This is a genomic window from Actinotalea caeni, assembly GCF_009733795.1.
Classification (GTDB): Bacteria; Actinomycetota; Actinomycetes; order Actinomycetales; family Beutenbergiaceae; genus Pseudactinotalea; species Pseudactinotalea caeni.
Window position 1 is genome coordinate 1 of record NZ_WNXX01000009.1, and the last position, 112,737, is coordinate 112,737.

General features: G+C 72.7%; 105 protein-coding genes (1 of these 105 only partly in view). 40 read left to right on the top strand and 65 right to left on the bottom strand.

Annotated features, from left to right (window positions below; all coding sequences use genetic code 11):
• Positions 1–128 precede the first annotated feature (128 nt).
• Together GPA02_RS09405 and GPA02_RS09410 are read right to left on the bottom strand one after the other, a co-directional pair.
• A complete protein-coding gene (locus GPA02_RS09405) occupies positions 129–1,670 on the bottom strand; it encodes a DUF4185 domain-containing protein (RefSeq protein WP_156199675.1) in 1,542 nt (513 codons plus the stop codon).
• A gap of 106 nt (positions 1,671–1,776) precedes the next feature.
• On the bottom strand, positions 1,777–2,871 hold the full coding sequence (locus GPA02_RS09410) for a DUF2330 domain-containing protein (RefSeq protein ID WP_156199676.1): 1,095 nt from the start codon (positions 2,869–2,871) through the stop codon (positions 1,777–1,779).
• A gap of 159 nt (positions 2,872–3,030) precedes the next feature.
• Between GPA02_RS09410 and GPA02_RS09415 the strand changes: the two genes are divergently transcribed.
• The 3 genes from GPA02_RS09415 (at position 3,031) to GPA02_RS09425 (ending at position 4,277) form a co-directional block, all read left to right on the top strand.
• Positions 3,031–3,348 carry a metal-sensitive transcriptional regulator gene (locus GPA02_RS09415; RefSeq protein WP_156199677.1) on the top strand — a complete coding sequence of 106 codons (318 nt, stop codon included), beginning with the start codon at positions 3,031–3,033 and terminating at the stop codon, positions 3,346–3,348.
• A 49-nt stretch (positions 3,349–3,397) separates the two neighbouring features.
• The gene (locus GPA02_RS09420) at positions 3,398–3,622 is read left to right on the top strand and encodes a heavy-metal-associated domain-containing protein (RefSeq protein WP_156199678.1); all 225 of its coding nucleotides are present in this window, start codon (positions 3,398–3,400) and stop codon (positions 3,620–3,622) included.
• A 73-nt stretch (positions 3,623–3,695) separates the two neighbouring features.
• A complete protein-coding gene (locus GPA02_RS09425) occupies positions 3,696–4,277 on the top strand; it encodes a GNAT family N-acetyltransferase (RefSeq protein ID WP_156199679.1) in 582 nt (193 codons plus the stop codon).
• 87 nt (positions 4,278–4,364) lie between these two features.
• Here GPA02_RS09425 and GPA02_RS09430 read toward each other — a convergent pair whose 3' ends face one another.
• The 7 genes from GPA02_RS09430 to GPA02_RS09460 all read right to left on the bottom strand — a co-directional run bounded on the left by GPA02_RS09430 (position 4,365) and on the right by GPA02_RS09460 (position 13,545).
• Positions 4,365–4,727, bottom strand: a complete 363-nt coding sequence (locus tag GPA02_RS09430; RefSeq protein ID WP_240133970.1) for an Hsp20/alpha crystallin family protein — start codon at positions 4,725–4,727, stop codon at positions 4,365–4,367.
• 121 nt (positions 4,728–4,848) lie between these two features.
• Positions 4,849–7,404, bottom strand: coding sequence for a hypothetical protein (locus tag GPA02_RS09435; protein WP_156199680.1), 2,556 nt, complete (start codon positions 7,402–7,404; stop codon positions 4,849–4,851).
• A gap of 94 nt (positions 7,405–7,498) precedes the next feature.
• Positions 7,499–8,371 carry a carbohydrate ABC transporter permease gene (locus GPA02_RS09440; RefSeq protein WP_156199681.1) on the bottom strand — a complete coding sequence of 291 codons (873 nt, stop codon included), beginning with the start codon at positions 8,369–8,371 and terminating at the stop codon, positions 7,499–7,501.
• Positions 8,361–9,296 carry a carbohydrate ABC transporter permease gene (locus GPA02_RS09445; RefSeq protein ID WP_156199682.1) on the bottom strand — a complete coding sequence of 312 codons (936 nt, stop codon included), beginning with the start codon at positions 9,294–9,296 and terminating at the stop codon, positions 8,361–8,363. Before GPA02_RS09445 ends, GPA02_RS09440 begins: the two co-directional genes overlap by 11 nt.
• Complete coding sequence (locus tag GPA02_RS09450; RefSeq protein ID WP_240133971.1) at positions 9,297–10,472, bottom strand: ABC transporter substrate-binding protein; 1,176 nt, start codon at positions 10,470–10,472, stop codon at positions 9,297–9,299. It lies immediately after the preceding gene.
• A gap of 272 nt (positions 10,473–10,744) precedes the next feature.
• Positions 10,745–12,373, bottom strand: coding sequence for an FAD-dependent oxidoreductase (locus GPA02_RS09455; protein ID WP_204986556.1), 1,629 nt, complete (start codon positions 12,371–12,373; stop codon positions 10,745–10,747).
• Positions 12,370–13,545 (bottom strand): LacI family DNA-binding transcriptional regulator, encoded by a 1,176-nt coding sequence (locus tag GPA02_RS09460; RefSeq protein ID WP_156199684.1) that lies wholly within the window; start codon positions 13,543–13,545, stop codon positions 12,370–12,372. Before GPA02_RS09460 ends, GPA02_RS09455 begins: the two co-directional genes overlap by 4 nt.
• A gap of 238 nt (positions 13,546–13,783) precedes the next feature.
• On the opposite strand from GPA02_RS09460, the gene GPA02_RS09465 reads away from it, so the two are divergent.
• Positions 13,784–14,305, top strand: coding sequence for a GNAT family N-acetyltransferase (locus GPA02_RS09465; RefSeq protein ID WP_156199685.1), 522 nt, complete (start codon positions 13,784–13,786; stop codon positions 14,303–14,305).
• A 3-nt stretch (positions 14,306–14,308) separates the two neighbouring features.
• Here the strand turns inward: GPA02_RS09465 and GPA02_RS09470 are convergent, their stop codons facing one another.
• Genes GPA02_RS09470 through GPA02_RS09480 form a run of 3 tightly spaced genes read right to left on the bottom strand, consistent with a single transcriptional unit; the run spans position 14,309 to position 16,606 of the window.
• Complete coding sequence (locus GPA02_RS09470) at positions 14,309–15,052, bottom strand: FadR/GntR family transcriptional regulator (protein ID WP_162457738.1); 744 nt, start codon at positions 15,050–15,052, stop codon at positions 14,309–14,311.
• Positions 15,045–15,656, bottom strand: coding sequence for a bifunctional 4-hydroxy-2-oxoglutarate aldolase/2-dehydro-3-deoxy-phosphogluconate aldolase (locus tag GPA02_RS09475; protein ID WP_156199687.1), 612 nt, complete (start codon positions 15,654–15,656; stop codon positions 15,045–15,047). The genes GPA02_RS09470 and GPA02_RS09475 overlap by 8 nt, the downstream gene beginning before the upstream one ends.
• On the bottom strand, positions 15,653–16,606 hold the full coding sequence (locus GPA02_RS09480) for a sugar kinase (protein ID WP_204986557.1): 954 nt from the start codon (positions 16,604–16,606) through the stop codon (positions 15,653–15,655). Before GPA02_RS09480 ends, GPA02_RS09475 begins: the two co-directional genes overlap by 4 nt.
• Positions 16,607–16,650: 44 nt before the next feature.
• Here GPA02_RS09480 and dgoD point away from each other — a divergent pair, with 44 nt between their 5' ends.
• Positions 16,651–17,796, top strand: a complete 1,146-nt coding sequence (gene dgoD / locus GPA02_RS09485) for a galactonate dehydratase (protein WP_156199688.1) — start codon at positions 16,651–16,653, stop codon at positions 17,794–17,796.
• Between the two features lie 7 nt (positions 17,797–17,803).
• Here dgoD and GPA02_RS09490 read toward each other — a convergent pair whose 3' ends face one another.
• The 13 genes from GPA02_RS09490 to GPA02_RS09550 form a co-directional block, all read right to left on the bottom strand.
• Positions 17,804–18,469: a YesL family protein gene (locus GPA02_RS09490; RefSeq protein WP_156199689.1), complete on the bottom strand. Its 666-nt coding sequence runs from the start codon at positions 18,467–18,469 to the stop codon at positions 17,804–17,806.
• The gene (locus GPA02_RS09495; protein ID WP_156199690.1) at positions 18,469–19,374 is read right to left on the bottom strand and encodes a carbohydrate ABC transporter permease; all 906 of its coding nucleotides are present in this window, start codon (positions 19,372–19,374) and stop codon (positions 18,469–18,471) included. The genes GPA02_RS09490 and GPA02_RS09495 overlap by 1 nt, the downstream gene beginning before the upstream one ends.
• A 5-nt stretch (positions 19,375–19,379) precedes the next feature.
• Complete coding sequence (locus GPA02_RS09500) at positions 19,380–20,360, bottom strand: ABC transporter permease (protein ID WP_240133972.1); 981 nt, start codon at positions 20,358–20,360, stop codon at positions 19,380–19,382.
• A gap of 76 nt (positions 20,361–20,436) precedes the next feature.
• A complete protein-coding gene (locus GPA02_RS09505; RefSeq protein WP_156199691.1) occupies positions 20,437–22,062 on the bottom strand; it encodes a type 2 periplasmic-binding domain-containing protein in 1,626 nt (541 codons plus the stop codon).
• Positions 22,063–22,105: 43 nt separating this feature from the next.
• A complete protein-coding gene (locus GPA02_RS09510; protein ID WP_240133973.1) occupies positions 22,106–23,968 on the bottom strand; it encodes a glycoside hydrolase family 127 protein in 1,863 nt (620 codons plus the stop codon).
• Between the two features lie 264 nt (positions 23,969–24,232).
• Entirely contained in the window at positions 24,233–25,243 is a 1,011-nt protein-coding gene (locus GPA02_RS09515; protein ID WP_156199693.1) for a LacI family DNA-binding transcriptional regulator, read from the bottom strand.
• Positions 25,240–26,193 (bottom strand): LacI family DNA-binding transcriptional regulator, encoded by a 954-nt coding sequence (locus GPA02_RS09520; protein WP_240133974.1) that lies wholly within the window; start codon positions 26,191–26,193, stop codon positions 25,240–25,242. Before GPA02_RS09520 ends, GPA02_RS09515 begins: the two co-directional genes overlap by 4 nt.
• An 89-nt stretch (positions 26,194–26,282) precedes the next feature.
• Entirely contained in the window at positions 26,283–27,089 is an 807-nt protein-coding gene (locus GPA02_RS09525; protein ID WP_156199694.1) for an ABC transporter permease, read from the bottom strand.
• Positions 27,086–28,021 (bottom strand): ABC transporter ATP-binding protein, encoded by a 936-nt coding sequence (locus tag GPA02_RS09530; RefSeq protein WP_156199695.1) that lies wholly within the window; start codon positions 28,019–28,021, stop codon positions 27,086–27,088. The genes GPA02_RS09525 and GPA02_RS09530 overlap by 4 nt, the downstream gene beginning before the upstream one ends.
• On the bottom strand, positions 28,018–28,323 hold the full coding sequence (locus GPA02_RS09535) for a transcriptional regulator (protein ID WP_156199696.1): 306 nt from the start codon (positions 28,321–28,323) through the stop codon (positions 28,018–28,020). The genes GPA02_RS09530 and GPA02_RS09535 overlap by 4 nt, the downstream gene beginning before the upstream one ends.
• Positions 28,320–28,961, bottom strand: a complete 642-nt coding sequence (locus GPA02_RS09540) for a hypothetical protein (protein ID WP_156199697.1) — start codon at positions 28,959–28,961, stop codon at positions 28,320–28,322. The genes GPA02_RS09535 and GPA02_RS09540 overlap by 4 nt, the downstream gene beginning before the upstream one ends.
• A 568-nt stretch (positions 28,962–29,529) precedes the next feature.
• Complete coding sequence (locus tag GPA02_RS09545; protein WP_156199698.1) at positions 29,530–31,200, bottom strand: alpha-amylase family protein; 1,671 nt, start codon at positions 31,198–31,200, stop codon at positions 29,530–29,532.
• Between the two features lie 30 nt (positions 31,201–31,230).
• Positions 31,231–32,190, bottom strand: a complete 960-nt coding sequence (locus GPA02_RS09550) for a TIGR03885 family FMN-dependent LLM class oxidoreductase (RefSeq protein WP_156199699.1) — start codon at positions 32,188–32,190, stop codon at positions 31,231–31,233.
• 225 nt (positions 32,191–32,415) lie between these two features.
• On the opposite strand from GPA02_RS09550, the gene GPA02_RS09555 reads away from it, so the two are divergent.
• The 3 genes from GPA02_RS09555 to GPA02_RS09565 are packed head-to-tail and all read left to right on the top strand — an operon-like array spanning position 32,416 to position 36,330.
• Positions 32,416–33,777: a BNR-4 repeat-containing protein gene (locus GPA02_RS09555; RefSeq protein ID WP_156199700.1), complete on the top strand. Its 1,362-nt coding sequence runs from the start codon at positions 32,416–32,418 to the stop codon at positions 33,775–33,777.
• Between the two features lies 1 nt (position 33,778).
• The gene (locus tag GPA02_RS09560; protein WP_204986558.1) at positions 33,779–35,128 is read left to right on the top strand and encodes an alpha-L-fucosidase; all 1,350 of its coding nucleotides are present in this window, start codon (positions 33,779–33,781) and stop codon (positions 35,126–35,128) included.
• A gap of 41 nt (positions 35,129–35,169) precedes the next feature.
• Complete coding sequence (locus tag GPA02_RS09565) at positions 35,170–36,330, top strand: GNAT family N-acetyltransferase (protein ID WP_156199702.1); 1,161 nt, start codon at positions 35,170–35,172, stop codon at positions 36,328–36,330.
• A 9-nt stretch (positions 36,331–36,339) separates the two neighbouring features.
• Here GPA02_RS09565 and GPA02_RS19115 read toward each other — a convergent pair whose 3' ends face one another.
• Positions 36,340–36,519 (bottom strand): hypothetical protein, encoded by a 180-nt coding sequence (locus GPA02_RS19115; RefSeq protein ID WP_204986559.1) that lies wholly within the window; start codon positions 36,517–36,519, stop codon positions 36,340–36,342.
• 285 nt (positions 36,520–36,804) lie between these two features.
• Between GPA02_RS19115 and GPA02_RS09575 the strand changes: the two genes are divergently transcribed.
• The 3 genes from GPA02_RS09575 (at position 36,805) to GPA02_RS09585 (ending at position 39,012) form a co-directional block, all read left to right on the top strand.
• Positions 36,805–37,200 carry a helix-turn-helix transcriptional regulator gene (locus tag GPA02_RS09575; protein WP_156199703.1) on the top strand — a complete coding sequence of 132 codons (396 nt, stop codon included), beginning with the start codon at positions 36,805–36,807 and terminating at the stop codon, positions 37,198–37,200.
• Positions 37,201–37,207: 7 nt separating this feature from the next.
• Positions 37,208–38,011, top strand: coding sequence for a CPBP family intramembrane glutamic endopeptidase (locus GPA02_RS09580; protein WP_156199704.1), 804 nt, complete (start codon positions 37,208–37,210; stop codon positions 38,009–38,011).
• 320 nt (positions 38,012–38,331) lie between these two features.
• Positions 38,332–39,012 (top strand): histidine phosphatase family protein, encoded by a 681-nt coding sequence (locus GPA02_RS09585; protein ID WP_156199705.1) that lies wholly within the window; start codon positions 38,332–38,334, stop codon positions 39,010–39,012.
• 21 nt (positions 39,013–39,033) lie between these two features.
• Here the strand turns inward: GPA02_RS09585 and GPA02_RS09590 are convergent, their stop codons facing one another.
• Positions 39,034–40,359 carry an RNA polymerase sigma factor gene (locus GPA02_RS09590; RefSeq protein ID WP_338027520.1) on the bottom strand — a complete coding sequence of 442 codons (1,326 nt, stop codon included), beginning with the start codon at positions 40,357–40,359 and terminating at the stop codon, positions 39,034–39,036.
• Positions 40,356–40,703: a YciI family protein gene (locus GPA02_RS09595; protein WP_162457739.1), complete on the bottom strand. Its 348-nt coding sequence runs from the start codon at positions 40,701–40,703 to the stop codon at positions 40,356–40,358. Before GPA02_RS09595 ends, GPA02_RS09590 begins: the two co-directional genes overlap by 4 nt.
• Before the next feature lie 147 nt (positions 40,704–40,850).
• Here GPA02_RS09595 and GPA02_RS09600 point away from each other — a divergent pair, with 147 nt between their 5' ends.
• The 3 genes from GPA02_RS09600 to GPA02_RS09610 all read left to right on the top strand — a co-directional run bounded on the left by GPA02_RS09600 (position 40,851) and on the right by GPA02_RS09610 (position 45,751).
• Positions 40,851–41,498: a Pr6Pr family membrane protein gene (locus tag GPA02_RS09600; RefSeq protein WP_156199707.1), complete on the top strand. Its 648-nt coding sequence runs from the start codon at positions 40,851–40,853 to the stop codon at positions 41,496–41,498.
• Between the two features lie 55 nt (positions 41,499–41,553).
• A complete protein-coding gene (locus GPA02_RS09605; RefSeq protein WP_156199708.1) occupies positions 41,554–44,403 on the top strand; it encodes a lysylphosphatidylglycerol synthase transmembrane domain-containing protein in 2,850 nt (949 codons plus the stop codon).
• A gap of 118 nt (positions 44,404–44,521) precedes the next feature.
• Positions 44,522–45,751 carry a PP2C family protein-serine/threonine phosphatase gene (locus GPA02_RS09610; protein WP_162457740.1) on the top strand — a complete coding sequence of 410 codons (1,230 nt, stop codon included), beginning with the start codon at positions 44,522–44,524 and terminating at the stop codon, positions 45,749–45,751.
• Here GPA02_RS09610 and GPA02_RS19010 read toward each other — a convergent pair.
• Positions 45,741–47,117, bottom strand: a complete 1,377-nt coding sequence (locus GPA02_RS19010; protein WP_156199710.1) for an LssY C-terminal domain-containing protein — start codon at positions 47,115–47,117, stop codon at positions 45,741–45,743. The two genes, GPA02_RS09610 and GPA02_RS19010, sit on opposite strands and share 11 nt — an antisense overlap.
• A gap of 233 nt (positions 47,118–47,350) precedes the next feature.
• Between GPA02_RS19010 and GPA02_RS09620 the strand changes: the two genes are divergently transcribed.
• Positions 47,351–48,436 carry a DNA glycosylase AlkZ-like family protein gene (locus GPA02_RS09620; protein WP_156199711.1) on the top strand — a complete coding sequence of 362 codons (1,086 nt, stop codon included), beginning with the start codon at positions 47,351–47,353 and terminating at the stop codon, positions 48,434–48,436.
• Between the two features lie 14 nt (positions 48,437–48,450).
• Here GPA02_RS09620 and GPA02_RS09625 read toward each other — a convergent pair whose 3' ends face one another.
• Positions 48,451–49,473, bottom strand: a complete 1,023-nt coding sequence (locus GPA02_RS09625) for an LLM class flavin-dependent oxidoreductase (RefSeq protein WP_204986560.1) — start codon at positions 49,471–49,473, stop codon at positions 48,451–48,453.
• A 104-nt stretch (positions 49,474–49,577) separates the two neighbouring features.
• Here GPA02_RS09625 and GPA02_RS09630 point away from each other — a divergent pair, with 104 nt between their 5' ends.
• The gene (locus GPA02_RS09630; protein ID WP_156199713.1) at positions 49,578–49,979 is read left to right on the top strand and encodes an MmcQ/YjbR family DNA-binding protein; all 402 of its coding nucleotides are present in this window, start codon (positions 49,578–49,580) and stop codon (positions 49,977–49,979) included.
• Positions 49,980–50,011: 32 nt separating this feature from the next.
• Here GPA02_RS09630 and GPA02_RS09635 read toward each other — a convergent pair whose 3' ends face one another.
• Positions 50,012–50,848, bottom strand: a complete 837-nt coding sequence (locus tag GPA02_RS09635; RefSeq protein WP_156199714.1) for an arginase family protein — start codon at positions 50,846–50,848, stop codon at positions 50,012–50,014.
• 152 nt (positions 50,849–51,000) lie between these two features.
• On the opposite strand from GPA02_RS09635, the gene GPA02_RS09640 reads away from it, so the two are divergent.
• The gene (locus tag GPA02_RS09640) at positions 51,001–52,968 is read left to right on the top strand and encodes an ABC1 kinase family protein (RefSeq protein ID WP_156199715.1); all 1,968 of its coding nucleotides are present in this window, start codon (positions 51,001–51,003) and stop codon (positions 52,966–52,968) included.
• 11 nt (positions 52,969–52,979) lie between these two features.
• Here GPA02_RS09640 and GPA02_RS09645 read toward each other — a convergent pair whose 3' ends face one another.
• From GPA02_RS09645 to GPA02_RS09665, 5 genes are read right to left on the bottom strand one after another with little or no spacing between them, the layout of a single operon-like run.
• Positions 52,980–53,735, bottom strand: a complete 756-nt coding sequence (locus GPA02_RS09645) for a triose-phosphate isomerase (protein ID WP_156199716.1) — start codon at positions 53,733–53,735, stop codon at positions 52,980–52,982.
• A complete protein-coding gene (locus GPA02_RS09650; RefSeq protein WP_156199717.1) occupies positions 53,728–54,219 on the bottom strand; it encodes a ribose-5-phosphate isomerase in 492 nt (163 codons plus the stop codon). The genes GPA02_RS09645 and GPA02_RS09650 overlap by 8 nt, the downstream gene beginning before the upstream one ends.
• Position 54,220: 1 nt before the next feature.
• On the bottom strand, positions 54,221–55,927 hold the full coding sequence (locus GPA02_RS09655) for a dihydroxyacetone kinase family protein (protein WP_156199718.1): 1,707 nt from the start codon (positions 55,925–55,927) through the stop codon (positions 54,221–54,223).
• Positions 55,924–56,883: a sugar phosphate isomerase/epimerase family protein gene (locus tag GPA02_RS09660; RefSeq protein ID WP_156199719.1), complete on the bottom strand. Its 960-nt coding sequence runs from the start codon at positions 56,881–56,883 to the stop codon at positions 55,924–55,926. Before GPA02_RS09660 ends, GPA02_RS09655 begins: the two co-directional genes overlap by 4 nt.
• Positions 56,880–57,884, bottom strand: a complete 1,005-nt coding sequence (locus tag GPA02_RS09665) for a 3-hydroxyacyl-CoA dehydrogenase family protein (protein WP_156199720.1) — start codon at positions 57,882–57,884, stop codon at positions 56,880–56,882. The genes GPA02_RS09660 and GPA02_RS09665 overlap by 4 nt, the downstream gene beginning before the upstream one ends.
• A gap of 171 nt (positions 57,885–58,055) precedes the next feature.
• Between GPA02_RS09665 and GPA02_RS09670 the strand changes: the two genes are divergently transcribed.
• Both GPA02_RS09670 and GPA02_RS09675 read left to right on the top strand, forming a co-directional pair.
• Entirely contained in the window at positions 58,056–58,778 is a 723-nt protein-coding gene (locus GPA02_RS09670) for a FadR/GntR family transcriptional regulator (protein ID WP_156199721.1), read from the top strand.
• A 165-nt stretch (positions 58,779–58,943) separates the two neighbouring features.
• Positions 58,944–59,990, top strand: a complete 1,047-nt coding sequence (locus tag GPA02_RS09675) for a LacI family DNA-binding transcriptional regulator (protein WP_156199722.1) — start codon at positions 58,944–58,946, stop codon at positions 59,988–59,990.
• A gap of 9 nt (positions 59,991–59,999) precedes the next feature.
• Here GPA02_RS09675 and GPA02_RS09680 read toward each other — a convergent pair whose 3' ends face one another.
• A complete protein-coding gene (locus tag GPA02_RS09680; RefSeq protein WP_156199723.1) occupies positions 60,000–61,040 on the bottom strand; it encodes a methyltransferase domain-containing protein in 1,041 nt (346 codons plus the stop codon).
• Positions 61,041–61,452: 412 nt separating this feature from the next.
• Between GPA02_RS09680 and GPA02_RS09685 the strand changes: the two genes are divergently transcribed.
• The 3 genes from GPA02_RS09685 to GPA02_RS09695 are packed head-to-tail and all read left to right on the top strand — an operon-like array spanning position 61,453 to position 64,574.
• A complete protein-coding gene (locus GPA02_RS09685) occupies positions 61,453–62,352 on the top strand; it encodes a carbohydrate ABC transporter permease (RefSeq protein WP_204986561.1) in 900 nt (299 codons plus the stop codon).
• On the top strand, positions 62,349–63,206 hold the full coding sequence (locus GPA02_RS09690) for a carbohydrate ABC transporter permease (protein ID WP_156199724.1): 858 nt from the start codon (positions 62,349–62,351) through the stop codon (positions 63,204–63,206). The genes GPA02_RS09685 and GPA02_RS09690 overlap by 4 nt, the downstream gene beginning before the upstream one ends.
• Positions 63,207–63,236: 30 nt before the next feature.
• Positions 63,237–64,574: an ABC transporter substrate-binding protein gene (locus tag GPA02_RS09695; RefSeq protein WP_170296840.1), complete on the top strand. Its 1,338-nt coding sequence runs from the start codon at positions 63,237–63,239 to the stop codon at positions 64,572–64,574.
• A gap of 37 nt (positions 64,575–64,611) precedes the next feature.
• On the opposite strand, the gene GPA02_RS09700 is transcribed toward GPA02_RS09695, so the two are convergent.
• Positions 64,612–65,595 (bottom strand): EamA family transporter, encoded by a 984-nt coding sequence (locus GPA02_RS09700; protein ID WP_156199725.1) that lies wholly within the window; start codon positions 65,593–65,595, stop codon positions 64,612–64,614.
• Positions 65,596–65,666: 71 nt separating this feature from the next.
• Here GPA02_RS09700 and GPA02_RS09705 point away from each other — a divergent pair, with 71 nt between their 5' ends.
• On the top strand, positions 65,667–66,572 hold the full coding sequence (locus tag GPA02_RS09705; protein WP_156199726.1) for a LysR family transcriptional regulator: 906 nt from the start codon (positions 65,667–65,669) through the stop codon (positions 66,570–66,572).
• 15 nt (positions 66,573–66,587) lie between these two features.
• Here GPA02_RS09705 and GPA02_RS09710 read toward each other — a convergent pair whose 3' ends face one another.
• The 8 genes from GPA02_RS09710 to GPA02_RS09745 all read right to left on the bottom strand — a co-directional run bounded on the left by GPA02_RS09710 (position 66,588) and on the right by GPA02_RS09745 (position 77,471).
• The gene (locus tag GPA02_RS09710) at positions 66,588–67,628 is read right to left on the bottom strand and encodes a COG1470 family protein (RefSeq protein WP_156199727.1); all 1,041 of its coding nucleotides are present in this window, start codon (positions 67,626–67,628) and stop codon (positions 66,588–66,590) included.
• A gap of 89 nt (positions 67,629–67,717) precedes the next feature.
• Positions 67,718–70,303, bottom strand: coding sequence for an alpha/beta hydrolase (locus GPA02_RS09715; protein ID WP_204986562.1), 2,586 nt, complete (start codon positions 70,301–70,303; stop codon positions 67,718–67,720).
• Positions 70,304–70,704: 401 nt separating this feature from the next.
• Positions 70,705–71,472, bottom strand: coding sequence for an SDR family NAD(P)-dependent oxidoreductase (locus GPA02_RS09720; protein ID WP_156199728.1), 768 nt, complete (start codon positions 71,470–71,472; stop codon positions 70,705–70,707).
• A 26-nt stretch (positions 71,473–71,498) separates the two neighbouring features.
• Complete coding sequence (locus GPA02_RS09725; RefSeq protein WP_156199729.1) at positions 71,499–72,950, bottom strand: ABC transporter substrate-binding protein; 1,452 nt, start codon at positions 72,948–72,950, stop codon at positions 71,499–71,501.
• A 42-nt stretch (positions 72,951–72,992) separates the two neighbouring features.
• Positions 72,993–73,883, bottom strand: a complete 891-nt coding sequence (locus GPA02_RS09730; RefSeq protein ID WP_240133975.1) for a carbohydrate ABC transporter permease — start codon at positions 73,881–73,883, stop codon at positions 72,993–72,995.
• Positions 73,880–74,875: a carbohydrate ABC transporter permease gene (locus GPA02_RS09735; protein ID WP_156199730.1), complete on the bottom strand. Its 996-nt coding sequence runs from the start codon at positions 74,873–74,875 to the stop codon at positions 73,880–73,882. Before GPA02_RS09735 ends, GPA02_RS09730 begins: the two co-directional genes overlap by 4 nt.
• A 14-nt stretch (positions 74,876–74,889) precedes the next feature.
• Complete coding sequence (locus GPA02_RS09740; RefSeq protein ID WP_156199731.1) at positions 74,890–75,741, bottom strand: aldo/keto reductase; 852 nt, start codon at positions 75,739–75,741, stop codon at positions 74,890–74,892.
• Complete coding sequence (locus GPA02_RS09745) at positions 75,741–77,471, bottom strand: GH39 family glycosyl hydrolase (protein WP_240133976.1); 1,731 nt, start codon at positions 77,469–77,471, stop codon at positions 75,741–75,743. Before GPA02_RS09745 ends, GPA02_RS09740 begins: the two co-directional genes overlap by 1 nt.
• Before the next feature lie 195 nt (positions 77,472–77,666).
• Between GPA02_RS09745 and GPA02_RS09750 the strand changes: the two genes are divergently transcribed.
• The 3 genes from GPA02_RS09750 to GPA02_RS09760 all read left to right on the top strand — a co-directional run bounded on the left by GPA02_RS09750 (position 77,667) and on the right by GPA02_RS09760 (position 79,628).
• Complete coding sequence (locus tag GPA02_RS09750; RefSeq protein WP_156199733.1) at positions 77,667–78,347, top strand: GntR family transcriptional regulator; 681 nt, start codon at positions 77,667–77,669, stop codon at positions 78,345–78,347.
• Positions 78,348–78,508: 161 nt separating this feature from the next.
• Entirely contained in the window at positions 78,509–79,018 is a 510-nt protein-coding gene (locus GPA02_RS09755) for a MarR family winged helix-turn-helix transcriptional regulator (RefSeq protein WP_162457741.1), read from the top strand.
• Positions 79,019–79,070: 52 nt separating this feature from the next.
• Positions 79,071–79,628, top strand: a complete 558-nt coding sequence (locus tag GPA02_RS09760) for a GNAT family N-acetyltransferase (RefSeq protein ID WP_162457742.1) — start codon at positions 79,071–79,073, stop codon at positions 79,626–79,628.
• A gap of 4 nt (positions 79,629–79,632) precedes the next feature.
• On the opposite strand, the gene manD is transcribed toward GPA02_RS09760, so the two are convergent.
• From manD to GPA02_RS09785, 5 genes are all read right to left on the bottom strand, one after another.
• Positions 79,633–80,868 (bottom strand): D-mannonate dehydratase ManD, encoded by a 1,236-nt coding sequence (manD, locus tag GPA02_RS09765; protein ID WP_156199736.1) that lies wholly within the window; start codon positions 80,866–80,868, stop codon positions 79,633–79,635.
• Between the two features lie 110 nt (positions 80,869–80,978).
• Positions 80,979–81,365 carry a VOC family protein gene (locus GPA02_RS09770; RefSeq protein WP_156199737.1) on the bottom strand — a complete coding sequence of 129 codons (387 nt, stop codon included), beginning with the start codon at positions 81,363–81,365 and terminating at the stop codon, positions 80,979–80,981.
• 51 nt (positions 81,366–81,416) lie between these two features.
• Positions 81,417–82,022, bottom strand: a complete 606-nt coding sequence (locus GPA02_RS09775) for a methylated-DNA--[protein]-cysteine S-methyltransferase (RefSeq protein ID WP_156199738.1) — start codon at positions 82,020–82,022, stop codon at positions 81,417–81,419.
• The gene (locus GPA02_RS09780) at positions 82,019–82,498 is read right to left on the bottom strand and encodes an RNA polymerase sigma factor (RefSeq protein WP_156199739.1); all 480 of its coding nucleotides are present in this window, start codon (positions 82,496–82,498) and stop codon (positions 82,019–82,021) included. The genes GPA02_RS09775 and GPA02_RS09780 overlap by 4 nt, the downstream gene beginning before the upstream one ends.
• A 46-nt stretch (positions 82,499–82,544) precedes the next feature.
• Positions 82,545–83,120 carry a 1-acyl-sn-glycerol-3-phosphate acyltransferase gene (locus GPA02_RS09785; RefSeq protein WP_193567855.1) on the bottom strand — a complete coding sequence of 192 codons (576 nt, stop codon included), beginning with the start codon at positions 83,118–83,120 and terminating at the stop codon, positions 82,545–82,547.
• 47 nt (positions 83,121–83,167) lie between these two features.
• Here GPA02_RS09785 and GPA02_RS09790 point away from each other — a divergent pair, with 47 nt between their 5' ends.
• Positions 83,168–83,473 carry an MTH1187 family thiamine-binding protein gene (locus GPA02_RS09790; protein WP_156199740.1) on the top strand — a complete coding sequence of 102 codons (306 nt, stop codon included), beginning with the start codon at positions 83,168–83,170 and terminating at the stop codon, positions 83,471–83,473.
• Between the two features lie 13 nt (positions 83,474–83,486).
• Here GPA02_RS09790 and GPA02_RS09795 read toward each other — a convergent pair whose 3' ends face one another.
• On the bottom strand, positions 83,487–83,846 hold the full coding sequence (locus GPA02_RS09795; protein WP_156199741.1) for a YciI family protein: 360 nt from the start codon (positions 83,844–83,846) through the stop codon (positions 83,487–83,489).
• 185 nt (positions 83,847–84,031) lie between these two features.
• Between GPA02_RS09795 and GPA02_RS09800 the strand changes: the two genes are divergently transcribed.
• From GPA02_RS09800 to GPA02_RS09825, 6 genes are all read left to right on the top strand, one after another.
• Positions 84,032–85,945, top strand: coding sequence for a DUF5107 domain-containing protein (locus GPA02_RS09800; RefSeq protein WP_156199742.1), 1,914 nt, complete (start codon positions 84,032–84,034; stop codon positions 85,943–85,945).
• 37 nt (positions 85,946–85,982) lie between these two features.
• Entirely contained in the window at positions 85,983–86,963 is a 981-nt protein-coding gene (locus GPA02_RS09805; protein WP_156199743.1) for an aldo/keto reductase, read from the top strand.
• 471 nt (positions 86,964–87,434) lie between these two features.
• A complete protein-coding gene (locus GPA02_RS09810) occupies positions 87,435–88,445 on the top strand; it encodes a siderophore ABC transporter substrate-binding protein (RefSeq protein WP_204986563.1) in 1,011 nt (336 codons plus the stop codon).
• A gap of 13 nt (positions 88,446–88,458) precedes the next feature.
• The gene (locus GPA02_RS09815; RefSeq protein WP_204986564.1) at positions 88,459–89,478 is read left to right on the top strand and encodes an ABC transporter permease; all 1,020 of its coding nucleotides are present in this window, start codon (positions 88,459–88,461) and stop codon (positions 89,476–89,478) included.
• Complete coding sequence (locus GPA02_RS09820; protein ID WP_156199744.1) at positions 89,468–90,502, top strand: iron chelate uptake ABC transporter family permease subunit; 1,035 nt, start codon at positions 89,468–89,470, stop codon at positions 90,500–90,502. The genes GPA02_RS09815 and GPA02_RS09820 overlap by 11 nt, the downstream gene beginning before the upstream one ends.
• Positions 90,499–91,257 carry an iron ABC transporter ATP-binding protein gene (locus GPA02_RS09825; RefSeq protein ID WP_156199745.1) on the top strand — a complete coding sequence of 253 codons (759 nt, stop codon included), beginning with the start codon at positions 90,499–90,501 and terminating at the stop codon, positions 91,255–91,257. The genes GPA02_RS09820 and GPA02_RS09825 overlap by 4 nt, the downstream gene beginning before the upstream one ends.
• Positions 91,258–91,263: 6 nt before the next feature.
• Here the strand turns inward: GPA02_RS09825 and GPA02_RS09830 are convergent, their stop codons facing one another.
• The 3 genes from GPA02_RS09830 to GPA02_RS09840 all read right to left on the bottom strand — a co-directional run bounded on the left by GPA02_RS09830 (position 91,264) and on the right by GPA02_RS09840 (position 95,461).
• Positions 91,264–93,153 (bottom strand): glycoside hydrolase family 127 protein, encoded by a 1,890-nt coding sequence (locus tag GPA02_RS09830; protein WP_156199746.1) that lies wholly within the window; start codon positions 93,151–93,153, stop codon positions 91,264–91,266.
• A gap of 123 nt (positions 93,154–93,276) precedes the next feature.
• Complete coding sequence (locus tag GPA02_RS09835) at positions 93,277–94,188, bottom strand: metal ABC transporter substrate-binding protein (RefSeq protein WP_156199747.1); 912 nt, start codon at positions 94,186–94,188, stop codon at positions 93,277–93,279.
• A complete protein-coding gene (locus GPA02_RS09840; RefSeq protein WP_193567856.1) occupies positions 94,178–95,461 on the bottom strand; it encodes a hypothetical protein in 1,284 nt (427 codons plus the stop codon). The genes GPA02_RS09835 and GPA02_RS09840 overlap by 11 nt, the downstream gene beginning before the upstream one ends.
• A 188-nt stretch (positions 95,462–95,649) precedes the next feature.
• Between GPA02_RS09840 and GPA02_RS09845 the strand changes: the two genes are divergently transcribed.
• On the top strand, positions 95,650–96,639 hold the full coding sequence (locus GPA02_RS09845) for an aldo/keto reductase (protein ID WP_156199748.1): 990 nt from the start codon (positions 95,650–95,652) through the stop codon (positions 96,637–96,639).
• Positions 96,640–96,652: 13 nt separating this feature from the next.
• Here GPA02_RS09845 and GPA02_RS09850 read toward each other — a convergent pair whose 3' ends face one another.
• Both GPA02_RS09850 and GPA02_RS09855 read right to left on the bottom strand, forming a co-directional pair.
• Entirely contained in the window at positions 96,653–97,597 is a 945-nt protein-coding gene (locus GPA02_RS09850) for a phosphotransferase (protein ID WP_204986565.1), read from the bottom strand.
• Between the two features lie 614 nt (positions 97,598–98,211).
• Positions 98,212–98,982 carry a sulfite exporter TauE/SafE family protein gene (locus GPA02_RS09855; RefSeq protein ID WP_156199750.1) on the bottom strand — a complete coding sequence of 257 codons (771 nt, stop codon included), beginning with the start codon at positions 98,980–98,982 and terminating at the stop codon, positions 98,212–98,214.
• A gap of 92 nt (positions 98,983–99,074) precedes the next feature.
• Here GPA02_RS09855 and GPA02_RS09860 point away from each other — a divergent pair, with 92 nt between their 5' ends.
• The 5 genes from GPA02_RS09860 to GPA02_RS09880 all read left to right on the top strand — a co-directional run bounded on the left by GPA02_RS09860 (position 99,075) and on the right by GPA02_RS09880 (position 104,567).
• Complete coding sequence (locus GPA02_RS09860) at positions 99,075–99,779, top strand: EcsC family protein (RefSeq protein WP_156199751.1); 705 nt, start codon at positions 99,075–99,077, stop codon at positions 99,777–99,779.
• A 93-nt stretch (positions 99,780–99,872) separates the two neighbouring features.
• A complete protein-coding gene (locus GPA02_RS09865; RefSeq protein ID WP_156199752.1) occupies positions 99,873–101,600 on the top strand; it encodes a nitrite/sulfite reductase in 1,728 nt (575 codons plus the stop codon).
• Positions 101,597–102,325 carry a phosphoadenylyl-sulfate reductase gene (locus GPA02_RS09870; RefSeq protein ID WP_156199753.1) on the top strand — a complete coding sequence of 243 codons (729 nt, stop codon included), beginning with the start codon at positions 101,597–101,599 and terminating at the stop codon, positions 102,323–102,325. Before GPA02_RS09865 ends, GPA02_RS09870 begins: the two co-directional genes overlap by 4 nt.
• A complete protein-coding gene (gene cysD, locus GPA02_RS09875; protein WP_240133977.1) occupies positions 102,307–103,242 on the top strand; it encodes a sulfate adenylyltransferase subunit CysD in 936 nt (311 codons plus the stop codon). The genes GPA02_RS09870 and cysD overlap by 19 nt, the downstream gene beginning before the upstream one ends.
• On the top strand, positions 103,242–104,567 hold the full coding sequence (locus tag GPA02_RS09880) for a sulfate adenylyltransferase subunit 1 (protein WP_156199755.1): 1,326 nt from the start codon (positions 103,242–103,244) through the stop codon (positions 104,565–104,567). Before cysD ends, GPA02_RS09880 begins: the two co-directional genes overlap by 1 nt.
• A gap of 3 nt (positions 104,568–104,570) precedes the next feature.
• Here the strand turns inward: GPA02_RS09880 and GPA02_RS09885 are convergent, their stop codons facing one another.
• The 4 genes from GPA02_RS09885 to GPA02_RS09900 all read right to left on the bottom strand — a co-directional run bounded on the left by GPA02_RS09885 (position 104,571) and on the right by GPA02_RS09900 (position 108,435).
• Positions 104,571–105,056 (bottom strand): DUF1269 domain-containing protein, encoded by a 486-nt coding sequence (locus GPA02_RS09885; protein WP_156199756.1) that lies wholly within the window; start codon positions 105,054–105,056, stop codon positions 104,571–104,573.
• A gap of 65 nt (positions 105,057–105,121) precedes the next feature.
• Positions 105,122–105,508, bottom strand: coding sequence for a DUF2200 domain-containing protein (locus tag GPA02_RS09890; RefSeq protein WP_414635355.1), 387 nt, complete (start codon positions 105,506–105,508; stop codon positions 105,122–105,124).
• Positions 105,509–105,546: 38 nt separating this feature from the next.
• Positions 105,547–107,616 (bottom strand): glycyl radical enzyme family protein, encoded by a 2,070-nt coding sequence (locus GPA02_RS09895; RefSeq protein ID WP_156199757.1) that lies wholly within the window; start codon positions 107,614–107,616, stop codon positions 105,547–105,549.
• Between the two features lie 249 nt (positions 107,617–107,865).
• Positions 107,866–108,435, bottom strand: coding sequence for a MarR family winged helix-turn-helix transcriptional regulator (locus GPA02_RS09900; RefSeq protein ID WP_324227370.1), 570 nt, complete (start codon positions 108,433–108,435; stop codon positions 107,866–107,868).
• On the opposite strand from GPA02_RS09900, the gene GPA02_RS09905 reads away from it, so the two are divergent.
• Complete coding sequence (locus GPA02_RS09905) at positions 108,404–109,330, top strand: DMT family transporter (RefSeq protein WP_156199758.1); 927 nt, start codon at positions 108,404–108,406, stop codon at positions 109,328–109,330. The two genes, GPA02_RS09900 and GPA02_RS09905, sit on opposite strands and share 32 nt — an antisense overlap.
• A gap of 50 nt (positions 109,331–109,380) precedes the next feature.
• Here the strand turns inward: GPA02_RS09905 and lpdA are convergent, their stop codons facing one another.
• From lpdA to GPA02_RS09925, 4 genes are all read right to left on the bottom strand, one after another.
• Positions 109,381–110,775: a dihydrolipoyl dehydrogenase gene (lpdA, locus tag GPA02_RS09910; protein ID WP_156199759.1), complete on the bottom strand. Its 1,395-nt coding sequence runs from the start codon at positions 110,773–110,775 to the stop codon at positions 109,381–109,383.
• Positions 110,776–111,040: 265 nt separating this feature from the next.
• Positions 111,041–111,496 carry a SufE family protein gene (locus GPA02_RS09915; protein ID WP_156199760.1) on the bottom strand — a complete coding sequence of 152 codons (456 nt, stop codon included), beginning with the start codon at positions 111,494–111,496 and terminating at the stop codon, positions 111,041–111,043.
• 16 nt (positions 111,497–111,512) lie between these two features.
• On the bottom strand, positions 111,513–112,412 hold the full coding sequence (locus tag GPA02_RS09920) for a sulfurtransferase (RefSeq protein ID WP_156199761.1): 900 nt from the start codon (positions 112,410–112,412) through the stop codon (positions 111,513–111,515).
• 169 nt (positions 112,413–112,581) lie between these two features.
• On the bottom strand, positions 112,582–112,737 hold the final stretch of the coding sequence (locus GPA02_RS09925; protein ID WP_204986566.1) for an amino acid ABC transporter ATP-binding protein. 618 nt of this gene lie beyond the right edge of the window; the window shows 156 of its 774 coding nt (coding positions 619–774); the start codon falls outside the window, past its right edge — the gene reads right to left on this strand; it ends in the stop codon at positions 112,582–112,584.

The following is a 112,737-nucleotide window of genomic DNA, read 5'->3' on the forward strand; positions in this document are numbered from 1 at the left end:
CGACCGGCCGGAGCGAGCCGCGCATTACGGTGGACCAAGAGAAGGCCTCCCTCGAGTGACGTTGAACACCACTCAGAATGGAGGCCTTCTCCCTACATCCGTGTCACCAACGTGCTGACCGAGTACAGCTAGCGGCCGACCGCCACGAGCGACACGTCGTCCAGCCGCATCCACATGTCGCCGTTGTCGGTCCAGATCCCCGCGAACACCTGCAGGCTGGTCCGGTCGCCGGAGTCGACCTCGACGTCGAACCGGGTCCACTCGCCCACCGCCCGGAAGCTCGCCTCGGCGAGCACCTGCCCGTCCGGCGTCCGGACGCCGATGAAGCCGTTGTCGTTGTTCGGCGAGGTGTGCACCCAGCCCGAGAACCGGTACCTGGTGCCGGGCTCGACGGCGACCGTCTGGTGCAACGACTGCCACCCGCTGTCGAACCGGACCCAGCCGTTGTGGCTGCCCGCGTAGGCCCATGTGTGGTTGCTGTCGGTGCCGCACGAGCCCGAGCACACCCACGGGTCGGACGTGGCCCCGCTCGGCTGCCGCTCGAAGCTCGGGTCAGCCACGAGGTTCGGCGCCACGACACGGCCGTGGCGGTCGATCGAGACCTTGACGAGGAAGACGTTGTAGGGGTCCCACTGCGACAGCGCGATGTAGAGCTCGCCGTCGGGCGACCACGGGTGCATGTAGCCGCCGTAGAGGCCGGGGTAGTCCGCGAAGCTCGCGAGCACCTGCCGCTCGCCCCACGGGCCCTGCGGCGCCGGCGCCGTGCGGAGCACGAGGTCGAGGTCACCGTCGAGGTAGGTCATCAGCCACCTGTGGCTGTGGGTGTCGTAGCGCACCGAGAGCTCCGACACCGCGGCCGGCACGATCTCGGCGGCGCGCCGGTCGGCTCCCTCGCGGCGGTCCCAGCCGCGGTCGGTCCAGTACTGGTAGGCGTCCTCGTCGAGGATGCGGTCGGCGGGCACGCGGGCGACGTGCGCGGCGCCGAGCCGGCCGTTCGGGGTCCCGAACATGTAGACCCAGTGGCCCTTGCGCTCGAAGGCCACCATCTGGAACGGGTGGTCGCCCGCCGAGGTCTCGGCGCCCGGGTTGTCCCAGGTGGGGCCGTCGGTGTGGTTCCACGTCCGCCCGCCGTCGTGGGAGTACGCGATCCGCGAGAAGTTGGTGTCCCACTGCCCGGGCGGGCCCCACTGCCGCACCGACATGTACGCCAGGTACTGGACGCCGTCGACCTCGATGCCGGCGGTCGGGATCGTCGTGTGCTCGACGCCGGGCTGCTTGAGCGAGGGGATGATCTCGGCGGCGTGGCCGGGCCGGTCCTCGACGGCGGAGTCGAACGTCATGCCGTCGGACAGGTCGGTGTCGGTGCTGCGCAGCAGCACGTTGCTGCGCCAGTCGCCGCCGCCCCCGCCCGGACCGCCCCACTCGCCGAAGGTGTCGCCGAGCGCGGTGAGCACGCCGCCCGCGCCGTCGTCCCACATGATGCCGAGGTCGGTGCCTGCGACCGCCCACCGCGCCGCGGTGTCGGTCGTGGCGTCGGCACCCGTCAGCTGCCCGACGACGACGGCGGGGCTGGCGGCCTCGCTCGCGGCGGCCGGTGGCGACCCGACGGCGGTGAGCCCGGCCCCGAGGAGGGCGAGGGCGCTGACGGTGGCGAGGGTGCGGGTCCTCATGACGTCTCCCTGTGCGGCGCCGCATCCGAGAAATCGATTACTCGATCTCTCCACGGTAGCGACTCCGACCCCGTGCGTCAACGGGGCCTGGCGCGCCGTCGTCCCGTCAGCCCTCCACGGCAGCGAGACGCAGGCGGCGCCGGCGACGCCGCGTCAGGCCCGACAGCGCGAGGACACCGACCAGCACGACGACCATCCCGATGATGGTCAGCGCCGGGCCGGCCGGGATCCCCATGACCTCCCGCATCCGCGTCTCGTACCGCTGCTCGCGGTAGGGGGTGTCGCTGGCCGCCCGGCCGAAGGTGAAGTCGGAGACGATCTGGCTCTCCGGGTCCGGGAAGTAGTGGTCCTGCACCGTGAGGTAGGAGTGCTCGGCGACGATCGACACGAGCGCGTCGGACGTCACCTGGCTGGCGGCGACCTCGCCCGCGAACCACATGTCGAGCTCGCCGTTGCTGCTCGTCTCGTCGGTGCGCTGCACCCGGTGGTCGGAGAACACGTAGGTGCGCACGTGCTGATCGGCTGTCGCGGCGGCCGACAGCCGCATCGGGTAGATCATCTGGTCGCTGGCGAACGTGATGTCGAGCGGCTGCAGCGCGCCACTGAGGTTCTCGGCCTCCGTGGTCAGCCGGACCGCGAGGTAGTACCAGCCCTCGGAGACGTAGGGCATGAGCGCGTCGGCAAGGGTGTCGCGCATCTCGTAGCCGTGCTCGTTCAGCCACTCCGTCAGCAGGTCGGCGTCGTCGGCCTCGAGCACGGTCACCTCGAGGTCGCCCAGCCGTGTGGTGTCGAGCACGGAGACGCCGTCGCTCGCGCCGGGCTCGGCACCGCCGTAGTCCCCGCCCGCCCCGAAGCCGAGGTCGGGCCACCACGTGTAGTCGACGACCACCTCGGGGGCCGTCACATCGTCCAGCTCGGAGAACACCTCCGGCTCGGCGAGCGCCGCCTCGGCCGGGCTCGGCGTCGGGATGAGGAGAGCGGCATCGGCGCTGTCGATCAGCGCGTCCATCGAGAGCAGCACGCGCTCGGTCCTCCCGTCCCAGCTGAGCACGACGCGCTCGACGCTCGCGGCGACGCTGATCCCGTTGGACGCCACGAAACCGCCGCACGCGCACGCCTGCGCCGCCGGCGCCGCGACGAACGCGAGCACGGTCATGAGGGCGGTCGCGAGGGCCGACCTGAGCAGCACGTGACGTTTCATGCGTGCCAACCTAAGCGGGCACAGCGGCGCCTCCCCGGCGTCGAGACAGAACCGATATCGCAGCCCGGTGAATCGTGACCGAACCGTAGCCCGACGCGCACAGCCCGTTCACGAAATACCCTAGGGGGGTATGATGGCGCCGGCAGGAGGAGGAGCGCCATGAGCGAGCACGACCACGAGCACGACCACACGACCACCCGGGGCTACAGCGCCGACAAGGTGGCCGTCCTCAAGCGGCTGCGCCGCGTCGAGGGCCAGGTCCGCGGCGTCGCGCGCATGGTCGAGGACGACGCGTACTGCATCGACGTCCTCACGCAGATCTCGGCGGTCACCAAGGCGCTCCAGGCCGTCGGCCTCGGGCTCCTCGACGACCACCTGTCGCACTGCGTGGTCGATGCCGCGCGCACCTCGCCCGAGGCCGGAGCGGAGAAGGTCGCTGAGGCCTCCGCCGCCATCGCCCGCCTGGTCCGTTCCTGACCGCACGGCATCCAGAGCGCACAGCATCCAGCCACCGAAGGAGACCCCCATGGATCGCACCACCACCATCGACGTCGAGGGCATGACGTGCAGCAACTGCGTCACACACGTCACCGAGGCGTTGGAAGGGCTCGAACCCGTTCTTGACGTCACGGTCGAGCTTCGTTCCGGCGAGACCTCGCCCGTGACCGTGGTGAGCAACCACCCGCTCGATGAGGCCGCCGTCCGCGCTGCGATCGATGACGCGGGCTACACGGTGGCCGCTATCCACTGAGACCTCGCTGCGACTGCGCCACTTCGCGCGGTAAGGAGGCACGCGCGAGCACGGGTTCGGGTTCACTGGTGAGATGACGTTCGAGTCCCATCCGGTGACGCCCGATCGGTTCGACGACTTCGCCCTCGTGATCAACCGCAACCGGCGGTCCACGCACTGCTGGTGCCTCTCGCACCGGCTCCCGGCACGGGAGATCGAAGAGCTGGGCGGTGGCGACCGGGAGCTGGCCGCGCGGCGGCTCTGCGAGCGCGAGCACCCGCCGGGAATCGTCACCTATCTCGACGGCGAGCCCGCCGGGTGGTGCTCGATCGGGCCGCGCTCTGAGATCACGCTGCTGAACCGCTCGAAGAAGATGCCCGCGATCGACGACGTGCCCGTGTGGAGCATCATCTGCATTGTGGTCCGGCCGGGCTTCCGCAAGAAAGGTGTCGCGCACGAAGCCATCGAGGCCGCGGTGCGGTACGCCGCCGCGAACGGTGCTCCCGCCGTCGAGGCCCATCCCGTGGACCCGCCCGGGCGGATGGACCAGACGATGGCGTTCGTGGGCACCCGGGCGATGTTCGAGCGAGCCGGGTTCTCGGTGGTCGGCACCACGGACGCCGTCGCGAGCCGCCTGCCCCGGCTGGTCATGCGGCGCACGATTGAGGGCACCTGAGCGCCTCGAGAGGGCACAGAGATGCCGGGAGGGTGCGGCTGGCCGCACCCTCCCGGCATTCTTGTGCCCTCTGGTGAGGGTCGGGGCTCAGGCTGCCTGCTCCACCGAGTCCTGCTCGACGGCGGTGCTCACCTGAGCGCCCGTGGTCACCTCGACCTTGCGGGGCTTGGCCCGCGCCGCGAGCGGGACGGTCAGGGTGAGGACGCCGTCGGTGTACGCGGCGGCGATGCGGTCGGAGTCGACGTTCTCGCCGAGCGTGAACCGGCGGGCGAACGTGCCGGCCGGGCGGTTACGCACGAGCCAGCGCACGTCGCCCTCGGGGCGGGTGCGCTCGGCGCGGACGGTGAGGACGCGGCCGTCGACGTCCACGTCGATGCTCTCCGGCGCGACGCCGGGCAGGTCGATCGTGGCGACGAACGCCTCGTCGGTGCGGTACAGGTCAAGGGCCATGGGATTCTCACCTCTGGATCTGGTCGAGCCGCCCTGCTGGCGACTTGCGTGATGCCAGGTGTAACGCTCGAACATGCCCAAAGTTGAGCGTGGTTCACTCAAGGCGAAAACCGCGCCTCCGTTACCGCACTGTCACGCTGACCTCTGCCGACCTCGAGATCCCGTTGGCGTTCAAGAACTCCGAGACGAACACGTACTCACCGGGCTCACGGCCCGTGACCTCGGTCGCGGCTGACTGCGCCTGCGGCGTGCTGCTCTCCAAGAACTGCTCATCGATGAGATCGCCGTTCTCGTAGAGCCGGTAGCGCTCCGCGTTGGTGCCCCACCACATGTTCGTGGTGAGCGTGAAGTCGGCCTCGCCGGAGTAGTTGTCATGCGAGAGCACGATGGCGCCGGGCTGTGCCTGCCGAACCGTGACGGTGACATCCCTCGCGGTCGTGGTGCCGGCCGCATTGATCAGCTCGGCCGTGTAGTGGTACTCGCCGTTGTGACGCCCGCGTACCGGGACGCTGATCGACTGCGGCTCCGGTGACCGCGCGACGAGATTGCGGTAGGCCAGCAGCTTGCCGTTCTCGAACAATCGCATCCCGTGAGCATTCACGCCCCACCACAGGTTCATGGTGATGTCGTAGTTGCCGTCGTCGGTGCCGTGGTGGCCGTTGTCGGAGCTGAGCACACCGACCGCCGGGACCTGCGACGCCGTCTCGGCCGGGCCCGCGAACGCATAGGTGGTCCGCAGCAATCCGCCGTGCTCGACCCGGATCAGGTGCTGGCGGCGCGAGTCGTTCATCCTGACCCGATCAGTGACGTCCAGCGTGACCGTGCTGGCGCTGTCGAAGTCGATGTTCAGCGTGCCGGTGCCACGCTCCAGCCGCAGGCCCGTGATGCCGGTCAGCGCCACGGAGTCGCCGTAGGTGGCCTCGGTGCCGTCCGAGAAGGTCAGCACGTCGCCTGGCTGAAGCAGCAGCGGGATGACGGCGCGGCCAGGGTCGTCGGCGGTGATGTCCTGCACGAAGTGGTCGTCGAAGAAGGACAGCACCACGTGGCTGCCGTTGGTGCGATCGAGATAGGCAGCGCTGAACTCGTTCTCCAGGTTGCCGACCTGATCGGCGGAAAGCCTCTCGCCCTCCCCGTATGGCTCGGAGTAGTAGGTGCGAGCCACCTCGACGCGAGTCACCGACGAGACCTGAGGGAACGGGCCCCAGGCGTCTTCGTCGTTGCTGTTCAGCACATAGACGAGGCCGCCCATCGTGGGGTGCCAGAGCAGTCCGGGGCCCATCCGCAGCCGCTGGTACGGGCCGTGGTGGCCGGCGCGCCTGCCCAGCAGCGTCGTGATGTAGTACTCCGGACGCCGCACGAACAGGTAGTCGAGATCGATGCTCCCCGCGAGGCGCAGCTCGGTGAACCGATCGGACGCCAGGTAGGGCAACGTCGCGATCGCAGCCTCACGCTCCGCCTCGGTCGGCCCCAGCGGCGCCCTGCTGCTGTGCATCCAGGTCCGAGGAGAGGTGCTCCTGCGCTGCAGCGGAACGATCGGCCCGGGATCGGCCTTCCATGCCTGGCGAGCCGCGAGGATCTCGCTGTCGGTGGGGTGGAAGGCGGCCAGTACCGGGACGTCGTCGATCAGCGCCCTGCCCAGGGAGGTCCGGTCCAGCACCTCGTTCGGCTGCAGCTCCTGCGTGAAGGTGGCGATGCGGGCGCAGGCAGCGCTCCAGTGCAAGAACCCGGCACGGTCGGGTTCCAGGACGCTGGCGTAGGAGATGAACTCGGCCATCGACCGCGCCATCTCGATCGGCTCGCTGAAGCCTGCGAGCGCTCCCTCGGCCAGGTCGGGCATGGCGACGATGAAGGAGTAGTCGAAGTCGTAGGCCATCGGCTCGTGGCTGTGCCCCGCGTCAGAGATGCCGTGCTCGCGCAGCGTGGCCCAGCACTCGGCGACCTGGGTGGCCAGCTCGGCGTCCTCGAAGAGGTCGGCCGTCATGCTGGCACCCGCCAGGCCGGCCACGACCTGGTTGGTGTACGGCGTGGGCTGGCGCCAGTGCGCCAGGGAGCGGTCCACGAGCCACGCGCTCGAGGCACGGACGGCCGACTCGATCTCCGGCAGCCAGTCCGTCAGCTCGCCGGCCTCACGGAGGTATCGGTACGTGGTGGTCAGCGCCACGCTCCCAAATCCGGTCGGCGCGAGGTGCGGCACGTCCCACTCGTACTCCGACCAGGAGCCATCAGCGAGCTGGCTGCTGAGGTAGTAGCCCAGCGCCGCCTCGATCCGGTCCCGGAGCTTGCTGTCAGCGAAGTAGGGGTTCCACGTGCGCTCGTGCGTCAGGAACCAGGTCAGGGTGGCGACCTGCTCCATCTCGCGTGCGTTGTACGGCTGTTGCGGCGTCCGCCACCAGGCATCCTCCATCCACCCGTAGTACGGGTCCTCGTCGCGGATGCTGTTGGCGATCGGCGCCACCACCGTGAGATAGGCCGCGAACACGTGCTCGGTGTCGTCGAACTGCGCGCGGTCCGGTTCCGCGGCCAGCGGATCGACCAGCGGCAGCACGTTGCCCTCAGAGGTGGCGTACGCCGATGGTGCGCTCTCCAGGCCACGGGCGGCGAGGGCGGCGATCGAGGCCGCACCGACACCGGCCAGCAGGCCTCGTCGGGAGATCGTGGGAAGGGCGGCATCAGGCATGGTGACTCCTTTGTCTGCTGGTGGTACTCGGATGTGATCGAGGCGGACGCTGAAGGCGCCGCTGTGGTCAGGGACTAGTGGTTGCGGGCGCTCCTCACCCCTTCAGCCCGGTGCGAGACAGGCCCTCGACGAACTGCCGCTGAGCAAGCAGGAAGACGATGAGCACGGGGATCACGGTCAGAGCGGTCGCGCCGATCTGGGTGTTGTAGAGCGGCTCGCCGTAGTGATCCTGATAGCCGGTGAGGCCGAGGCTCACCGTGAAGAGATGCTCGCTGCGGAGGAAGATCAACGGTTCGAAGTACAGGTTGAACGAGGCGAGGAACTTCATGATCGACACGGCGGCGATGGCCGGGCCGGCAAGCGGGAACGCGATTCGCATGAAGAGTCCGAGCCGGCCCAGGCCGTCAAGGCGGCCAGCCTCCTCCAGCTCCTCCGGCAACGAGAGGAAGAACTGCCGGAAGATGAAGACGGCGACGATCGACCCCGGACCCAGGACCGGGAGGATGATCAGCGGGACGTGGGTGTTCATCAGTCCGAGCGAGGTGACCCACCGGAAGATCGGAATGATGGTCACCTCGGTCGGGATGAACAGGCCCGCCATCAGGAACAGGAACAGCCACGACGCGAAGGGAAATCGGATGCGGGCGAAGGCGTAGCCCGCGAGTGCTCCCACCACAACCGAACCGATCGTGACCAGCGCCGCGATGTACAACGAGTTCAGGTACTGCTGCGCGAACGGCTGCGCCGTGAAGATGCGCGACACGCCCTCAAGGGTCCAGGTCGTGGGGAAGAGGGTGGGTGGGATCGCGAAGATCTCGTTCGCCGGCTTGAAGGCCGAGAACACCATCCAGAGCAGCGGGTAGACGAACGGGACGCTCATGACGATGAGCAAGGCGTACATGGCGACCTTGCCGGCGACACCACGGCGCCGGGCACGGCGCGAGTCGTGAGCCTGATCAGACCTCATCGTGCACCCACCTCTTGCGCGTACCCCACTGCAGAGCGGCCATCACCAGAACCACGCAGAACAGCAGCACGCCGATCGCCGAGGCGTAGCCGAAGTCCTGCTGCACGAAGGCGGTGCGATACAGCAGGTAGGAGATCACCGTGGTGGAGCGTCCTGGTCCGCCCTGGGTGAGGATCTGAATCGGCGCGAACACATCCATGGCGCTGATCAAGGTGATCATCGTGACCAGCAGCACCGTGGGAGTCATCAGCGGAAGAGTGATCGACGTCAGCACGCGGCGCGGGCTTGCGCCGTCGATCCGCGCAGCTTCCTTCACGTCGGCCGGCACGTTCTGCAGCGCCGCGATGAACAGGATCATGTTCATGCCGACGCCCTTGAAGACCTGGATGACCACCAGCGTCACCAGCGCCCAGTCGGGATCACGCAACCAGTTCGGCCCCATGATCCCCAGCATCGACAGCACTCCGTTGATGCCACCGTTCGAGGCGACCAGGAAGTTCCAGATCAGGACCCAGGCCACCGTGGAGACAACGACCGGCGAGAAGAAGAAGGCGCGGAACGTCGTCGTGCCTGGCAGCTTCTGGACGAGCAGCAGCGCCAAGACCATCGCGAGGGTCACGTTCAGGACCATCAGCATGAGGGCGAACGCCAGCGTCACGCCGAGCGAGGCCCAGACCGTGGAGTCGCCCATGAGCTGACTGAAGTTCGCGCTACCCACCCAGGTGAAGGTTCCCACCAGCGGGTTCCAGTCATGGAACGCGTACCAGATGACGTAACCGAACGGGACCAGTCCGAGGCCCAGGACGCCGATGATGACCGGCGCGACGAAGGCGAGCCCGACCGCGTGGTCGATTCGCCTCAGGCGACGCGAGGAGCCACTGGGTGCTGGCCCCTCGCGTCGCCGACCGGTGACGGCCGAGATCATCTAGTTCCCTGAGATGATCGGATCGATGTCGGTGCAGACCTGGGCCAGCACGCTGGCGGCGTCGCCCTCCGGAGTCCAGAGCGAGTCCAGCCTGACCCGGATCGGGTCATTGATCTGGCTCATCTGCGGGTGCCCCGCCTTGGTGACGGCTTCGACCGACTGGTCGATGACCGTGCTCTGCAGCTGCTCGGCGCTCAGTGCGGGTGCAGCGTCGGCGAGCGTCTCAGTGGTCAGCAGCGAGGTGCGCGGCGGCGGGAAGAACTGGGCGAGCAGGCGCGTGCTCTCGGGATTGGTGAAGTACGCCAGGAAGTCGGCCGCCACCTCGGGGTGATCGCTCTGAGCGACGACCCCCACACCGCCCTGCCCGACGACCGAGACCTGGCCTGCTGGTCCGGCAGGCAGGGGGACGAAGTCCCACTCGAAGTCGTCGCCGAGACCTGTCGACATGCTCAGCTGCGACATCATGAAGCCGGCCTGCCCGGACGCGAAGTCGAACTCCTCGCCCGGCAGCGGGATCGCCCCGACCTCGTAGACCTGCGTGTGGAACCAGTCGAAGAACTCCACCACCTCCGGGTCGGTGAACTGGCACTCGCTGCCGTCCGCGCTCCACGGTGCGGCTCCCCATGCCAGCCACATCTGGCCCAGGGCGCCGTTCCAATTCGTGTACGGGTCGTCGTGAGGTAAGAAGCCGGCAGCGTCGGTCGTGGACGAAACCGCGGCGGCGGCCGCCATCAGCTCGTCATAGGTCCAGTCGCCGCTGGCGATCAGGTCCCGGGGGTTCTCCTGGCCGGCTTCCGCGATCAGGTCGAGGTTGACGTAGACGCCGAAGGGGCTGTTCGAGAACGGGTACCCGTACAGGTTTCCGTCTCTGGACCAGAGCTCGATCGCCCCAGGGATCAGATCATCAAACTCGTATCCCTCGGTCTCGGAGAACGTCGGGGTCAGGTCGGCGAAGACGCCCGAGTCGACGAACTGAGCCGCGTAGGACTCCATGAGCCACGCGATGTCCGGGGCCTCCCCGCCTGCGATCTGCGTGGTCAGCGCGTCGACATAGGTGGCCGCGGGCAACGACTCGAACGACACGCTGCTGACCAGCTCGGGGTTCTCCTCGATGTACCTGGCAGCAATTGCCTCGAAGATCTCGTGGTGCCCTTCGTTGCCGGTCCACACCGTCATCCGAAGGTCCACGGGTCCATCTGGTGCTGCGGGTTCGTTCCCGCCGCCGCCTTCGCCGCCTCCTCCTCCACCGCCGCACGCTGCTGTCAACGCGATGGCTGCGGTGGCAGCCGTCAGCACGGCCGCCCGCCTGGTTCTGCTTGGTCGGTTCTTCATCTCTCTCTCCTCGTAGCGTCGTTGCTGGGCTTGGGAGCCCGTGATCTGGGCTCGGCCGTGAGCGCACTGCCGCTGCGCGCGGCATCAGTGCGCTTGTGTCCGAGATCAGCGGGCTGTCAGTAGGGGTGTGCACCCTCCGGCCAACGCAGCTGCGCACCGGTGGCGATCAGCTCGTGCTGGAAGTCGGTGAGGACGTCGGGCCGCTCCTGCACCTCGTGCGGGGTGCGGGATCGGGCGAGGCAGTAGGCCGCGAGGTGTCCTGCCGCCTCCCCGATGTTCCACTCGACCGGATGCACCCGGTAGCAGCCGTTGGTGATGTGTGTGGTGCCGATGTTCTTGTTGGCCGCGATCAGATTGGTCATGCGCCGCGGCAGCAGCGCGCCGAGCGGGATCTCGAAGGGCGTGGAGGGCACGTCGATGTAGGTGTCGCCCCCCGTGGAGGGATGCAGATCGATGCGGTACATCCCCACACCGACCGAGTCCTCGTACCGGGTGGCGCCGCGGTCTCCACGAACGGCGTACGACACATCGTTCTCGGTGACCGTGGTGACCGCCCGGATCCGGCGCGACTCCCGGTGGTAGACAGCCTGGGCGAGTCCGTCGCTGCTGCCCATCACATCCGGTCGCAGCCGCAGCCCGGGAAAGCCGGTGCCGCCATCCTCCCGGGGCGCCTCGGTCTGCATCCAGTACAGCATCGACAGGCTCAGCTGCCGGGCGTCGGCGATCCTGCGTTCGGCCTCCTCGGGCTCGACGTCGAGCACCGGCGCCAGGAAGTAGTCGATGCTCGGCCAGTTCACCAGGCAGATGTCGCTGCTGTAGTGGCCAGGCTCGAACAGGCTGGCCGCGGCGACCCGGCGGAACGTCCACAAGTTGCCACCGTCGCCAGGGTCTTTCGACTGGTCCGCCCGTACCGCCAGGGCGTCGTCACCCGGATTCGGGGTGAAGGTCCGGGTGTCCATCTCCAGCGTGCGCGGGCTGGGCGCCGTCCAGGACAGCAGGTTCGCACCGTTCCAGGCCGCGGGGCGGTAGGAGCTCCAGAAGTCGTATCGCTCGGGTCGCTCGATCGTGTGGTCGCCGTCGGCGTGCTCGACGACGTAGCACACGCTGAGTGCCTGCACGTTGTCCGGCTGCGCCTGCGCGGGGGCGCTCGGCTCGCCGGTCTCGGCGGCGGACTCGAACCCGGTCACATACTCGGTGCCGGTCAGGGGAAGCAGCTCGCCCGTCTCGGTCGCATCCACCACGTAGGCCGCCGACACGGTGACACGGGCCCCATCCCCCAGGACCGAGGTGAGCGTCACCGAGGTGACAACATCGCCGTCGACACCCGCCGCCGTCGGGCGGACCCGCTCCAGGAGTCTGATCCGGCCCGAGGACCGCCAGGGTGCGAGCATCTCCTCGAGAACTGCCAGCGCGACTCGGGGCTCGTGGCAGAGCTTGGAGACCCAGCCGGCGCCGGGATTCAGCTCCGGCCATGCCTTGGCTTCCGGACGCAACGGGTAGGAGCGGCGATAGACGTCTCGGATTCCCTCGCGCAGACGCCGGTAGCGCTCGTTTGCACCGAACTGCTCGATCCAGGGGTGCTCGTCCGGGGGCACGGCTTGCGACGTGAGCTGACCGCCGATCCACGGGTGCTCCTCGGTCAGCACGACGCTGGCGCCCCGGTCCGCGGCGGCGATCGCCGCAGCGATCCCGCCGAGGCCGGCTCCGACCACCACGACGTCCGCGCTTATCTCAGTCAAGCTCACGCGTTGTTCCGTTCTTGTTCGGGGGCTGCTGGCAGCCGGTTGGCGGATCCATCTGGGGCCCGAGGGGCGGTGAGCGTCTCACCGGCTACCTCGGTGCACTCCAGAAGCTGGTGCAGATCGGTGGTGCTCTCGTCCTCACGGGCGCCGGCGGTCCCTGCCAGGCGGGACAGCAGCAGCAGCGCGCGCGCACCCATCTGCTCACGGGGGATCGTGAAGCCCGACCAGAGGGTGGGGCCGGGCAGCCGGTGGTGCGGCTGCCCCAGCAGCAGCACGGACAGGTCGTCTGGAACGCTGATCCCCCGACCGGCCAGCGCCCGGCACAGCTCGTCCGGGTCGACCTCGGGCGCCAGCAGCACCGCGCTCAGCTGCCGCTCGGCGATCTCGGAGGCGGTCTGCCCAGGGTCAGCAGGATCGATGAACTGCGTCGGCAGGCCACGCTCGGCCATCAACGCCCGGTAGCCGCTCAACCGATCGGAGGTGGGCTCGTCGCTGCCCGTCGGGCCGACGTAGCCGATCCGTCGGTGCCCGAGGTCAGCGGCGCGCTCGGTCGCCCGCTTCGTGGCCGCCAGATAGTCGGCGCCCACGTAGGGCAGCCGACCACCCTCGCTCTCCCGCCGTCCGAGGAACACGAACGGATAGTTGGTGTCCAGCAGGTGCTGCAGCTCGGCGCGCTCCTCGTGCTGACCCAGCAGCAGGCAGCCATCGGCGATGCCGAGTCTCTGCCAGCCGCTGCGGGTCAGGCGGCGCGATCCCTCGACCACCCTGGCGCTGGTGAACAGCAGCAGGTCGACGCCGATCTGTTCGGCGGCGTGCTCGATACCCACGAGGAACGGCCCGTAGAAGTCACGTCCACCGCGCGGGAACGTCGTCTCGTAGGTGAAGACACCGAGGATCTGGTTGTGGCCGCCGGCGAGCCGCTGCGCTACCGGGTTCACCGAGTACCCGGTGATCCGGATCGCGTCGAGTACCCGCTGGCGGGTTTCCTCGCTGATCCGCACCCCGCTCGGCGTGCGGCCGCTGAGCACGAAGGACACGGTCGCCTGGCTCACGCCCGCGAGTGCGGCGACATCTGTCTGCGTCACGCGGTGCCTGGGCATCGATCCTCCTCGACTGTGAGCGCTGGCAAGCAGCCTGGCTGCACTTCGAGGTTCAGACAATGGGATTATGCGCATTATTAGCGGGTTGAGGGGCTCACTCCTCCCCGGGGAGGCACGGCTGATCGTCGCGGAGCGCCCCGCGGGCGGCGCGGTCCGGGTTCAGCATCGGAGCCTTACTCCATGGCGTCTTGCTCGACGGCGGAGGTGGCCTGGGCGCCGAGGTCACCTCGACCTTGCGAGGCTTGGCCCGCTCCGCGGGGGACGATCTCGTCGGGCGGAGGGCGGTGGAGATCCGGAGAGATACTGTCGCCGGATGTCGGCCGATCGATTCATCGTCCGTGACGCCCGTGCGGGCGACGCGGGCGGCATAGCCCGCGTCCACGTGGACTCGTGGCGGGAGACCTACGCCCACCTCGTGCCCGAGCGATTCTTCGACGAGACCGCGTTCGAGCGGAGGGAGTCGATGTGGGCTCGCTACGTGACGATGGACCCCCGACCAGGCCCTCTCGTGGTCGCGCACGAGTCCGCGCCCCAGCAGCGCATCATCGGCTTCGCCAACGCCGGGCCGGCTGTCGGACCTGATGCCGAGAAGGGCGCTCCCCCGGCGCGCGACCTCCACCTGTTCGCGATCTACCTGCTGGCGGCCGCGCACGGCACCGGCACCGGGCGCGAGCTGCTGGAGGCCACCATCGGCGACGCTCCCGCGCAGCTGTGGGTGCTCGCTGACAACCCCCGCGCGATCTCCTTCTACCGGCGGGCCGGGTTCGAGGTGGACGGCGTCAGGTTCGTCGACCCGGAGGTCGAGGGGCTCACCGAGCTGCGAATGGTGCGCTGACCCTCAGCGCCGCCTGGTCCGTAGCCGCCCGAGCACACGCCCGATGGCGGCTCCAGGGGCACCGAGCCGCGTCAGCACCTCGGACCGGGCGCCGTCGACGAGCTCACGCGCGGCCCGCTCGGCCCGGTCGGGATCCTGCGCTGCGATCGCCTCGGCGATCTCCTCGTGCAACGCGAGCACGTCCTCGGAGATCTGGTGCGGCAGGGTGCCCAGGTCTTCGCGTGCCTGCAGCAGCGCGGCGAAGGTTCCCTCGAGCCGGACGAACGAGGCGTTCCTGCTGGCGTGCAGCAGCCGGGAATGGAAGGCCACGTCGGCAGCGGTGAACCCGCCGAGGTCGCCGCGCGATCCGAGTCGCCGCATCGTGGTCGCGAGCTCGGCCAGCGCCGCGAGATCCGCTGCGTCGGCATGGTCGCAGCACAGCCTCGCAGCGCGGGGCTCGACGGCGGCCCTCAGCTCTTCGAGGTCGCTCACCACGGCGAGCCGGTCGGGTCCCTGGACGCGCCAGCCGATGACGTCGGCATCGAGCGCGTCCCAGCGGTCCGACGGCAGCACCCGGGTGCCCACCCGCTGCTTCGGCTGGACCAGGCCCTTGGCCTCCAGCACGCGCAGCGCCTCGCGCACCACTGATCGGGAGACGCCGTGCTGCTCGGCGATCTCCTCGGGCACCACCTGGGTGCCGGGCGCGAGCAGACCGGTCGCGATCCGACGTCCCAGGTCGGCGACGACCGGGTGCTGCCGGTCAGGCACGCGCGTCCCGGATCGCGGCCAGCAGCCGCGCGACGGTGCCGTGGACGTCGACGGCGCGGGTGAGCGACCCGCCCACGCCCACTGCCACGGCGCCCGCACGCACCCAGTCCGGGGCCGAGCCGGGCGTGACGCCGCCGGTCGGGACGCAGCGCAGGTCGGGCATCGCCTCGAGCGTGCCGGCCAGTGCTGCCGGGGTCCACAGGTGCGCCGGGAAGATCTTGACGGCGTGCGCCCCGGCGCGCTGCGCCGTCGCCATCTCGGTGGGCGTCAGGCAGCCGGGCACGACGGCGAGGTCCCGCTCGACGGCGTAGCGCACCACGTCGAGGTCGAGCTCGGGGCTGACGAGGAACGCGGCACCCGCCGCCACGGCGGCCCGCGCGTCGGCCGGGGTGCGGACGGTGCCCGCTCCGACGGCGCGTCCCTCGGCGGCCAGCTCCGCGACCACCTCGAGCGCGCCGGGCGTGGTCAGGGAGACCTCGACGGCGGCGAGACCGGCGTCGAGCAGCGCGCGCGCCGCGCTCGCCGCCTCAGCGGCCTCGCCCGTGCGCACGATCCCGACGACGCCCTGGCGCACGATCCGGTCGACGGTCTCGGCGGCGGTCATCGCGTCACGTCCTCGGCGCCGGCGAGCAGCCGGTCGCGGGTGGCGGGGTCCGGCAGCCCGGGCACGTCGCCGCGGGTCGCGACGACGCACGCGGCGACCGCGGCGGCCTCGCGCAGCCGCTGGTCGGGCTCGGCGCCTCGCAACCACGCGCTGATCCAGCCGGCCGCGAACGCGTCGCCCGCGCCGACGGGGTCGACGACCACGGGCACCGGCAGCGCGGGCTGCTGCCGGGTCCGGGTCGCGCCGTCGGCCGCGGTGCTCTCGGTCGCACCGCGGGCGCCGTCCTTGACGACGACCGTGTGCACGCCGCGCGCGTGCGCCCAGCCGGCCGGGTCGTCGATCCCGACGGCGGCGGCGTCGTCGGCGCCGACGAGGAGGACGTCGGCGAGGTCGGCCAGCTCCTCGGTGAGGTGGCGCCACCGGTCGGCGTCGGCGAGCCGGAGCCGGACGTTGGGGTCGGCCGTGACCGTGACGCCGTGCTCGCGGGCCGTGCGGGCGGCGTGCAGCACCGCCTCGTGGGCGCTGTCGGAGATCGCGGCGGTGATCCCGGTCAGGTGCAGCACGCGCGCCTGCCGGAGGAGGTCGACCGGGACGTCGGCGGGCGCGAGCAGCGTGGCCGCGCTGCCGGCACGGTGGTAGTCGACGGACACGCCGCGCGCGTGCGTGTCGCGCAGCAGCAGCCCGGTGGGGCGCGTCGTGTCGAGCGCGACGTGCGAGACGTCGACGCCCTCGCCGCGCAGGTCCCGCAGCACGCGTGCGCCGAGCCGGTCGTCGCCGAGGCGGGAGACGAACGCAACCCGGTGGCCGAGGCGGGACAGCCCGACGGCGACGTTGGACTCCGCGCCCGCGTGGCCCTGCTCGTAGCTCGCGGCCTCGCCGAGCGGCACACCGGCGGGCGCGAGCAGCAGCGCCATCACCTCACCGATCGTCACGACCTCGGGCGCTCCCACGCTCGCCACTATAGTCTGACTATTCGACGAGAGGTGGCTCACCCGTGAAGATCGCGCGCATCGAGACGTTCCTGGTCCCGCCGCGGTGGCTGTTCTGCCGCATCGAGACCGACGACGGCGTCGTCGGCTGGGGCGAGCCGGTCGCCGAGGGCAGCGCCGAGGTCGTGCGGCAGGCGGTGCACCAGCTCGGCGAGCTGCTCATCGGTGCCGACCCGCTGCGCATCGAGGACCACTGGCAGACGATGACCAGATCGACCTTCTACCGCGGCGGCGTCATCCTCGCGAGCGCGGTGTCGGGGCTCGACCAGGCGCTGTGGGACATCGCGGGCAAGGTGCGCGGCGCGCCCGTGCACGAGCTGCTGGGCGGCCCGGTGCGCGACCGGGTGCGCATCTACGGCTGGATCGGCGGCGACGACCCGCGCGAGGTCGCGGAGCACGCGGCCGCCCAGGCCGACCTCGGTCTCACCGCGATCAAGATGAACGTCGGCGCCTACCTGTCGCCGATCGTCACCTCGACCGAGGTCGCCGAGGCCGCGAGCCGTGCGGCCGCGGCGCGCGAGGCGCTCGGACCGGACCGCGACGTCGCGATCGACTTCCACGGCCGGGTCAGCCGGCCGAGCGCGCCGCGGCTGATCGAGGCGCTGCAGCCCTACGCGCCGCTGTTCGTCGAGGAGCCGCTGGTCCCCGAGCAGTCGCACCTGCTCGGCGGCCTCGTGGAGCGGACCAGCACCCCGATCGCGACCGGCGAGCGGCTGTACTCGCGGCAGGAGTTCCTGCCGGTGCTGCAGCAGGGCGTGACGGTGCTGCAGCCCGACCTGTGCCACGCCGGCGGCATCTCGGAGGTGCGCCGCATCGCCGCGCTGGGCGAGACCTTCGGCGCGCTGCTGGCGCCGCACTGCCCGCTCGGTCCGATCGCCCTCGCGGCGAGCCTGCAGGTCGACTTCGCCACCCCGAACTTCCTCATCCAGGAGCAGAGCCTGGGCATCCACTACAACGTCGGCAACGACCTGCTCGACTACCTCGTCGACCCGGCCGTGTTCGCGTTCACCGACGGCTACGTGGCCCGCCCCACCGCTCCCGGGCTGGGGATCGAGGTCGACGAGAAGGCCGTGCGCGACGCCGACGCGCGCGGCCACGCGTGGCGCTCCCCCGTCTGGCGCATGCCGGACGGCTCGCTGTCGGAGTGGTGATGAGGTCTCAACCCACTCCTGCCCCCGCGAACGCCGCCGCCGACGTCGTGCGTGGCGCGACGAGCACGCCGGTGCGCCACAGCACAGCCGTGACGACGGCGGCCGGGGCGACGACGCCGAGCACGACCGTGAGCCCGGGCAGCAGGTAGTACCCGCACAGCACGACCCCTGCGCCCGCACCCGCGACCAGCGCCGTCCCCGGCCGGCCGAGGGCGAGCACGACGGCGTGGCGCAGCACCGCGAGCGCGCCGCCGTCGAAGTGCGCCTGCAGCGGCCAGGCGAGCACGGTGACCAGCCCGAGCGCGACGCCGAGCACGGTGTGCCCGCCGGCGAGCAGCGGACCCGTCGCGCCGAGGTCGACGTGCTCGACGACACCGCGCGCGACCAGCACCGCCGCCCAGACGCCGAGCAGCAGCGCCCCGAGCCGGTTCGCCGACGACCGCTCGCGCCGTGCGTGCGCGGTGAAGGCCGTGCGCAGCTCGCGCCAGCCCGGCTCGGCGTCGTCGACGCGGCGCTCGAGGTCGCGCAGCACCCCGTGCAGGCCCGCGGTGGCGGGGAAGACACCGAGCACGACGCCGCCGCGCAGCGTCCACCAGCACCACAGCAGCTGCAGCCCCACCAGCCGCAGCGCCAGCCGGCCGAGCCGCTGGTGCAGGTCGAGCAGCCGCGCCATCAGCCCTTCACCGACCCGATCATCACGCCCTTCTCGAAGTAGCGCTGCAGGAACGGGTAGAGCACGATCACCGGCAGCGTCGAGACGACGATGACGCCGTACTTGATCTGGTCGGCGTAGCGCTGGGCGTAGCTGCCGCCACCGGAGCCGCCCGACGCACCGGCGCCGCCGGAGAAGGCCTGGTTCGAGATCAGGATGTCGCGCAGCACGATCTGCAGGGGTTGCTTGTCGTAGTCCCGCACGAACACCAGTCCGGTGAAGAAGTCGTTCCAGTGCTGCACCAGGTAGTACAGGCCGATGACGGAGATGATCGCCATCGACAGCGGCACCGCCATCCGCACGAAGAACTGGCCGTAGCTCGCGCCGTCGATCGTCGCCGCCTCGTACAGCTCCTCGGGCAGCGAGTTCTCGAAGAACGCCCGCGTGATGATGAGGTTGTAGACGTTGACCGCGCTGGGCAGCACGAACACCAGCCAGTTGTCGAGCAGGCTGAGGTCGCGCAGCAGCAGGTACATCGGGATCAGGCCGCCGTTGAAGAACATCGTGAAGGCGAAGAAGAACATCAGCACCCGGCGCGGCCGGAACTCCCGGCGGGACAGCGCGTAGGCGGCCGGCAGCGTCACCAGCAGGTTCACCGCGGTGCCCACGACGGTGTAGAGCAGCGTGTTCCGGTACCCGGTCCAGATCCTGGAGTCGTCGAGGATCTGCTCGTACCCGAACCACGAGACGCCCTGCGGCCAGAACCACACCCGGCCGGTGGCCACCGCCGTCGGGTCGCTCACCGAGGCGATGAGGACGAAGTAGATCGGGTAGAGCGTGACGAAGAGGATCGCGCCGCAGACCAGGAACAACCCGATCGAGAAGGCGATGTCGCCCGGCGTGCGGGCTCGGAGGAGTCGTCGCATCGAGGTCACCACAGGCTCGTGCTGGACACCCGCTTGGCGATCTGGTTCGTGACCACCAGGAAGGTGAAGTTGATGAGGGTGTTGAACAGGCCGATCGCGGTGCCGTAGCTGAACTGGTTCGAGAGGATGCCGATCTTGTAGACGTAGGTGGCGATCACCTCGGAGACCCCCAGGTTGAGGGGGTTCTGCATGAGGAAGATCTTCTCGAAGCCGGTGTTCAGGACGTTGCCCATGTTGAGGATGAGCAGCACGATCATCGTCGGCACCAGCGCCGGCAGGTCGATGTGGCGGATGATCGTGAAGCGGCCGGCGCCGTCGATCCGCGCGGCCTCGTAGAGCTGCGGGTCGACGCTGGCCAGCGCGGCCAGGTAGATGATGCTGTTCCAGCCGCAGTGCTGCCACACCTCGGAGAGCACGTAGACCGGCACGAAGCCCGACGCGCCGAGCATGTTGCCGCCGCTCGCGCCGAGCATCTCCGCCACCCGGGTGATCAGCCCCGACGACGGCGACAGGAACACCTGCAGCATGCCGACGATGACGACGATCGAGATGAAGTGCGGCAGGTACGTCGCGGTCTGCAGGAACTTCTTGCGGCGCCGGCCCACGACCTGGTTGACGACCAGCGCCAGCGCGATCGGGGCGAGGAAGCCCGCCACCAGCGTGCTGACGCTGATGACGACCGTGTTGCGGATCAGGGTCCAGAACTGCGGGCTGTCGAAGAACTGCCGGAAGTACGTCAGCCCCACCCAGTCGCCGCCGGACAGGCCCGCGGCGAAGTCGAACTCCCGGAACGCCAGCTGCAGCCCGTACATCGGGACGTAGGCGAACAGCGCCACGAACGCGATCGCGGGCGCCGCCATCGCCCACAGCTGCCAGTACCGGCGGACGTGCCGCCGCAGGCCGTGACCGCGCGGCGGGCGCGCCGCGGGGACCGGCGCGCCGGTGCGCGGGCGGCTGCGCGCGGGCGCCGGCGAGAGTGCCGTCACGTGATCTCCTTCGATCGGGGTGCGGCCCGCCCGTTCGGGGCGGGCCGCACCGGGTCGGTGTGCCCGACGGCGTCCGTCAGCCCTGCGAGGCGACGAACTCGTCGTAGTAGCGCTGGTGGATCTCGACGTTCTGGGTGAGCCCGACGCCCTCGAGCTCGGCCACGTAGGCGTCCCAGTCGTTCTCGATGCCGCCCTCGGTGATCCAGGTGGCCCAGCGCTGCATCGCGATGCCGAAGATCCCGGTGTCGTTGAGCGAGATCGTGCTGAGGTCCTCCTGCGACATCGTGATCAGCGCGCCGGGGAAGATGTCGGCGGTCGGGTCGACGTTGGCGATCGCCGGCTCCAGCGGCACCGACTGCTCGACCGCCTCTGCCAGGTCGGTGGGGAGGACGACGTCGATGTCGTCACGGATCCAGCCGGGTCCGTTGTCGGCGAGGGTGGTCGTCCACTTCCAGGTCGACGGGTCCGAGGTCTCGTCGGCCGGCGGCAGCACCTCGTAGGAGCCGTCGTCGAGCTTCGTGATGTTCTCGTCGAGGTCGCCCCACAGGACCTGGATCGAGATGTCCTGGTCGTAGAACGCGTCGATGACGGCGAGCGCCGCCTCCTTGTTGCGGCTCTGCGCCGACATCGTGATCGAGTTGACGCCGTAGTTGAGCGAGTAGGAGTCGTAGGACCAGGTGAGGTCGGACTCGGCGATCGAGTCGTTCGCCCGCAGGGGCGGCAGCGCGGCGTACTGGTCGGCCAGCTGGGCGCCGACCCTGTCGGACGCCGCCCACCCCCAGGTGAACCCGACGCGCGCCGTGTCGCCGTCGCCCCGTGCCACCGACTGGTAGGCCGAGTAGTCCTGCGTCATCACGTCCTGGCTCACCAGGCCGTCGGCGTAGAGCTCGTGCAGGAACGCGACGACCTCGCGGTAGCGCTCGTCGACGAGGAAGTTCTTGACCACGCCGTCCTCGACGAAGTAGCCCGCCCCGCCGCCGTCGGAGATCGGCAGACCGAGGCTGCCCAGCAGCACGCTCGGCTGGAAGTAGCCGAACCCGGCGTCACCGGCCGGCGACCAGTCGATCGGGATCTCGTCGTTCGGGTCGCCGTTGCCGTTCGCGTCCTCGTTCTTGAACGCCAGCAGCACATCGTGCAGCTCGTCCCACGTCGTCGGCTGCTCGAGCCCGAGGTTGTCGAGCCACTGCTGGTTGATGAACTGCCGGGTGGCGGTCTCCGGCCAGAACCGGCGGTAGCTCGGCAGCGAGTAGATCGCGCCGTCCGGCTGGGTCGCCATCGCCTCGGTGGCGGGCACCTCCTCGAACATCGCGGTGACGTTCGGCAGCGCGTCGAGGTCGTCGCTCAGGTCCTCGAACAACCCGTTGAAGGTCGCGAGGTCGCCGTTCGTGATCGCGTTGGTGCCGACGACGAGGTCGGGGATGTCACCGGCGGCGAGCATGGTCGACTTCTTCTGGTCCCAGTCGGCCGACACCTCCTCCCACTCGATCGTGACGCCGGCGGCCTCCTCGATCTGGTCGACCCACGCCATGTCGCTCATGGGACCGGTGAGCGCGTGCTTGAGCACGAGGATCCGGACGGTCCCGTCACCCCCGCCGCCGCCGTCGTCCCCGCCACCGCCGCAGGCGGTGAGCGTCAGCGCACCCGCGGTCACGGCGGCCAGCGCGGCGAGAGCGCGCCGTCGGTGCTGTCCTGCTCGGGTCATGACTCCTCCTCGAGTCCCGGGCGCGGCCGGTCGGCCGCGCGGTCTAGACGACTGGCAACCACACCCGCATGGCGGAGCTGCCTCGGTTGCCCCACCGCGCGAACGGGATCGCGACGACCGCGACCTCGCCGGCGGAGAGGTCCTGCTCGGTCGGTCCGTAGAGCGCGTCGGCGCGCGGCCGGACGGCGGCCGTCGTCCGGACCGTGGCGCCGTCGGCGCGGACGAGCGGTGCGCGCTCGTCGACGACGAGGTCGTCGAGCGCGACGTCGTCGGGCAGGTCGACCTGCTCGACGCAGTAGACGCGCGGCCCGACCTCGATCGCGCGGGCGCCGCGCAACGCGTCCGCCCGGTGGTGGGCGCGGGTCCACCGCGGTGCGAGGTCGAGCTCGAGCGTGGCGGCGCCGGCGAGGTCGACGCGCAGGTAGCCGTCGGCGTCGGCCTCGGCGGGAGCGCCGTCCAGGACGGTGCGAGACGACCACGACGGCACCCGCAGCGCGAGCCGCAGCGGCCGGTCGCCATCGTGCCGGAGCCGCACGGCGCCGTCGTCGGGGTAGGAGGTCTCGACGCGCAGCACCCCGCCGCCGAGGTGTGCGGGGACGTCGATCTCGGCGTCGGCGTACAGGTGCAGCGCGAGCTCGTCGTCGGTGCTGGTGGCCACGTAGGCGGAGACCTGCGCGAGCAGCCGCGCGAGGTTCGGCGGGCAGCAGGCGCAGGAGTACCAGGCCCGCCGCTCGCGCGGGGCGTTCTCCTCCGAGAAGCGGTCCGGGCGCAGCTGCAGCGGATTGGCGTAGAAGAACGTGGTGCCGTCGTCGCCGACCGCGGCCGCGAGCGCGTTGTGCAGCTCGCGCTCGATCGTCTCGGCGTACGCGGCGGGCTCCCCGGTGGCGAGCAGCATCCGCCACGACCAGTGGACGTCGGCGATCGTGGCGCAGGTCTCGGCGTAGGCGCGGTCGGACGGCAGCTCGTAGTCGTCGCCGAACGCCTCGTCACGGTGCCGCGACCCGAAGGCACCGGTGAGGTACATCTTGCGGTGGTGGGCGCTGTCCCACTGCGCCTGCATCGCCTCGAGCAGCGCGGGCTCGCCGGTCTCGAGGTGGACGTCGGTCACGCCTGCGTTGAGGTAGAGCTGGCGCACCGCGTGCCCGACGGCGTCGCGCGCCTGCCGCACCGGGGCGTGGTCCTGGAAGTAGGTCGCACCGAGGTTGCCGACCTTGAGCAGGCCCCGGCCGCGCAGGTCGACCATCCGCTGGGCGAGCGCCAGGTAGCGCTCGACTCCGGTGTGCCGGTACAGCTCGACGAGCGCGGTCTCGATCTCGGGGTGGCCGCAGACGCCCTCCTCGCGGCCGGGCCCGAAGCGCCGGTCGAGGAGGTCCGCGAACGCCGTGGCGATGCGGAGCAGGTCGTCGCGGCCCGCGGCGCGGTCGAGCGCGACCGCCGCCTGGATGAGGTGCCCGGCGACGTACATCTCGTGGGTCCAGTGCAGCTCGGCGAACCGCTTCTCGGGGTGCACCCCCTGGATCCAGGTCATGACGTAGCCGCTCGGCTCCTGCACCCGGGCGACGAGGCCGATGACGTCGTCCAGCCAGGCGTCCCACCGGTCGGTGCCGCTGCGCGCGATCTCCCACGCGACGGCCTCGATCGTCTTGTAGAGGTCGGAGTCGGCGAAGACGAAACCGCGGTACGGCGCCCCGGACTCGCCGACGACCCGGCGGAAGTTGTCGAGCACGCCGGAGCTCTCGAGCTGGGCGACGCAGTGACCGATCGTCGCCTCGGCGTTGCGCCGCTGCCAGCCGCCGAGCACCCCGCCCTCGCCCAGCCGCACGGCCGGGATCGCGAGGGGCTGGTGGGGGCTGCGCGCCGCGCGCGGCAGCGCCGGCGCTGCGCGCTCGGTGGCGAGGTGGGTCACGGTCCGCTCCTGTGGGGTCGATGCCTCGGCGAGAGTAGGGACGGACATTCAGCGTTGTCAATAGCAGGACAGCAATCGATGTGATCGCTAACATCGTTCGCGGCGACGGAGGCCCCGCCGCCTCCGCGTCGTGCCCGTGCGGCGCCCGGAAAGGGGGCACGGCGCGCAGCGGGATGGCACGGCGACGCCGACGACGCGTGCGACGGGCCGCCGCGCGGGACCGTCACGAGGTGGCCGCGGCAGCGCGAGCGTGCGAGGTCGGGGCTAGTCCGCGGGCGCGGCGCTCGAGGCGCGCGGCACGAGGTGGGCGCCCGTGCGCCGGGTGCGCCCCGCCGTCGCGAGGCCGCCGAGCCGCTCGAGCAGCATGTCGACGGCGATGCTCACCATCTCGGCCGTCTCGGGACTCACCGAGGTGAGCGGCGGCACCGTGAAACCCGCCTCGTCGGTGTCGTCGAAGCCGGTGACCGCGACGTCCTCGGGCACCCGGACCCCGTGCCGTCGCAGCGCGCGCAGGGCACCGACCGCGACGGCGTCGTTGACGCCGACGACGCCGTCGAACGGCAGCCCGGTACGCAGCAGCCCGGTCATCGCCTCGTACCCCGAGGCCCGCCTGTCCCAGTCGGAGCCGGCGACCATGAGCGCCGGGTCCGGCTCCAGTCCGTGCGCGTGATGGGCGGCCACGAAGCCCTCGTACCGCTCGCCGGTCGGCGCGCCGGCCGGCGAGGCGTTCCACACCAGCGCCAGCCGCCGGCGGCCGGTGTCGAGCAGGTGCCTGGTCGCAGCCTCCGCGCCCTCGCGCTCCCCCATGACAACGGTGTCGACGAGCCCCGAGGCGCCACCGCCCAGCTGCACGAGCGGGCGTGCGGGCGGGGCGCCGTCGAGCGCGTCGGGCACCGAGAAGTGCGGGCAGATGATGACGCCGTCGGCGTCGGCGGTCGTGCGGCCGCGGACCGCGTCGCGCTCGGTCTGCCGGTCGGGGGCGATGCGCAGCGTGCTCGTGAGCCCACGGTCGGCCAGCTCGAGGATGAGCCGCTCGGCGGTCTCGGCGAAGTACGGCTGGTGCAGGTTGGGGACGACGACGGCGATCCGGCCGCTGCGTCCCGACGCCAGCCCGCGCCCGGCCCGGTTGACCCGGTAGCCGACCTGCTCGACGGCGGCCAGCACCCGCGCCCGGGTCGCGGCCGCGACGTGCGGACGCTCCAGCAGCACGTTGGAGACCGTCTTGGCGGAGACCCCCGCGACCGCGGCGACGTCGTCGAGGGTGGGGCGCCTCATCGGGCCCCCGGGCCCAGCGTCGACTCCCGCCGCAGCAGCGTGACCGGCACCCGCACGTCGACGGCCGGCTCCTCGCCCCCGGCGAGCCGGCGCGCGAGCACGTCGACGGCACGGCGGGCGAGCGTCGCGGGCTCCGGGTCGACGGTCGTCAGCGACGGCGTGGCGAACCAGCCGTCGTCGAGCGCGCCGTAGCCGGTCACGGCGACGTCCTCGGGCACCGCGAGGCCGGCGGCGTGCAGCCCCGCGAGCGCACCGAGCGCGACCTCGTCGGTCGCGCACACGAGCGCGTCGACGCCCGGGTGGCCGACGACAGCACGCTGCGCCGCCCGGTAGCCGGCGGCACGGTCGGGGGTCCCGCCCAGGTCGACCAGCGGCATGTCGTCGCGCGCCACGAGCGGGCCGGCCCCGAGCTGCACCGGCCGACGGCGGCCCATGACCGCGAGGTGGCGCGCGAGCAGCTCGGCGGCCTGCTCGAGGTCGGCCGCGACTCGGTCGCAGCCCGGGTGACCGGAGACCTCGGTGACGTCGACGCGCACGACCGGGACGCCGTCGGCCCCCGAGGGCTCGGGGAGCCGGGGCAGGTCGACGGCGAGGAGCCCGTCGAAGGTGACGCCCCGCTGCGCCCAGATCTCGGCGAGCCGGTCGTCGTCGCGGTGGACCGGCTCGACCGCGGCCTGCAGGCCCCGCGCGTCGGCCTCGGTCACGAGCGTCTCCACGAGCGCCGCCAGCAGCGGCCGTCGCAGCTCGGTCACGACGATGCCGACGACGCCGGTACGCCCGGTGCGCAGCGAGCGCGCGGCGGCGTTGGGGGTCCAGCCGAGGTCGGCGATCGCGACCTGCACGGCGTCTCGGGTCTCGGGGCGGATGTGGGGCTCGCCGTTGACCACACGCGAGACGGTCTTGAGCGAGACGCCCGCACGAGCGGCGACATCACGCATCGTCACGCGCATGGGGAGCATGGTAGGCCCCGCGGGGTCGCAGACCTGCGCCGCCCACCCGGCCGCGCGCGGTGGCGCGGAGGGCGAGCGGTGCGGAGCGGTCAGCGGAACCGGCGCCCCTCGTCGCGGCGGTACGCCCACACCGCGAGCACGGTGAACAGCACACCCCACCCGAGGAGCACGGGCAGCGCGTAGGCGTAGACCTCGACGCCCGAGAGCGCCCCGATGACGAGGTCGCGTGCGGCGCGGCTGGGCAGGAAGGTCGAGGCGGTGGCCAGCCAGTCCGGGAACATCTCGGCGGGCATGAACAGGCCGCCCGCGAACGCCAGCGGGAACAGCACGAGCTGCACGACGGCGATCGCGGCCTTGCTGCTCAGCCGGTACCCGACGAACAGGCCCAGCATGAGGAACGGCACCCCGGCGGCGAGCAGGGTGGCGACGCCGAGCAGCAGCCGCGGCAGCGCAGGGGCCGCCGCGGTGAAGATCCCGGCGACCAGCCCCAGCGGCACGAGACCGAGCAGCGCGAACAGCGACGCCGACAGCACCCGGCCGGTCAGGCGCGGACCGGCACCGGCGGGCATCGTGCGCAGGTACGGGTCGAACGGCAGCGCCCGGTCCTCGGCGACGCCGACGCCGAACGTGAACAGGAAGGTGCTCATCACCGAGAACATCGCGAGCCCGCCGACGGAGATCACCGACAGCAGCGGGTCGGAGGTGATGACCTGCTGCGGGACGACGAAGAAGAACATCGCCAGCGTGGGGAACAGCAGGTTGCCGATGACGGCCATCGGGATCCGCACGGTCTCCAGCACGTGGAAGCGCGCGTGCAGCAGGGTCAGGCGCACGAACCCCGGCGGGGTCGCGGCGCGCACCGGCGCACCGGCGTCGCGCGTGGTGGTGGCGGTCATGCTGCCTCCTTCTCGGTGAGGGCGAGGAAGGCCTCCTCGAGCGAGGCGCCTCGCACCTCGAGGTCGGTGAACGGCACGCCGTCGACGACGAGCCTGCGGACGAGCGCGTCGGAGTCGGACGTGAGGAGGGTGCGGCGGTCGCCGTCGACCTCGACCGAGGTGACGCCGGGCAGGGCGGCCAGCTCGGCCGCCGCGGCGGTGCTGCGGAAGGCGACCCGGTGCGCCTGCACGCGGGCGACGACGGCGCCGAGGGTGTCGTCGGCCAGGACGCGCCCGGAGCCGATGACGACGACCCGCTCGGCGAGCGCCTCGATCTCCTCCAGGTAGTGGCTGGTGACGACGACGGTGGCGCCCTCGCGGTGGTAGTCGCGGACGGCCTGCCACAGGGCGCGGCGGCCCTCGACGTCCAGCCCCGTGGTCGGCTCGTCGAGCAGCACCAGGCGGGGTCGGCCGGCGAGCGACAGCGCGACGGCCAGCCGCCGCTTCTGGCCGCCCGAGAGGCCGCCGGTCTGCCGGCGGGCGAGGTCGGCGAGGTCGAACCGCTCGAGCAGCTCGGCGCGCGGCATCGGGTCGGGGTAGTGCCCGCTGACGAGGTCGACGACCTCGCCGACCGTCAGCGACGGCGGCAGCCCGGTCTCCTGCGGCGTGACGCCGAGCCCGATGCGGGCCGCCGGCAGCCGCGGGTCCTGCCCGAACAGCCGGACGGTGCCGGCGTCGGGCTTGCGCTGTCCGGTGACCAGCGAGAGCAGCGTGGACTTGCCGGCCCCGTTGGGGCCGAGCAGCCCGACGATCTCGCCGGGTCGGACGGCGAGGCTGACGCCGTCGAGCGCGACGACGTCGCCGAAGGTGCGGCGGACGCCGTCGACCGCGACGACGGGCTCGGTGCTCGACGCGGTCGGCGCGAGCGTCTCGCGCCGGGTGTCGGTGGTCATTCCAGTGATCCCTTCAGGAGCGCCTCGAGGGAGGCGGTGTACGTCTCGAACGCGCGCCGACCGGTCGGCGTGAGCGACAGGTAGGTCGCCGGGCTGCGGCCCTCGAACGCCTTCTCGACGGCGACGTAGCCGGCGTCCTCGAGCTTGCGCAGGTGGGTGGAGAGGTTGCCGGCGGTCATGTCGAGGACCTTCTGCAACCGGGGGAAGGCGATCCGGTCGCCGCGGGGCAGCCCGGCGAGCGTGGCGACCACGCGCAGCCGGGCCTGGGCGTGGATGACCGGGTCCAGCTCGAGCTCGCTCATGCCTCCCTCCGAGCCAGCAGCGCGGTGGCGAGCGCCGCCACGAGGAAGCCGCCGCCGCCGGCGACCGCCTGCACGAGGTATCCGTTCGGCGGGGTGACGATCGCGGCGACCGCGCCCGTGACGGCGAACCAGGCGCCGAGCACGAACATCGGCCACTCCCGCCACAGGGCGCCGCCGGCCATGTAGAGCGCCGCGACGACGAGCAGGAACACCGCGTTGGCGAGGATGGACACCGCGAGCGGGGGTGCGCCCGCCGCGGCGACCGAGCCCACGATGACGGCCGCGAACCCGAAGCCCAGCACCCACGCCCAGCCGAACATCCGGCCGACCATCGCGCTGCTGCCCCGGATGCCCGACGTGCGCCGCGTGATGTGGACGGCCGTGTAGGCCATCGCCGCGACCACGCTCACGCCGAGCACCGCCAGCGACCACCCGCCAGGCGTCTGGCCCTCGCGGTCGAACCCGAGGTACAGCGCCACGTAGGCGACGAGGTAGGCCACACCCCAGACGACGAACATCCGGGTGGAGTCGGGGCGGGTCTGGTCTCGCACCGCCTCCTGCGAGGCGCGGATCGCCGCGAGCGCCTCGGCGGGCGTGGTGGCCCCGCCGTCGAGCTGCTCGTCGTCACGGTCGGTCATGATGCTCCGTCGGTTGCAGAGAGGTTTGCTTTGCAAACCACTCTGCCAGCAGGCGGTCCGGTCGTCAAGGCCCACGCCCGCCCCGCCACCCCCAACCGCACTTTCACCGCACCTTGCAACACGCCCGGGTTTCACCGCACTTTGCAACAGCCCCGGTTTCACCGCACTTCGGAACAACCGCCGGTTTCACCGCGCTTCGGAACAACCGCCGCTTTCACCGCACTTTGGAACACGGCCCGACGGCGCGAGACTCGCTGGCCCTTCACCGCACGCCTGGCGTCTCGCCAGGTTTCACCGCTGTTCTTGCCGCTCCCTCGTCTCGGCGCACCTGCCCGCCCGTCACCGAGTCTTGACGGCGCCACCCGGGACGACGGCGGGCCATGTGCCGACCGGCGGAAGCAGGAGATCAGCGACGTCGGACAGGTGAGCCGCGCGCCGTCGGCGCGGCAAGAAGTGCGGTGGAACCCGGCCTTGTTGCAAAGTGCGGTGAAACCGGGCCTTGTTGCAAAGTGCGGTGAAACGGGGCCTTGTTGCAAAGTGCGGTGAAACCGGGGCGGTGGGCGCGGCGCTACGGGATGATCGCCTCGCCGGCGCGGCGCAGCCGCAGCCACCGGTAGCCGTAGCCGTCGAGGGTGATGTCGACCGGCTCGGTGGCGGCGGCGAGGTGGGCGTGGTCGAACGCGTCGACCAGCTCGACCTCCTCGTCGTCCCCGGTGGGCGGCAGCGTGACGACGACGGGGTCGGGGCCGAGGTTGTGCAGCGCGATCGTCGCGGCCTGCTCGAGGTCGCACCGGTGGGCGAGCACCTGGTGCGCGCCGACGTCGATCGCCTCGTAGCGGCCCCACCCGATCTCCGGGCAGGTGCGGCGCAGCCAGATCAAGGACCGGATGCAGCTCCACAGCGAGCCCGGGTCGCGGGTCTGGTCGGCGACGTTGACGTGCTCGGGCGCGTAGCCGTCGCCGGTGACCGGTCGGGGCAGCCGGCTGGGGGCCGCCGAGGAGAAGCCGCCGTTGCGGCCCGACGACCACTGCATCGGCGACCGCACCGACATCCGCCCGGGGATGTCGAGGTTCTCGCCCATGCCGATCTCCTCGCCGTAGAACAGCGTCGGCGAGCCCGGCAGCGAGAACAGCAGGCTGTACGCCATCCGGATCCGGCGCGGGTCGCCGTCGAGCATCGGGGGCAGACGACGCCGCAGCCCGCGCCCGTACAGCTGCAGCTCCGGGTCGGCGCCGAAGGAGTCGAAGACCTCCTGGCGCTCGTCCTCGGACAGCTGGTCGAGCGTGAGCTCGTCGTGGTTGCGCAGGAACGTGGCCCACTGGCAGGTGGGCAGGATCTCGGGGCGGCGCGCGAGCGTGTCCCGCAGCGGCCGGGCGTCGCCGCGCGCGAACGACAGGTAGGTCGCCTGCATCGCCGCGAAGTCGAACATCATGTGCAGCTGGTTGCCCTCGCCGTCACCGAAGAAGCGCACCTGGTCGGCATAGGGCAGGTTGACCTCGCCGAGCAGCACCGCGTCGCCGCGGCGGCGCACGAGGAACGCCCGCACCTGCTCGAGCAGGCGGTGGGGGTCGGTCGCGTGCTGGCCGGCGCCGGTCTCGACGTCGGACACGAAGAACGGGACGGCGTCGACCCGGAACCCGTCCATGCCCACCTCGAGCCAGTACTCGATCACGCGGATGATCTCCTCGACGACCGCCGGGTTGGCGACGTTGAGGTCGGGCTGGTGCCGGTAGAAGTGGTGCAGGTACCACTCGCCGGTGCGCTCGTCGAGCTCCCAGATCGAGTCCTCCTTGTCGGGGAAGACCACCTGGTCGGAGGTGTCGGGCGGCTCGGTGTCGCGCCACACGTAGTAGTCGCGGTAGCGGGAGGTCGTGCTGCGTCGTGCCGAGACGAACCACGGGTGCTTGTCGGAGGTGTGGTTGACCAGCAGGTCCGCGATCACCCGCAGGCCGCGGTCGTGGGCGGTGCGGATCACCTCGACGAGGTGGCCGGGGTCGCCGTAGCGCCGGTCGACGCCGTACATGTCGGTGACGTCGTAGCCGTCGTCGCGCTGCGGGCTCGGGTAGAACGGCATCAGCCACAGGCACGTGACGCCGAGCTGGGCGAGGTAGTCGATGCGCTGCGCCAGGCCCGCGAGGTCGCCCACGCCGTCGCCGTCTGAGTCGAGGAAGGTCTCGACGTCGAGGCAGTAGACGACGGCGTTCTTCCACCACATGTCGCTGGTCTCGGTGATGCGCACGGCGGGCCCTTCTCGAAAGCGGTCGGTCGGTCAGCCGGTGACGGCGGGGATCACCTCGGCGGCGAACGCGTCGATGAAGTCGGCCTGCCGCTGGCCCACGTGGTGCAGGTAGATGTCGTCGAAGCCGAGCTCGGCGTACTCACGCAGCCACGCCACGTGCTGCTCGAGGTCGGCGGAGGTGCGCACGGTCGCCATCACCGACTCGCGCGGCACGTGCGCAGCGATCGCGTCGAACCCGGCGGGGGTGTCGACGTCCCACGCGATCGGGGGGCCGACGGCGTTGCCGCGCCACTGGTCCATCGCGATCGCCTCGGCCTCCTCCTGCGTGGGCGCCCACGACAGGTGCAGCTGCAGCGCGAGCGGGCCGCGGCCGCCGGCGTCGCGGTAGGTCGCGATCACCTCGCGGAGCGTCTCGTGCGGCTGGTTGACCGTGACGAGGCCTTCCGCCCAGCCGGCGACGCGCCGCGCCGAGGGGGCGGAGACGACCGGCGCGATCAGCCGGGGGCGGGGGTCGGCCCGCTCCCACACCTGCGCCCGGTCGACGGTGACCGCGCCGTGGTGGCTGACCTCCTCGCCGTCGAGCAGCCGGGCGATGACCTCGACGCTCTCGTCGAGGCGCTGCTCGCGCTCGGCCTTGGCGGGCCAGCGGTCGCCGGTGACGTGCTCGTTGGCGGCCTCGCCGCTGCCGAGCGCGACCCAGAACCGGCCGGGGAACATCTGGCCGAGCGTCGCGATCTTCTGCGCCATCACGGCGGGGTGGTACCGCTGCCCCGGCGCGCTCACGCAGCCGAGCTCGAGATCGGTGGTGGCCAGCGCGGCCGCGAGCCAGGACCAGGCGTAACCCGAGTGGCCCTGCGCCGTCGTCCAGGGCGCGAGGTGGTCGGAGCACATCGCCATGTGGAAGCCGGCCCGCTCGGCGTGCTGGACGTCGGCCAGCAGCTGGCGGGGCGAGATCTGCTCGTGAGAGGCGTGGAAGCCGACGCGCACCATCGGACCAGCAGACCACAGGGTCGCGCCGCCGAGGCCGGAGATCGCACCCCTCCGCACGCATCGTCGCCGGCGAGCTCGTACCGTCCCGCCGAGCTCGTACGGTGCACCGTACGGGCTCGGCCCGGAGGTACGGGGTCGACGTCGGACGGCGCGTGGTCCGGCCGGCGGCGACCGTCCCGCGGCAAGCGCTTCCCCAGCACGACGATCCGTGGAAGGGTCTCACCCATGTTCGACTCAGTGAGCGTCGTCGAGACCAACGGTGGCTGGTGCTGGTTCCAGGACGAGCGAACCCTCGCGGACCCGGCGAGCGGGACCGTCGTCATCGGCTCGGTCGCCTCCCCCGCCGGGCGCGACGGCGAGACGCGCGGCGGCGACCTGCAGCTGACCGTCGTCGACCTCGGGTCGGGCGAGCCGACCGCGCAGCGGGTCGTGCTGCACCCCGGGTTCGAGGCGGACGACCACGACAACCCGGCGCTGTGGCGGCGCGCCGACGGCCGCTGGCTCGCGGTCTACTCGCGCCACAAGGCCGACGAGCACACGTTCTGGCGCGTCAGCGAGCCGGGCGACCCCACCACCTGGGGCCCCGAGCACTCGTTCTCCTGGACGCCCGTGTTCGGCGCGACCGAGCCCGCGCCGCCGTTCACGCCCGGGCGGGGCGTCACCTATCAGAACGTGCACGCGCTCGACGGCCGGCTCTACTGCTTCGTGCGAGCCGTCAACGACGACCCCTGCTACCTGGTCTCCGACGACGACGGCGACACCTGGTCCTTCGGCGGGCGGCTGCTCACCCGCCCGAAGATCGGCTACGTCAACGGCTACGCCCGCTACGCCTCGGGCACGCACGTCACGCCCGGCGCCGCGACGGAGGACCGCATCGACGTCGTCATCACCGAGCACCACCCGCGCGACTACCCGACCTCGATCTGGCACGGCTACCTGGCCGACGGCGCGCTGCACCGCGCGGACGGCACCGTCGTCGGACCGCTCGGCCGCGGCATCGACCAGGCCGCACCGCGCGCCGAGGACCTCACGCGCGTGTTCGCCTCCGGCACCGCGATCGACGGCCGCACCTACAGCCACTGCTGGACCACCGACATCCGCCGCGGGGCCGACGGCCGCCTCGTCGCGCTGCTGACCGCCCGCACCGACGACACCGCCGGCACCGACCTCGCGTTCTCCACGACCGACCCGGTGCCGCACGCCCTGCTGCGGGCCGAGCTCGCCCCGGGCGCGAGCGAGTGGCAGGTCGAGGTGGTCGCCGACGCCGGTCCGCACCTCGTCCCGCACGAGACCGACTACACCGGGCTGGCGAGCATCGACCCCTACGACCTCGACGCGCTCTACCTGTCGACCCCGGTCGACCCGCGCGACGGCGCCGACCTCGGTGTGCACGAGATCCTGCACGGCCGCACCGACGGCACGACCTGGACATGGACGCCGGTGACCGAGGGCTCCGCCGTGAGCAGCGTCCGACCGATCGCGGTCCCGGGCGACCCGAGCCGCCGGCTGCTCACCTGGTACCGCGGCACGATGGAGTCCTCGCAGCGCTACGACGCCGAGGTCGTCCTCGCCGTCGGCCCCCGCTGACGTGCGGCCGCAGCGCCCGACGGCGCCCCTCGCCGTCGCGCCCCGGCTCGCCCCGGCGGCGCGGCCGAGCGCCGCACAGCTCGCGTGGCACCGCGAGGAGCTGGCGATGTTCGTCCACCTCGGGATCAACACGTTCACCGACCGCGAGTGGGGCGACGGCACCGAGGACCCGGCACTCTTCGACCCCGCCGGGCTCGACGCCCGCCAGTGGGCGCGGGTGGCGCGCGAGGCCGGGTTCGGCACGCTCGTGCTCACCGCCAAGCACCACGACGGGTTCTGCCTGTGGCCGACGGCGACCACCCGGCACTCGGTCGCCGCGAGCCCCTGGCGCGACGGTGCCGGCGACGTCGTGCGGGAGGCCGCGCAGGCGTGCGCGACCGAGGGCGTGCGGTTCGGCGTCTACTGCTCGCCGTGGGACCGCAACGCGCCGGCCTACGGCAGCGGCCGCGCCTACGACGACCTCTGGCTCGCCCAGCTCACCGAGCTGCTCACGGGGTACGGACCGATCGCACAGGTGTGGTTCGACGGCGCCGTCGGCGAGACCGAGCGCGGCCGGCAGGCCTACGACTGGGAGCGGGTCTTCACCACCGTGCGGGCGCTGCAGCCCGACGCCGTGATCTTCTCCGACGCCGGGCCGGACGTGCGCTGGGTGGGCAACGAGGACGGCGTCGCCGACACGACGACCTGGTCGACGATCGACCCGACCAGCGTGCCCACCCCGGGGCGGCACGACCCCTGGACGCTCGACGCGCTGCGGCACGGCGACCCGGACGGCTCGGTCTGGCGGCCCGCCGAGACCGACGTCTCGATCCGACCCGGCTGGTTCTGGCACCCGGACGAGCAGCCGCGCGACGCCGCCGACCTGTTCGAGCTCTACCTGACCTCGGTCGGCCGCGGCTCGAAGCTGCTGCTCAACGTGCCGCCGACCCGCGACGGCCTGCTCGACGACGCCGACGTCGCCGCCCTGCGCGACGCCGCCGCGCACCGGCGTGCCGTGCTCGGCACCGACCTCCTCGCCGACGCCACGGCGACGACCGACGACGACGGCGGCCTCGTCCTCACCCCCGCCACGCCGGTCCGGGCGGACCTGCTCGGGCTCGCCGAGGACATCACCGAAGGTCAGCACGTCGCGGCCTGGCGCGCGCAGGCCGACCACGGCGACGGCGTCTGGCGGCCGCTCGCCTCCGGCACCACGATCGGCCACCGGCGGCTCGTGCGCGTGCCGCCCACCCACGTGCTCCGGCTCCGCCTGGTCGTCGACCTGGCCTACGGACCCGCCGGGGTGACCGACGTGTCGTTGCACCTCGACGAGGGCGGCGAGCTGCGCCGTCGACCGGACGCGCACGACTGAGGCGCACCGGGCCCACGCCGTTGCGCCACACTTGATCCCTGATGGAAGCAGGCGACGTCCGCACCAGCCCGGCCCCTCGGCGACCCCGGCCGGCGCCGCCGCGCGTCGTCGCCGTCGACGACGGCATCCCCGCCCAGGAGCGCGCGTTCTTCGTCGAGGAGTTCCGCGACGTCACGATCGTCGTGTCGCTGCCGACGCTGACGGACGCGGGTCTCGACGTCGTCGCGCGCACGGTGGCCGGCTTCCAGCCGGGCAACACCCGGTTCGTGCTGGTCGTCGACACCGCCGAGGACGCCGAGCGGCTCGACGCCGCGCTGCCGCTGCCGGTCGCCGTCGTCCACTCCCCCACCGTGTGGGAGGAGGAGGGCATGGCGCGGCTGTGGCGCACGGTCGCCGACGAGCATCGGGTGGTCGCGGTCGCGGAGCCGGACGGCGTCGCCGAGACCGCGGGCTTCCTCGCGGCCGGGCTGCGCGCGTCCAAGGTCGTGCTCACCGACCCCGGCGGCGGCTGGGGCGACCCGCCGCGCAGCTTCGCCGACCTCGAGCTGCACCGCAGCGAGCTGCTCGCCGAGCTGGCCGGCCGCGGCGTCGGCAACCTGCTGCCCGCGGCCGAGGCCGCGCTGCGCGGCGGCGCATACAGCGTCAACATCTGCCGCGCCGAGGACCTCGAGCTCGAGCTGTTCACCTTCGACGGCGCCGGCACCCTGCTCACGCTCGGCGGCTACCTCACGCTCGCCGAGCTGCGCGTCGACGACCTGCCAGCCGTCGAGGCGCTCGTCGAGCAGGGTGTGCGCGACGGCGTGCTGAAGCCGCGCACCCGGTCGGAGATCGCGCGCATGGCGGTCGGCGGGCTGGGCGCGCGCGTCGTCCGCACGGGCCACCTCGCGGGCGTCGTCGGTCTCGAGACCGACCGCTACGCGGGCGAGGGCGTCGGCGAGGTGTCCGGTCTCATCACGGTCTCGGAGTTCTCCGGCGCCGGGGCCGGCGGGCTGCTGCTCGAGGGGCTGGTGCGCCGTGCCGGCGCGATCGGGCTGCGCGCGGTCTTCGCCGTCACGGTGTCCGACGACGCCGCGCGCTTCTTCGTGCGGCACGGCTTCCGGGAGGTGGCTCCCGACGAGCTGCCCGCCGCCAAGTGGGAGGGTTACGACCCGGCCCGGCTCGCCGTCGTGCGCTGCTTCTGGTGCGACGTCCCGCCACCCTGACCGGGCCGCTCAGCCGGCGTCGAGCGGCGAGGTGACCGCGATGCGCCAGCCGGCGCCGCGGTCGACGAGCACGTACGCGTTGTGCTCGACGCCGACCACCGCGCCGGCCGCGTCGAGGTTCTCCAGCACCGCGAGGCCCACCCAGAGGCCGCGCTCGTCGTAGCCGGGCCGCGGGTCGACGATGCGCACCGCGTCGACGCCCCGTCCTTGTAGCGGCGGCCGTTGGCGGCGAAGAACCGGCGGGTCTGGTCGGGATCGACGACGGCGAGGCTCGCCTGCCGGGTCACCGCGAGCGCGGGGTAGTCGTAGAGCTCGGCGAGGGCGTCGTGGTCGATCTCGCTGAGCGCGCGGGCGTAGCGGTCGAAGAAGGTCTGGATGTCGCTCATGCCGACGACGCTAGGCACCGACCCCGACCGGCCGGTGTCGGGGTCTCGAGGAGGTCCCGGCGGGCGGCGTGCGTGCCACGATCGGGGCATGTCGGCGTCGTCGGCGGCCTCCCGGGACCCGCACCTGACGCTGCGGCGCGTCGAGCGGCAGCAGCGCCTGGTCGAGCTGCTCGTGCGCTCGCGGCGCACGACGGCCCAGCCGGCGACCGAGCTGGGCGTGACGACGCGGACCGTCGAGCGCGACCTCGCGCGGCTGCGCGAGGTCGGGGTGCCGCTGACCTCGCGACCGGGGCCGGGCGGCGGTGTCCGGGTGGCGACCCGCCCGGGCGTGCACCGGGTCGAGCTCACGACGGCGGAGATCGCGGCGCTGCTGGCGAGCATGGCTGCGCTCGGCCCGACGGCGACCGACGCCTCCCGCACGGCGACGCTGGCGCTCGTCACCGCCCTGGCGTCCCCGGAGCCGTCCCAGCCGCCTGTGCTATGACGTGCGCATGACGACAGCGGCCGCGGCGCCCGACCTCGACCCGACCCCGGCGCGCCGCCGTCGGCTCACGGCCGAGATCTGGATCGTCATGGGTCTGTCGCTGGGCCGGTCGGGTGTGTACGCCGTCGTCACCATCCTCGACCGGCTGACCCGAGGCCCGCTCGGGGACCAGACTGCGACCCTCAACCCGCCACAGGCGGACCGGCCGCTGCTCGACCTCACCTACCAGCTGCTCTCGCTGGGGTTCGCGCTCGTGCCGGTCGCGCTCGCGCTGTACCTGCTGTCCGAGGGCGGGCGCAGCGCGGTGCGCCGCATCGGGCTCGACGGCACCCGCCCGGGCACGGACGCGCTGTGGGGGCTGGGGCTGGGCGCGCTCATCGGCGTCCCGGGCCTCGGGCTGTACCTGCTGGGCCGCGCGCTGGGCGTCACGGTCCAGGTGCAGGCCTCCGGCCTGGACTCCTACTGGTGGACCGTGCCCGTCCTCGTCCTCGCGGCCCTGAAGAACGGCCTGATCGAGGAGGTGATCGTCGTCGGGTACCTCGTCGAGCGGCTGCAGGAGCTGCGGTGGCGCGTTGCCGCCGTCGTCGCGACGTCGTCGCTGATCCGCGGCTCGTACCACCTGTACCAGGGCTGGGGGCCGTTCGTCGCGAACGTGGCGATGGGCGTGGTGTTCACGTGCTTCTACCTCTCCCGCTGGGGTCGCCGCCGGGTGATGCCGCTCGTCGTCGCGCACACCCTGCTCGACGTCGTCGCGTTCGTCGGCTACGCCTACCTCCCCGACGCCTGGCTCCGCGCCCTCGGCCTCGCCTGACACCTGGTTTCAACCCACTTCTGCCCCCAGAACCGGTTTCAACCCACTTCTGCCCCCAGAACGGGTTTCAACCCACTCCTGCCCCATGGCCTGCCTCGACTCACGCGAGAGCAGGTCGAGCCTGCCGATTGGCGAGGACTCCCATCGATCGGCTGAGCAAGTTCTGATCGTTCGCGGGACCCGGCGGCCGAGGAACCGTCTGGGGCGAAAGTGGGTTGAAACCGGCTCTGGGGGCAGAAGTGGGTTGAAACCGTGTCAGGGGCAGAGGTGGGTTGAAGGGCGTGTGGTGGGGCGTCGGTGGGGGCGGGCAGGATGGGCGGGTGCGCTTCGTGGTGATCCGTCATGCCCAGTCCGCCAACAACCTCCTCTGGGCCCAGACCGGCACCTCGGCCGGCCGGCACCACGACCCCGAGCTCACCGAGCTCGGGCACACGCAGGCGAAGCGGCTCGCCGAGGCCGTCGCGGACGGTGTGCTGCCGTGGCGGATCACGCACGTCCACACGAGCCTCATGACCCGTGCGGTGCAGACGGCGACGCCGCTCGCGGACGTGCTCGACCTGCCGCTGCTCGGGCACATGGAGGCCCACGAGATCGGCGGGGTCTTCATCGAGGACGACGAGGGCGTGCGCACGCCGCACCCGGGCGCCGCCGCCGAGCAGCTCATGGCGGCGAGCACGCGGCTGGTGCTGCCTCCCGGCGCCGGCCCGGACGGCTGGTACACCAAGCCCTACGAGGGCGAGGGCAGCGACGCCCGTGCCCGCGCGCTCGTCGCCGGGCTGCGGGAGCAGCACGGCGACGACGACGTCGTCGCGCTCCTCACCCACGGCGCGTTCTTCCAGCACCTGTTCCGCGCGCTGCTGGGCATCGACGGGATGACCGGCTGGGTCACCAAGCACAACACCGCGATCAGCCTGTTCGAGGACCAGCCCGAGCACGGCGGCGTCACCGCGCGCGCCGTCGACTGGATGCCGCACCTCACGCCCGACCTCGTCTCCGAGTAGCGCCCGACGGCGTCGCTCGCCTCACAGGGAGGCGAGCCGGCGGCGCAGGTGCGCGAGCTCGGCCTCGTGGCGGCACCGCTCGATCGCGAGCGCGAACGCGGCCCGTGCGGCCTCGACGTCGCCCGCGCGCGCCAGCAGCTCGCCTCGGACGGCGGGCAGCCGGTGCGAGGCGGGCAGCAGCTCGTCCAGACGCTCGAGCAGCGCCAGCCCGGCGTGCGGGCCGTCCGCCTCGGCGACCGCGACCGCCCGGTTCAGCCGCACCACGGGCGAACCGGTGATCCGCTCCAGGCGGGCGTAGTCGCCGGCGATCGCTCCCCAGTCGGTCGCGTCCGGGTGCGGCGAGGTCGCGTGCCGGGCCGCGATGACGGCCTGCAGCCGCAGCTCCTCGGCGCGGCCGGCCAGCCCGCTCGGCAGCGAGGCCAGCAGCGCGACGCCCTCCTCGATCTCGTCGGTGCGCCAGCGGCTGCGGTCCTGGTCGGCGAGCAGCACGAGGTCGCCGGCGGCGTCGACGCGAGCGTCGCGGCGCGAGTGCTGCAGCAGCATCAGCGCGAGCAGCGCGCGCACCGACGGCGCCGCCGCTCCGCGCCGCTGCAGCAGCCCGGCGAGCAGCCGCGCCAGCCGGATGGCCTCTCCCGCGAGATCGGCGCGCACCACGGCGTCGCCGAAGCCGGGGGCGTAACCCGCCGTGAAGCTCAGGTAGATCGCCTGGGTGGCGACGTCGACCCGGGCGGCGAGCGCGTCGCCGTCGGGCAGCGTGAACGGCAGCCCCGCCGTCGCGATCTTCTTCTTGGCGCGCGTGAGGCGCGCCGCCATCGTCGGCTCGGGCACGAGGAACAGCCGGGCGATCTCCGCGGTGGGCACACCGAGCACGAGCCGGAGCGCGAGCGCCGCCTGCGACTCAGGCGCGAGGGCGGGGTGGCAGGCGAGCAGCAGCAGCCGCAGCTCGTCGTCGCCCACCTCCTCGCCGATCACCTGCTCCTCCAGCTCCGCGGTGTGCACGGTCTGCTCGTGCCGCAGGTGGTCGACCACCAGCAGCGGCATCTTGCGGCGCGCCACGTCCGCGCTCCGCAGCCGGTCGAGCACGCGACGCCGTGCGCTCGTCAGCAGCCAGGCGGCCGGGTTGCTCGGCACGCCGTCGGCCGGCCAGGTCCGGGTGGCGGCCTCGAAGGCGTCGGCCAGCCCGTCCTCGGCCAGGTCGACGTCGCGGAACCGCGCCACCAGCAGCGCCAGCAGGCGACCCCAGTCCTCCCGCCAGACGCGCTCGACCGCGGCGGCCGCCTCCGCGGCCCCCGGTACCTCGGGCGCGACCTCGCTCAGCTGCTCCTCCGTCGTCTCGCCCGCGCTCAGAACGGCGCCACCGGGCGGATCTCCATGACGTAGAACGGCAACGACCTCAGCAGGTCGGTGAGCACGTCCAGGTCGGGCGCCTCGATGACGTAGAACCCGCCGATCGCCTCCGTCGCCTCGGTGTAGGGGCCGTCGGTGAGCACGACGTCGCCGCCGACCGGGCGCAGCACGGTCGCGCTGTCGCCGCCCGTGAGCGCCTCGCCCGCGACGATCGTGCAGCCCTCGCGCGCGGCGACGACGGCGTCGAACGCCTCGTGCTGGGCCATCCACTCGGCCTGCTCGGCCTCGGTGAGGTCCTCCCACCGCTTGTCGGCGTAGTCGACCAGGAAGACCGTGTACCTCATGTCGCCTCCGGTCGTGCGCGGCTGCTGCGTGGCATGCGTGCCTCCTCGTCCCATCCTGGCCCCTGCGGAGCCCGTGCACACCGATGACGGACGACGGCGCACGAGATCGACAACCCGGTCGGCACCGTGTGCCCTACCGTGTGGCTCATGCGGGCAGCGCGGGTCTGGCATGCCGTCACCTTCGTCGTCGCGGCTGCGGCCCTGGTGCTGCAGACGGTGCTCGTGATCACCGGCAGCGCGGTTCTCGACGAGACGGCGGTCCCACCGCTCGGGACCCGGCTGCTGCGGCTGGTCGGCTACTTCACGATCCAGTCCAACGTGCTGGTCGCGGTCGTCTCGTGGCTGCTGCTGCGTGACCCCGGCCGCGACGGGCGCGGCTTCCGGGTGCTGCGCCTCGACGCCGTTGCCGCGATCACCGTGACCGGGCTCGTTCACCTCGTGCTGCTGCGCCCGCTGCTCGACCTCGAGGGCGCCGACGCCGTGGCCGACGCGCTGCTGCACGTCGTCGTGCCGCTGCTCGCCGTCGTGACGTTCCTGGTGCACGGGCCCCGCCCACGTGTCGACCTGCGCACGGCGGCGCTCGCGCTGGTCTGGCCGCTGCTGTGGCTGGCGTACACGCTCGCCATGGGAGCGGCCACCGGCTTCTACCCCTACCCGTTCGTCGACGCCGCCGCGCTGGGCTACCCGCAGGTGCTGCTCAACGGTCTGGGGGTGGCGGTGCTGCTGGTGACGCTGTTCGCGCTCGCGGGTCTCGTCGACCGCCGGCTCGCGCCGCGCCCGGCCGAGTCCGGCTGAGCCCGGCGGGCCGCGCTCGGCGACCCGCGGCCGCTCGGCACCTACTATCGACCGCATGCCCGGTTCGGAGGTGACGCCGGTCGCTCCGGCGCGTGCTGCCGAGCGAGCCGTGCGCGTGGTCGACATCCCGCTGCGGCGGGTGCGACGCCCCGCCGACCTCGTGCTCATGCTGGCCTCGCTGGCCGGCATCGGGATCGTGCTCGTGCTCGGCATCTACGCCAGCCGCACCACGACGGCGGTCATCGACGACATCGAGGCGTCACCGCTCAGCGGCGTCATCGACGTCCTCACCAACATCCTGCTGCTGCCGATCAACGTCATCGAGGGCTGGCTGACCCTGATCCTGCCGGTGGTCGTCATCGCCGAGCGGCTGATCCGGCGCAACCCCCGCGCGGTGGCGGAGGCGCTGGTCGCGGCCGTCGTCGCCGCGTCGCTGGCGCTCCTGGTCTCCTGGCTGGTGTTCGAGCACGCGCCGGCCGCGCTGGTCGACGAGCTGCGGGTGTGGCAGATCGACCTCGACGGCAGCGGCCAGTGGGTGCTGACGATCACGCCGACGGTCGCGGCCCTCTCGGCGCTCCTCACGGCCACCGGCACCCGCGACCGCAGCCGCATCGTCGCGCTCTCGTGGAACCTGCTCTGGATCGTGCTCACGGTCGCGGTGCTCACGGGCACCTCGACGATCGTCGGAGCGCTGGTGTCGGTGCTCATCGGGCGCTCGGTCGGGCTCGGCATCCGCTACCTCGTCGGGGTGCTGTCGGAGCGCGCGCACGGCGACGCGCTCGTGGCAGCGGTACGACGAGCCGGCGTCGACCCGGTGAGCATCATCCGCATGGGCGACACGACCGACGTCGAGCACATGCGCGTCGAGACCGTCGTCACCGACGTGCCGATCGGCTACACGACCGCCGAGACCCGCTCGGCCGCGGTGCTCGAGACCGACGACCCGGCAGCCGACCCGGGCGCGGGCGGCATGCCGCGCGACGACCGTGCCGGACGCACCGCCGCCGCCGACCCGGCACCCGAGGCCGACCCCGACCTCACCCCCGCGCTCGGCGTGCCGGTCGCGACCGGCGGGGCCGAGGAGCCGACGCCCATGGCGCAGCCCGCGGCCGGCGAGGGCGACGGCTCGGCGGTCACGCTGCCGGTCGTGCCGACGATCGAGCCGATGAGCGACACCGCGTTCCGCGGCATCGCCGCGACCATGCCCGAGTCGGCGACGGTCGCGATCGAGCGGGAGGGCCTCAACCGGGTCTACGCGGTGCTGGACCGCGACGGCAACCGCTGGGACGCCGTCGTGCTCGACCGCGACAGGCAGGTCATCGGTCTGCTGGCGTGGCTGTGGTCGGCGATCACGCTGCGCGGCTTCGGCCGGCGCAACGCCGTCTCGCTGCGGCAGGCCGCCGACCGCGCCGTCCTCATGACCTACGCAGCGGCCGCCGCCGGCGTGCGCAGCCCGCGGCTGCGCGGCATCGCCCGCTCCGACGAGTCGATCGTGCTGCTGGGCGAGCACGTCGAGGGCGCCCGCAACCTCTCCGACTACACGGTCGAGCACATCACCGACGAGGTGATGGACCGCGCCTGGGATCAGCTGCGGCGGGCGCACCGCGCCGGGCTGTCGCACCGGAACCTGTCGGCCGAGACCGTGCTGCTCGTCGGCGAGGGCGAGCACGCCGGCGAGGTGCTGATCAACGGCTGGGAGCAGGGCGACATCGCCTCCTCGACGCTGTCCCGCCGCATCGACCAGATCCAGATGCTCATGCTGTTCGCGGTCCGCGTCGGTGCCGACCGCGCGTGCGACGCGGCCGCGCGCGTCCTCGACCCCGAGGAGCTCGCGGCGCTGGCACCGCTCGTGCAGACGGTCGCGCTGCCGCCCGAGACGCAGGCCGAGGCCAAGCGGGCGCGGACCGCCCTGCGCGACGTGCGCGACAAGCTCGTCACCTATCTGCCGGAGAGCCAGACCGAGATCCAGCCGATCCAGCTGCGGCGCGTCAGCGCCCGCACGGTCGTCACGGTGACGATCGCCGTCGTCGCCGGATGGATCCTGCTGACGACGCTCAACTTCCGCGAGATCCTCGCCGACGCCGCCAACGCCAACCCGGCCTGGATGCTCGCGGCGTTCGGGCTCGGGCTGCTCACCTACCTCGGCTCGGCGCTCGGCCTCATCGCGTTCTCGCCGGAACGGCTCGGGCTGTGGCGGACGACGCTCGTGCAGGTGGCGGCGTCGGTCATCGGACTGGTCGCACCCGCGGGCGTCGGGCCCGCAGCGCTCAACCTGCGGTTCATGCAGAAGCGCGGCGTCGCCACCCCGCTCGCGGTCGCCACGGTCGCGCTGCTGCAGGTCTCGCAGTTCGTCACCACGGTGCTGCTGCTCATCGCGATCGCGCTGCTCACCGGCAGCCAGGGTGCGCTCGCGCAGCTGCCGTCGGGGCCGCTCGTGCTGATCCTGGGCGTGTCGATCGTCGTCGTGGCGGTGCTGTTCCTCGTGCCGCAGCTGCGGCGCTGGGTGCTCACCAAGATCCGGCCGACGGTCCGCCAGGTCTGGCCGCGGCTGATCTGGGTGATCGGCCAGCCCGGGCGGCTGCTGCTGGGCATCGGCGGCAACCTGCTCATGACGATCGCCTACCTGGCCGCCTTCGCGGCCACGCTCGCGGCCTTCGGGCAGTCGCTGTCGCTGACGACGCTCGCGATCATCTACCTCACCGGCACCGCGATCGGCTCCGCGGTGCCGACACCGGGCGGCATCGGCGCCGTCGAGGGTGCGCTCTCGCTGGGTCTGACCACCGCGGGCGTCGCGACCGCGACCGCGACGTCGACCGCCGTGCTGTTCCGCGTGCTGACGTTCTGGATCCGCGTGCCGATCGGCTGGTTCGCGCTGCGGCACCTGCAGAAGCGGAACCTCGTCTGAGCGTCCGGGGCGGGCACGGCAGCCGCCTGGACGCGCGTGGATCGTCGGCGGCCGGGCAGACTATCGTGAGGGTTCCAGCGGGACGGCGGGCGACGGCGGAAGGGCGCGGGCGATGGAGGTGAGCTTCCGTTTCGCGGTGCGCAGCGACCTCGGCACGGTGCGCACCAACAACGAGGACTCCGCGCTGGCGAGCCCGAACCTGCTCGTGCTCGCGGACGGCATGGGCGGTCACGCCGCGGGCGAGGTCGCCTCGACGGTCGCCACCCGGGTGTTCGCCGAGATCGCCGACCACCTCGCCGAGACCCCCGACGGCGCCGACGTCGCCACCCGCATCACCCTCGCCGGCCGCTCCACCCGGCTCGCGCTGCAGGAGATGTCCGAGGCCGACCCGATGCTGGAGTCGATGGGCACCACGCTGCTCGCGGTCGTCAGCCACGCCGGGCAGGTGACGGTCGGGCACATCGGCGACTCCCGCGTGTACGCGTTGCGCGGCTCCTCGCTGTACCAGGTCACCACCGACCACACGCACGTGCAGCGGCTCGTCGACACCGGGCAGCTGACGCCCGAGAAGGCGCGCACCCACCCCTACCGGGCGATGCTGCTGCGCTCGCTCGACGACCACCCCGGCGGCCCGGACCTCGACGTCATCTCGCTCGCGATCGAACCGGGCGACCGGCTGCTGCTGTGCAGCGACGGGCTCTCCGACTACCTGCCGCCCGAGCAGATCGGGCGGCTGCTGGCGATCGCGGACCGCGAGGAGGCCGCCGACGCACTCGTCGACGCCGCGCTCGAGCACGGCACCCGCGACAACGTGACGGTCGTCGTCGCCGACGTCGTGGCGGAGCCCGGCAACGGCACGCTCCCCGAGCTGGCGGGTGCCGTCGTCGACGGCCTGGAGCTGTCGCCGATGGCGGGCGCCGCGCTCGAGCACAGCCTGCCGCGGCTGGCGCCGCAGATCCTCGCCCGGCCCCGCACCGAGGCCGAGCCGGCCGCCGAGGCCGAGCCGGCCGGAAGGGAACCGGTCGAGAGCGCCGACGCACCGGCTGCCGAGCCCGACGGCGCGGCCGTGCGCGAGGAGCCCGAGCCCGCTCAGCCCGAGCTGGTCGCCGAGGTGCCCGTCGAGGAGACCGACGACGCCGAGGTCGCACCGGCCGCGACCACCGCCGCGCCGCCCGAGGAGCCCGAGGCCCCCACGAAGCCCGATGCCGCCGAGCAGGGGGCCGAGGGCCGGCCCACCGCGACGACGGCGCCGACGTCCGCCTCGCAGCACCGTGAGCCGGTGCTGCCCGGGGTGCTCGCGGCCGCGCTGCTCGTGCTCGTCGCGGTCGCGATCGGCCTCATCCTGTGATCTCGCCGCTGGTGTCGCGCTCCGCCTCGCCGGGACGGCTCGTCGCGACGTAGATCCGCGCGGTGTCGCTCGACAGCGCCAGGATGACGAGGATCTCCAGCGCGGTGCCGAGCAGGCTGAGCATCGAGGTGCCGCGCTCGCCGCCCTCCCACCACAGCAGCGCCCACACGAGCACGCCGATCGTCGCCAGCGCGAGCGCCGCGGTGCGGGCCCACCGCCGCCGCGCGTAGACGAGCGCCGCGAGCAGCAGGTACGCGAGCAGGTAGACGACGAGCAGCAGCCGGGCGCCGGTGACGACGGCGTCGAGGCCGAGGCCGCCGTCGACCCACGACCGGACCGGGCCGAGCGCCAGCAGCGCGCCGCCGTGGTCGGGCACGGTCTCCGGCACGGCGACCGCACCGACGAGCGCGCGCACGAGCATGAGCGCCAGACCGAACGCGACGGTGATCGGGACCGGGCGCCGGTAGGCGGCCTCGGCGTCGTCCTCGGCGATCTTGGCGGCGACGTCGCCCGACGGCGCGGGCGTGTGCCGCAGGTCGACGATCGGCAGGTCTCCGTCGGTGCGGATGCGGTCGCCCCCGCCGTTGCGGTGGTGGTAGCCGGACGAGAAGTGCTTGAGCCGCTCGACCGCCATCCCCGTGTTCCCCGCGGCCGGGTGCTCGAGCGTGGCGATGATGTGGTCGCGCTCGGTGTCGATCTCGGCGTCGATGCGGTGGGTGAGCTGACCGGTGAACAGCGACAGCCCCACGGCGCGGTCGAACGTGCCCGCCGCCAGCCAGTCGACGCGCCGGCCGCCCGGCAGCAGCCACCCCTCGGGCGTGGGCCAGAAGCGCACGTGGTGCCGCTTCGCCGGGTTGCCCTCGACCTCCTGCTGGTAGGTGAACGCCTGCCGGCGGCCGAACAGGTACAGCGCGGAGACCGGTGCCTCCTCGTAGGAGCGGCGCCGCAGCGTGGCGACGACGGTGCGCCAGCCGGTGAACACGTTGAGCTCGTCCGCACGGCGCCACCCGGCGCGCAGCATCGCGGCGTGGATCTGCTCCTCGGTGCCGAGGATCGCGAGGTTGACCGGGTCGCCGAGCACGCCCTCGCGGGTGCGGGTGCGACCGATGAAGTAGTCGGGCAGGTAGATGCGCGAGAGCAGCGAGTGGATGCGCGGCAGGATCAGGTAGGTCACGAGCAGCCAGAACGGCACGAAGGCCCACAGCTGCGTCCACCCCTGCGTGAGCAGCTGGTAGACGAGCAGGAACGCCAGCCACGTCGCCGCGAGCGTGCCGAAGCCCGCGAACAGCCGGTCGACCCAGCGCACCGGCACGTGCTGCAGGCTCTCGACCGCTGCGTGCGCCCGGTCCGTCAGCGATCGCGCCATGACCACCAACCGTAGTCGCCGCACCGGCACCCGGCCGGGCCCGAGCCGCCCCGGGGGCCGGCATGTCGGCGAGACGACACGACGCAGGTGTGCCGACCCGGCCGCGCCGCCCAGCAGAGAGTGGCACGACGTGCCGTGAGACCGAGGAGCGGCAGGACGTGCAGTGAGACTGCGAGGGTGAGCGCGGCTGGTCCGCGGTGGCGGTGTCGGGGGCGCCCTCTACCGTGGTCGCGATGACGGTTCACGAGCTCACCCTGGCGCAGGCGCGGCGGGTGGCGGTGCGGGCGCAGTGGCTGGGCGCCGACCGCCCGCCGGACCTGCTCGCCTTCGTCCGCCGCGCGACGCTGCTGCAGCTGGACCCGACGAGCGCGATCGCGCCCAGCGCCGACCTCGTGCTGTGGAGCCGGCTCGGCAGCCGCTATCGGCACGCCGACCTCGAAGAGGCCGTGGCCCGCCGCGACCTCATCGAGCTCGACGCGATGCTGCGGCCCGCCGAGGACCTCGCGCTGTACCGCGCCGCGATGGCCGCGTGGCCCGTCGCGGGCTACCAGACCGGGGCCGCGCGCTGGGCCGAGGCGAACGAGGCGTGCGCGCAGGACATCCTGGACCGGTTGCGGGCCGAGGGGCCGCTGCCGTCGCGGGCGCTGCCCGACACGTGCGTGGTGCCGTGGCGCTCGACGGGCTGGACCAACGACCGCAACGTCACCCAGATGCTCGAGGTGCTCGTCGCGCGCGGGCAGGTCGCCGTCGCCGGTCGCATCGGCAAGGAACGGCTGTGGGACCTCGCCGAGCGCGTCTACCCCGACGTCCCGCCGGTGCCGATGGCCGAGGCGGCCCGACGGCGCGACGAGCGCCGGCTGCAGGCGCTCGGCATCGCGCGGGCGAAGGCGCCCCGGCACCCGATGGAGCCGACGCACGTCGGCGAGGCCGGCGAGGAGGCGGTCGTCGAGGGTGTCAAGGGCACCTGGCGGGTCGACCCCGCGCAGCTCGGGCAGCCGCTCGCGCCGCGGGCCGCGCTGCTCTCCCCGTTCGACCGGCTGCTGCACGACCGCCGCCGGCTCGAGGAGCTGTTCGGCTTCGAGTACGTGCTCGAGATGTACAAGCCGGCCGCGAAGCGCCGCTGGGGCTACTACGCGCTGCCGGTGCTCGTCGGCGAGGATCTCGTCGGCAAGCTCGACGCGAGCGTGGACCACGACGCCGGCGCGCTGCGGGTCAACCCCCTCCACTGGGACGTCGAGCCGAGCAGGGCGGCGAGGGCCGCCGTCGACGAGGAGATCGAGGGGCTCGCCGCGTGGCTGGGGCTCGCCGTCGCCCGCTGAGGACCACCGGTGGGTCAGCGCGGCCAGGCGGCCGCGATCGCCTCGAAGCTCGCGATGCGGGCGGCCCGGTCCAGGCCGGGCGTGACGACGACGACCTCGTCGGTCTGCGCCTGCTCCTGCAGCTCGCGCAGCCGGGCCACCACCTCCGACGCCGGCCCGACCGCCATCCGGTCGGGGTCGCGCGGTGCGTCGCGGAACTCCGGCGACGCGGCGAACGCGTCGACCTCCTCGGGCCGGATCGGCTCGCGGATGTTGCGACGCAGGTTGAGCATCGTGAGCGCCCAGGCGGCCTCGAACCGCGTGACCTGCTCCGGGTCGTCGCTGGCGAACGCCAGCACCGAGATCGCCGACCACGGCTGCTGCTCGACGCCGGGCTGGAACTGCTCGCGGTAGCGGCGCAGCACCGGCGTGGCGAGGTCGGGGCTCATGTGGTGGGCGAACACCGCCCGCATGCCGTTGACGGCGGCGAACTGCGGGCCGTAGGCGCTGGAGCCGAGCATGAACACCTCGGGCCGGTCGGCCACGACCGGCGCCGCGACCAGGCGCGCGTACGGGTGGCCCTCGGGGAAGCCGTCGCCGAGGAACCCGAGCAGCTCGGCGACCTGGCCGGGGAAGTCGGCCGCCGGGTCGGTCTGCACGCCGCGGCGCAGCACGTGCGCGGTCAGCGGGTCGGTGCCGGGCGCTCGGCCCAGGCCGAGGTCGACCCGGCCCGGCGCGATCGCGAGCAGCGTGCGGAACGTCTCGGCGACCTTGAACGCGGTGTGGTTCGGCAGCATGATCCCGGCCGCGCCGACCCGGATCGAGCTGGTGAGCGTGAGCAGGTGCGAGATGAGGATCTCGGGTGCGCTGCATGCCAGCGAGGTCATGTTGTGGTGCTCCGACACCCAGTACCGGCGGTAGCCGGCCGCCTCGACGGCGCGGGCGACCTCGACGGCGCCGGCGATCGAGTCGACCGGCGTCTCGCCGTGCTCGATCCCGACGAAGTCGAGGACGGCGAGGGGCAGGGTCGCGGGGGTGTCCGGGGTCTCGTCAGCCACGTCCTGCCTCAACCCGGCGGCGGCACCGACCATTCCCGGCCGTCCGGGGGTGCGGGCCGCCGGACCGGGCCCGCGGGCGCGCACGAGTCTGCAGACTGCTCGGCATGACCGACGACGACCCCTACCTGGCGCGGTTGCGGACGATCTGCCTCGCCCTCCCCGGCGCGGTCGAGGGCTCCAGCCACGGCCGGCCGGTGTTCCGCACGACGAAGGCGTTCGTCAACTACCGGTACGGACCGAAGGGCGGCGAGCACAGACCGGACCACACGCTGGTCGTGCTGCCGGACCCCGAGGACGAGGCGGCGCTGCGCGCCGACGAGCGCTTCTTCGTCCCGGCCTACCTCGGGAGCGCGGGCTGGCTGGGCACCGACCTGTCCGACGGCGGTGCGACCGCTCCCGACGCGGTCGACTGGGCGGAGGTGGCCGAGCTGGTCGAGGCCTCCTACCGCCGCACCGCGCCGGCGCGGCTGGTGCGCGAGCTGGACGCGGGCGAGGCGCCCGCCTGACCGAGGCGCACTCCCCGGGTCGCGCCGCGGCGTCACCGCTCCAGAACGGCCAGCAGCGGCTCCAGCGCGGTGACGAGCCGGCGGGCCGAGCCGTCGTCGCCGTCGCTCGCCTGCAGCTCGGCGACCTCGAGCCCGACGACGTCGGTCCTCACCAGCGCGGCCGCGCACGCCTCGAGCTGCGCCAGCGTCATCCCGTCGGGCACCTGGTACTCGGTGGGCACCGTGCCCGGCTCGAGCACGTCGCAGTCGATGTGCACGTACACCGGCCGGCCTGCGACGGCGTCGGCGAGCTGCTCCGCCATCGACCCGCCGACCGGCACGCGCCCCACGGCCCCGTCGGCGACGAGGCGCTGCTCCTCGGGGTCCATGTCACGGGTGCCGACGAGCACGGCGTGCTCGACCCCGGCGCCGAGACCGGAGTCCCACAGCCCGAGCGGTCCGGACAGCGCCAGCCCGCCGAGGTAGCCGGTGGGGGTGCTCGTGGGCGTGTTGAGGTCGGCGTGGGCGTCGAACCAGACGACGACCACGCCGGGGTGGGCGCGCGCCACCTCGGGCAGGGTCGCCAGCGCCGCGGCGCAGCGGGTGAGCGCGGCGACCGGCCCGGCGCCGGCGGCGAGCGCCTCGCGGAACCGGTCCGCGAGCCCCCGGAGGTCCGCGCGCGCCGCGTCGAGCTCGGCCTCCCAGCCGGACCCGAGCGGCGGACGCGGCTGCGCCACCGTGGTCACGGGCACCGACAGCCGGGAGCCCAGCGCGTCGGCCAGCTGCGCGGTCGCGGCGACCGCGGCGTCGTTGCGGTCGCCGGCCCGGCCGACGTAGCGGATGACGGCATCCGGTGCGGACTGTGCGGTCCGTGCGGTCTGGGTGCTCATGCCCGTCTTCTCCGATGCCCAAGGGTGGTGCCGGCGCCCGCCACTGTGCCAAAGTCGCCGCTCCCCCGGAGCACGCCGCGCACCCGTGTCGGTGCGCGGATCCCCGCCGTCCCGCCGGCACGGACGTCGGCGGCCCTGACACACTGGCGGGCATGGACGCCCTCGCGACGCTCGCGGCCGTCGGCTCCTCGGTGGTCTTCTGCCTGCTGTTCGCCGCCGTCGTGCGACGCGTGCTGGGCGTGCCGGTCAGCCTCGTGCGGGCGGCGCTCGCGGCGCTCGCCGCCTCCTTCGCGGCGAACCCGCTGCTCGCCGGGCTCATCGGCACACCGGCCGACGACGGTCGGCCCGACCTCGCGCTCGGGCTCTACCTCGCGCTCGTCATGGTGTTCGCGGTGGTGCTGGCGATGCTGCTGCTCGTCGTCGCCGAGATCCTGGTGCCGGACGGCTCGTTGCCGGGACCGCTGGAGCTGTGGCGCAACGGCCGCGCCCGGCTCGCGCGGAGCCGCCGCTACGCCCAGATCCTGCGGATCCTCGCCGGGCGCGGGCTCACCCGGTTCCTGCGCGGCCGTGAGCCGCGCGCGTCCTCCTCGGCCGAGCGGCGCGAGCTCGCGCGGTCGCTGCGGCTCGCGCTCGAGGAGGGCGGCGTCGCCTTCGTCAAGCTCGGGCAGCAGCTGTCGACGCGGCGCGACCTGCTGCCGCCCGAGGTCGTCGACGAGCTCAGCAGGCTGCAGGACGCCGCCGCACCGATCCCGTTCGCGGAGGTGCGCGACGTCCTCACGCGCGAGTGGGGACGCCCGCCCGAGGCGGAGCTGGTCGCGCTGGCCGAGCGACCGATGGGGTCGGCCTCGATCGCCCAGGTGCACGCCGCCACGCTGCGCGACGGCACCGAGGTGGTCCTCAAGGTGCAACGACCGGGGATCGCGGAGACGGTCGAGCGCGACCTCGACATCGTCGCGCGGCTGGCCAGCACGCTCGCCGAGCGGACGTCCTGGGGCGAGCGGATCGGGATCCGCGCGCTCGCCGACGGGTTCGCCGACGCGCTGCGCGAGGAGCTCGACTTCGGTGTCGAGCTGCGCAGCACCGCGCTCGTCGCCTCCGAGCTCGCCGCGACCCCGGGCGTGCGCGTGCCGCGTACCTACCCGCAGCTGTCGACGGCGCGGTTGCTCGTCATGGAGCGGATGCCCGGGCGGCCCCTCGGTGCCGCGGCGGACCTGCTGGCGGCGTTGGGTCCCCAGCGGCGCCGCGAGATCGCCGACACCCTGCTCGGGGTCGTCATGGGCCAGGTGCTGCGAACCGGGGTGTTCCACGTCGACCTGCACCCGGGCAACGTGCTCGTCGACGACGACGGCACGGTCGCGCTGCTGGACCTCGGGTCGGTCGGCCGGCTCGGCGACGCCACCCGGGAGAACCTCGTGAGGCTGTTCGGCGCCATCGGCACCGGCAGCTCCCAGGCCGCGACCGACGCGCTGCTCGACCTCGTCGACCGTCCGGAGGAGGTCGACGAGCGCGCGCTCGAGCAGGCGGTCGGCACCGTCCTGCTGCGGTTCTCCTCGGGCGGTCCCGGCGCGGCCGCCGCGGCGTTCGCGGCCCTCTTCCGACTCGTCGCCGACCACGGGCTCGGTGTGCCACCCGCGGTGGCCGCGGTGTTCCGCGCCGTCGCCACGCTCGAGGGCACGCTGCTGCTCGTCGACCCCGAGCACGACATGGTCGCGCGGGTGCAGGCCCTCGGCCACGAGCAGCTGGCGGCGGCGACGGAGCCGGCGGCGCTGCGCGACGGCCTCGAGCGCGAGGTCGTCGCGCTGCTGCCGGTGCTGCGGCGGCTGCCACGCCGCGTGGACCGGCTCGCCGACGCCGCCGAGCACGGCCGGCTGTCGGTCGGCGTGCGGCTGCTCGGCGACCGGCGCGACCGCGACCTCGTGGTCCGGCTGTGGCACCAGGGTCTGCAGACCGTGCTCGCCGCGACCGCCGGGCTGATGGCGGTCGCGCTGTTCGCGATCGGGCCGGGCCCGGGCGCGAGCCGCGGGGTCGGGGTGTTCTGGGTGCTCGGCACCACGCTGCTGTGCGCCGCCTGCGTCCTCGCGCTGCGCGTGCTGATGGCGGTGCTGCGGCGGCAGGGCTAGCGGCGGCAGGGCTAGCGGCGCCGCGCCGACTCGACCGCGGTCTCGACGATCGCCAGGTACCCCTCGACCTGCCAGGCCGCGCGACCGACGAACAGGCCGCCGATGCCGGGCACCTCGAGGAGCGCGGCCGCGTTGTCGAGCGAGACCGACCCGCCGTAGAGCACCGCCCGGCGCGGCCCGGCCTCGTGCGCGATCGCCTCGACGACCGGGGCGACGTCGTCCGGCGTCGCGGGCGTACCGCCCTCCCCGATGGCCCACACCGGCTCGTACGCGAGCAGCACCGCGGCGTCGTCGGGCACGCCGTGCAGCGCCGCGCGCACCTGGGCGGTGACGGTCGCGAGCTGCTCACCGGCCTCGCGCTGGCGCGCGTCCTCGCCGACGCACACGAGCGGCAGCACACCGTGCCGCAGCGCGGCGCGCACCTTGAGGTTGACGCGCTCGTCGGTCTCGGCGAAGTGCGCCCGCCGCTCGGAGTGCCCGATCTCCAGCAGCCGGGCACCGGCGTCGGCGACCTGCGGCACCGAGACCTCACCGGTCCAGGCGCCGGCGTCCTCCCAGTGCGCGTCCTGCGCACCGACGAGGACCGGGCTGCCGGCCAGCCGCTCGGCGACCGCCGCGATCGCGGTCGCGGGCGGGATCACGAACGGCTGCACCGTCGGGTCCCACGACGTCGCCGCGAGCACGTCGGCGAAGGCGCGCGCCTCCGCCAGCGTCTTCGTCATCTTCCAGCTGGTGCCGACCCAGATCGGCGCCGCCGGTTCACTCACACCGCTGCTCCGCGGCCTCGGCCGACAGGTCGCCGGAGTCGTAGCCCTCGATCGCGGCGACCTTCGGGCCCGAGCTCGAGCTCGGGTCGAAGGTGTAGGTCAGCCACTCGCGCGCCAGCCTGCGCGCGAGCTCCAGCCCCACGACCCGCTGCCCGAAGCACAGCACCTGCGCGTTGTTGGACAGCACCGATCGCTCGACGGAATAGGAGTCGTGCGCGGTGACCGCGCGCACCCCCGGCACCTTGTTCGCCGAGATCGCCACCCCGAGGCCGGTGCCGCACACCAGCAGCGCGCGGTCGGCCTTGCCGTCCGCGACCCGCTTGGCGGCCGCGACCGCGACGTGCGGGTAGTCGGTGTCGCCGTCGGCGTCCACACCGACGTCGTACACCTCGTCGACGAGCTCCGAGGCCTCGAGATCGGCCTTCAGTGCCGTCTTGTAGTCGTACCCGGCGCTGTCGGCACCGACGACGATCCGCAGTCCCATGTCATCCCTCCTTGTCGGCGACGGTGCGGCACACGAGCGCGAACGACGTCGCACCCGGGTCGGCGTGCCCCACCGAGTGGTCGCCGTGCGTCTTCGCCCGGCCCTTCTTGGCCTGCAGCTGTGCGGTGGCCTCGGCCGCCTCGGTGGCGCGCGCCGCGGCGGCGGACCACGCGGTCGCGAGGTCCTCCCCCGCACCCACGCGCTCGGCGAGCGCCTCGGCGAACGGGACGGCCGCGTCCATGAGCGTCTTGTCGCCCAGCTCCGCCTTGCCCAGGTCCTTCATGGCCCCGACGGCGGCGCTCACCGCCTCGGCGACGTCGGCGGCGCCCGGGGCGTCGGTGTCCCCGAGCCGCTCGCCGGCGGCGACGAGCGCGGCTCCCCAGAGCGCGCCGGACGTGCCGCCCGCGCTCTCGGCCCAGGCCTCGCCGACCTCGCGCAGCAGCGTGCCGAGGCCGACACCGGCGGCAGCCGCCTCGTGGCCGCGGTCGGCCGCACCGACCGCGCCGAGCACCATGCCCTGGCCGTGGTCGCCGTCGCCCGCCACGGCGTCGAGCTTCCCGAGCTCGGCCTCGTTCTCCTTGAGCGCGTCCACGACGTCGTCGAGGCGCGCCAGCGCGACCGCGGCGGCGCGCTGCGACGGCTCGGCACCCGCGGTGCGCTCGGCACCGGCCTGCTGCGGCAGAGGTCCGCGGCGCGGCGGGGCCGACGTCGTCGAGCCCAGCGAGCCGCGCCGGAACGCGGGGGTGTCCACGGGCGCCCGCCACAGCGGCTCGAGCTCGTCGTCGAGCAGCATCGCGGTGACCGACAGGCCGGCCATGTCCAGGCTCGTGACGTGCTCGCCGACCTCGGGCTCGACGAGCGTGAAGCCCTCGGCCTCGAAGCGGTCCGCGACGCGCGCGAAGACGACGAACTGCTCCTCGTACGTCGTCGCACCGAGGCCGTTGACCAGGATCGCGACGCGGTCGCCGGCCTCGTCGGGGAAGGCGGCCAGCAGCCGGTCGACGAGGTCGTCCGCGACCTCCTGCGCGGTGCCCAGCGGCACCTCGCTCAGGCCCGGCTCGCCGTGGATGCCGAGCCCGATGGCCAGCGAGCCCTCGGGCACGGTGAACAGGGGCGCGTCGGCGCCGGGCAGCGTGCACCCGGACATCGCGACGCCGATCGTGAACGTGCGGTCGTTGGCGTGCCGGGTGACCCGCTCGACCTCGTCGAGCGACCAGCCCTGCGCGGCGGCCGCGCCGGCGATCTTGAAGACCGGCAGGTCGCCGGCGATGCCGCGGCGCTCGGCGTGGGTGTCGGCCGACGCGATGTCGTCGGTGACCGTGAGGATGCGGGCCTCGATGCCCTCCTCGGCGAGCATCTCGACCGCGCGGCTGAACTGCAGCACGTCGCCCGCGTAGTTGCCGAAGCCGAACAGCACGCCGCCGCCCGCGTGCGCGGCGCGCGCGACCGAGGCGGCCTGCGAGGCCGACGGCGAGGCGAAGATGTTGCCGCACACGGCGCCGTGCGCCATGCCCTCGCCGATCCAGCCGGCGAAGGCCGGGTAGTGGCCGGAGCCGCCGCCGAGGACGACGGCGACCTCGCCCTGCGGCGTCTCGGTGGCGCGCACGGCACCGCCGTGCACCGCCATCACGCGGTCGGCGTGGGCGCGGACGAACCCGGCGAGGACGTCAGCGGCGAACTTCTTGGGGTCGTTGACGAGGTGCGTCATGGTGCGGGAGCCTCCAGCTTGGCGCGCAGGATGCGGCGGATGTAGTCGCGGTTGGTGGCCGAGACGCTGAGCCCGTCACCACCGTAGTGCTCGACGCACATCGGCCCGGTGAACCCGGCCTCGAGCGCCATGCCGATGGCGGTGCGGTAGTCGATGTAGCCGCTCTCGAGCGGCGCCGGCGCGGAGAAGTAGGCGCCGGTGGCGGGGTCGTGGTCGCGCAGGTAGTTCTTCAGCTGCCAGTAGTTCGTGTACGGCAGCATGCGCTCGAGCATGACCTTCCAGTCCTCGACCGGCCGGTGCAGGCGCACGATGTTGCCGATGTCGGGGCACAGGCCGACGTTGGGCAGGTCGATGTCGGTGACGAGCCGCACCGAGCTCTCGGAGGTCCCCAGGTAGGTGCCCTCGTACATCTCGAGCGAGATCTCGACGCCGGCGCGTGCCGCCTCCTCGCCGATGGTCCGGAACCCCTCGACGGCGGCCGCCCAGACGGCGGGGTCGTCCGGGTCCTCCTCGCCCTGGGCCAGCCAGAACCAGTGCGCCTCCTGCTGGGCGGGGGTCAGGGGCTGGTGCAGCCCGAGGCACACCAGCCCGACGCCGAGCTCGCCCGCGGCGCGCACGGTGTCGATGGCGAACTGCAGGTTGGCCGCGGCGCGGTCGGGGTCGGCGTCGATGATGCTGCGGCGCGCGAGCGGGACGGCGCTGATCCGCAGCCCGTACTCGCCGAGCGTGCGCAGCAGCGCCTCGCGTCCGGCGGCGTCGAGCTCGGAGATGCGGATGAACGAGGTGAACAGGTCGATCTCGGTGAAGCCGGCCGCGGCCACCTCGTGGAAGGCGGGCCGCCAGGCCGACGGCCCGGTCGTCGTGACGTCCCGGCCGTCGGGCAGGGTGCCCGCCAGCTGGGGCAGCCCGACGCCGATCGGCCAGGTGTCGGCGGTGGGCCGGTCGGGCGCGGTCATGCGGGGTTCTCCTCGGTGTCGGTGGTGCGGGGGTCGGCGTCGCTACCGGGCATCGGCCCGAGCTCGCGGAGCAGCCGGCTCATGCCGGTGTAGGCGCGGGCGCGCCACGCGGCGATCTCGTCGAGGGTCTCGGGCGGGTAGTCGCGGAACAGGCCGCGCCCGTTCTTCATCCCGTGACGACCGTCGGCGACCGCCTCGGTGAGCACGGCGGGCGCGGAGAACCGGCTGCCGAGCTCGGCCTCGAGCAGCCCGAAGCACTTCTCGTAGACGTCCAGGCCTGCCATGTCGAGCATCGCGATCGGCGGGATGAACGGCATCCGGAACCCGAGCGTGGTGCGCAGCACGGTGTCGACGTCGGCCGCGGTCGCGTGGCCCTCCTCGACCAGCAGCAGCGCCTCGCGCACGAGCGCGTACTGCAGCCGGTTGAGGACGAAGCCGGGGGCGTCACCGACGACGGCGCCGACCCAGTCCGCCCGCGCGAGCATCTCCTTGACGGGCGCCAGGACCGTCCGGTCGGTCGCCTCGCCGACGACGAGCTCGACCCCGGGCACCAGGTGCGCGGGGTTGCTCCAGTGCACGACGAGGAAGCGCTCGGGGCGCTCGACGGCGTCGGCCATCCGACGGACCGGGATCGTCGAGGTGTTGGAGCCGATGATCGCGTCGGCGCGGGCGGCGGCCGAGATGCGGGCGAGCACGTCGCGCTTGGTCTGCAGGACCTCGGGCACGACCTCCTCGACGAAGTCCGCGTCGCGCACGGCCTCCTCGAGCGTCGCCGCGGCGGCGAGGTTGGCCTCGACCGCCTCGAGCGTGCCGGCCGGCAGCAGCCCGGCCTCGACGTCGCGGGCCACGTCGCGCAGCGCGCGCTCCCGCCCGGCCTCGGCGAGCTCGGGCGTCGCGTCGGTCACCGTCACGCTCACGCCGGCGGCCGCCAGCCGCTGGGCGATTCCGGTGCCCATGTAGCCCGCGCCGATGACGGCGACCTTCTCGATCCGTTCGACCATCCGCTTCGCTCTCTCGTCGTTGGGAGCCTCAACTCATCAGAGGAGTTGCCGCACACCATAGCCCGTGTGCGCCGTCGGCGCCAGGGTTTGGCGCGCCGTTCGACCTGCTCGCCCCCGCACTCATCAGCGCAGTCGCGCCAGCGCACGGACGCCGTCTGGCACGATGTGCGCATGGCCGCGACACCGACCGAGCCCGCGGGCTCGGCACCCCGCACGGCGTCCGACGCCGTCGTCGCGCACCTGGAGACCCTCATCCTCGACGGCACCTACCAGGCCGGCGACTCGCTGCCGTCGGAGACCGAGCTGGCCGCCGAGCTGCAGGTCAGCCGGCTCACGGTGCGCGAGGGCGTGCGGTCCCTGGCCGCTCGCGGCCTCGTCGAGGTGAGCCACGGGCGCCGCCCGGTGGTGGCAGCACCGAACGCGACGCTGCTGCGCGACTTCTTCTCCTCGTCGGTGCGCCGCGACGCGGCCGGGCTGCTCGAGCTCCTCGACGTCCGGCTGGCGATCGAGGTGCACGCGGCCGAGCTGGCGGCGCGGCACGCGACCCAGGCCCAGCTCGACAGCCTGGAGGCCGCGCTGCAGGCGATGGCCGACGCCCCCGACGACGACGCCTTCACGGCCGCCGACATGCGGTTCCACCACGGCATCACCGAGGCGAGCGGGAACCGCATGATCCGCTTGCTGGTCGAGGGCATGGCGGAGCCGCTCGAGGTCGGCCGGCGGCAGAGCCTGCGCGGCTACCTGCAGGGCGCACCCGATCTCGACGGCCTGATCGCGGAGCACCGGGCGGTCTTCGACAGGATCGCCGCGCGCGACGCCTCAGGTGCTGCGCGCGCGATGCGCAAGCACCTCGGCACCACCCGCCGCGACCTCCTTCGCGCCTTCTCCCGGTGACCCCGACCCCGCGGCCCCACGGCGTGCCGGCGACCCCCGGTTTGTTGCCGTCGCAGCGATATACAACGTTGTAGAGTCGGCGCCGACCGACCTCGTGGACGCGATCGGCCTCTCGTCGCGGCGGCTCCGAGCGGTACGAGGCACGAACGACAGGGGATGCGACCGATGAGCGCCACGATGCGGGATGTCGCGCGGCTGGCCAAGGTGTCGATCAAGACGGTCTCGAACGTCGTCAACGACTACCCGCACATCCGCCCCGAGACGCGGGCGCGCGTCGAGGCCGCCATCGAGGCCCTGGGGTACCGCCCGAACCTCTCGGCGCGGGGGCTTCGGTCGGGTCGCACCCGCGTGATCGGCCTCGCCGTCCCCGAGCTGCGGCAGAACTACTTCGCCGAGCTCGCCGACTCGGTGATCGCGGCGGCCGAGGAGCGGCAGCTGAGCGTCGTCGTCGGGCAGCACGGCGGCGACCGCGAGCGCGAGACCGCGATCCTCCGGGAGGGGCTGCGGCACACGGACGGCCTGCTGTTCAGCCCCGAGCGGCTCGGGCAGGAGGACCAGGAGCTGTTCGAGGTCGACTACCCGCTGGTGCTGCTCGGCGAGCGCATCTTCGGCGCGCCGGCCGACCACGTCGCGATGCACAACACCTCGGCGGCGCAGGCCGCGGTCGAGCACCTCATCGAGCGCGGCCGTCGCAGGATCGCCCTCGTCGGCGCGCACCCGGACGGCCGGCTCGGGCAGGTGCGGCCCTCCGACCTCCGGCTCGCCGGCTACCGGCGCGCGCTCACCGAGGCGGACATCCCGCTCGACCCGACCCTGGAGCGACCGGTCGCGCCGTGGCACCCGCAGAACGGTGTCGACGCCACGCGCGAGCTGATCGCCTCCGGCGTGGAGTTCGACGCCGTCTTCGCGCTCAACGACACGCTCGCCCTCGGCGTGCTGCGCGCGCTCGCCGAGGCGGGCATCGCCGTCCCCGACCAGGTGGCTGTCATCGGCTTCGACAACATCGACGACGGGCGGTTCACGGTGCCGTCGCTGTCGACGGTCGACACCGGTCGCGACGACATCGCGGCGCTCGCGGTCGCGATGCTCGCCGAGCGGATCGAGAACGGCACGGCGGCCCAGCCGGCCCGGCTGGTCAAGACCGACTTCCGGATCGTCGCGCGCGAGTCGACGGGCACGTTCGAGGCCGACCCGACCGACGTCGGGGACTGAGCGCGCACCTCACCGCGGCCGCGCCACGACGACGCGGGGGTGTCGGCCCGCGACGCTGAGCACGAGGCTGCGCTCGACGTGCCAGCCGGGGGCCTCGAGCAGCACGGGCTCCTGGCCCTCGTCGAGGAGCACGACCAGACGGCCGTCGACGCGGAGCACCCGGCGCCACTCCGCGAGGAACCCGACCAGGTCGCCCGCCGACCGGCGCACGCCCCAGGGCGGGTTGGTGACGACCCGGTCCACGCTCCCGCTCGGGAGGCCGGTCGCCGCCGCGTCGCCGACGCGCCACGCGATGCCGCGGCCGCGCGCGTTGTGGCGGGCGGCTGCCACGGCCGCGGGGTCGCGGTCCAGACCGAGGTGGTCGGCGGTAGGCGCGACCTCGTGCGCCTCGACGAGCAGCGTGCCGGCCCCGCAGCACGGGTCGAGCACGCGGGCCCCGGCCCGCAGGTCGGCCAGCCGTGCCATCGCGGCCGCCACCGGCGGGTGCACGCTCCCGACGACCGTGCGGGTGCGCCAGGGCCGACGGTGCAGCGGCGCCGCGTACGGTCGCCGTCCGACCCTGAGCGTCGCGCCGTCGAGGGTGACCCGCCACGCGAGCGCGTCGGGCGGTGGGACGGCGCCGTCGCGGCGCGACGCGTACGTCCCGGCTCCCCACCGGGCGAGCACGCGCCCCACCGCGTCCTCGATGTCGAACCGTGTGTAGCGGCGCCGACCCACGAACGACGCGGAGACGGCGAACGGGCCCAAGAGGTCGACGCGCGGACGGAGCGCGTCGACGGCGTGCTCCAGGTCGCGCCGGGCAGGGCCGGGGTCGGGTGCCTCGGCCGCCACGAGGAACAGGTCGTCCGCCAGTCGTGGCGGACGATCGAGGATCGTGCCGTCGGCGGGTGCGACGACGAGCTGTCGCCTGGCGCGGTCGACGACGGCGTGGCCGGCCTCGGTGACCTCGGCCTCGAGCAGCTGCTCGAGGCCGGTCGTGGCGCGGACGACGACGGCGCGGGGGTGCGGACGAGTGGACGAGGACAGGGCGCGACGGCGCGCAGCGGGCATGACGAGCTCTCCCGGTCAGCGGTCGGGAGCCGCCGGACGGCTGCTCCCGCATCGCCAGCCGCGGGCGTGGCCTCGGGTGTGGCTGGCGGAGCGCTAGCCGAGCGAGAAGAACGTGGTCGTCACGGCCGCGATGGTGCCAGCCGCCCCCGCCGCAGGTCGACGCAATTTCGAGCCGCCGCGCCGCCCGGTCGCGGCGCGCCGGACCGCTCCGCGGAGCGCTGCGGGCCCGGTCCGCGGGTCGCTCGCACCACCGTCTGCAACGATGCGATAACGATGTCGGCAAGGCACCCAGCGGCGCGTTCTACATCGATGTACAGTCCCGGCCACGGGGGTCGCCGACGACCGGTCGTCGGCGAGGCAGGGACACGCCCGCGGGCGCGTCCCGAGGATTCAGAGAGGGTCTCGATCTGCGGTGAAGCAGCTGCTCTACTCGCAACGGCTCGCGCCGTACCTGTTCATCGCCCCGTTCGTGATCACGCTCGTCGTGTTCTGGATGATCCCGGTCGGGCAGTCGGTGGTGATGAGCACGCAGGAGGTGCTCTACGGAGAGACCACCCCGGTCGGCTTCCGCAACTACGAACGGCTCTGGCAGGACCGCCTGTTCTGGCAGGCGCTGTTCAACAGCGCGCGCTACATGGTGCTGACGCTGGCGATCCTCATCCCGATCCCGATGGTGCTGGCGGCCCTGGTCTGCAACAGCATCGGCAGCCCGCGCATCAAGAACTTCTTCAAGGCGTCGCTGTTCGTGCCGGCGCTGACCTCCGTGGTGGTCGCGGGCATCGTGTTCCGGCTGATGTTCGCCGAGACCGGCACCGGTCTGATGAACCAGATCATCTCGGTCATCGGCCTGGGCCCGGTGCGGTGGCTGCGCGAGGACGTGCCCGGCCTGATCGCGCTGCTGGCGCTGGCCACCTGGCGCTACACCGGCGTCAACACGATGTACTTCATCGCGGGCATCCAGTCGATCCCGGGCGAGCTCTACGAGGCGGCCTCGATCGACGGCGCCAGCCGCCGCCAGCAGTTCTTCCGCATCACGATCCCGAACCTGCGCCCGACGCTCGTCTACGTCACGACGATCAGCATCTACGGCGGCCTCGCGATGTTCCTCGAGAGCTTCATGCTCTACGCGGGCAACGGCTCGCCCAACAACCAGGGCCTCACGGTCATCGGCTACCTCTACCGGCGCGGCATCGAGGAGAACGACCTCGGGTTCGCCTCCGCGGTCGGGGTGGTGCTGCTCGTCGTGATCCTCGCGATCAACCTCACCCAGCTGACCCTGTCGGGCACGTTCCGGAAGGAGGCCGACCGATGAGCGCCCCCGGCGAGCGCCGCGCGCTGTCCCCGCGCGTCTACGGGCTGATCCAGAACGGTCTGCTCGTGCTGATGGCCCTGATCTCGTTGGTGCCGCTGCTGGCGATCTTCGTCGGCACCTTCCAGAACGGCAACGAGATCATCCGTCAGGGCGTCACGCTCGACATCGACTGGGGCGCGCTGACCTTCGACAACTACCGGATGCTCTTCACGGACTCCGGCTACTACTTCCGCTGGTTCGCGAACACGCTCGGGCTGACGATCGTCACCGTCGTCGGCACGCTGCTGGTGAGCTCGTTCGTCGCCTACGGCTTCGCGATGTACGAGTTCAAGGCCAAGCGGCTCGGCTTCATCGGCGTGCTGCTGCTCATGACGGTGCCGTTCGAGATGCTGATGCTGCCGCTGTACGTGCAGGTCAACAAGTTCGGGCTGGCCGACTCCTACGTCATGGTCGTCATCCCGTTCCTCGCGGCCCCCGTGACGATCTTCTTCTTCCGGCAGTACTTCCTCGGCATCCCGAAGGAGCTGCTCGAGGCCGGACGGGTCGACGGTGTCACCGAGTTCGGGATCTTCTTCCGCCTCGTGGTGCCGATCATCCGGCCCGCGCTCGCGGCGATGGCGATCCTCAACGGGATGCTGGCCTGGAACAACTTCCTGTGGCCGCTGCTGGTGCTGCGCTCGCCGCAGAACTTCACGCTGCCGATCGGTCTGAACACGCTGCTGACGCCGTACGGCAACAACTACGAGCTGCTGATCATCGGGTCGTTCTTCTCGCTGATCCCGATCCTGATCCTGTTCCTCGCCTTCCAGAGATTTTTTGTCGAGGGCATGACCGCTGGGGCACTCAAGGGCTGAGTCCCCGTTCCGAGAATCGGAGGAAATTCCATGGCACGACACCGGATGTGGACGTCGCTCGCGGCGGTCGCACTGAGCGCGGGGCTCGTCGCCGCGTGCGGCGGCCCCGGCGGCGGCGACCAGCCGACCGGCGGACCGAACGAGGACGGCGTGACCACGCTGTCCGTGTGGGTCTTCGCCGAGCTTCACGGGGCCTTCTACGAGCAGATGGCCGAGAGCTGGAACGAGGAGAACCCCGACCGGCAGATCGAGCTCGACATCACGGTCTACCCGTACCAGGACATGCACAACAAGCTGCAGCTCGCGCTGAACTCCGGCGAGGGTCTGCCCGACCTGGTCGACATCGAGGTCAACAAGTTCTCCAACTTCGTCCGGGGCGACAACCCGCCGCTGGTCGACCTCACCGAGGCGGCCCAGCCGTACATCGACGACGTCGTCCAGGCGCGGCTCGACCTCTACAGCCGTGACGGCAAGATCTACGGCTACCCGACCCACGTCGGCGCGATGGTCGCCTTCTACAACGCGACGCTGCTCGAGGAGGCGGGCGTCGACTACACGACGATCCGCACCTGGGACGACTTCGAGGAGGCGGGCGTCCAGTACCACGAGGCGACCGGCAAGGAGTTCGGCATCGCGAGCACCGAGGTGTTCTTCACCGAGCCCCTCACGATCGCCCAGCTCGGTGGCAACATCTTCGACGAGTCCGGCAACGTCTCGGTCGACAACCCCGAGGTCACCGAGGCCATGGAGATGTGGCAGGGCATGCTCGAGGCCGGTGCGATCTCGACGATCCCCGGCGGCAGCCCCGACTCCGAGGAGGGCTACGGCGCCATCAACAACGGCGACTACGCCGCGGTCGTGTACCCAGCCTGGTACACCTCCCGGTTCGTCGACTACATGCCCGACCTCGAGGGTGACATCGCGATCGCGCCGGCGCCCGTCGTCGAGGGCTCGGACGTCCTGACGATCGGTGGTGGCGGCACCGGCATGTCGATCCCGAAGGGTTCGCCGAACGAGGAGCTCGCAGCCGACTGGCTCGCCTACGCGAAGCTGTCGCCGGAGGCGAACGTCGCGGTGTGGGAGGTTCTCGGGTTCGACCCGGTGAACATGGCGGTGTGGGAGGACGAGGCCGTCACCCACAACCCGGACAACAAGTTCAACCAGTACTTCCAGACCAACGTGTTCGACGTGCTGAACGAGGTCAAGGACGGCATCAGCCACTTCGAGGGCTTCGCCCACCCCGACCTGCCGGCCGTGAACAACACGTTCACGACGGTGACGCTCACCGAGATCTACGAGAACGGTCGTAGCGTCCCCGACGCGCTCGCGCAGGCGCAGTCCGACCTGCAGACCGAGCTCGGTCAGTAGGTCCTCGCGACGACGGGGCGGGTGACGGCGGACGCCGTCACCCGCCCTTCGTCGTTCCTGCGGCGGGCTCGGGAGCAGGCTCGACGGGCCCAGCCTGCCCCCCGAGCTCGGCCGCCCCGGCGGACTCGGTCGGCCGCGACGACACGGGTAGCGGCCGCCGGCGCCCCAGCGAGCCCAGCAGCACACCGGTGATGACGACGAGGCCGCCGAGGGCCTCGGTCGGCGCGACGCGCTCGCCGAGCGCCAGCCACGCGACCGCCATGCCGGCGACCGGGACGAGCAGCGAGTAGGGCGCGACCACCGCCGCGGGGTGACGCGACATCAGCCACACCCAGATACCGGAGCCGAGCACGGTGCCCACGAGCACGGTGTAGGCGAGCCCGAGCAGCGCCGGCACCGCCGCGGGCGTCAGGGCGGTGGCGAGCGAGCGGCCGATCGCGCCCGGGCCCTCGACGGCGAGCGAGACCACGAGCATCGGCAGCGGCGGCACCACCGACATCCACAACGTCAGGTGCAGCGGGTTGCGGGGCTGCGCCTGCCTGCTGCAGATGTTGCCGACCGCCCAGCCCAGCGCCCCGGCGAGCGTCAGCAGGAAGGGCAGCACCTGTGCGACCTCCGCGCGGTACCACCCCACGACAGCGAGACCGCCCATCGCGACGAGGATCCCCAGCACCTGCCGCCCGCTGAGCCGCTCGCGCAGCAGCGTCGCACCGAGGACGACCGTGAACGGGGCGGAGGCCTGCAGCACCAGCGAGGCGAGTCCCGCCGGCATGCCGACCGCCATGCCCCAGTACAGGAAGAGGAACTGCACGGTGCCGAAGCCGAGCCCGTAGCCGACCAGCCAGCGCACGCGCACACCGGGCCACGGCACCAGCAGCAGGGTCGGCAGCGCGATGACCGCGAACCGCAGCGCGACGAGGAAGAACGGCGGGAAGTGCTCCAGCGAGGCGTGGATCGCGGTGAAGTTCGCGCCCCACATGACGGCGACGGCGACGGCGAGAAGACGGTGACGGACGGGCACGCGCCCACGGTGCACCGAGCGCCAGGTCAAGGACAAGCGAAATGTTCTGAACGACTGTGTAGGTTGCCTTCATGGACGTGCGGCACCTGGAGCTGCTGCGCGCACTGGCCGACCACGGGAGCGTGACGGCCGTCGCGCGCGCGACGCACCGCACGCCGTCGGCGGTCTCCCAGCAGCTGCAGTCGGCGCAGCGCGAGCTGGGGGTGCGCCTCGTCGAGCGCGACGGCCGCGGGCTGCGGCTCACGGAGGCGGGCCGGGTGCTCGCCGACCAGGCGCTCGTCGTCTCGACGGCGCTCGCCGAGGTGCAGGCGGCGTGGGACGACTACCGCGGCGGCCCCGCGGGCGAGGTGTCGGTGCTCGCGCTGCCGAGCACGGCCGAGTACCTGCTGCCACCGGTGGTCGCGCGGTTCGCCGACAGCCCGATCCGGCTGCTGCTGAGCGACGAGGACCTCGCCGAGGAGGAGTGGCCGCGGCTGACGCGCGACCACGACATCGCCGTCGGGCACTCGCTGAGCGACCGACCGCGCGGCGGCGACGCCGTCGAGACGGTCCGACTCGCCCGCGAGCCGCTCGACATCGCGCTGCCCGCCCGCCACCCGCTCGCTCGACGCCCGCAGCTCGACCCGGGCGACCTGGTCGACGAGCCCTGGATCGGCGTGCCGACCGGGTACCCGTTCGACTCCGTCCGGCTGGCGGTCGAGGAGGCCACCGGGCGCCGGGTCGACGTCGTGCAGCGGCTGCGCGACAACCGGCTGGTCGAGGCGTTGGTGGCGCAGGGCATCGGGCTGGCGGTGCTGCCGCGCTTCACGACCCGGCCGCGCGAGGACGTCGTGCTGCGACCCCTCGCAGGCATCGACACCGCGCGGCACGTGTTCGCGTTCCTGCGACCCGACCGTGCGCGCCGGCTCGCCGTGCGGACGGTGCTCGACGCGATCCGGGAGTCGGCAGCGGAGGTGGCGAACCGGCTCGCGCCCTGACCCGCCGCGCGGTGGTCAGTCCGCCTGCTGCGCGGCCGCCGCCGTGGCCGCGGCGACGGCGGCGTCGACCCGGGCCTGGATGCGCGCCTCGGCGGAGCGGCGCCGGCGGCGCCACGCCACGAGGCCCAGCACCAGCAGCACGACGAGCGCCAGCTGCGACCACGGGATCGTCACGACGCTGACCGCGGTGCGGCCGGGCGCGGCCTCGGGCAGGGTCTCGTCCTCCCCCACCGCGACGGGCGTCGCGACGACCTCGCCGCTCGTCAGGACCAGGCCCCAGAGCGGCATCTCGACCTGCGCGGTGACCTGCTGGCCCGGCAGCACCTCCCGGTGCGCGAGCGTCTCACCCGCGGCGGCGAGGCCGAACGGCCCCGACACCGCGACGTCGGTGTCGGCACCGACCCGGACGTTGCCGGCGTTCTCGATCGCGAGGTCCAGCCGCAGCGTGCCCGGCTGGAAGGGGTTCCACGACGGCTGCCACGACGTCCCGAGGACGTGCGCCACGACGGCAGGCTCCACCTCGCCGGTGACCCGCAGGTGCACCCGCACCCCCACCCGGGTCGTCAGCAGCGCGTCGCTGTCCGTGACCAGCTCGGCGACGACGCCCGCCGGGTGGTCGCCCGGCGTCGCGTCCTCCGGCACCGCGATCCGGATCGGCAGGATCTGGCTCTCCTCGGCGGCGAGCGTCAGCTCGACCTCCTCGGCGCCGTCCGGGCCGATCGCGATCCAGCTGCCGCCGTCGACCGGCGGCTCCCCGGTCGGGAGCAGGTCGAACGAGCCGTCGCCACCGACGACGCCGTCTCCGGCGTAGACGCGGAAGGTCGCCTCGCCCGGCCCGAAGTTCGTGACCACGACGTGGTCGGAGACGGTCTCGCCGGGGTCGACGGCGTGCCGCAGCGAGATGCGCGAGTCGCCCGCCTCGGCGCCGGACGGCTCGATCGTCCACGTGACGGGCTCGTCCTGGGTGTCGGCGACGGCGGGCGGGACGGCCAGCCCACCGAGCAGCACGGCGGCCAGCGGCACGAGCAGGGACCGCAGCGAGGGTCGGATCGTCACTGATGCTCCACTTCGTTCGAGGACGTGCCCGTGGTGCGGCCGGACGCGCCGGCCGCACCACGGGCTGCGGTGCCTCGCACCGCGTCCGGTCAGTCGACCGGGAACAGCGAGACCGTCACGGCCCCGGTGTAGGTGCCCGGCGCGGTGTCGACCGGCGCCTCGAGCCGCAGCGCGGCGGAGGCGGTCGTCGAGCCGAACCTACCTTCGGAGTCGGCCTCGACGAGCCGCTGCGGCGCGGCCAGCCCGGCGCCGCCGCTGAGCACCGTGCTCACGGGGTCGCCGGCCCACACGCCCGGCCGCTCCTCGAGGAGCTCGGGCGTCCAGCCGAGGTAACCGGCGTTGAGCCGGCTCGGCCCGGTGAGCTCCGTCGCCTGGCCGGAGACGGCCCAGCCGCTGTCGCCCGCCTGCTGCTCGTTGCGGGAGTCCGTCACCGTGATCTCCGGCAGCGCACCCCCGAGGACCAGCCGGTCGCCGGCGTTGCGGGCGTCGTCGAGGACGACGCCGTCGCCGACGTCGGCCACCGTCAGCACCAGGAAGCCGTCGGCGGCCTCCGGCACCGTCGCCTCCACCGGGATGCCCTCGGAGTCGTCGGCGGTGCTGTCACGGAACAGCCGCGGTGCGAAGTCGGTGAGCGCGTGCACCCAGCTGTCCCAGCCGTGCGGGCCCTCGTACCAGCCGTCGAACTCGTACTCGATGCCGAGACGGTCGAAGTTGGCGAGCATCTGCACGACACCGCTGTAGGTGAAGTCGCTGATGTTGCCGTGGTACACCCGCATCAGCCGCGTGCCGGCGTTGAGTGCCTCGACGTCGAGGTCGGTCCCGGTGTAGCCGGCCGAGAACACCCCGATGTAGCCGAACGCACCCGGGTTGGTGCGCCAGACCGTCAGCGTGTGGCCGCCGCCCATCGACAGCCCAGCGAGCGCCCGGTCCTGCGGATCGCTGGAGATGTTGTAGGTGGCCTCCGCCGTCGGGACGATGTTCTCGAACAGCTCGGTGGTGAAGTTCGGCACGTTGCCGTTGGCCATCACCACCACCATCGGCTCGAGGTTCCCGTCGCGGTAGTGGTTGTCGAGGATCTCGGGGGCGTGCCCCATCTCGACCCAGTCGGTGTAGGACTGGCCACCGCCGTGCTGCAGGAAGAACACCGGGTACGGCTCCTCCCTGTCGGGGTCGTAGTCCGACGGCGTCCACACGAGCGCCGTGCGGTCCTCGCCGGTGATGCTCGGGTACGTCATCTCGGTGACGGCGCCGCGCTCGGCCTCGGGGACCGGCGTGACGACCCGCGCGTCCGGGCCGGGCACCAGGAACTGGCTCCAGCTCGGCTCGGAGGTCACCGACGTGGGGTTGCCGGTGTCCTTGCGGGACTCCATGTCGACGATGAACCGGTAGTGGTACCACCCGGCGGGCAGCGGTCCGACGGTGCCGCGCCAGCGGTCGCCCACCTTCGACAGCTCGACCCGCAGCCACAGGTGGCTCGGGCCCCAGTTCGCCCACACCGTCACGTGCTCGGCGTCGGCGAAGTCCGTCGGCGTCTCGAACGTGACGAACCCGTCCTCGCTCACCCACGGGGTCGGGGTGGTGCCCGACGGCGGCGTCGTGAACGGCTCGTCGATCGCCGAGTGCCCGGGGCTCATGCCGAGGAACGGCGGGTCCTGGAAGAGCCGCTGCAGGAAGTCGGTGAGGTCCTCCTGCCAGGCGTCCCAGTTGTGGCCGCGGTCGGGCTTGGCGCCGTCGAACTGGTAGCGCACACCCGCCTCGTCGAGCACCGGCAGGGCAGCCGCGACATCGTTGTACGCGACGTCGGTCGGGTTGCCCACGTAGATCCGCAGCAGCTCGGTGCCCGCGTTGATCTCCTCGACGGGGAGGTCGTCGAGCGGGAACCGGCCGGCGCCGAAGGTCCCGAGGTAGGCGAACTCGCCCGGGTCGGAGACCAGCACCTCGAACGTCTGCCCACCACCCATCGACAGGCCGGCCAGCGCGCGCTGGCTCGGGTCGCTGGAGATGTTGTACTCGCGCTCGGCGGCGCGGGTGATGTTGCGGAGCAGCTCGTCGGCGAAGCTGGACACGTTGCCGTTGCCCATCACGACGACCATCTCCTGGATGCGGCCCTGCGCGAGCAGGTTGTCCAGGATCTGCGCGGCGCGGCCGACCTCGACCCAGTCGCGGTAGGACTGGCCGCCACCGTGCTGCAGGTACAGCACCGGGTAGGGCTCGTCGCGGTCGGCGTCGTAGCCCGGCGGGGTCCACACGAGCGCGGTGCGGTCCTCGCCGGCGACCGAGCTGCGGTAGGTGAGCTCGGAGACCTCGCCCCGGTGCTCCTCCGGCGCGTCGGCCATGTGCTCCGCGCCCTCGCCGTCGATGAAGAAGGTGCTCCACTCCGGCTCGGACGCGACCGACGTCGGGTTGGTCGGGTCCTTGACGGTCAGGTGGTCGTCGGCGGTCACCTGGTAGTAGTAGTGACCCGGGCTGAGCGGGCCGAGGATGCCGGTGGCCAGGTCACCCTGGATCGACAGCCCGAACTCCGCCCAGTTGGCCGAGGGGCCGAAGTTGCCCTCCGCCACGATCTGCGAGACGTCCTGGCCGACGGCGGCCTCCACCTCGCTGACCGGGATGCGGAAGTGCGCGAAGTTGTTCTCGTCGATCACCAGCCACGGCGTGTCCGCGTGCGCGGGCAACGCTGTGAGACCGGCGACCGCGAGGCTCGCGCCCAGCGCCGCGGCACCGAGGCGTCTGCCCCAGCGCCGAGGACGGCGTATGGCGATTGCTCCCACTTCTGGTCCTCTCCTTCGAGACTCACCACCCGTGAGGAGACACCCAACGACGGGCGGTCTGGCTGGACCTACGACGTTGTAAACCGTCTGCCTGGTGTTTTACATCGTCGTAAACCCAGCAGCCATAGTGGCGAGGCAAGGTTGACGTGTCAAGGGTTTCTCCGCCGACCGGACACGACGACGCCCCCGCCGCCGCGGTCGGTCGTCGTGACCGGTGGCGGCAGCGGGGGCGTCGGGCGTCGCCGAGGCGTCGCCCCGACGGGCTCGTGCGTGTGGAAGGCGTCCCGTCGGTGCAGGTGCGGCGATCAGTGCATGTACATCCCGCCGTCGACGTTGAGGGTGTGGCCGGTGATGTAACCGGACTCCTCGTCGACGAGGAAGCTGATCGCCGCCGCGATGTCCTCGACCGTGCCCACGCGCCCGACGAGCAGGTCGGCCACCATCGCGGCCTTGCGCTCCTCGGTCAGGGTCCCGCCCATGATGTCGGTGTCGATCGGCCCGGGAGCGATCGCGTTGACGGTGACGCCGTGCGGCCCGAGCTCGCGCGCGAGCGAACGGGTCAGCCCGATGACACCGGCCTTCGCGACCGAGTACGGGGTCTTGGAGTACGTCCCGCCGCCGCGCTGGGCGGACACCGACGAGATCGAGACGATCCGACCGATGCCGTGGCGCACCATCGACTCCGCGACCCGCCTCGTCACGTGGTGGACACCGTCCAGGTTGATCCTCAGCACGCGCTCCCACTCGTCGTCGGGCAGCTCGAGGTACGGCACCGGCGAGCTGACGCCGGCGACGTTCGCCAGCGCGACGATCGGCGGCAGCTGTCGCTCGAGCTCGTCGATCGCCGCACGGACGGCGACCCGGTCGACGACGTCGACGCCGACGCCGACCGCCCGCACGCCGTGCTCGGCGCCGAGGTTGGCGGCCAGGTCGGCGACCGCACCGCCGTCGATGTCGAGCAGACCGAGCGACCAGCCCTCGCGCGCCAGTCGTACCGCCGCCGCTCGCCCGATGCCTCGCTGCGAGCCGGCGCCGCTCACGACCGCCGTGCGCTCACTGGGAAAGGTGTCCATCCGATGTCCTTCGCCTCTCGTCTCCGTCAGTACGTGTAGTCGGTGCCGCGCTGCCAGTCGGGGAACTCCCAGTCCGACCGGCTCACGTCGGCGCCCTCGGCGACCGCGGCCTCGATGGCCTCGTCCAGCGCCTTCGAGTGCGCGTCGCTGAGCTTGACGAGCTCGGCGCGGAGGTCGCTGATCTCGCCGCCCACGTAGCCCTGGATGACGTTGCCGAGCTCGGGCGAGACCGGGGTCTGCTTGGCCTGCACCTTGGCGACCTCGACGTTGCGCACGAGCGCCTGCGGCGCACGGAACACCCGCTTGTCGAACTCCTCGACGAGCCACGCGTAGGGCTCGATGACATCGGCGTCGGCCACGACGTCGGTGCGGATCGGAGGCTGGTCCATGCCCGCCGCGAGCGCGCGCTGGTAGTCCTCCTGCAGGAACGTCTCGAGCAGCTGGCTCGCCTGCTCGGCGAGCTCGGAGGTGCCACCGAGCACCCAGTCCGCGTAGCGCGCGCCACGCGTGGCCACGACCTCCTCGCCGTTGGGGGTCATCATCCCCGCGACCGCCATGTCGGGCAGCATGTCGGGGTTGAGGGCTCGCACCGCGCCCGGCGAGTACGGGCCGTCCATGTGGAAGGCGATCTCCCCGGCCGCCCAGCGGCCGCGCGCGTCGGGGATCTGGAACCCGTTGGTGCCCGGGAGCAGGTACCCGCGGTCGGCGATCTCCTTGTAGAGCTCGATCGCCGCCAGGTAGCCGTCGTGGTGGTACTCGTACTCGCCGGTGTCGTACCGCAGGCCCTGGTAGCCGGGGAAGCCGGCCGCCTGCGCCATGTCGTCGATCTGCTCCCGCATGCGGCCGACGGCGCCCAGCGCCATCGTCATCGGGGCGTACGTGCCGTCGTCGGCGACCGCCTTGAGCGCGGCGAGCAGGTCGTCGTAGCTCTTCGGCGGCTCGAAGCCGACCTGCTCGGCGATGCGCGCGTTGTACCAGACGAGGCCGACGTACTGCTTGCTGCTGAAGGTCGGGAGGCCGTAGACCTTGCCGTCGAGCATCGTCAGACCCTCGACGAACGAGCCCTCGGGCAGCCGCGACATCGCCTCCTGGGACAGCGTGATCTCGTGGATCCAGCCGGCCTCGACGAGCGCGGGCAGCGGCAGCCCGATCAGCGGGGTGTAGATGTCGGGCAGCTGGTTGCTCTGGTTCGCCAGCTGCAGCGCCTCGATCGCCTTGCTCGGCTCGTTGTACGTGATCTCGATGTCGACGCCGAGCTCGGGACCGTACGTGGCGGCCCACTCCTCGTGCAGGTCCTGCAGACCGCCGAAGTGGTGCCACCAGCGGAGCGTGCCGCCGGAGCCGCCGGTGGCGCCGCCGTCGACGGCCGCTCCGCCACCGGTGCTGGGCGGTGCGCTCTCGCCGCAGGCGGCGAGCACGCCGGCGAGCCCGGCCAGTCCGACACCGCCCATGAAGGCGCGGCGGTTGATGCGGGTCATGGTGTTCTCCTCGTTGAGTGACGGGACAGGGTCGTGTCGTGATCAGGACTTGACGGCGCCGGCGATGCCTTCGACGAAGTACCGCTGCATGAAGGCGTACAGCGCGACGATCGGCACCATGGAGATGACGCCGGCGGCGGCCATCCCAGGCCAGTCGGTGGAGTTCTCGCCCACGAAGGCCTGCATGCCGACGCTGACGGTGCGCAGCGCCGGGTTGCTGAACGAGAACACCAGCGGCAGGAAGAACGCGTTCCAGGTGAACAGGAACGTGAGGATGGCGACGGTGGCGGTGACCGGCATCGACAGCGGGAGCATGATCCGGGCGAAGGTGCGGACGAAGCCCGCGCCGTCGACGATCGCGGCCTCCTCGAGCTCGTTCGGCAGACCGCGGAAGTACCCCGCGTAGATGAGGATCGACGCCACGTTGGCGCCGCCCGCGAGCGCGAGGATCATGCCGCCGTGCTTGTCGAGCAGCCCGAGCTCGAGCGACAGCTTGACGATCGGGATGATCGTGTAGCCCGTCGGCACGAACAGGGTCGCCACCAGGATGCCGATGACGAGGCGGGAGCCGGGGAACCGGTACCGGCCGAGCACGTAGCCGGCGAGCGCGCACCGGACGACGACGATCACGACCGTCGCGACCGTGACGATCACGGTGTTGAGCAGGTAGACCTTGAAGTTCCCGTCGTCCCAGGCGCGGGCGTAGTTCTCCCACTGCAGCACCTCGGGCACCAGGCCGAGGCCGCCGCCGAACACCTCGGCGGACGTCTTCAGCGAGGCCGAGGCCATCCACAGGAACGGGTAGACCCACACGAACGCGACGGCGAGCAGCACGAGGGCGGCGAGCCACCAGCGCAGCCGTCGGCGACGCGCGGAGCCGGTGCCGCGGGTGACGTCGCGGGGGCTCGTGGCCCTGGTCGTGAGCGCGCTCATGCCCGTGCCCGCAGCCGCCGGGAGACCACCGTCGCCCAGACCTGGGCAACCACGAGGACCAGCACGAGCAGCCCGAACAGGACCGCAGCGGCGGAGGCGAACCCGAGCTGGGGGATGGTGGCTGCGAACGCCCACCGGTAGATGTAGATCTCGACGATCTCGGTGCTGAAGAACGGACCGCCCGCAGTCATCGTCTGCATGAGGTCGAACGCGTGGAAGCAGTCCTCGATCGTCAGCACCGAGATGATCAGCAGGAACGGGATCAGCATCGGCAGCGTGATGTGACGGAACAGGCCGAAGCCCCCCGCGCCGTCGATCCGGGCCGCCTCGTAGAGGTCCTGCGGGATCGTCTGCAGCGCCGCGAGCCAGTAGATCAGCGTGATGCCGAAGAACTTCCAGACGTACACGATCCCGGCGGTGACCAGCGCGGTGTCCGTCGATCCGAGCAGGTCCACCGGTCCGCGACCCAGCAGCGAGAGGACGCCGGCCACCGGTCCGCTGGCGGGGTCGAAGATGAATCGCATGACGACGCCGACGATCGCGGTCGTGGTCACGACCGGGATGAAGAACGCCGTGCGGAAGAACCCGGTGAAGGGCAGCCGCGGCGAGTTCAGCAGGATCGCGAGCGCGAACGCACCGAAGACGCGCAGCGGTGCCACCACGAGCATGAAGAGCATCGTGACCTTCACCGACGACCAGAACTGCGGGTCGGCGAGAACCTTCTCGTAGTTCGCCAGCCCGACGAACCGCTGGTCGGCGGTGAAGCCGTTCCACTCCACGAGCGAGTACCAGTAGCTCGCGACCATCGGGTAGAGCGTGTACATGCCGTACAGCACGAAGGTCGGCAGCAGGAACGCGTAGATCCACAGGTTCCTGCGGCGCTCCCGGGCGCGGTGGCCCGGACGGCTGCCGCGCGCGGCGGGGCCGGCCGCACGACGCGCTCGCGTCGTCGGCTCGTCCACCGCGTCGGCGATGAGGGATGCGCTCGCCATCGAGTCCTCCTCCGTCAGCGGATCTGGGACAGCGCGAAGGTGCGTGGGTCGTTGCCGAGGCGACGGCCGCTCTCGAGCGCGTCGACGGCGGCGACCTCCTCGTCGGTCAGGCGCACCTCCGCGATGTCGGCGTTGGCGACCATGCGCTCGCGCGACGTCGTCTTCGGAATGACGACACGGCCCTGCTGCACGTGCCAGGCGAGCACCACCTGAGCCGGCGTGATCCCGTGGCCCTCGGCGATGCCGGTCACCACCGGGTCGTCGAGCGCGGCGCCCTGCCCCAGCGGGGAGTACGCCTCGACGACGACACCGAGCCGTGCGCACTCCGCCGCGACGTCGCGCTGCTGGAACGCCGGGTGCACCTCGATCTGGTTGACCGCCGGCACGTGCGTGGCGAACGACGTCAGCTCCTGCAGGTGCTCGACGCGGAAGTTCGAGACGCCGATCGCGCGGACCCGCCCTTCGTCGAGCAGCCGCTCGAGCGCACGCCAGCTGTCCTGCCACAGCCCTGCGGCCGGGTTCGGCCAGTGGATGAGGTAGAGGTCGAGGGTGTCGAGCCCCATCCGCGCGAGGGTGTCGTCGTAGGCGCGCAGCGCCGCGTCGTACCCCTGGTCGCCGTTGCGCAGCTTGCTGGTGACGAAGACCCGCTCGCGCGGCAGGCCCGACGCACGCAGCGCCGCCCCCACGCCGGACTCGTTGACGTAGGCGGCCGCGGTGTCGACGTGCCGGTAGCCGACCTCGAGCGCGTCCTCGACCACCCGCTGCGCCTCGTCGGGTGGCACCTGGAACACGCCGAGCCCGAGCTGCGGGATCTCGACGCCGCCGCGCAGCGTCACGGTCCGCTCCAGGCTGGTCAGGTGTGCCATCAGGCGCGCTCCAGCGTGAGCAGCGACACCGCCGGCAGCGGGAGCTCGACCGTCAGCTCGAGCGTGCCGCCGCTGACCTGCACGCGGCGCTCGGGCTCGAGCTCCTCGAGGCCCTGACGCGCCTTGATCTGCGCGACCTGCTCCTCGGTGGGCACCTGGGGCGACCCGAGCGAGCGCCACACCGTGTGGGCGTTGCTGTGGTCGGCGTCGATGCGGTGGTGCCGCAGCACGTGCTCGCCGTCGGCCAGCCCGGTGACGGTCACCTGGACCGAGGTGTCGACGTCGTCGGTCTGGTACTGGTCGTCGGTGTGCCGCCAGACGAGGACGGCGACCCGGCCGTCGTCGTCCTTGGCCGCGAGCACGTCGACCTCCTCGGGCATGCTGGCGCCGGTCTCGATCGCCTGGTCGAGCGCGGTCACCGGGTGGGCGGCGTCCGACGTCGCCTCGATGCGGGTGGAGCCGAGCTGCGCGAGCGCACGATAGGCGTTGAGGAGCGGCTTCTCGATGCCGCCCGCGGTGAGGAAGGCGCGCGTGCCCTCGAAGTAGCGCTCGCCCTCGAAGTACCAGCTCCACGACGTCGCCTGCTCGACCTGCACGGTCTGGATCTCGTTGAGGTCGAGCAGCTTCTTCATGAGCTTGACCTGGAACACCGGGTAGTACTCGGTGTTCTGGAACACGAAGTTGGCGTTGTCGTAGAAGGAGTAGTGCGCCGGCACACCGGCGTCGCACTCGTCGACGATCGCGGGCAGGTCGTGGTACGGCTCGAACTCCTCGACGACCCGCAGCAGCCGTCGGATCTCGAACAGCATCTTGTGCGCCGACGGGCTCTGCTTCTCGGGCGCCTCGCCGCCGGTCGGGCCGTAGACGCGCCAGGGCCGGAACGCCGAGCCCTTGGTGTGGAACGACACGAAGTCGATCGGGTCGTCGTGCTCGAGCGTGTGCGCGAGGAACCCACGCATGAACTCGTGGCCGCCGCCGGTGACGGCGGGGCCGCCGACCTTGGCGTCGGGGATCACCGAGCGCACCGCGCGCGCCGTCACCGAGTACAGCTCGAAGAACTGCTCCGGGGTGCCGCGCCAGTAGTAGATGTCCGGCTCGTTCCACAGCTCCCAGAGCCAGGTGCGGACCTCCTCCAGCCCGTAGCGCTCGACGCTGTGCTGGACGAGGGCCGCCACCAGGCCGCCCCACTTGTCGTAGTCCCTGGGCGGGTACGCCCAGGAGCCGTGCTCGTAGGCCGAGTACAGCGTGGGGCTGGCCGGCACCTCGAACTCGGCGGCCTCGTCGGGGAGCAGGTCGCGCGGCGTGAACGCCAGCTCGACCAGCACGTGGTGGCCGGCCTCGACGATCGCGTCGTAGACCTGGTCGACGATCGTGAAGTCGTAGTACGGGTTGCCGTCGGCGTCCTCGTGGTAGACGTTGCCGTTGCCCCAGTGCGGGATGCCGAACCCGTTGCCCGAGCAGAACACGTAGTGCGGCCGGATGTGGAAGCCGGTCTCCGTCATCTCGCCGAAGGTCCGCAGCAGCCCCCGACCGGTGGGCGTGTAGGTCCAGTTGATCTCGTCGAACCCGACGCTCTCCCAGATGCGGGCGAGCGGGCCGCGGTCGCCCGCGGCATCGACCTGCACGCGCGCGGTGCGCACGTGCGGCGCGTCCGGGTCGCTCGGGGCGGCGTGCGGGAAGGGCGCGTTGCGGTCGGTCGAGATGCCGGGGTTCACGGACGTGGAAGCCACGTGGATCCTCTCCTTCGAGGGCGTCGCTGATCGTGCTGGGTGGGTGTGGCCGACAAGGTGGCACAACCATCTGCAAACTGTCAACAGTCTGAAGTCAAATGTCTGCTGTCTGGACATCGATGGCTACACTGAGCGCGACGTCGGGCGGGAGATGCATCTCTGGCTCACCGATCAGGAGACCCGAGGAAGGGCACCATGGACTCCAACGGCACCAGGAACGGCCCGCCGCGCACGTCGCTCGCCGACTACGTGCTCGAGGTGCTGCGCGAGCGCCTCGCCACCGGCGTGCTGCAACCGGGCGACCACCTCGCCGAGCCCGAGCTCGCCGAGGACCTGCAGGTGAGCCGGGGCCCGGTCCGCGAGGCGCTGCTGACCCTGCAGGCCGAGGGCCAGATCGAGATCCGCCGGCACCGCGGCGCGTTCGTCTCCGTGCTGACCTCCGACGACGTCGAGGAGGTCCACACGCTGCGCGAGGCGATCGAGGTGCTGGCCGCCGAGCGGGCCGCCACGCGGCTCACCGCCGAGCACATCGCCCGGTTCGACGACATCCTCGAGGCGATGAAGGTGACCTCCGGCTCCGTCCAGCCGCAGGAGGCGGTGCGGCTCGACCTGTCCTTCCACGACGTCATCTACGAGGCGGCCGACCACCTCCGGCTGGCGCGGGTGTGGCAGTCGATCCGCAGCCAGGTGTCGTTCTTCCTCTACACGCGCAACGTCAACTTCCCCGACTTCCCCACCGTCGGGTTCCCCGAGCACAAGGAGCTGCGCGACGCCCTGTGCAGCGGCGACCCGCTGCGTGCCCGGCAGGCGACGGCCGACCACCTGAGCGGCGCCTACACGCGCCTCAGCCAGCTGGACCTGCCGCCCCGCACCTGACCCGGCCCCGGCGCGCGCTCGCCGCCCGCCCCGCCCCCTCCTCACCCTCCCCGGAGGGGGGCACCACCCACGACCACACGTGGGGAGGACGAGGTCGCGCCCGTCGGCGCTCGTACGCTGACGGCGGCCGAGAGCCACTCGACGACCGCCGAGGAGGGGATGTGGCGGACACCGACACGTTGTTGCCCGAGGAGCAGCACGCCTGGAGCACGATCACCGGGCTGCTGACGACGCTGCCCGCAGTGCTCGACGCCGCGCTGGGGCGCGCGGCGAACCTCACGTACTTCGAGTACACCGCGCTCGCTGCGCTCGCCGCTGCCGAGGGCCGCACGCTCAGCATGAGCACGCTCGCGCACCGCACCCACGGCTCGCTGTCGCGGGTCTCGCACGTGATCCGGCGTCTCGAGGCGCAGGGCCTCGTGCGCCGCGAGACCTCGCTGACCGACCGCCGGGTCACCGAGGCGGTGCTCACCCCGACGGGGCTGGACCGCGTCCGCGTGGCCGCGCCGGTCCACGACCGCCACGTGCGGCAGCTGCTCGAGGGTCTCGACGTCTCCGACCTGACGGTCCTCGACCGGCTGGGTGGGCACGTCCTTCAGCGCCTGGCCCCGGCGCGCCCCGAGGGTCGTGACGCGCGTCGCGCCGAGGAGGCGACCCCGCTCGCCTCCTGACGGCGCCGCGACGCCGCTGGGCAGCCGACCGCCTCGCGTAGCATGCCCGCTCGTGAGGCTGGACGGGGAGCGGGTCACGCTGCGCGACTGGCGCAGCGACGACGCCGGGCGGCTGTCGGAGCTGCTGGTGCCCGAGCGGCCCTGGCACGACACGAACGGTCCCTACTTCGCCCGCCCGACGGCGCAGGACCTCGACGGCATGCGCCGTCGTCTCCTCGATCGCGCTGAGCAGGAGATGCTGCCGGACCCGCGCGACACCCTCGCCGTCGTCCGACGCTCCGACGACCTGCTCGTCGGCATCGTCTCCTGGTACTGGGAGAGCGAGGAGACCGACTGGCGCAGGCTGGAGATCGTGCTGTGGGACGAGACGGTCTGGGGTCAGGGGCTGGGCGGCGAGGCGCTCAGCCTGTGGACCAGCTACCTGTTCGACACGACCGACGCGCTCCGGCTCGACCTCGCGACCTACTCCGGCAACCCCGCGATGATCGCGACCGCGACGCGGGCCGGGTTCGTCGAGGAGGGCCGGATGCGCAAGGCACGCCGGTGGGCCGGCGGCGTGCACGACGCCGTCGTGCTCGGGGTGCTGCGCGAGGAGTGGGCGGGGCGCTGAGCCCTCACCAGTCGTGGATGGTGCCGTCCGCGAGCCGGTTGAACGGCAGGTACGCCTGCTCGTAGGGGTACTTGCCCGCCTCGTCGACGTCGAGCTCGACGCCGAGGCCCGGGTTGTCGCCCGGGTGCAGCATCCCGTTCTCGAACGTCATCGACTGCTTGAACGTGGCGTTGGTGCGGGCGCCGTGCGGCATGTACTCCTGGATGCCGAAGTTGTGGATCGCCAGCCCCACGTGCAGCTGGGCGGCGAAGCCCACCGGCGAGATGTCGGTCGGCCCGTGGCAGCCGGACTTGATCTGGTACTGGGCCGCGAAGTCCATGACCTTCTTGAGCGGCGAGATGCCGCCGAAGTGCGTCGACGCGGCGCGCACGTAGTCGATGAGCTGCTCGGTGATGAGCGTCTGGAAGTCCCAGATCGTGTTGAACACCTCGCCGATCGCGAGCGGGGTGGTCGTGTGCTGGCGCACCAGCCGCAGCGCCTCCTGGTTCTCGGCGGGTGTGCAGTCCTCCAGCCAGAACAGGTCGTAGGGCTCGAGCGCCTTGCCGAGCTTGGCCGCCTGGATCGGCGTCATGCGGTGGTGCCCGTCGTGGAGCAGCGGCATGCTCGGGCCGAACTCGTTGCGGACCGCCTCGAACACGGTGGGCAGGTGGCGCAGGTAGGCGCGGGTGTCCCAGTCCTCCTGGGTCGGGTACGCGCCGCGACGGGCCGGCTCGTGGTCGTAGCGCTCCTCGCCGCCGTCGAGCGCCGACTGGGCGGCGATGCCGTAGATCGCGCGCAGGCCGGGGACGCCGGTCTGCACACGGATCGAGCGGTAGCCCATCTCCTGGTGCTCGCGGATCGAGTCGAACAGCGAGGGCAGGTCCGGACCGGAGGCGTGCCCGTAGGCCATCAGGCCGTCGCGGCTCGCGCCGCCCAGCAGCTGGTAGACCGGCATGTTCGCGGCCTTGCCCTTGATGTCCCACAGGGCCATGTCGACGGCGGCGATCGCCGCCATCGTCACCGGGCCGCGCCGCCAGTACGCACCCCGGTAGAGGAACTGCCAGGTGTCCTCGATGCGGCTCGCGTCCGTCCCGAGCAGCAGCGGGACGACGTGCTCCTTGAGGTAGGCGACCACGGCGAGCTCGCGCCCGTTGAGCGTCGCGTCGCCGAGCCCCACGAGGCCGTCGTCGGTCTGCAGCCGCAGGGTGACGAAGTTCCGGTTCGGGCTGGTGACGATGACCTCGGCACGCTCGATCTTCACGACGCCGTTCCTCCTCGACTCAGGTGCCGCGCCGGTCCCGGCGCGAGGTCAGCGTGCCCGGTGCCGCGCGTGGACGGCAACCGATTGCCTCCCGTTGTCGGCCACCGCCGTCAGCGGAGCAGGCAGAACTCGTTGCCCTCGGGGTCGGCGAGCACGACGAGACCCTCGTGCTCGGCGACGACGCTCGCACCGAGCCCGCGCAGCCGTGCCACCTCCGCGGGCGGGTCGGCGGCCGTGAGGTCGACGTGCACCCGGTTCTTGACGACCTTTCGCTCAGGCACCTTCTGGAACCAGAAGCGCACCCCGGGGGCGTCGCCGACCGGCTGCACGAGCACGGACGGGTCGTCCTCGACGTCGTCGATCCCCGCCTCGCGCAGCCGCGCCAGCTCGTCCTCGTCGTAGGGGGCGACCTCGTAGCCGTCGAGCACCTGCGCCCAGAACCGCGCCAGCGACGCGGGGTGCTCGCAGTCGGTCACGACGTCGCGCAGGCTCGCCATCCCGGCATCCTCGCGCCTGGGGCCTGTGAGCGCGAGCGCTTTGCCGTCCGCTCAGGCCGCGGCGCGCTCCAGCTCGAGCAGCGCGACCTTGGCGTCGTGCCCGCCGCGGTAGGCGCCGATCGTGCCGTCGGCGCGCACGACCCGGTGGCACGGGACCACGAGCGGGACGGGGTTGCGTGCGCACGCCGTCCCCACCGCGCGGGTCGCGCCCGGGCGCCCGGCCATGGTGGCGACCTCGCGGTAGCTCGCGGTGGTGCCGTAGGCGATCCGGGGCAGCAGCGTCACGACCTCGCGGCGGAACCCGCGGGCCAGCGTGAGGTCGATCGAGACGTCGAACTCGCGCCGTCGGCCGGCGAGGTACTCCTCGAGCTGGCGCGCCACGCCGTCGAGCCGCGCGGGTGCCCGCAGCACGCGCGGGCTGACGCCGGTCGCGAGCTCGGTCAGCACCGCGTCCTCGGTCTCGGTCTCGAAGGCCACCCGCACGAGCCCTCGCGGGGTGGCGGCCAGCAGCAGCCGCCCGAGCGGGGAGTCGACCGTGCGGTAGGCGACGTCGAGCAGTCCCTCGGCCTCGGCCGCGCGGCCGAGCCGGTCGGCCAGTCCCGCGAGCCGGGCGTCGTCGTCGGCCAGGTCCAGGTGGGTGCGCAGGTCCTCGGTCATGCCGTCTGCTCCTTGATCCGTCGGAGTGCCGCGATGCCGTCGGCGGAGGCGCGTCGCGCCGCCGCCGGTGTGCCGCCGAGCAGGGCCGCCACCTCCGCGTGCGGGAGGCCGGCGACGTGGTGGTAGACGACGGCGGCGCGCTGCTTGTCGGGCAGCTGCGCCAGGTCCTCCCACAGGTCCCGTTGCCACCCCGCGAACGCCGGTGCCTCGGCCGCGCCGCCGCGCTCGGGCAGGTCGTCGGTGGGTACCGGGGCGCGACGCCTGGTGCGGTGCACGTCGATCGCCTTGCGCTGCGCGATCCGCACGAGCCACGCCTCGACGTTGGCGTCGGCGGGCAGGTCCGGGTAGGCGCGCATCGCGGCGAGGAACGTCTCCGACCACGCGTCGTCGGCGTCGTGCGGGCCGACGATCGCGCGGCAGACACGCAGCACGGTGCGGCCGTGGCTGCGGACCACGTGCTCGAACGGTTCGCTCATCACACCCCGCAGACGTCGGGGCGCACCCCGATGTGAGGTCGGCTCGTCAGGGGCTGCCGGACTCGTCCCGCAGCCGCGGCTCGGACTCCAGGCCGGGCCGCACCCCGCGCTTGCCGCGGTAGAAGTCGCGGATGCGGTCCATGTCGGCGGCGACGTCGCCGGTCAGCTCGATCGTGGGGCCGATGCCGCACGTCATCCGGTCGCGGTCGAGGAAGCCGAGCGACACCGGCAGCCCGGCGTCGCGCGCGATCCGGTAGAACCCGGACTTCCAGTGCTCGACCTTGCCGCGCGTGGCCTCGGGCGTGATGACGACGACGAAGTGCTCCCCCGCCTCGGCCATCGCCACGAGCCGGCGGGTGAGGCCCGACTCCTGGCCGCGGTCGACGGGGATGCCGCCGAGCGCGCGCATGAGCGAGCCGAGCGGCTCCCAGAACACCGACCGCTTCGCGAGGAACCGGAACGGGACCCCGACGTGCCAGCTCACCATCACCATGAGCACGAAGTCCCAGTTGGAGGTGTGCGGCGCGCCGATGAGCACGCTGCGGGCCGGCAGCGGCTCGGCCTCGGGCGTCCACCGGCTGAACCTCCAGTAGAGGTCGGAGAGCCGTCGACGGATGCGCACGGGCCCACCGTAGGGCACCCTGTGGCACGCTGCGGCACGCTGCGTGCATGCTCGCCGCGTTCAGCATCGCCCCCGTCACGTCCGACCCGTCCGGCAGCGTCACCGAGGCCGTCGCTCGCGCCGTCAAGGTGGTCCGCGACTCCGGCCTGCCGAACGAGACCACGTCGATGTTCACCACGGTCGAGGGCGAGTGGGACGAGGTGATGGACGTCGTCAAGCGGGCGGTCGACGCCGTCGCCGAGGTCTCGCCGCGCGTCAGCCTCGTGCTCAAGGCGGACGTCCGACCGGGCCGGACCGGCCAGCTCACCGCCAAGGTCGAGCGCGTCGAGGAGGCGCTGCGCGAGCTCGACTGAGTCCCTGACAGGCTCAGCCCCGCAACGACCCGGGCTGGAACCTGCGCACCGTCTGCGGCCAGCCGCACGCCTCCGCGACACGCGCGGCCCAGGCGCGCGCGGCGGCCTCGTCCGGTACGTCGACGGCGACGAAGCCGCCGAGGAACTCCGCGGCCTCGGTGTAGGGGCCGTCGGTGAACACCGGCGTGCCGCTCGTGGTGTCGACGCTGACCGCGGTGTCGATGTCCTCCTCCAGGCCGCCCCCGAACACCAGCACACCCGCGTCCTTCATGTCCTGCACGACCGCGTGCGCCAGTGGCGCACGGCTCGCGAACCACTCCGCGCTGTGGTCCCCGACCCACTGCTGGTTGAAGTAGATGAGGTACTCGGTCATCGTCTCTCCTCGGTCCGGCGGCCGGTGCGCCGCTACCACCATGACGCGCGAGCCGAGCCGTTCTCGACAGGCTGTCCGGTTCCCCTCGACACCGCCGTGGACGCGCCTGCCTGACGCCGTCAGGTTATGCGCCATGATGTGCGCTCATCGCGCGGTTCGACATCGAGAAAGGGCTCTGCGCACCCATGGTCGAGACCACCTCCACCACGAGGCTGCAGGCGACGACGCTGCAGCTCGTCGGCTCCCTCCCGGGCCCCGAGAGTCCGCTCCCCGCCATCACGTCCCTGCACGCCCTGCCGCCGGTCATGGTCGAGGGCATGGACGACGACATGGCGGCACGCGTCGCGCACGGCCGCCTCGGCACGCCGCTGCCCTACGCGCGTCTCAGCGACTACACCCGGGCGGACGACGACGTCGAGCTCCCCGCCCTCGTGCTCGACAACGGGATCCTCACCGCGACGGTGCTGCCGACCCTCGGCGGCCGGGTCTGGTCGCTCTACGACCGCTCCCGCGAGCGCGAGCTGCTGTTCGTCAACCCGCGGCTGCGGTTCGCGAACTTCGGTCTCACCGACGGCTGGTTCGCCGGCGGCATCGAGTGGAACGTCGGCTCGACCGGGCACTGGACGCTGTCCTCGCGGTCGTTGCACGCCGCCCGCACCGAGACCCCCACCGGCGCCGGGCTGCGGCTGTGGGAGTGGGAGCGCACGCGCGACCTCGTCATCCAGATCGACCTCGAGCTCGACGGCGACCGCCTCGTCGCGCACACGCGCGTCGTCAACCCCGACCCCGAGCCCAAGCCGCTCTACTACTGGACGAACATCGCCGTCACCGAGACGCCCCGCACCCGCGTCCTCAGCGAGGCCCGGACGGCGTGGCGCACCGACTACTCGGGTCGCCTCACGCGCGTGCAGGTACCGCACCCCGACAGCCCCGACGTCGACATCAGCTACCCCTCGGTCGCCGACCACGCGCGCGACTACTTCTTCGAGTCGGACCCGCCCGGGCGCTTCGTCGCCGCGGTCGAGCCCGACGGTCGCGGCTTCGCGCAGACCGGCACCGACGAGCTGCGCGGCCGCAAGCTGTTCCTGTGGGGCACCGGCCCCGGCGGCGACCGCTGGCAGGAGTGGCTGTGCGGCCCCGGCGCCCGGTACGCCGAGATCCAGGCCGGGTGGTGCACCACCCAGATGGAGCACGACGTCATCGACGGGCACGCGCAGGTGAGCTGGACCGAGGTGTTCGGGGGCGTCGAGGTGACGCCGGAGGCCGCCGCGGCCCCGTTCCCCGAGGCCGCCGCCGCGGTCCGTGACGCCGTGCACGCCGCGGCCGTCCCCGCCGACGTCACCGAGCGGCACGCGCGCTGGCTGGCCGAGGGCGCGGACGCCGCCCCGGCCGAGATCCTGCACGTCGCCTCCGGCTGGGGCCGCGCCGAGCTCGACCTGCGCACCGCCGCCGGCGAGCAGCCGCCGGTGCCGGTCACCGCGATCCCGTTCCCGGACGCTGCGCTGCCCGACGAGGCGGGGGACACCATCCCCGGCATCTCCGACCGTTGGCGGGCCCGCTACGACGACGCCCGCTACGACGAGGACCCGTGGGGCCGCTACGCGCGCGCCGTCAACGCCCACGTGCGCGGTGAGTCGGTCCGCGCCGAGCAGGAGTACGCGGCCGCCGTCGAGCTCGCCGAGGCACGGCGTGAGCAGGCCCCGATCGGCGCCGTGCGCGGCCTCGCGCTGGTCGCCGTCGAGCGCGGCGACGACGACGCCGCGCGCGAGGCGTACGCCCGCGCACTCGCCCAGCGTCCCGCCGACAGGCTGCTGCTCACCGAGGCGGTGACCCACCTGCTGGACATCGGGGACGCGCTCGCTGCGCTCGCGCTGCTCGACGCCGCGCCGGCCGACGTCGCCGACCACGGCCGCAGCCGGCTGCTGCGCGCGCACGCCCTGCTCGCCACCGGCGACCGGGCCGGCGCCGCGGCGCTGCTGGAGGACCTCGAGGTGCCCGACCTCGCGGAGGGCGGTCGCGAGCTCGACGCGCTCTGGGCGCTCGTGCACCCCGGCGAGCCGCTGCCCGGGCGGCTGGACTTCCGGATGCAGCAGGTCTGACTGTTGCGCGCCGAGGTGGCGGACTAGTTTGCGGTTCATGGACTACCGCCATCTCGGCCGTACCGGCCTGCTCGTCGCCCCGCTGTGCCTGGGCACCATGAACTTCGGTCCGCGCACCAGCGAGGCCGACAGCCACGCGATCATGGACGCCGCCCACGAGCACGGCCTCAACTTCTTCGACACCGCCAACCGCTACGGGACGCAGCCCGGCGAGACCGAGGAGATCCTCGGGCGCTGGTTCGCCACCGGCGGTGGCCGCCGCGAGCGCACCGTGCTCGCGACCAAGCTCTACGGCGCGATGGGCGACTGGCCCAACGAGAGCAAGCTGTCCGCGCTCAACATCCGGCGCGCCGTCGACGCCTCGCTGCAGCGCCTGCAGACCGACTACATCGACCTCTACCAGATGCACCACGTCGACCGTGACACGCCGTGGGAGGAGATCTGGGAGGCGATGAGCGTGCTCCGGCAGCAGGGGAAGATCCTCTACGTCGGCTCCTCCAACTTCGCCGGCTGGCACATCGCGACCGCCCAGGGCGCGGCGGCGAGCGCCGGCGTGCTCGGACTCGTCAGCGAGCAGTCGCTGTACAACCTCATGTCCCGCTGGGTGGAGCTCGAGGCGCTGCCGGCGGCCGAGCACCACGGCCTCGGCGTCATCCCGTGGTCGCCGCTGGCCGGCGGGCTGCTCGGCGGCGTGCTCGCCAAGCAGCGCGACGGCGTCGAGGGCCGCGGGACCGCGAACAGCGAGGGCATCGAGAAGAACCGCGAGGTGCTGCAGGCCTACGAGGACCTGTGCGCCGAGCTCGGCGAGCAGCCCGCCGACGTCGCGCTCGCGTGGCTGCTCACCCGCCCGGCCGTGACGGCGCCGATCATCGGCCCGCGCACGATCGAGCAGCTCACCGGGTCGCTGCGCGTCCTCGAGATCGAGCTCGACGACGCCACCCTCGACCGCCTCGACGAGCTCTTCCCGGCGCCGTTCCCCAAGGGCAGCAAGCCCGCCCCCGAGGCCTACGCCTGGTAGCGGCCCGACCCGGCCCCGACGCCGCCCCGCCGACCCCGGCGCGGGCGGCGTCGGCGTGTGCGAGCGGTGCAGGGGTCCCGGACGTGCGCGGCGCGGCAGAGCGGCGGCGCTCGATGCGGTTCGCGCGGATGCACCGGTTGCGTGTCATCGCGCGACGGTCCCCGAGCGCGGCCACCGCGATGACGTCGAGGTGGTGACGGCGAGTGCGACGGCGGTCGGCGTGTGCGACCGCGGCGTGGTTCCCGCCACCCGGTGACGCTCCCTCCCGACGCCGTTCGTGGAGCGAGTCACGACAGTCCACATCGTGAGCGCTCGGTGCGCTGTCGGAATTAGGTTAGGTTAGCCTTGCCATATCGCGGTCGGAACGATTCGACCGTGCGCTCGCCGCGCCGCGGCGCGCTTGTCAGCCGACGGCGGCGCGCTGCTTCGGCGTGCCCGCGCGCCGGGACGCACACACCTGTGGAGACACCCATGTCCGTGACCAGACCGCTCGGCGCCGTCTCGGCGCTGGCAGCAGCTGCGGTCGTGCTGGCCGCCTGCGGCTCGGCCGACGCCGCCGACCCCGCGCCTGCCGACGGGGCGCAGACCATCTCGTTCTCGTGGGACCGCAACGTCGCCGGTGAGGACGAGGACCCGGTCTACGAACCGACCACCGTCGAGGTGCCGGTCGAGCCGGAGACCATCGTCGTCTTCGACATGGCGAGCCTGGACACGATCGGCGCCCTGGGTGGCGAGGTCGCCGGCGCGCCGCTGGAGTCGGTGCCGGACTACCTGCGCGAGCACCTGGCCGACGACGCCTTCAACGCCGGCACCCTGTTCGAGGCCGACCTCCTCGAGATCGAGGCGCACCAGCCCGACCTCATCGTCATCGGCGGCCGCTCCGCCGGGCTGTGGGAGGACCTGAACGCGATCGCGCCGACCGTCGACCTCAGCATCAGCGGCACGTTCGAGGAGACCCTCGAGCGCAACACGACGTTCCTCGGCGAGGTGCTCGGCGCCCAGGACGAGGCCGCGGCCGCGCTCGAGGAGCTGCAGGCCGGCATCGAGGAGGCGCGCGCCGTCACGGCGGACGCCGGCACCGGTCTCGGCCTGATGGTCTCCGGCGGCGAGCTCAGCGCGCTCGCGCCCACGCACGGCGAAGCCACCGGGCGCAACGCCCGCGGCGGGCTGATCTACGACGTCTTCGGCGTCACGCCCGTCGTCGAGGACGTCGAGGCCGCCACCCACGGCGAGCCCGTCACCTTCGAGTTCCTGCTCGAGCACGACCCCGACTACCTGTGGGTCGTCGACCGCGACACCGCCACCGGCGCCGAGGGCGCGCAGGCCGCCGCGGCCGTCCTCGACAACGAGATCGTGCACCGCACCACGGCCTACCAGGAGGACCAGATCGTCTACCTGGACCCGGTCGCCTGGTACATCGTCTTCGGCGGCATCACGACGACGCAGCTGATGATCGACGACGTGCTCTCGATCGCGGGCTGACCCTCCCGAGCACGTGGCCACCCTGGCGACACCCGCAGCCGGCGCCCTCGCCCCCGTCCGTCCTCGACGGACCTGGGTGGGGGCGCTGCTCGGGGTGCTGCTCGCCGGGCTGACGCTCGTCAGTCTCTTCGTCGGGGTCTCCGACGTCACGCCTGCGTCGTTGCTGGCGGGCGGCGCGGACGGCACCGCCGCCTTCCTGCTCGCCGCCAGCCGCGCCCCGCGGACGGTCGCGGTGCTGCTGGCGGGGGCCTCGCTCGGCATCGCCGGGCTGATCATGCAGATGCTGGTCCGCAACAAGTTCGTCGAGCCGGGCACGACCGGGGTCACCGAGTTCGCGACCTTCGGGATGCTGCTGACGACCGTCCTCGCGCCGGGCCTGTCGGTGATGGGCAAGGCCGGCGTGGCCGCCGTGTTCGGGCTGCTGGGCACCTGGGTGTTCCTGCGCGTGATCCGCGCCGTCCCCGTGCGCCAGCTCGTGCTGGTGCCGCTCGTCGGCATCATGCTCGGCGGCGTCGTCGCGGCGCTGACGACGTTCGTCGCCTACCGGCTCGACCTGCTGCAGTCGCTGGGCCAGTGGGCTCAGGGCTCGTTCACGACCGTGATGGCCGGGCGCTACGAGCTGGTCTGGCTCGCCGGCGCGATGGTCGTCGTCGCGTGGTTCGCGGCCGACCGGTTCAGCGTCGTCGGGCTCGGCGAGGAGATGGCCACCAACCTGGGGCTCAGCTACCGGCGCGTGGTCGCCGTCGGGATGGTCGTCATCGCGGTCATCACCGCGACCGTGCTGGTCACCGCCGGCATGATCCCGTTCCTGGGCCTGGTGGTCCCCAACGTCGTCAGCCTCGTCATCGGCGACAACGTGCGCCGCTCGATCGGCTGGGTGGCCGGCACCGGCGCGCTGCTCGTGCTCGCGTGCGACATCGTCGCGCGCACCGTGCGGTTCCCCTACGAGATCCCGCTCTCGGTGATCGTCGGCGTCGTCGGCGCGGGGCTCTTCCTCTGGCTGCTGCTGCGGAGGCGGAGCCGTGCCCACTGAGGTGCTGACCGGCGCGCCGTCGGCGACCGGTGCCGCGGTGGAGCCCCGCGCCGTGACCGGGTGGCGCGCGTCGTGGCGCCGGCCCGTGGTCCGGCTCGCGGTCCTCGGCGCCGTCGTCGTGGCGCTGGTGACGCTCTACCTGCTCACCGACGTCCCCGGCTCGCTCGCGTTCGCGCTGCGGATCCGGTCGCTCACGGTCGTCGCGATGCTCGTGGTGGCCACCGCCGTCGGGGTCTCGACGGTCGTCTTCCACACGATCACGCAGAACCGCATCCTCACGCCGTCGATCATGGGGTTCGACGCGTTCTACCTGCTGATCTCGACCGTGGTCGTGTTCACGCTCGGCTCGACGTCCTTCCTGCGCCTGGACCCGCTGGTGCTGTGGCTCGTGCAGGTCGTGGTGATGCTGGCGTTCAGCGTGCTGCTGTTCACGTGGCTGTTCGGCGGCCGGCGGCGCTCGATCCACCTCATGCTGCTGGTCGGCATCGTGCTCGGCACGTTCTTCCGCAGCTTCACCGAGTGGATGCAGCGGATGCTCGACCCGATCGACTTCCAGGTCCTCTCCGACGCGATGTTCGCCTCCCTCACCCGCCCGGACCCGCTGCTGCTGACGCTGACGGCGCTGCTCGTGGCCGCGGGCTGCGTCGCGCTGCTGCCGCTGCTGCGCACGCTCGACGTGCTCACCCTCGGCGCCCCGGCCGCGATCGGTCTCGGGGTCTCGCACCGGCGGGTCGTGATGGCGCTGTTCGGCGTGGTCTCGCTCATGGTGGCGGCGTCGACGGCGCTGGTCGGCCCGATCCTGTTCTTCGGGCTGATCGTCGCGAACCTCGCCTACTCCTGGGCGGGCACGTTCCGGCACGCGTGGACGCTGCCCACCGCCGTGGGGCTGGGCATGGTGTGCCTGCTGGGCGGGCAGCTGGTGCTGGAGCGCGCGCTCGGCTTCGGAGGCACGCTCTCGACCGTCATCGAGCTCGCGGGCGGGCTGTTCTTCCTCGTGCTGGTGCTGCGAAAGGGGGCGCGATGATCGCGCTCGAGAAAGTGACGAAGCGCTACGGCTCGACGACCGTCGTCGACGACGTCTCGCTCACCTTCGGCGGCGAGGGCGTCGCCGCGCTCATCGGCCCGAACGGCGCGGGCAAGTCGACGCTGTTCAGCCTCGTCGGGCGGCTCCTCACGGCGGACGGCGGCCGCGTGCTGGTCGACGGCCGCGACGTCACGACCGCGCCGTCGCGCGAGCTCGCCACCACGCTGGCGGTGCTGCGCCAGGACAACCACGTCGGGGCGCGGCTCACCGTCGGCGACCTCGTGGAGTTCGGACGGTTCCCGCACTGCGGCGGCCGGCTGACCGCCACCGACCGCGACCACGTGGAGCGCGCGATCGACTACCTGGGGCTGGAGCCGTTCCGCGGCCGGTTCCTCGACGAGCTCTCCGGCGGCCAGCGTCAGCGCGCGTTCATCGCGATGGTGCTCGCGCAGGACACCCGCTACGTGCTGCTCGACGAGCCGCTCAACAACCTCGACCTGCGGCACATGACCGACATGATGAAGCTGTTGCGGCGCATGGCGGACGAGCTCGACAAGCGCGTGATCGTCGTGCTGCACGACATCAACTTCGCCGCCACCTACGCCGACCGGATCGTCGCGATGCGCGACGGCCGCGTCGTCGCCGACGCCCCCGCCCGCGAGGTCATGACCGCCGAGGTGCTGCGCTCGGTCTACGACGCGGCGGTCGACGTCCGCGAGATCGACGGCCGGCCGGTCGCGCTCTACTACTCCTGACGACCCTCAGTCCGCGGTCGGCAGCCAGACCCGCATGGCGCCTGGCGTGCGGTTGCCCCAGGTCGCGAACGGGATCGCCGTGACCGTGACGGGGCGCGCCGGCGCCGGCGCGGTGCTGCCGAGCGTCGCGTACAGGGCAGACGGCGGGGGCACCGCGAAGGCCGAGACCGTCACGCCGCCCTCGGTCACCCGGGGCGGGGAGTCGGTGTGGACGCGGACGTCGTCGACCTCGACACCGTCGGGCATGTCGGCCTGCTCGATCGCGTAGACGAGCGGGCCGCGCTCGAGCGCGACGCAGCCGCGGACGGCGTCGACGCGGGGGTGGGCGACGGTCCAGCGGGGTGCGACGTCGAGCTCGAGCCGGGCGCCGTCGGCCAGCGGCACCCGCAGGTAGCCGTCGGGGTCGGGATCCGCGGCGCGGCCGTCGACCGTCGTGCTCGTCGACCACGCAGGCACACGCAGCGCGAGCCGCGCACCGGCGGGTGCGGTGCCGTCGAGCGTCACCTCGACGACGCCGTCCTCCGGGTAGCGGGTGCGGACCCGCAGCGTCCCGGAGCCGAGCGCCTCCGGCAGGTCGATGTCGGCGTCGGCGAACTGGTGCACCGCGATCTCGCTGTCGGTCACCGATGCGACGTAGGCACCCATCTGCGCGACCGCCCGGGCGATGTTCGGCGGGCAGCACGCGCACGGGTACCAGGGCAGCCGCTCGCGCGGCGCGCTCTCCTCGGAGTGCTTGTCGGGGCGCGACTGCAGCGGGTTGGCGTAGAAGAACCGGGTGCCGCCGGCGTCGAGCGAGGCCGCGAGCGCGTTGTGGATCTCGCGCTCGACGACGTCCCCGTAGCGGGAGCCGCCGTCGGCGAGGAACATCCGCCAGGACCAGTGCAGGTCCGCGATCGTCGCGCAGGTCTCGGCGTAGGCGCGGTCGGACGGCAGCTCGTAGGCGCTGCCGAACGCCTCGTCGCGGTGCCGCGAGCCGAACGCGCCCGAGATGTACATCTTGCGCTCGTGGGCGTCGACCCACTGGTCGTGCATCGCGTCGAGCAGCTCGGCCTCGCCGGTCTCGAGGTAGACGTCGGTCGCGCCGGCCGCGAGGTAGAGCTGCCGCACCGCGTGCCCGGCGACCGTGCGCGCCTGCCGCACCGGCTCGTGGTCCTGGAAGTACTGCGGGCCGAGGCCGCCGGCGACCAGCGTGCCGGTGCCCCGGAGGTCGATCATGTGCTGCGCGAGCGCGAGGTGGCGCTGCTCGCCGGTCTCGCGGTACAGCTCGACGAGCGCGGTCTCGATCTCGGGGTGACCGCAGATGCCGACCCGTTCGCCGTCTGGCCCGAAGGTGGCGTCGACGAGGTCGACGAAGCGGAGCGCGACGCGCAGCAGGTCGTCGCGCCCGGCGCAGCGCTGCAGCGCGACCGCGGCCTGCACCATGTGCCCCAGCACGTACAGCTCGTGGGCGTTCTCGAGGTCCGCCCACCGCTCCCGCAGCCCGGCCTGGATCGCCGTCATGAGGTAGCCGTCGGGCTCCTGGGCGCGGGCGAGCAGGTCGCTGACCTCGTCGAGCCAGCCGTCGAACGCCGTCGTGCCGCTGCGGCCGATCTCCCAGGCGACCGCCTCGATCACCTTGTGCACGTCGGAGTCGGCGAAGATGAAGCCGCGGTAAGGGGTGGCGGGGTCGATGTCGCCGACGAGCCGCCGGTAGTTGTCGAGGTTGCCTGCGGCCTCGAGCTGGTCGATGCAGTGCGGGATCGTCGCCTGCGCGTTGCGGTCCTGCCAGGCGCCGAGGACGCCGGTCGGCAGCAGCCGCACCGCCCCGACCGGCAGCGGACGGGCCACCCCGACGTCGGCACGCGGCGCGGCGGGGGTCGCGGCCGCACGAGACGGCGAGGCAGGCTGGTCGGTCACGAGAGGTCCCTCCACGGCGGGTCGACGATGACATGTGAGCGTTCACACCGGAGGCCTCATCATCACCCGCTCCCGCGGGCGGCACAACACCGACGCGACCGGCAGCGCGCACCGCTGCCGGTCTCAGCCCTCGCAGACGAGACCCTCGGCGAGCGCGTCGAGGTTGGTGCGCATCGTTGCCAGGTAGTCGAGATCCTGCGTCCGTTCCATCGGGTCCAGCACGGCCGTCCCGACGCCGAGGTCGTCGGCGAGGCGGTGCGCGAGCCCGGGCGCCGCGGCGGTCTCGAAGAAGATCGTCCGCACGCCCGTGCGCAGCACGAGGTCACGCACCTCGCGCAGCCGCGCGGGCGACGGCTCGACCGCCGGGTCGACGCCGGTGAGCCCCTGCTGCTCCAGGTCGTACCGAGCCGCGAGGTATCCGAACGCCTCGTGCGAGGTGACGAGCACGGCGCCCGCGCACGGCGCCAACGCCTCCCGGTACGCCTCGTCGAGGAGCTCGAGGTCGTCGACGAGGGTCTGCGCCCGCGCGCGGTAGCGCGCCTCGCGGTCCGGATCGACCTCGGCGAGCGCGTCGGCGACCAGCCCCGCCGCCAGCCCGAACCGCACCGGGTCGAGCCAGAAGTGGGGGTCACGGCCAGGGTCGGGCGGTTCGCCGCCGTCGGCGACGGCAGCCGTGGCGGCGTCCAGGACGTCCACCGCGTGCGACGGCGCCACCAGCGCCGCGGCCTCGTCGACCGCGGGCTGCAGGCCGCTGACGTAGACGACGAGGTCGGCCGACGCCAGCTCCGCGAGCGTCGCGGGGCTGATCTCCTGGCTGTGCGGGTCCCCGCCCGGCGGCACGAGGCTCGTGACGTCGGCATCCGCACCGGCGACCCGCTCGGCGAGGTACGCCAGCGGAGGCGCCGAGACCATGACCTCCGGGCCGGGGCGGTCGGGCGTCGCGGCGGTCCCGCACGCGGCGGTGCCGGCGACCACGGCCACCAGCACCGCCGCGAACGAGCGGCCTGCCCGAGCCGGGCGGACGTCAGTCGTCACCGTGGTCGTGGTCGTGGTCGTGGTCGTCGTGCGTGCCGCCGTCGCTGGATGCCACGTCGCCGGACGTCAGGACGATCTCGTTCGGCGTCACCGACAGGCTCGCCTCGTTCCAGATCTCGCCGCTGTCGAGGTCGACGGCGAGCACCCGCTGCCGGGCGGGATCGGTGACGTAGCCGGTGCCGTCGTGCACCACGAGGGCCGGGCGAGGCTGCTGCCAGTCCGCCGGGACGTCCCAGGTGTCGAGCACGTCGATGGTGCGCGCGACCTGCGCCCTGGCGGGGTCGATCACGTGGATGCGACCGTCGTCGGCCAGCACGAACGCGTGCTCGTCGTCGACGGCGAGCGACCGGAAGGTGTACTCGGCACCGATGTCGACGAGCGCCATCCCGCCGTCGTGGACGTCGACGAGCGCGACGTGGGTGAGCGGTCCGCCGTCCGGGTCGGGGTCGTAGTCGCCGAGCACGAGCTCGCTGCCCTCGGTGCTGCGGAGGTTGCCGATCCGCCCGTACGCGTCCGGGCTGTCGACCTTGGTGATCGTGCCGTCGGCGTAGAGCAGCACGCCGTCCTCGCATCCCAGGACGACGGTCTCGTGGGCCGCCACGGTCTCGCCGTGCACGCCCGGGCACTCGTCGGAGGCCGTCAGCGCCTCGCCGCGGGCGTCGAGGACCCTGATCCCTGTCCGGGCCTCGGCGGTGCCCTCGGTGACGACGAGCGTGCCGTCGCTCAGCTCGACCGCGACGCCGTGGTGCGCCGACGCCGTCGAGTGCTCGCGCACGTCGGCGTCCGGCGCGGCGACGTCGGCGGCGTCGAGGACGACGACGTGACCGGTGCCGTCGTCGAACAGGGCGGTGCGGCCGTCGTGCGCCACGACGTGACCGGGCACCGCGGCGGGGTAGGTGAGGTCGAGCAGGGACGGGGCCGTGGCGTAGTAGTGCGCGTGGTCGCCGTGCGGTTCAGCCCAGCTGCCGACGTCGAGGACCTGGAAGCCGGCCGGCGTGCTCAGCAACGCGTGCCGCCCGTCGCCGGCGGGGTTGATGCGGAGGAAACCGCCCAGCGCCACGTCGCCGACCACCTCCAGCGTCGTCGCGTCCAGCACCTGCACGCCGCCGTCGTAGGTCAGCGCCAGCCGCGGTGCCGCGGTCGCGAGCTCGGTGGTGGCCGCGGCCGGCGGTGGCGCCGCGCTCGGGCCGTCGGCCGGTGTCGAGCAGGAGGCGAGGGCAAGGACGGCAGCGGCGGACAGGAGGACGCGGGTGCGTGTCGTCGTCGAGATCATGCGTGGAGGCTACATGGAAACGAGAATCACTATCAATAAGAATGTGATGTCGCGTCGGATGCGCTCGCGGCTCGGGCCCGCCTGGCCCCGGTCCCTGCGAGACGACCTGCCCGGTCACGGCCGGGCGCACTACCGTGCGACCTGCCCGTCCGCTGCAGGAGCAGGCTCCCCACGACCCGAGGCCCGCCATGAGAACCACGCCGCTGCCGAAGCGCCCCGACGTCCGTCTGACCGCGATCGGGATGGGCGGTGCGCAGGCCGGCAACCTCGGAGAGGAGCGCAGCGACGACGTCGTCCGTGAGACCGTCGAGGCGGCCTGGGCCGCGGGTGTGCGCTACGTCGACACCGCGCCGCACTACGGGCTCGGGCTCTCGGAGCGCCGGCTCGGTGCGCTGCTGCGGGAGCGCCCGCGCGAGGAGGTCGTCGTCTCCACCAAGGTCGGTCGACTGCTCGTGCCCTCGCCCGAGACGGCCGACCGGCGCGACCTCGACGGCTTCGACGTGCCCGCGAACCACCGGCGGGTGTGGGACCTCACGCGCGACGGCATCCGGCGCTCCATCGAGGACTCGCTGGCGCGGACGGGCCTGGACCGCATCGACATCGCACTGCTGCACGACCCCGAGGACCGCATGGACCAGGCGGTGGCCGAGGCGGTGCCGGCGCTCGTCGAGCTGCGCGAGGAGGGCGTCGTGCGCGCGGTCGGCGCCGGTATGAACTTCTCGCACCACCTCGCCCGCATCGTGCGCGAGAGCGACGTCGACGTCGTGCTCTGCGCCGGGCGCTACACGCTGCTCGACCACAGCGCGCTCGCCGACCTCATGCCCGCGGCGCTCGAGCACCGCGTCGGCGTGGTCGTCGGGGGCGTCTACAACTCCGGCATCCTCGCCGTCGAGGACCCCGGCGCCGATGCCACCTTCGACTACACCCGCGCCCCGGCCGAGGTGCTCGAGCGGGCGCGCGCGATCGCCCGGCTCTGCCGCGAGCACGGTGTGACGCTGCCGGAGGCGGCGCTCGCCTTCGTGGCAGCACACCCGGCGGTCGTCTCGACCGTCGTCGGGATGCGGCACGCCGACGACGCGCGCGACGCCGCCGCCCGCGCATCCGCCGACGTGCCCGCGGCGCTGTGGCAGGACCTGCGTGACGCCGGGCTCCTCCCGGAGGACGCCCCGACGCCGTGACCCTCCTCGGCGGTCAGCCGGCCTCCGCCGTGATGCGCGTCAGCGCCGTGGCGGCGAGATGGACCATGCCGGGGTTGGTGTCCCAGTAGTACGGCAGCGCGTTGAGCGCCTGCAGCTGCGCCCAGCCCCGGGCGCGCAGCACGTGCTCCGGCGTGGCGCCGAGCAGGTCGAGGTACCGGCGCGCCGCCGCCGAGCCGGTGCCGCCGAGCAGGTACCAGCAGGGCGTGAGGTCCAGCGCCGGGTCGGTCGCGTTGAGCGAACCGAGGTCGATCACGCCGGTGAGACGGCCGTCGACGGCGAGCAGGTTGCCCGGCAGCAGGTCGCCGTGGGTCCAGCACCGGCTGGCGGCGGGTGCGGCGGCGCGCGACTCCTGCCACGCCCGGCGCAACGCCGCGCCGTCGACGCGCTCCCCCAGCTCGGCGATCCGGTCGGCTACCGCGTCGTCGTGGAGCGCGAGGTCGCCGCCGCGGGCGGTCGGCGGCAGCGGCGACGCGGCGTCGGTGCCCACCGTCCGCAACGACAGCACGAACGCGGCGAGGTCGGCCGCCAGCGCGACGTCGTCGGCGAGGTCGCGGCCGACGAGGTCGTGACCCGGCAGCCACGACTGCACCGACCACCCGTAGGGGTAGAACGACGTCGGCCGGCCGAGGGCGTGGACGACCGGCAGCCGCAGCGTGACGTGCGGCGCGAGCAGCGGCACCAGCCGCGCCTCCTTCTCCGCCTGGGCAGCGGCCCAGGCGGTGCGCGGCAGCCGCAGCGAGAGGTCGTCACCGACGCGGTAGACGTCGTGGTCGGTGCCGTGGTGCGTCACCTGGCGCAGCGGCAGCCCAGCCCACTCCGGGCGCTGCTCGGCGAGCAGCCGGCGGGCGAGGTCGGCGTCGGTGAGGATCTCGTCGTCGTGCATCCGGGTGCGCATCGCCTCGATCCTCACCCGCGGCGCGCCCGACGTCGAGGACATTCCGGCCCGCACCGCCGGCGCCCCTCTCCGCCCGACCCCGCGAACTCGTAGCCGCGCACCGAGCTCGTAGCGTGCACCGTACGAGTTCGGTCCGGGCGTACGAGTTGGCCGGTGGGGGCGGGGGCGGGGGCGGGCGGGGAGCGGCTGGGGGCCAGCCGGTGGCCCCGAGAGCGGGAGCTGGGTAGGCCAGGGTGGGCGGGTGGCACCGGCGGCACCGGCGGCCGCACCGGCCGGACGCCCCGGTCACCGCCCTCGCCCGGGCCCGCGAACTCGTAGCCGCGTGCCCAGCTCGTAGCGTGCACCGTACGAGCTGGGCCCGGGCGTACGAGTTGGCCGACTGGGGTGGCGGCCTGGTTGGGGAGCGGCTGGGGCAGCCGGTAGGCCGGGGAAGGGCTGGGGCTGGGGAGGGCGGGGTGGGTGGGTCGACGCCGGTGGCACCGGCGGCACCAGCCGGCCGCCCCGTCACCGCCCTCGCCCGGGCCCGCGAACTCGTAGCCCCGTGCCGAACTCGTAGCGTGCACCGTACGAGTTCGGCTCTGCGGTACGAGTTCGCGCGCGGGTGGGCGGGGTGGGCGGGTGGGCACCCGGGGCCGCGTGGCGGCCGGGCGGGAAGCTCAGCGCACCAGCAGGTAGACCGCCCCGAGGATGCTCAGCACGATAACGCTCCACTCGAAGAAGTCGCGGCTGATGCGGTTGACGATCCAGCGGCCGCCCAGCGCGCCGAGCACCACGAACGGGACGAGCACGAGGTCGATGAGCAGCATCTCGGTGCTGAACAGCCCGAGCGCGGCCGAGAACGGCACCTTGCTGAGGTTGATGACGAAGTAGAACCACGCCGAGGTGCCGAGGAAGACCGTGACCGGAAGCCGCACCGCGAGGAAGTACATGCTCATGATCGGCCCGGCGGCGTTGGCGACCATCGTCGTGAACCCGCCGAGGCTGCCGTAGAACGCACGCTGCGCGACCGCCGCGCCACGACCCTGCGGCACCCGGTCACCGCCGCCCGCCGCCTCGCGCCGCTGCGCGCGGTGGCGCTGCACCAGGCCGAGCACGATGACCGCGATGAGGATCACCCCGATGACGCGGGCCATCAGTGCGTCGGACGCGCGCGACATGAACACCGCACCTGCCACCAGCCCGACGACGACCGGGGGCACCAGCCCCCGCAGCACGCGCCAGTCCGCGAAGCGGCGGTAGAAGACGACCGCGAACACGTCGGCGACGATGAGCAGCACCAGCAGCGCCGCCGTCGAGGGCTTGGCGGGCAGCACCATCGCGAACAGCGCCACCGCGATGTTGGCGCCGGGGATCGCGGTCTTGCTGATGCCGACCGTGACGGCGCCGACGGCGAGCGCGACCCATGCGATCCACGTCAGCTCCGGCACCGAGCCAGCATGACAGCCCACAGGATCGCCTGCTCTCGTGGCACGGTGTACGAGACCGGCACCGCACCGGCCGAGGAGAGGAAGGAGCCGGCATGGGACTGCTCGACGTGTTCCGCCCGGACCGCACCGAGGTCGGGGCCGCCCGCTCCGCGCTCGAGGAGGCACGCTCCGGCAAGGCCGACGGCGGCGCGATCGACCGCGTCGTCCGGCTCGTCATGGAGGTCGGCATCGACGGCCGCGGCCCGCTGCGATCCGCACCGGCGGTCGCGACCCGTGCGCTCGAGGCGAGCGGCGGCGACATCGAGGCGGCGGTCCGGGCCGTGGGTCGCTCCGCGGTGCGCTGGGGCGCCGTCGGCGGCTTCGTGACCGGGCTCGGCGGGTTCGCGACCATGCCGGTCGCGCTGCCCGCGAACCTGCTCGAGTTCTACGTGCAGGCGACCCGGATGGCCGCCGCGATCGCGACCCTGCGCGGCTACGACGTCCGCGAGCCCGAGGTGCGCACCGCCGTCATGCTCACCCTGGTCCGGTCCGACGCCGACGAGGTGCTCCGCAAGGTCGGGATGACGACGGCGTCCGGCCGGATGACGACGTTCGCGCTCAGGAAGCTGCCGCCCTCGGCGCTCATGATGGTCAACAAGGCGGTCGGGTTCCGGCTGCTGCGCGGCGTCAGCGAGCGCTTCCTGCTGCGGCTGGGACGCGCGGTGCCGTTGGTCGGCGGCGCCGTGAGCGGCGTGCTCGACGCCTGGATGATGAGCCGGATCGCGGCGCACGCGCGCCGGCAGCTGCCGCGCCTCTGACCCGACCGGGACGGCGTCGGGTGGCGTCTCCCACATCGTGGACCCTTCGCGCCCGCACTGCCACGCGGCGAGCGGCTCGGTCATGGTGGAGGCATGGCCGCCAGCACGACCACCACGCCCGCACCGGACGCACCGCGCCCGGCGACGCCCCGTGCGCGCGTGTCCGGACCCGACGCACGGCGCTCCAACGGCCAGTGGCTGATCGACGGGAGGACCCCGCTCAACCACAACGAGGAGCTCAAGGCCGCCGACAACCCGCTCAACGTGCGGAAGCGGATCATCGACACCTACGCCCGGGAGGGCTTCGACGCGATCCCGGCCGACGACCTGCACGGCCGGTTCCGCTGGATGGGTCTGTACACCCAGCGCAAGCAGGGCATCGACGGCTCGCGCACCTCCAAGCTCGAGGCCGACGCGCTCTCCGACCGCTACTTCATGATGCGGATCCGGGTCGACGGCGGCGCGCTCACCACCGAGCAGCTGCGCACGATCGCCGACGTCTCCCGCGACTTCGCCCGCGGCACCGCCGACATCTCCGACCGCCAGAACATCCAGCTGCACTGGGTCGCGATCGAGGACGTGCCGACGATCTGGGAGCGGCTGGAGGCGGTCGGCCTGCACACCACCGAGGCGTGCGGCGACTGCACCCGCGTGATCCTCGGCTCGCCGGTCGCGGGCATCTCCGCCGACGAGATCATCGACCCGACGCCGGTGATCGAGGAGATCCGCGAGCGCTACATCGGCGACCCGGAGCTGTCGAACCTGCCGCGCAAGTTCAAGTCCGCGATCACCGGGCACCCGAGCCTCGACGTCGTGCACGAGATCAACGACATCTCGCTCGTCGGGGTGGTCCACCCCGAGCTCGGCCCGGGGTACGACCTGTGGGTCGGCGGCGGGCTGTCGACGGCGCCGCGGCTCGCCGAGCGGCTCGGCGCGTTCGTGCCGCCGGAGCGCGCGGTCGAGACCTGGGTCGGCGTCGTGAAGGTGTTCCGCGACTACGGCTACCGGCGGCAGCGCACCAAGGCGCGGCTGAAGTTCCTGCTCGCCGAGTGGGGTGCGGAGAAGTTCCGGCGGGTGCTGGAGGAGGAGTACCTCGACGGCCCGCTGCCCGACGGGCCGGCCCCGGCCCCCGCGACCGGCCCTGGTGACCACGTCGGCGTCGGCGAGCAGAAGGACGGGCTGCGCTACGTGGGCGCCGCGCCCACCGTCGGCCGCGTCAGCGGCGAGATGCTGGCCCGGGTGGCCGAGATCGTCGAGGCCCACGGGTCCCGGCGGGTGCGGCTGACCCCGCACCAGAAGCTGCTCGTCCTCGACATCGCGCCCGACGACGTCGAGCCGCTGATCTCCGAGCTCGCCGAGATCGGGCTGCACGCGCGGCCGAGCCCGTTCCGCCGCGCCACGATCGCCTGCACTGGCATCGAGTACTGCAAGCTCGCGTTCGTCGAGACCAAGCAGACCGCCGCCGACGCGATCGACGAGCTCGAGCGGCGGCTGGCCGGTGTCGAGCTGCCGCACCCGATCGCGCTCAACGTCAACGGCTGCCAGAACTCGTGCGCGCGCATCCAGACCGCCGACATCGGTCTCAAGGGCCAGCTCCTGGGCGGGAGCGAGTTCGGGTACCAGGTGCACCTGGGCGGCGGGCTCGCGGCGACCGACCGCGACGAGGCCGGGCTCGGCCGCACCGTGCGCGGGCTCAAGGTCGCCGCCGACGAGCTGCCGGACTACGTCGAGCGCGTCACCCGCCGCTGGCTCGCCGAGCGCGGCGAGGACGAGACGTTCGCGGCCTGGGCCCACCGCGCCGAGGAGGACTCCCTGCGATGACTGCCACGAGCACCCGGACCCGCCGCAGCGAAGAGGAGCTGCGGGCGCTGGCCGCCGAGGGCGCGGCGCTGTTCGCCGACGCCGGTTCCGAGGCGGCCGGCGACGTCCTCGCCTGGGCGGCGCGCACCTTCGGCGACTCCCTCGCCGTCGCCTGCTCGATGGCGGGCGACACCGTCGTCGTCGACCTGGCCGCGACCGCGCTGCCCGGCGTCGACGTGCTGTTCCTCGACACCGGCTACCACTTCGCCGAGACGCTGGGGACGCGGGCGGCGCTGGAGGTCTCGCTCGACGTGACGGTCGTCGACGTCCGCCCCGACCAGAGCGTCGCGGAGCAGGACGCCACGCACGGCAAGGACCTGTTCGCGCGCGACCCCGGCCAGTGCTGCCAGCTGCGGAAGGTGGTCCCGCTCGATCGCGAGCTCGCCGGCTACGAGGCGTGGGTGACCGGCGTGCGGCGCGAGGACAACGCGCTGCGCGCGAACGCGCAGCTGGTCGAGTGGGACGCGAGGCACGGCATGGTCAAGATCAACCCGGTGGCGCCGTGGACCTTCGACGAGCTGCTCGAGCACGCGCAGCGCCGCAACGTCCCCGTGAACCCGCTGCTGGCCGACGGCTACCCCTCGATCGGATGCCGGCCGTGCACGCGCCGCGTCGCGCCGGGCGAGGACCCGCGCGCCGGCCGGTGGGCGGGGCTGAGCAAGACCGAGTGCGGGATCCACCTGTGACCACGACGACCACCCACGCGCCCGCGCGCTTCGACCAGCTGGACTACCTCGAGAGCGAGGCGATCCACAGCATCCGTGAGGTCGTCGGCGAGCTCGAGCGGCCGGTGATCCTGTTCTCGGGCGGCAAGGACTCGGTGGTGCTGCTGCACCTGGCGGCGAAGGCCTTCTGGCCCGGCCGGGTGCCGTTCCCGGTGCTGCACGTCGACACCGGCCACAACTTCGAGGAGGTGCTGGCCTTCCGGGACCGCACCGTCGAGCGGCTGGGCGTGCGGCTGGAGGTGGCGTCGGTGCAGGACTACATCGACGACGGCCGGCTGGTGGAGCGCCCCGACGGCACGCGCAACCCGCTGCAGACGCAGCCGCTGCTCGACGCGATCGCCGAGCACCGCTTCGACGCCGTCTTCGGCGGCGCGCGCCGCGACGAGGAGAAGGCGCGCGCGAAGGAGCGGGTCGTGAGCCTGCGCGACGCGTTCGGGGCGTGGGACCCGCGCAACCAGCGCCCCGAGCTGTGGAGCATCTACAACCCGCGCCACCGGCCGGGCGAGCACGTGCGGGTGTTCCCGCTGAGCAACTGGACCGAGCTCGACGTGTGGCGCTACATCGAGCGCGAGGGCATCGAGCTGCCGCCGCTGTACTACGCCCACGAGCGGGACGTGTTCGCGCGCGACGGCATGTGGCTGGCGGTGACGCCGTACTCGTTGCCCCGCCCGGGCGAGGAGGTGGTGCGCCGTCGGGTCCGCTACCGCACGGTGGGTGACGCCTCCTGCACGGGCGCGGTGCTGTCCGACGCCGCCACGACCGCGGAGGTGATCGTCGAGGTCGCCTCGACGACCCTCACCGAGCGGGGCGCGACCCGCGCCGACGACCGGCTCAGCGAGGCCGCGATGGAGGACCGGAAGAAGGAGGGGTACTTCTGATGGCGGCTCTCGACGCCGTCCTCGAGCCCACGCGCACGACGTCGCTGCTGCGGCTCGCGACCGCCGGCTCGGTCGACGACGGCAAGTCCACCCTGGTGGGGCGGCTGCTGCACGACTCGAAGAACGTGCTCGCCGACCAGCTCGACGCGCTCGAGCGGCTCTCGGCCGAGCGCGGGCTCGATGGCGCCGACCTGGCGCTGCTCACCGACGGGTTGCGTGCCGAGCGCGAGCAGGGCATCACGATCGACGTCGCCTACCGGTACTTCAGCACCGGGTCGCGCAGCTTCGTGCTGGCCGACTGCCCGGGCCACGTGCAGTACACCCGCAACACGGTGACCGGCGCGAGCACCGCCGACGCGATCCTCGTGCTCGTCGACGCCCGCAAGGGCGTGCTCGACCAGACCCGCCGCCACCTCGCGGTCGCGGCGCTGCTGCGGGTGCCGCACGTCGTGGTCGTCGTCAACAAGGTCGACCTCGTCGACTTCGACGAGGGCGTCTACCGCCGGGTCGCCGAGGAGGTCGCCGAGCTCGCGGCGGCGCTGGGGATCGAGCACGTGCGCACGGTGCCGACGTCGGCGCTCGCGGGCGACAACGTCGTCGATCGCTCCGACCGCACGCCCTGGTACGACGGCCCCTCGCTGCTCGAGCTGCTCGAGGAGCTGCCGCCCTCGCAGACCGTGCTCGAGGAGGCGTTCCGGTTCCCGGTGCAGCAGGTCATCCGGCCGCAGTCGGCCGCGCGCGAGGAGCGGTACCGCGAGTACCGCGGCTACGCGGGGCGGGTGAGCTCCGGCGTCGCGCGCCCCGGCACCGAGGTGGTCGTGCTGCCCTCGGGCGTGCGCACCCGCATCGCTGCGGTGGACACGCCCGACGGCGAGCTCGACGCCGCGGAGACCGGCCGGTCGGTCACGCTACGGCTGGCCGACGAGGTCGACGTCACGCGCGGCGACGTGATCGCCACGGCGGCCGACGCGCCGCGGCCGGTGGACACCGCCGAGGCGATGCTGTGCTGGCTCGCGGAGGTGCCGCTGCGCGGCGGCCAGCGGGTGCTGCTCAAGCACGGGTCGGCGACCGTGCAGGCGATCGTCACCCAGCTCGAGGGCCGGCTGGACCTCGACGACCTCACGCTGCACCCGGCGTCGGCGTTCGACCTCAACGACATCGGCCGGGTGTCGCTGCGGCTCGCGCGTCCACTGCCGCTGGAGGACTACCGCCGCTCCCGCTCCGGCGGCGCGTTCGTGCTCATCGACCCGGTCTCGGGCGGCACGCTGGCGGCGGGCATGGCCCGCGAGCCGGGCCGTTCCGGCGGCATCGAGTGGGAGATCTGAGGCTCAGCCCTCGAAGGCGCGCCGGACGTCCTCCTCCTCGCCCGCGACGAGGTTGCTCGCGAGCAGCCGGCCCTCGAGCCCGCGGAACCGCTCGGCGAGACGGTCGAGGTCGCTGTCGTGGTTGACGACGAACAGCGCCGACGTCCCCGGCTCCACCTCTCTGCCGATCGTCTCGAGCTGGTCCTTGGAGATGCCGACGGCCTCGACGCGTTTGTAGAGCACGCCGATCGCGGCGCCAGCCGCGGCACCGACGAGCGGCAGGAAGAACAGCGCGCCGACCAGCACCCCCAGCAGGGCTCCCCAGCCGGCGCCGCGCAGGTCGTCGCGGTTCTCGTACTTCACGTCCGGCCGGTCCTTGCCCGGCTGCCACGCGATGACGGCGTAGTCCTCGATCCTCACGAGCCCCTCGCCCGCGGCCCTCCGCAGGATCTGCGAGGCCTCCTCGGCGCCGTCGACGGACTCGAACCTCCACGCGGTGAACGTCGTCACGTCGGTCCCTCCCTCGGGTCGAGCCCATCCTGCTCCCGCCGCGAACCGGGCGTGCGGGTTTCGCGTCACGCGGAGCGGAGGATCTTCTCCATCGGCTTGCCGCGTGCGATCTCGTCGACGAGCAGGTCCATCCACCGGATCTGCTGCATCAACCCGTCCTCGATGTCCTGCACCTTGTAGCCGCAGATCGTGCCCCGGATCGACGACGCGGCCGGGTTGATCGCAGGTGCCTCGGCGAAGAACGTCTCGAGGTCGGTGCCGGCGTCGATCGCGGCGCGCAGCCCGGCGTCGTCGTAGCCGGTGAGCCAGCGCACGACCTCGTCCACCTCGGCGGCGGTGCGGCCCTTCCGCTCCACCTTGGCGACGTACATCGGGTGGATCGCCGCGAACGGCATCCGGCGGATCCGCTCGGTCGCCGTCCCCATCTGCGCGGAGCGCGCGCTGCCAGCCATGCCCGGCACGCTACTCCCCGCCACCGACCGCGGCGAGGTCAGTGGTGCGGCTCCACGACACCGGCGCTCTCGTGCGCGAGCTCGAGCTCGTCGAGCTCGCAGTCGTCGGTCTCGCAGAACGACTCGCCGATCGCGTCGAGCATCTCGGTGTCGCCGTCGTAGATCGCGTCGAGGAACACCGGCAGCAGGGTCCGGCCGGCCTCCTCGTACTCCTCGGCGGTGATCTGCGTGTACGGCATCTGCGGGAAGGTGAAGTTGCCCTGCGGCAGGAAGGACACGCTCTTGATCCGCCCCGCCATGCGCTCGAGCGTCGGTCCCACCTGGTCCGCCTCGGTCTCGGGGTCGAACGTGAGCGTGTTCGAGACCGCGTTGTCGGACCAGTACCGCTGGGCGAGCAGCGCCATGTCGGCCTTCTCGGCGAGCGGCACCTCCTTCTCCGAGCGGGTCGCGGTGGACCGCACCGGGAAGAACACGACGACCGTGCCCTCGGGATCCTCGCTCGCGGGCTCCACGCGGTACCGGGCCGCCCGGAACAGCACGACCAGCGGGTCGTCCTTGCCGAAGCGGATCGCCCGGTTGAAGTACGCCCCGCCCGGGGTCCAGTGCACACCCGGGGAGACACCCGCGAGGATCGACACGGTGCCGGACGGCTTCACGGTCGAGACCCGGATCGACTCCCGCACAGCGAGCCGCTCCGAGATCTCGCGGTCGTGCTCGCGCAGCCGCGCGTACCCGTCGTCCAGCCAGTCGACGAGCACGTCGGTGCCGTGCCGGTCGGCGAAGTCGGTGAGCCCGGACGCCGACGTGCCGATGCGCCGGTTGCGCTGCATGACGGCGTTGCTGCGCTCCCAGTGGGTCGGCAGCAGCGTCACGACCTTGCCGTAGAGGAACGCGAAGTAGAGCGTCCGCAGGTAGTCCTCCTTCGAGGACGCCCGCGACGGGTAGGTCTCCACGAGCGTGCACAGCTCGTAGGACTCCAGCGGCTGCTCGCCGCACGGGTTGACGCCCTGCGCCCGGGTGTCGCGGTGGTCGGGCTCGTCGGCCAGCCGGCCGTAGGCGCGCATGGTGTCGAGCCACAGCACGCCCGGCTCGCCGTTGCGCACGATGCCCGGCACGATCCTGGCGAGGTCGGCGCCGGACTCGACGACGACCGAGTTGTTGCTCATCCAGCCCCACCCGGGCGCGTCCTTGTCGTAGGAGTTGCGCTCGGGGAACACCTCGGGGTTCTTGAGATCGAGGAACGCCGGGTCGTCGATCGAGCCGAGCAGGATCTCGGCCGAGCGCCGCACGTTCCCCGCGACCACGCAGACGCCGATGAGGTTGCCGATGTCGGCGATGTCGGTGCTGGTCAGCGGCTCCCCGGCGCGGCCGCCGAGCACGCGCCGCAGCGCGCCGTGGAGGCGACGCAACGGCTCCGGACCGGCCGCGGTGCCGCCGAAGGTGCGGATCGGCGAGCCGGCCGGACGGATCAGCGAGTAGTCGAAGGTGACGGCCGGCCGTCCGGGGCGCAGGTACCCCTCGAGCAGCAGCCGCACCGACTCGACCCAGCCCTCGCGGCTGTCGGGGATGACGTAGCGGTCCTCCTCGGGACCGGGCTCGTGCAGCACGAACCCGAGCTCCGCGCCGCGGGTGTCGAACCCGACGCCGACGCCGAGCATCGAGGCCTCCATCAGCCAGGTGAACGGGCCGGCCGGGTCCTCGGGCGTCATGTCGCCGGTGCTGACGAACGCGCAGTTCTGCAGCGCCGCGGAGTTGCGCAGCTCGTTGACGAGCGGCGTGCCCATCATCCACAGCCCGCGACCGGGCGGGGTCCACTTGAGCTCGAAGAGCCGCTCGAAGGCCTCGGCGGCCTCCGCCTGCGCCTGCGCCTCGTCCCACGGCAGCCGCTGGCTGGTGTGGTGGTCCTTGAGGAGCGAGTACATGCCCTCGACGACGCGGCGCACCACCTCGTGCCAGCGCTCCTTGGTGCCGTCGGGCTTGAGTCGCGAGTAGGTGCGCAGGAACGTGATCTCACCGAGGGCGTTGCCGCCGGCGTCCCGGTAGCCCCACGGCACCTCGCGCTGCGCGTAGGACGCCACGACCTCGTCGGGGAGGGTGAACGAGAACATCCGCCTGCCTTCCTGAGCTCCGGTCCGGCGCGCCGCGGGCTCGGAGGCCGAGCCCGTGCTGCGCCGGGACGTACCCCAGGGGTCGATCGCGCGCGGGCGCGCGACGACCACCTGAGCATCCAGCCTCGCACCGACCGCCGACTCTCGCAGCAGGACCAACGTCCTGCACGCGGGCGGCGAACGCCGCCGCGATCGCGGTCCGGTTCGGGGCGCCGATCGGCGTGCTGACGACGGTGCGCGCCGCCGTCGTCAGCCCTCGAGGTCGTCGAGCCCGTCCGACCAGGTACGGAGCAGCTCGGCGAGCGCGCCGCGCTGCTCGGTCGTCAGCGGCGACACGAGCCGGTGCTCGTTGGCGATGTGGTCGGCGAAGGCACGGTCCACGAGCTGCCATCCGGCGTCGGTGAGCTCGATCAGCCGGCTGCGGCCGTCGTTGGTGCTCGGCCGCCGGCGCACGAGCCCGGCGCCCTCGAGGCGGTCGATGCGCTTGCTCATGCCGCCGGTCGTCACCATCGTGGAGTCGGCGAGAGCGCCGCAGGTCAGCGCCGCTCCCCTACCGTGACGGCGGAGGGTGGCGAGCACGTCGAAGTCGCCCTCGCTGAGCCCGTGCGCGGCGTAGACGGCGGTGAGCTCCTCGGTGAGCCGCACGGCGAGTCGGTGCAGCCGGCCGATGACCCCGACCGGACTCGTGTCCAGGTCGGGCCGCTCGACGGCCCACTGCTCCAGCACGCGTGCGACGTGATCCACCACACCCTCGATCTTATCTTCCTCGGAAGATATTCTTCCTTCCATGGAAGGAAAGTGGCGCTGGATCCTGCTCACCGCGATCGCCCCGGTCGCCTGGGGCGCCAACTACTACGCGATCAGCCGGTTCCTGCCCGACGTCGGGCCCCTGTGGGGCGCGACGTTGCGGGCGCTGCCCGCGGGGCTGCTGCTGCTGGCCCTCGCGCGCACCCTGCCGCGCGGCGTGTGGTGGTGGCGCGCCGCGGTGCTCGGCGTGCTCAACGTCGGCGCGTTCTTCCTCCTCATCCACCTGGCCGCACAGCTGCTGCCCTCGAGCGTCGCCGCCGTCATCATGGCCACCTCGCCGGTCGGCATGATGCTGCTGGCCTGGGCGCTGGTCTCCGAACGACCGGTCGTCGCCCAGCTGGCGTCGGCCGCGCTGGGGATCGGCGGCGTCGTGATCATGCTCGCGGGTGCGGACGGCGCCATCCATCTCGGCGGCGTCGCCGCCTCGCTGGGCGCCATGACGATGTCGAGCCTCGGCTTCGTGCTCGCGAAGCGCTGGAACAGCGGGCAGCAGCGCGCGAACGCCCTGACGACGTCCGCCTGGCAGCTCACCGCGGGCGGGCTGCTCGTGCTCCCGCTCGCGGCACTGCTCGAGCCGTTCCCGTCCGTCACGGGTCGCACGCTGGTCGGCCTCGCATGGGTGAGCGGCGTCGCGACCGCGCTCGCCTACGTCGTGTGGTTCCAGGGGCTGCGTCGGCTCACGGCCGGCCAGGTCGGGCTCATCGGCCTGCTCAACCCGGTCGCCGGCGTCGTGACCGGCACGCTGCTGGCTACCGAGGTGCTCACCCTGCGGCAGGCCATCGGCATCGCCCTGGTGCTGGTCGGGGTGGTCGTCGGCCAGCGCACCGCGCCGGCCCCGCGCCCGGCGGCCGGCACCGCACCGCGGCCGACCGAGAGCGGTCGCGCGGTGGCGCTGGCGACCGACTAGCGAGCACCCCCGGGCGCCCAGCCCCTGGCCGCGCAGCGCGGACGACCCGACTACAGGTTGATCATGTGGCCCGAGATGCCGTGGAAGGCCTCCTTGACGGCCTCCCCCAGCGTCGGGTGGGCGAACACGACGCGGGACACCTCGTCGGCGGTGAGGTCCCAGGTCTGCGCGACGTTGATCGCGGGCAGCAGCTCGGTGACGTCCGGGCCGATCATGTGTGCGCCGAGGATCTCGTTGTACTGGGCGTCGGCGACGATCTTCACGAACCCGACGCCGTCGCCCAGGCCCTGCGCCTTGCCGTTCGCGGAGAACGGGAAGGTCGCGACCTTGACGTCGTGACCGGCGTCCTTGGCCTGCTGCTCGGTCAACCCCATCGAGCCGATCTGCGGGTGGCAGTAGGTGGCGCGCGGGATGAACCGGTAGTCGATAGGCATGGTCTCGGCGCCCGCGAGGGTCTCGGCGGCGACGATGCCCTGCGCCTCGGCGACGTGCGCGAGCATCAGCTTCGCGGTGACGTCACCGATCGCGTAGATGTTCGGCACGTTGGTGCGCATGTGGTCGTCGACGGCGATCGCGCCGCGCTCGGTCAGCTCGACACCGGTGGTCTCCAGGCCGTAGCCCTCGGTGCGGGGAGCGAAGCCGATCGCCGACAGCAGCCGGTCGGCCTCGAGCACCTGCTGCTGGTCGCCGGCGCTGACGGTGACCTTGACGCCGGAGCCGGTGTCCTCGACGGTCTCGACCTTGGTGCCGGTCATGACCTTGACGCCGAGCTTCTTGTAGTGCTTGAGGAGCTCCTTGGAGACGTCGGCGTCCTCGGTCGGGACCATCCGGTCGAGGAACTCCACGATCGTGACGTCGACGCCGAAGTTCGCCATCACGTAGGCGAACTCCACGCCGATCGCGCCCGAGCCGGCGATGATGATCGAGCCGGGCAGCTCGGGGTCGAGGATCTGCTCCTCGTAGGTGACGACGTTCTTGCTCACCTGCACGCCGGGGAGCATCCGGGTGACGGAGCCGGTGGCGATGATGAGGTCGTCGAAGGTGAGCTGCTCGGTGCCGCCGTCGTTGAGCGCCACGTCCATCGACGTCGGGCCGGTGAGCGTGCCCCAGCCGTCGACCTCGGTGATCTTGTTCTTCTTCATGAGGAAGTGGACGCCCTTGACGATGCCGGCCGAGACCTGGCGGCTGCGGGCGTGCGTGGGCCCGTAGGACATCGTGGCGTCGCCCTCGATGCCGTACTTGGCCTTGTCGTGCGTCAGGGTGTGCGCGAGCTCGGCGTTCTTCAGCAGCGCCTTGCTCGGGATGCACCCGACGTTGAGGCAGACACCGCCCCAGTACTTCTTCTCCACGACCGCCACGGACTTGCCGAGCTGGGCCGCGCGGATGGCGGCGACGTAGCCACCGGGGCCCGCGCCGAGGACGACGACGTCATAGTGTGCGCTCACCCTTCGAGCCTATCGCCGCGCGTGTCGGCTCACACCGTGGGGTCGACCACAACGCGCGGCGCTGAAGGATGCGGCGATACCCCTGGGCATGTTCCGAAGTGCGGTGAGACCGGGCCTTGTTCCGAAGTGCGGTGAAACCGGGCCTTCTTCCGGAGGACGGCGCCCAGCCACGGCATCTCGCGCAGCCGTGCGGGCGTGGGCGCCGAGCCGCCGGCGACGGCAAGTACCTCCCCGTGCGCCCGCCGTGCCACGTGGCGGCGACGCCTCAGGCCGCGACGCGCTCGCGCACCTGGCGCTTGATCCGCCCGAGCATGCCCGCCATGCCCCGCAGCCGCAGCGGGCTCACGGCGCGGTCGAGACCGAGCCGGTGCGGGACGTCGTCGGGCACCGCGAGCACCTGCGACGCCGTCAGGCCGGCGAGACCCTCGGTGAGGATGCCGGCGAAGCCGCGCGTCGTGGGCGACTCGCGGGGCGCGCTGAGAAACACCTCGACGGGTGCGTCCGCGCCCTCCGCCGCCTCGCCCACCTCGACCACGAGGAACACCGGCGACTGGCACTCCGGCACCGGTTCGAGCAGCTCGGGGTGGTCGGCGTAGCGCTCCGGGAGGTCGGGCAGCCCCTCGGCGAACTCCAGCAGCAGCTGCAGCCGGTCGGGCTCGGTCAGCGCCTGGAAGTCGTCGACGATCGCGGCGAAGGCACCCGGCAGCTCGGCGTCGGTCATCGTCCGAGCCTACGGCTCACCGCTGCGGGACCTCGCCGGGCTGGTCGCCGGTGGCGATCGGCACCCGGACGGCGTTGCCCCACTCGGTCCAGGACCCGTCGTAGTTCTTGACGTCGTCGAACCCGAGCAGGTGGCGCAGCACGAACCAGGTGTGCGACGAGCGCTCCCCGATGCGGCAGTAGGCGATCACCGGCTGGGAGGGGTCGAGGCCCTTCTCCTGCAGGTAGATGCTCTCCAGCTCGGCGCGCGAGCGGAACCGGCCGTCCTCCTGCGCCGCACGCGCCCACGGCACCGACTGCGCGCCGGGGATGTGGCCGCCGCGCAGCGCGCCCTCCTCGGGGTAGTCCGGCATCGTGGTGCGCTCGCCGGAGTACTCCGGCGCGGAGCGGACGTCGACGAGCTGCCCGCCGAGGAAGGCGAGCACGTCCTCCTTGAAGGCGCGGATCGAGGCGTCGTCGCGCTCGACGACCGGGTACTCGGTCGGCTGCGGCGTCGGCACCTCGGTGGTGAGCTCGCGACCCTCGGCGATCCAGGCGGCACGACCGCCGTCGAGCAGCCGCACGTCCTCGTGACCGAAGAGCGTGAACACCCACAGCGCGTACGCGGCCCACCAGTTGTTCTTGTCGCCGTAGATGACGACGGTGTCGTCGCGGGAGATGCCGCGCTGGGACAGCGCCGCGGCGAACCCGGCGCCGTCGACGTAGTCGCGCGTCACCGGGTCGTTGAGGTCGGTGTGCCAGTCGAGGTGGACGGCGCCCGGGATGTGCCCGGTCGAGTACAGCAGCACGTCCTCGTTCGACTCCACCACGGCGAGACCCGGCTGCCCGAGGTGCTCCGCCAGCCAGGTGGTGGAGACCAGCCGCTCCGGGTGCGCGTAGTCGGCGAACGAGGGGTCGGTGTCAGCGGGAAGGCCCATGGCGTCAAGTCTGGCACCACCACGGCGCGAGTCCGGGGTCGCACAGGCGCCGCCCACCTGGTGGGCACCACCCGTCTCGCCACTCGCGATCTCGTACGCCGTTGCCGAGCTCGTGGTGTGCACCGTACGAGGTCGGTACCGGCGTACGAGATCGGCAGGTGGGCGCGGGTCAGAGGACCTTGGAGAGGAACGCCTGGGTGCGAGGCTCCTGCGGGTTGGCGAGGACCTCGCGCGGGTCGCCGTCCTCGACGACCAGGCCGTCGTCCATGAAGATCAGCCGGTCGCCGACCTCGCGCGCGAACCCCATCTCGTGGGTGACGACCAT

Excerpts from the sequence above, each read along its gene's own strand:
- GPA02_RS09735 (WP_156199730.1), bottom strand. The coding sequence starts at position 74,875 with ATGGCGAGCGCATCCCTCATCGCCGACGCGGTGGACGAGCCGACGACG.
- GPA02_RS09430 (WP_240133970.1), bottom strand. The coding sequence starts at position 4,727 with ATGGCCCTTGACCTGTACCGCACCGACGAGGCGTTCGTCGCCACGATC.
- GPA02_RS09730 (WP_240133975.1), bottom strand. The coding sequence starts at position 73,883 with ATGAGCGCGCTCACGACCAGGGCCACGAGCCCCCGCGACGTCACCCGC.
- GPA02_RS09415 (WP_156199677.1), top strand. The coding sequence starts at position 3,031 with ATGAGCGAGCACGACCACGAGCACGACCACACGACCACCCGGGGCTAC.
- GPA02_RS09805 (WP_156199743.1), top strand. The coding sequence starts at position 85,983 with ATGGACTACCGCCATCTCGGCCGTACCGGCCTGCTCGTCGCCCCGCTG.
- GPA02_RS09795 (WP_156199741.1), bottom strand. The coding sequence starts at position 83,846 with ATGACCGAGTACCTCATCTACTTCAACCAGCAGTGGGTCGGGGACCAC.
- GPA02_RS09780 (WP_156199739.1), bottom strand. The coding sequence starts at position 82,498 with ATGAGCGAACCGTTCGAGCACGTGGTCCGCAGCCACGGCCGCACCGTG.
- GPA02_RS09620 (WP_156199711.1), top strand. The coding sequence starts at position 47,351 with ATGACGGTTCACGAGCTCACCCTGGCGCAGGCGCGGCGGGTGGCGGTG.
- GPA02_RS09655 (WP_156199718.1), bottom strand. The coding sequence starts at position 55,927 with ATGACGCACCTCGTCAACGACCCCAAGAAGTTCGCCGCTGACGTCCTC.
- GPA02_RS09895 (WP_156199757.1), bottom strand. The coding sequence starts at position 107,616 with ATGTTCTCGTTCACCCTCCCCGACGAGGTCGTGGCGTCCTACGCGCAG.
- GPA02_RS09405 (WP_156199675.1), bottom strand. The coding sequence starts at position 1,670 with ATGAGGACCCGCACCCTCGCCACCGTCAGCGCCCTCGCCCTCCTCGGG.
- GPA02_RS09650 (WP_156199717.1), bottom strand. The coding sequence starts at position 54,219 with ATGGGACTGCGGATCGTCGTCGGTGCCGACAGCGCCGGGTACGACTAC.
- GPA02_RS09600 (WP_156199707.1), top strand. The coding sequence starts at position 40,851 with ATGCGGGCAGCGCGGGTCTGGCATGCCGTCACCTTCGTCGTCGCGGCT.
- GPA02_RS09750 (WP_156199733.1), top strand. The coding sequence starts at position 77,667 with ATGGACTCCAACGGCACCAGGAACGGCCCGCCGCGCACGTCGCTCGCC.
- GPA02_RS09770 (WP_156199737.1), bottom strand. The coding sequence starts at position 81,365 with ATGGCGAGCCTGCGCGACGTCGTGACCGACTGCGAGCACCCCGCGTCG.
- GPA02_RS09695 (WP_170296840.1), top strand. The coding sequence starts at position 63,237 with ATGGCACGACACCGGATGTGGACGTCGCTCGCGGCGGTCGCACTGAGC.
- GPA02_RS09860 (WP_156199751.1), top strand. The coding sequence starts at position 99,075 with ATGGGACTGCTCGACGTGTTCCGCCCGGACCGCACCGAGGTCGGGGCC.
- GPA02_RS09890 (WP_414635355.1), bottom strand. The coding sequence starts at position 105,508 with ATGGCTGGCAGCGCGCGCTCCGCGCAGATGGGGACGGCGACCGAGCGG.
- GPA02_RS09825 (WP_156199745.1), top strand. The coding sequence starts at position 90,499 with ATGATCGCGCTCGAGAAAGTGACGAAGCGCTACGGCTCGACGACCGTC.
- GPA02_RS09775 (WP_156199738.1), bottom strand. The coding sequence starts at position 82,022 with ATGACCGAGGACCTGCGCACCCACCTGGACCTGGCCGACGACGACGCC.
- GPA02_RS09535 (WP_156199696.1), bottom strand. The coding sequence starts at position 28,323 with ATGAGCGAGCTCGAGCTGGACCCGGTCATCCACGCCCAGGCCCGGCTG.
- GPA02_RS09490 (WP_156199689.1), bottom strand. The coding sequence starts at position 18,469 with ATGGCGCGGCTGCTCGACCTGCACCAGCGGCTCGGCCGGCTGGCGCTG.
- GPA02_RS09540 (WP_156199697.1), bottom strand. The coding sequence starts at position 28,961 with ATGACCGACCGTGACGACGAGCAGCTCGACGGCGGGGCCACCACGCCC.
- GPA02_RS09920 (WP_156199761.1), bottom strand. The coding sequence starts at position 112,412 with ATGGGCCTTCCCGCTGACACCGACCCCTCGTTCGCCGACTACGCGCAC.
- GPA02_RS09530 (WP_156199695.1), bottom strand. The coding sequence starts at position 28,021 with ATGACCACCGACACCCGGCGCGAGACGCTCGCGCCGACCGCGTCGAGC.
- GPA02_RS09880 (WP_156199755.1), top strand. The coding sequence starts at position 103,242 with ATGGCGGCTCTCGACGCCGTCCTCGAGCCCACGCGCACGACGTCGCTG.
- GPA02_RS09445 (WP_156199682.1), bottom strand. The coding sequence starts at position 9,296 with ATGATCTCGGCCGTCACCGGTCGGCGACGCGAGGGGCCAGCACCCAGT.
- GPA02_RS09495 (WP_156199690.1), bottom strand. The coding sequence starts at position 19,374 with ATGCGACGACTCCTCCGAGCCCGCACGCCGGGCGACATCGCCTTCTCG.
- GPA02_RS09550 (WP_156199699.1), bottom strand. The coding sequence starts at position 32,190 with ATGGTGCGCGTCGGCTTCCACGCCTCTCACGAGCAGATCTCGCCCCGC.
- GPA02_RS19010 (WP_156199710.1), bottom strand. The coding sequence starts at position 47,117 with ATGGCGCGATCGCTGACGGACCGGGCGCACGCAGCGGTCGAGAGCCTG.
- GPA02_RS09800 (WP_156199742.1), top strand. The coding sequence starts at position 84,032 with ATGGTCGAGACCACCTCCACCACGAGGCTGCAGGCGACGACGCTGCAG.
- GPA02_RS09605 (WP_156199708.1), top strand. The coding sequence starts at position 41,554 with ATGCCCGGTTCGGAGGTGACGCCGGTCGCTCCGGCGCGTGCTGCCGAG.
- GPA02_RS09680 (WP_156199723.1), bottom strand. The coding sequence starts at position 61,040 with ATGCCCGCTGCGCGCCGTCGCGCCCTGTCCTCGTCCACTCGTCCGCAC.
- GPA02_RS09850 (WP_204986565.1), bottom strand. The coding sequence starts at position 97,597 with ATGTCCTCGACGTCGGGCGCGCCGCGGGTGAGGATCGAGGCGATGCGC.
- GPA02_RS09790 (WP_156199740.1), top strand. The coding sequence starts at position 83,168 with ATGCTCGCCGCGTTCAGCATCGCCCCCGTCACGTCCGACCCGTCCGGC.
- GPA02_RS09460 (WP_156199684.1), bottom strand. The coding sequence starts at position 13,545 with ATGCGCATAATCCCATTGTCTGAACCTCGAAGTGCAGCCAGGCTGCTT.
- GPA02_RS09905 (WP_156199758.1), top strand. The coding sequence starts at position 108,404 with ATGGAAGGAAAGTGGCGCTGGATCCTGCTCACCGCGATCGCCCCGGTC.
- GPA02_RS09865 (WP_156199752.1), top strand. The coding sequence starts at position 99,873 with ATGGCCGCCAGCACGACCACCACGCCCGCACCGGACGCACCGCGCCCG.
- GPA02_RS09720 (WP_156199728.1), bottom strand. The coding sequence starts at position 71,472 with ATGGACACCTTTCCCAGTGAGCGCACGGCGGTCGTGAGCGGCGCCGGC.
- GPA02_RS09870 (WP_156199753.1), top strand. The coding sequence starts at position 101,597 with ATGACTGCCACGAGCACCCGGACCCGCCGCAGCGAAGAGGAGCTGCGG.
- GPA02_RS09595 (WP_162457739.1), bottom strand. The coding sequence starts at position 40,703 with ATGAGGTACACGGTCTTCCTGGTCGACTACGCCGACAAGCGGTGGGAG.
- GPA02_RS09705 (WP_156199726.1), top strand. The coding sequence starts at position 65,667 with ATGGACGTGCGGCACCTGGAGCTGCTGCGCGCACTGGCCGACCACGGG.
- GPA02_RS09580 (WP_156199704.1), top strand. The coding sequence starts at position 37,208 with ATGACGACAGCGGCCGCGGCGCCCGACCTCGACCCGACCCCGGCGCGC.
- GPA02_RS09410 (WP_156199676.1), bottom strand. The coding sequence starts at position 2,871 with ATGAAACGTCACGTGCTGCTCAGGTCGGCCCTCGCGACCGCCCTCATG.
- GPA02_RS09915 (WP_156199760.1), bottom strand. The coding sequence starts at position 111,496 with ATGACCGACGCCGAGCTGCCGGGTGCCTTCGCCGCGATCGTCGACGAC.
- GPA02_RS09435 (WP_156199680.1), bottom strand. The coding sequence starts at position 7,404 with ATGCCTGATGCCGCCCTTCCCACGATCTCCCGACGAGGCCTGCTGGCC.
- GPA02_RS09425 (WP_156199679.1), top strand. The coding sequence starts at position 3,696 with ATGACGTTCGAGTCCCATCCGGTGACGCCCGATCGGTTCGACGACTTC.
- GPA02_RS09575 (WP_156199703.1), top strand. The coding sequence starts at position 36,805 with ATGTCGGCGTCGTCGGCGGCCTCCCGGGACCCGCACCTGACGCTGCGG.
- GPA02_RS09475 (WP_156199687.1), bottom strand. The coding sequence starts at position 15,656 with ATGACCGCCGCCGAGACCGTCGACCGGATCGTGCGCCAGGGCGTCGTC.
- GPA02_RS09660 (WP_156199719.1), bottom strand. The coding sequence starts at position 56,883 with ATGACCGCGCCCGACCGGCCCACCGCCGACACCTGGCCGATCGGCGTC.
- GPA02_RS09635 (WP_156199714.1), bottom strand. The coding sequence starts at position 50,848 with ATGAGCACCCAGACCGCACGGACCGCACAGTCCGCACCGGATGCCGTC.
- GPA02_RS09640 (WP_156199715.1), top strand. The coding sequence starts at position 51,001 with ATGGACGCCCTCGCGACGCTCGCGGCCGTCGGCTCCTCGGTGGTCTTC.
- GPA02_RS09810 (WP_204986563.1), top strand. The coding sequence starts at position 87,435 with ATGTCCGTGACCAGACCGCTCGGCGCCGTCTCGGCGCTGGCAGCAGCT.
- GPA02_RS09520 (WP_240133974.1), bottom strand. The coding sequence starts at position 26,193 with ATGCGCGTGACGATGCGTGATGTCGCCGCTCGTGCGGGCGTCTCGCTC.
- GPA02_RS09690 (WP_156199724.1), top strand. The coding sequence starts at position 62,349 with ATGAGCGCCCCCGGCGAGCGCCGCGCGCTGTCCCCGCGCGTCTACGGG.
- GPA02_RS09845 (WP_156199748.1), top strand. The coding sequence starts at position 95,650 with ATGAGAACCACGCCGCTGCCGAAGCGCCCCGACGTCCGTCTGACCGCG.
- GPA02_RS09440 (WP_156199681.1), bottom strand. The coding sequence starts at position 8,371 with ATGAGGTCTGATCAGGCTCACGACTCGCGCCGTGCCCGGCGCCGTGGT.
- GPA02_RS09515 (WP_156199693.1), bottom strand. The coding sequence starts at position 25,243 with ATGAGGCGCCCCACCCTCGACGACGTCGCCGCGGTCGCGGGGGTCTCC.
- GPA02_RS09555 (WP_156199700.1), top strand. The coding sequence starts at position 32,416 with ATGTTCGACTCAGTGAGCGTCGTCGAGACCAACGGTGGCTGGTGCTGG.
- GPA02_RS09450 (WP_240133971.1), bottom strand. The coding sequence starts at position 10,472 with ATGACGGTGTGGACCGGCAACGAAGGGCACCACGAGATCTTCGAGGCA.
- GPA02_RS09665 (WP_156199720.1), bottom strand. The coding sequence starts at position 57,884 with ATGGTCGAACGGATCGAGAAGGTCGCCGTCATCGGCGCGGGCTACATG.
- GPA02_RS09505 (WP_156199691.1), bottom strand. The coding sequence starts at position 22,062 with ATGACCCGAGCAGGACAGCACCGACGGCGCGCTCTCGCCGCGCTGGCC.
- GPA02_RS09465 (WP_156199685.1), top strand. The coding sequence starts at position 13,784 with ATGTCGGCCGATCGATTCATCGTCCGTGACGCCCGTGCGGGCGACGCG.
- GPA02_RS09565 (WP_156199702.1), top strand. The coding sequence starts at position 35,170 with ATGGAAGCAGGCGACGTCCGCACCAGCCCGGCCCCTCGGCGACCCCGG.
- GPA02_RS09525 (WP_156199694.1), bottom strand. The coding sequence starts at position 27,089 with ATGACCGCCACCACCACGCGCGACGCCGGTGCGCCGGTGCGCGCCGCG.
- GPA02_RS09740 (WP_156199731.1), bottom strand. The coding sequence starts at position 75,741 with ATGGCACACCTGACCAGCCTGGAGCGGACCGTGACGCTGCGCGGCGGC.
- GPA02_RS09630 (WP_156199713.1), top strand. The coding sequence starts at position 49,578 with ATGACCGACGACGACCCCTACCTGGCGCGGTTGCGGACGATCTGCCTC.
- GPA02_RS09840 (WP_193567856.1), bottom strand. The coding sequence starts at position 95,461 with ATGATCTCGACGACGACACGCACCCGCGTCCTCCTGTCCGCCGCTGCC.
- GPA02_RS09725 (WP_156199729.1), bottom strand. The coding sequence starts at position 72,950 with ATGACCCGCATCAACCGCCGCGCCTTCATGGGCGGTGTCGGACTGGCC.
- GPA02_RS09670 (WP_156199721.1), top strand. The coding sequence starts at position 58,056 with ATGGCCGCGACACCGACCGAGCCCGCGGGCTCGGCACCCCGCACGGCG.
- GPA02_RS09675 (WP_156199722.1), top strand. The coding sequence starts at position 58,944 with ATGAGCGCCACGATGCGGGATGTCGCGCGGCTGGCCAAGGTGTCGATC.
- GPA02_RS09420 (WP_156199678.1), top strand. The coding sequence starts at position 3,398 with ATGGATCGCACCACCACCATCGACGTCGAGGGCATGACGTGCAGCAAC.